General features: G+C 37.7%; 102 protein-coding genes and 1 riboswitch (1 of these 103 running past the window's edge). Of the genes, 87 read left to right on the forward strand and 15 right to left on the reverse strand.

Going from position 1 to position 115,343, the window contains the following annotated elements; genetic code table 11:
* The 14 genes from ACAN52_RS03545 to metA form a co-directional block, all read left to right on the forward strand.
* On the forward strand, window positions 1-1,177 hold the 3' portion of the coding sequence (locus ACAN52_RS03545) for a hypothetical protein (protein WP_378952322.1). 158 nt of this gene lie to the left of the window's left edge; 1,177 of the gene's 1,335 nt are visible here — the last part of the coding sequence; the start codon falls outside the window, past its left edge; it ends in the stop codon at window positions 1,175-1,177.
* A gap of 328 nt (window positions 1,178-1,505) precedes the next feature.
* Window positions 1,506-2,321 carry a DUF3100 domain-containing protein gene (locus ACAN52_RS03550; protein WP_378952325.1) on the forward strand — a complete coding sequence of 272 codons (816 nt, stop codon included), beginning with the start codon at window positions 1,506-1,508 and terminating at the stop codon, window positions 2,319-2,321.
* Window positions 2,308-2,760, forward strand: coding sequence for a hypothetical protein (locus ACAN52_RS03555; protein WP_378952328.1), 453 nt, complete (start codon window positions 2,308-2,310; stop codon window positions 2,758-2,760). The genes ACAN52_RS03550 and ACAN52_RS03555 overlap by 14 nt, the downstream gene beginning before the upstream one ends.
* 27 nt (window positions 2,761-2,787) lie before the next feature.
* A complete protein-coding gene (locus ACAN52_RS03560) occupies window positions 2,788-4,104 on the forward strand; it encodes an amidohydrolase (RefSeq protein WP_378953094.1) in 1,317 nt (438 codons plus the stop codon).
* A gap of 300 nt (window positions 4,105-4,404) precedes the next feature.
* Window positions 4,405-5,529, forward strand: a complete 1,125-nt coding sequence (locus ACAN52_RS03565) for a DUF362 domain-containing protein (RefSeq protein ID WP_378952331.1) — start codon at window positions 4,405-4,407, stop codon at window positions 5,527-5,529.
* Window positions 5,530-5,672: 143 nt separating this feature from the next.
* Entirely contained in the window at window positions 5,673-7,733 is a 2,061-nt protein-coding gene (locus tag ACAN52_RS03570) for a SpoIIE family protein phosphatase (protein ID WP_378952334.1), read from the forward strand.
* A gap of 58 nt (window positions 7,734-7,791) precedes the next feature.
* Window positions 7,792-9,129 carry a tetratricopeptide repeat protein gene (locus ACAN52_RS03575; RefSeq protein WP_378952337.1) on the forward strand — a complete coding sequence of 446 codons (1,338 nt, stop codon included), beginning with the start codon at window positions 7,792-7,794 and terminating at the stop codon, window positions 9,127-9,129.
* 40 nt (window positions 9,130-9,169) lie between these two features.
* Window positions 9,170-10,144: a Gfo/Idh/MocA family protein gene (locus ACAN52_RS03580; protein ID WP_378952340.1), complete on the forward strand. Its 975-nt coding sequence runs from the start codon at window positions 9,170-9,172 to the stop codon at window positions 10,142-10,144.
* Between the two features lie 154 nt (window positions 10,145-10,298).
* Window positions 10,299-10,814, forward strand: a complete 516-nt coding sequence (locus ACAN52_RS03585; RefSeq protein ID WP_378952343.1) for a hypothetical protein — start codon at window positions 10,299-10,301, stop codon at window positions 10,812-10,814.
* A gap of 68 nt (window positions 10,815-10,882) precedes the next feature.
* Window positions 10,883-11,296: a CBS domain-containing protein gene (locus ACAN52_RS03590; RefSeq protein WP_378952346.1), complete on the forward strand. Its 414-nt coding sequence runs from the start codon at window positions 10,883-10,885 to the stop codon at window positions 11,294-11,296.
* A gap of 185 nt (window positions 11,297-11,481) precedes the next feature.
* Complete coding sequence (locus ACAN52_RS03595; RefSeq protein ID WP_378952349.1) at window positions 11,482-12,414, forward strand: phosphate butyryltransferase; 933 nt, start codon at window positions 11,482-11,484, stop codon at window positions 12,412-12,414.
* Entirely contained in the window at window positions 12,398-13,474 is a 1,077-nt protein-coding gene (gene buk / locus ACAN52_RS03600; RefSeq protein ID WP_378952352.1) for a butyrate kinase, read from the forward strand. Before ACAN52_RS03595 ends, buk begins: the two co-directional genes overlap by 17 nt.
* A gap of 234 nt (window positions 13,475-13,708) precedes the next feature.
* A complete protein-coding gene (locus tag ACAN52_RS03605) occupies window positions 13,709-14,077 on the forward strand; it encodes a hypothetical protein (protein WP_378952355.1) in 369 nt (122 codons plus the stop codon).
* Window positions 14,078-14,319: 242 nt separating this feature from the next.
* A complete protein-coding gene (gene metA, locus ACAN52_RS03610; RefSeq protein ID WP_378952358.1) occupies window positions 14,320-15,276 on the forward strand; it encodes a homoserine O-succinyltransferase in 957 nt (318 codons plus the stop codon).
* 89 nt (window positions 15,277-15,365) lie between these two features.
* On the opposite strand, the gene ACAN52_RS03615 is transcribed toward metA, so the two are convergent.
* Both ACAN52_RS03615 and nspC read right to left on the reverse strand, forming a co-directional pair.
* Window positions 15,366-16,625 (reverse strand): saccharopine dehydrogenase family protein, encoded by a 1,260-nt coding sequence (locus ACAN52_RS03615; protein ID WP_378952361.1) that lies wholly within the window; start codon window positions 16,623-16,625, stop codon window positions 15,366-15,368.
* Window positions 16,626-16,715: 90 nt separating this feature from the next.
* Window positions 16,716-17,819 (reverse strand): carboxynorspermidine decarboxylase, encoded by a 1,104-nt coding sequence (gene nspC, locus ACAN52_RS03620; RefSeq protein WP_378952364.1) that lies wholly within the window; start codon window positions 17,817-17,819, stop codon window positions 16,716-16,718.
* A gap of 486 nt (window positions 17,820-18,305) precedes the next feature.
* Between nspC and ACAN52_RS03625 the strand changes: the two genes are divergently transcribed.
* From ACAN52_RS03625 to ACAN52_RS03915, 59 genes are all read left to right on the forward strand, one after another.
* Window positions 18,306-19,727, forward strand: a complete 1,422-nt coding sequence (locus tag ACAN52_RS03625) for an aldehyde dehydrogenase family protein (protein WP_378953096.1) — start codon at window positions 18,306-18,308, stop codon at window positions 19,725-19,727.
* Between the two features lie 36 nt (window positions 19,728-19,763).
* Window positions 19,764-21,002, forward strand: a complete 1,239-nt coding sequence (locus ACAN52_RS03630; RefSeq protein WP_378952367.1) for a PucR family transcriptional regulator — start codon at window positions 19,764-19,766, stop codon at window positions 21,000-21,002.
* Between the two features lie 190 nt (window positions 21,003-21,192).
* Window positions 21,193-22,515: a 4-aminobutyrate--2-oxoglutarate transaminase gene (gene gabT / locus ACAN52_RS03635; RefSeq protein ID WP_378952370.1), complete on the forward strand. Its 1,323-nt coding sequence runs from the start codon at window positions 21,193-21,195 to the stop codon at window positions 22,513-22,515.
* Window positions 22,516-22,605: 90 nt separating this feature from the next.
* Window positions 22,606-24,015 (forward strand): amino acid permease, encoded by a 1,410-nt coding sequence (locus ACAN52_RS03640; protein WP_378952374.1) that lies wholly within the window; start codon window positions 22,606-22,608, stop codon window positions 24,013-24,015.
* A gap of 382 nt (window positions 24,016-24,397) precedes the next feature.
* Entirely contained in the window at window positions 24,398-26,893 is a 2,496-nt protein-coding gene (locus ACAN52_RS03645; RefSeq protein ID WP_378952377.1) for a diguanylate cyclase domain-containing protein, read from the forward strand.
* A 264-nt stretch (window positions 26,894-27,157) separates the two neighbouring features.
* Window positions 27,158-28,576, forward strand: coding sequence for an aspartate ammonia-lyase (locus tag ACAN52_RS03650; RefSeq protein WP_378952380.1), 1,419 nt, complete (start codon window positions 27,158-27,160; stop codon window positions 28,574-28,576).
* Entirely contained in the window at window positions 28,569-29,807 is a 1,239-nt protein-coding gene (hydF, locus tag ACAN52_RS03655; protein WP_378952383.1) for a [FeFe] hydrogenase H-cluster maturation GTPase HydF, read from the forward strand. The genes ACAN52_RS03650 and hydF overlap by 8 nt, the downstream gene beginning before the upstream one ends.
* Before the next feature lie 101 nt (window positions 29,808-29,908).
* Window positions 29,909-31,063 (forward strand): metallophosphoesterase, encoded by a 1,155-nt coding sequence (locus ACAN52_RS03660; RefSeq protein WP_378952386.1) that lies wholly within the window; start codon window positions 29,909-29,911, stop codon window positions 31,061-31,063.
* A gap of 98 nt (window positions 31,064-31,161) precedes the next feature.
* Window positions 31,162-32,073 carry an arginase gene (gene rocF / locus ACAN52_RS03665; RefSeq protein ID WP_378952389.1) on the forward strand — a complete coding sequence of 304 codons (912 nt, stop codon included), beginning with the start codon at window positions 31,162-31,164 and terminating at the stop codon, window positions 32,071-32,073.
* Window positions 32,074-32,155: 82 nt separating this feature from the next.
* Complete coding sequence (locus ACAN52_RS03670) at window positions 32,156-35,827, forward strand: PolC-type DNA polymerase III (protein WP_378952392.1); 3,672 nt, start codon at window positions 32,156-32,158, stop codon at window positions 35,825-35,827.
* Between the two features lie 198 nt (window positions 35,828-36,025).
* Window positions 36,026-36,484 carry a ribosome maturation factor RimP gene (rimP, locus tag ACAN52_RS03675; RefSeq protein WP_378952395.1) on the forward strand — a complete coding sequence of 153 codons (459 nt, stop codon included), beginning with the start codon at window positions 36,026-36,028 and terminating at the stop codon, window positions 36,482-36,484.
* 28 nt (window positions 36,485-36,512) lie between these two features.
* Window positions 36,513-37,556 carry a transcription termination factor NusA gene (gene nusA, locus ACAN52_RS03680; RefSeq protein ID WP_378952398.1) on the forward strand — a complete coding sequence of 348 codons (1,044 nt, stop codon included), beginning with the start codon at window positions 36,513-36,515 and terminating at the stop codon, window positions 37,554-37,556.
* 9 nt (window positions 37,557-37,565) lie between these two features.
* Window positions 37,566-37,832, forward strand: coding sequence for an RNase P modulator RnpM (gene rnpM / locus ACAN52_RS03685; protein WP_378952401.1), 267 nt, complete (start codon window positions 37,566-37,568; stop codon window positions 37,830-37,832).
* Window positions 37,829-38,140, forward strand: a complete 312-nt coding sequence (locus tag ACAN52_RS03690) for a L7Ae/L30e/S12e/Gadd45 family ribosomal protein (RefSeq protein ID WP_378952404.1) — start codon at window positions 37,829-37,831, stop codon at window positions 38,138-38,140. Before rnpM ends, ACAN52_RS03690 begins: the two co-directional genes overlap by 4 nt.
* Before the next feature lie 76 nt (window positions 38,141-38,216).
* On the forward strand, window positions 38,217-40,922 hold the full coding sequence (infB, locus tag ACAN52_RS03695) for a translation initiation factor IF-2 (protein WP_378952407.1): 2,706 nt from the start codon (window positions 38,217-38,219) through the stop codon (window positions 40,920-40,922).
* 19 nt (window positions 40,923-40,941) lie between these two features.
* On the forward strand, window positions 40,942-41,298 hold the full coding sequence (gene rbfA / locus ACAN52_RS03700; protein ID WP_378952410.1) for a 30S ribosome-binding factor RbfA: 357 nt from the start codon (window positions 40,942-40,944) through the stop codon (window positions 41,296-41,298).
* A 3-nt stretch (window positions 41,299-41,301) separates the two neighbouring features.
* Window positions 41,302-42,255, forward strand: a complete 954-nt coding sequence (locus ACAN52_RS03705) for a bifunctional oligoribonuclease/PAP phosphatase NrnA (protein ID WP_378952413.1) — start codon at window positions 41,302-41,304, stop codon at window positions 42,253-42,255.
* Window positions 42,252-43,136, forward strand: a complete 885-nt coding sequence (gene truB / locus ACAN52_RS03710; protein WP_378952416.1) for a tRNA pseudouridine(55) synthase TruB — start codon at window positions 42,252-42,254, stop codon at window positions 43,134-43,136. The genes ACAN52_RS03705 and truB overlap by 4 nt, the downstream gene beginning before the upstream one ends.
* A gap of 43 nt (window positions 43,137-43,179) precedes the next feature.
* On the forward strand, window positions 43,180-44,115 hold the full coding sequence (locus tag ACAN52_RS03715) for a bifunctional riboflavin kinase/FAD synthetase (protein WP_378952419.1): 936 nt from the start codon (window positions 43,180-43,182) through the stop codon (window positions 44,113-44,115).
* 160 nt (window positions 44,116-44,275) lie between these two features.
* On the forward strand, window positions 44,276-44,542 hold the full coding sequence (gene rpsO / locus ACAN52_RS03720) for a 30S ribosomal protein S15 (protein ID WP_378952422.1): 267 nt from the start codon (window positions 44,276-44,278) through the stop codon (window positions 44,540-44,542).
* A 315-nt stretch (window positions 44,543-44,857) separates the two neighbouring features.
* On the forward strand, window positions 44,858-46,957 hold the full coding sequence (pnp, locus tag ACAN52_RS03725; protein ID WP_378952425.1) for a polyribonucleotide nucleotidyltransferase: 2,100 nt from the start codon (window positions 44,858-44,860) through the stop codon (window positions 46,955-46,957).
* A gap of 101 nt (window positions 46,958-47,058) precedes the next feature.
* Window positions 47,059-47,775: a polysaccharide deacetylase family protein gene (locus tag ACAN52_RS03730; RefSeq protein WP_378952428.1), complete on the forward strand. Its 717-nt coding sequence runs from the start codon at window positions 47,059-47,061 to the stop codon at window positions 47,773-47,775.
* Between the two features lie 93 nt (window positions 47,776-47,868).
* Window positions 47,869-48,744, forward strand: coding sequence for an N-acetylmuramoyl-L-alanine amidase (locus ACAN52_RS03735; RefSeq protein WP_378952431.1), 876 nt, complete (start codon window positions 47,869-47,871; stop codon window positions 48,742-48,744).
* 193 nt (window positions 48,745-48,937) lie between these two features.
* The gene (locus ACAN52_RS03740; protein WP_378952434.1) at window positions 48,938-50,191 is read left to right on the forward strand and encodes a M16 family metallopeptidase; all 1,254 of its coding nucleotides are present in this window, start codon (window positions 48,938-48,940) and stop codon (window positions 50,189-50,191) included.
* Window positions 50,172-50,624: a dUTP diphosphatase gene (gene dut / locus ACAN52_RS03745; protein WP_378952437.1), complete on the forward strand. Its 453-nt coding sequence runs from the start codon at window positions 50,172-50,174 to the stop codon at window positions 50,622-50,624. The genes ACAN52_RS03740 and dut overlap by 20 nt, the downstream gene beginning before the upstream one ends.
* A gap of 127 nt (window positions 50,625-50,751) precedes the next feature.
* On the forward strand, window positions 50,752-51,081 hold the full coding sequence (locus ACAN52_RS03750) for a hypothetical protein (protein WP_378952440.1): 330 nt from the start codon (window positions 50,752-50,754) through the stop codon (window positions 51,079-51,081).
* Window positions 51,082-51,102: 21 nt separating this feature from the next.
* Entirely contained in the window at window positions 51,103-51,381 is a 279-nt protein-coding gene (locus ACAN52_RS03755; protein WP_378952443.1) for a YlmC/YmxH family sporulation protein, read from the forward strand.
* Between the two features lie 78 nt (window positions 51,382-51,459).
* On the forward strand, window positions 51,460-52,104 hold the full coding sequence (locus ACAN52_RS03760) for a hypothetical protein (protein WP_378952446.1): 645 nt from the start codon (window positions 51,460-51,462) through the stop codon (window positions 52,102-52,104).
* A gap of 83 nt (window positions 52,105-52,187) precedes the next feature.
* Window positions 52,188-52,363: riboswitch (Lysine riboswitch) on the forward strand.
* Between the two features lie 162 nt (window positions 52,364-52,525).
* Window positions 52,526-53,320 carry a 4-hydroxy-tetrahydrodipicolinate reductase gene (gene dapB / locus ACAN52_RS03765; RefSeq protein WP_378952449.1) on the forward strand — a complete coding sequence of 265 codons (795 nt, stop codon included), beginning with the start codon at window positions 52,526-52,528 and terminating at the stop codon, window positions 53,318-53,320.
* 44 nt (window positions 53,321-53,364) lie between these two features.
* Window positions 53,365-54,396: an aspartate-semialdehyde dehydrogenase gene (locus ACAN52_RS03770; RefSeq protein WP_378952452.1), complete on the forward strand. Its 1,032-nt coding sequence runs from the start codon at window positions 53,365-53,367 to the stop codon at window positions 54,394-54,396.
* A gap of 10 nt (window positions 54,397-54,406) precedes the next feature.
* Entirely contained in the window at window positions 54,407-55,627 is a 1,221-nt protein-coding gene (gene dapG / locus ACAN52_RS03775) for an aspartate kinase (RefSeq protein WP_378952455.1), read from the forward strand.
* Window positions 55,628-55,644: 17 nt separating this feature from the next.
* Window positions 55,645-56,526 carry a 4-hydroxy-tetrahydrodipicolinate synthase gene (dapA, locus tag ACAN52_RS03780; protein ID WP_378952458.1) on the forward strand — a complete coding sequence of 294 codons (882 nt, stop codon included), beginning with the start codon at window positions 55,645-55,647 and terminating at the stop codon, window positions 56,524-56,526.
* A 231-nt stretch (window positions 56,527-56,757) separates the two neighbouring features.
* Window positions 56,758-58,422 (forward strand): ribonuclease J, encoded by a 1,665-nt coding sequence (locus tag ACAN52_RS03785; protein ID WP_378952461.1) that lies wholly within the window; start codon window positions 56,758-56,760, stop codon window positions 58,420-58,422.
* A gap of 142 nt (window positions 58,423-58,564) precedes the next feature.
* Entirely contained in the window at window positions 58,565-59,347 is a 783-nt protein-coding gene (locus ACAN52_RS03790) for a ClpP family protease (protein ID WP_378952464.1), read from the forward strand.
* The gene (locus ACAN52_RS03795; protein WP_378952467.1) at window positions 59,344-59,574 is read left to right on the forward strand and encodes a YlzJ-like family protein; all 231 of its coding nucleotides are present in this window, start codon (window positions 59,344-59,346) and stop codon (window positions 59,572-59,574) included. Before ACAN52_RS03790 ends, ACAN52_RS03795 begins: the two co-directional genes overlap by 4 nt.
* A 333-nt stretch (window positions 59,575-59,907) precedes the next feature.
* Complete coding sequence (gene mnmH, locus ACAN52_RS03800) at window positions 59,908-60,969, forward strand: tRNA 2-selenouridine(34) synthase MnmH (protein WP_378952470.1); 1,062 nt, start codon at window positions 59,908-59,910, stop codon at window positions 60,967-60,969.
* Window positions 60,957-61,682 (forward strand): helix-turn-helix domain-containing protein, encoded by a 726-nt coding sequence (locus ACAN52_RS03805; RefSeq protein ID WP_378952473.1) that lies wholly within the window; start codon window positions 60,957-60,959, stop codon window positions 61,680-61,682. Before mnmH ends, ACAN52_RS03805 begins: the two co-directional genes overlap by 13 nt.
* Before the next feature lie 78 nt (window positions 61,683-61,760).
* Complete coding sequence (locus ACAN52_RS03810) at window positions 61,761-63,653, forward strand: YgiQ family radical SAM protein (RefSeq protein ID WP_378953098.1); 1,893 nt, start codon at window positions 61,761-61,763, stop codon at window positions 63,651-63,653.
* A gap of 186 nt (window positions 63,654-63,839) precedes the next feature.
* On the forward strand, window positions 63,840-64,874 hold the full coding sequence (locus ACAN52_RS03815; protein WP_378952475.1) for an ABC transporter substrate-binding protein: 1,035 nt from the start codon (window positions 63,840-63,842) through the stop codon (window positions 64,872-64,874).
* Window positions 64,875-64,897: 23 nt separating this feature from the next.
* A complete protein-coding gene (rimO, locus tag ACAN52_RS03820; protein WP_378952478.1) occupies window positions 64,898-66,235 on the forward strand; it encodes a 30S ribosomal protein S12 methylthiotransferase RimO in 1,338 nt (445 codons plus the stop codon).
* A 166-nt stretch (window positions 66,236-66,401) separates the two neighbouring features.
* The gene (locus ACAN52_RS03825) at window positions 66,402-67,643 is read left to right on the forward strand and encodes a competence/damage-inducible protein A (RefSeq protein ID WP_378952481.1); all 1,242 of its coding nucleotides are present in this window, start codon (window positions 66,402-66,404) and stop codon (window positions 67,641-67,643) included.
* Window positions 67,644-67,679: 36 nt separating this feature from the next.
* Window positions 67,680-69,260, forward strand: coding sequence for a DEAD/DEAH box helicase (locus ACAN52_RS03830; RefSeq protein ID WP_378952484.1), 1,581 nt, complete (start codon window positions 67,680-67,682; stop codon window positions 69,258-69,260).
* 264 nt (window positions 69,261-69,524) lie between these two features.
* Entirely contained in the window at window positions 69,525-70,577 is a 1,053-nt protein-coding gene (gene recA, locus ACAN52_RS03835; protein WP_378952487.1) for a recombinase RecA, read from the forward strand.
* On the forward strand, window positions 70,564-71,025 hold the full coding sequence (locus ACAN52_RS03840) for a regulatory protein RecX (RefSeq protein WP_378952490.1): 462 nt from the start codon (window positions 70,564-70,566) through the stop codon (window positions 71,023-71,025). The genes recA and ACAN52_RS03840 overlap by 14 nt, the downstream gene beginning before the upstream one ends.
* Window positions 71,026-71,326: 301 nt before the next feature.
* Window positions 71,327-72,868, forward strand: coding sequence for a ribonuclease Y (gene rny / locus ACAN52_RS03845; RefSeq protein ID WP_378952493.1), 1,542 nt, complete (start codon window positions 71,327-71,329; stop codon window positions 72,866-72,868).
* A 149-nt stretch (window positions 72,869-73,017) separates the two neighbouring features.
* Entirely contained in the window at window positions 73,018-73,542 is a 525-nt protein-coding gene (locus ACAN52_RS03850) for a hypothetical protein (RefSeq protein WP_378952496.1), read from the forward strand.
* A gap of 44 nt (window positions 73,543-73,586) precedes the next feature.
* Entirely contained in the window at window positions 73,587-74,372 is a 786-nt protein-coding gene (locus ACAN52_RS03855; RefSeq protein WP_378952499.1) for a TIGR00282 family metallophosphoesterase, read from the forward strand.
* Window positions 74,373-74,496: 124 nt separating this feature from the next.
* Window positions 74,497-74,757, forward strand: coding sequence for a stage V sporulation protein S (locus ACAN52_RS03860; protein ID WP_007934279.1), 261 nt, complete (start codon window positions 74,497-74,499; stop codon window positions 74,755-74,757).
* Window positions 74,758-74,851: 94 nt separating this feature from the next.
* Entirely contained in the window at window positions 74,852-76,354 is a 1,503-nt protein-coding gene (locus ACAN52_RS03865; protein ID WP_378952504.1) for a leucyl aminopeptidase, read from the forward strand.
* Window positions 76,348-77,187, forward strand: coding sequence for a PHP domain-containing protein (locus ACAN52_RS03870; RefSeq protein ID WP_378952507.1), 840 nt, complete (start codon window positions 76,348-76,350; stop codon window positions 77,185-77,187). The genes ACAN52_RS03865 and ACAN52_RS03870 overlap by 7 nt, the downstream gene beginning before the upstream one ends.
* Window positions 77,188-77,291: 104 nt before the next feature.
* A complete protein-coding gene (locus ACAN52_RS03875) occupies window positions 77,292-77,561 on the forward strand; it encodes a translation initiation factor 2 (protein ID WP_378952510.1) in 270 nt (89 codons plus the stop codon).
* A gap of 73 nt (window positions 77,562-77,634) precedes the next feature.
* Window positions 77,635-78,459: an Asp23/Gls24 family envelope stress response protein gene (locus ACAN52_RS03880; protein ID WP_378952513.1), complete on the forward strand. Its 825-nt coding sequence runs from the start codon at window positions 77,635-77,637 to the stop codon at window positions 78,457-78,459.
* Window positions 78,460-78,655: 196 nt separating this feature from the next.
* Window positions 78,656-79,981 (forward strand): tRNA (N6-isopentenyl adenosine(37)-C2)-methylthiotransferase MiaB, encoded by a 1,326-nt coding sequence (gene miaB, locus ACAN52_RS03885; protein ID WP_378952516.1) that lies wholly within the window; start codon window positions 78,656-78,658, stop codon window positions 79,979-79,981.
* A 23-nt stretch (window positions 79,982-80,004) separates the two neighbouring features.
* Window positions 80,005-82,614 (forward strand): DNA mismatch repair protein MutS, encoded by a 2,610-nt coding sequence (mutS, locus tag ACAN52_RS03890; protein WP_378952519.1) that lies wholly within the window; start codon window positions 80,005-80,007, stop codon window positions 82,612-82,614.
* On the forward strand, window positions 82,611-84,437 hold the full coding sequence (gene mutL, locus ACAN52_RS03895) for a DNA mismatch repair endonuclease MutL (protein WP_378952522.1): 1,827 nt from the start codon (window positions 82,611-82,613) through the stop codon (window positions 84,435-84,437). Before mutS ends, mutL begins: the two co-directional genes overlap by 4 nt.
* 62 nt (window positions 84,438-84,499) lie before the next feature.
* Complete coding sequence (locus ACAN52_RS03900; protein WP_378952525.1) at window positions 84,500-85,285, forward strand: class I SAM-dependent methyltransferase; 786 nt, start codon at window positions 84,500-84,502, stop codon at window positions 85,283-85,285.
* Window positions 85,286-85,288: 3 nt separating this feature from the next.
* Complete coding sequence (gene miaA, locus ACAN52_RS03905) at window positions 85,289-86,272, forward strand: tRNA (adenosine(37)-N6)-dimethylallyltransferase MiaA (protein WP_378952528.1); 984 nt, start codon at window positions 85,289-85,291, stop codon at window positions 86,270-86,272.
* Window positions 86,269-86,517, forward strand: a complete 249-nt coding sequence (gene hfq / locus ACAN52_RS03910; RefSeq protein WP_378952531.1) for an RNA chaperone Hfq — start codon at window positions 86,269-86,271, stop codon at window positions 86,515-86,517. Before miaA ends, hfq begins: the two co-directional genes overlap by 4 nt.
* Window positions 86,518-86,669: 152 nt before the next feature.
* Window positions 86,670-87,299: an AAA family ATPase gene (locus ACAN52_RS03915; protein ID WP_378952534.1), complete on the forward strand. Its 630-nt coding sequence runs from the start codon at window positions 86,670-86,672 to the stop codon at window positions 87,297-87,299.
* A gap of 38 nt (window positions 87,300-87,337) precedes the next feature.
* On the opposite strand, the gene ACAN52_RS03920 is transcribed toward ACAN52_RS03915, so the two are convergent.
* Window positions 87,338-88,867, reverse strand: coding sequence for a recombinase family protein (locus ACAN52_RS03920; RefSeq protein WP_378952537.1), 1,530 nt, complete (start codon window positions 88,865-88,867; stop codon window positions 87,338-87,340).
* A 420-nt stretch (window positions 88,868-89,287) separates the two neighbouring features.
* Here ACAN52_RS03920 and ACAN52_RS03925 point away from each other — a divergent pair, with 420 nt between their 5' ends.
* Window positions 89,288-89,461 carry a hypothetical protein gene (locus tag ACAN52_RS03925; protein ID WP_378952540.1) on the forward strand — a complete coding sequence of 58 codons (174 nt, stop codon included), beginning with the start codon at window positions 89,288-89,290 and terminating at the stop codon, window positions 89,459-89,461.
* Between the two features lie 91 nt (window positions 89,462-89,552).
* Here the strand turns inward: ACAN52_RS03925 and ACAN52_RS03930 are convergent, their stop codons facing one another.
* From ACAN52_RS03930 to ACAN52_RS03955, 6 genes are all read right to left on the reverse strand, one after another.
* Window positions 89,553-89,723: a hypothetical protein gene (locus tag ACAN52_RS03930; protein ID WP_378952543.1), complete on the reverse strand. Its 171-nt coding sequence runs from the start codon at window positions 89,721-89,723 to the stop codon at window positions 89,553-89,555.
* Window positions 89,724-89,855: 132 nt separating this feature from the next.
* Window positions 89,856-91,151, reverse strand: coding sequence for a TolC family protein (locus ACAN52_RS03935; RefSeq protein ID WP_378952546.1), 1,296 nt, complete (start codon window positions 91,149-91,151; stop codon window positions 89,856-89,858).
* A gap of 251 nt (window positions 91,152-91,402) precedes the next feature.
* Window positions 91,403-94,522 carry an efflux RND transporter permease subunit gene (locus tag ACAN52_RS03940; protein ID WP_378952549.1) on the reverse strand — a complete coding sequence of 1,040 codons (3,120 nt, stop codon included), beginning with the start codon at window positions 94,520-94,522 and terminating at the stop codon, window positions 91,403-91,405.
* Window positions 94,519-95,637: an efflux RND transporter periplasmic adaptor subunit gene (locus tag ACAN52_RS03945; RefSeq protein WP_378952552.1), complete on the reverse strand. Its 1,119-nt coding sequence runs from the start codon at window positions 95,635-95,637 to the stop codon at window positions 94,519-94,521. Before ACAN52_RS03945 ends, ACAN52_RS03940 begins: the two co-directional genes overlap by 4 nt.
* A 45-nt stretch (window positions 95,638-95,682) precedes the next feature.
* The gene (locus ACAN52_RS03950; RefSeq protein ID WP_378952555.1) at window positions 95,683-96,126 is read right to left on the reverse strand and encodes a TetR/AcrR family transcriptional regulator; all 444 of its coding nucleotides are present in this window, start codon (window positions 96,124-96,126) and stop codon (window positions 95,683-95,685) included.
* Between the two features lie 654 nt (window positions 96,127-96,780).
* Window positions 96,781-97,239, reverse strand: coding sequence for a MarR family winged helix-turn-helix transcriptional regulator (locus ACAN52_RS03955; RefSeq protein WP_378952558.1), 459 nt, complete (start codon window positions 97,237-97,239; stop codon window positions 96,781-96,783).
* A gap of 380 nt (window positions 97,240-97,619) precedes the next feature.
* Between ACAN52_RS03955 and ACAN52_RS03960 the strand changes: the two genes are divergently transcribed.
* From ACAN52_RS03960 to ACAN52_RS04015, 12 genes are all read left to right on the forward strand, one after another.
* On the forward strand, window positions 97,620-98,009 hold the full coding sequence (locus ACAN52_RS03960) for a bacteriohemerythrin (RefSeq protein WP_378952561.1): 390 nt from the start codon (window positions 97,620-97,622) through the stop codon (window positions 98,007-98,009).
* A gap of 188 nt (window positions 98,010-98,197) precedes the next feature.
* The gene (locus ACAN52_RS03965; RefSeq protein WP_378952564.1) at window positions 98,198-98,653 is read left to right on the forward strand and encodes a hypothetical protein; all 456 of its coding nucleotides are present in this window, start codon (window positions 98,198-98,200) and stop codon (window positions 98,651-98,653) included.
* Window positions 98,654-98,896: 243 nt separating this feature from the next.
* Complete coding sequence (locus ACAN52_RS03970) at window positions 98,897-99,079, forward strand: hypothetical protein (protein WP_378952567.1); 183 nt, start codon at window positions 98,897-98,899, stop codon at window positions 99,077-99,079.
* 124 nt (window positions 99,080-99,203) lie between these two features.
* Entirely contained in the window at window positions 99,204-99,608 is a 405-nt protein-coding gene (locus ACAN52_RS03975) for an AAA family ATPase (protein ID WP_378952570.1), read from the forward strand.
* A complete protein-coding gene (locus ACAN52_RS03980; protein ID WP_378952573.1) occupies window positions 99,605-100,210 on the forward strand; it encodes a GTPase in 606 nt (201 codons plus the stop codon). Before ACAN52_RS03975 ends, ACAN52_RS03980 begins: the two co-directional genes overlap by 4 nt.
* Window positions 100,191-100,784, forward strand: coding sequence for a hypothetical protein (locus tag ACAN52_RS03985; protein WP_378952576.1), 594 nt, complete (start codon window positions 100,191-100,193; stop codon window positions 100,782-100,784). Before ACAN52_RS03980 ends, ACAN52_RS03985 begins: the two co-directional genes overlap by 20 nt.
* Complete coding sequence (locus ACAN52_RS03990) at window positions 100,778-101,056, forward strand: hypothetical protein (RefSeq protein WP_378952579.1); 279 nt, start codon at window positions 100,778-100,780, stop codon at window positions 101,054-101,056. The genes ACAN52_RS03985 and ACAN52_RS03990 overlap by 7 nt, the downstream gene beginning before the upstream one ends.
* A 225-nt stretch (window positions 101,057-101,281) precedes the next feature.
* Window positions 101,282-103,084, forward strand: a complete 1,803-nt coding sequence (gene hflX / locus ACAN52_RS03995; RefSeq protein WP_378952582.1) for a GTPase HflX — start codon at window positions 101,282-101,284, stop codon at window positions 103,082-103,084.
* Window positions 103,077-104,318, forward strand: a complete 1,242-nt coding sequence (locus ACAN52_RS04000; RefSeq protein ID WP_378952585.1) for an aminotransferase class I/II-fold pyridoxal phosphate-dependent enzyme — start codon at window positions 103,077-103,079, stop codon at window positions 104,316-104,318. The genes hflX and ACAN52_RS04000 overlap by 8 nt, the downstream gene beginning before the upstream one ends.
* A gap of 140 nt (window positions 104,319-104,458) precedes the next feature.
* Complete coding sequence (locus ACAN52_RS04005) at window positions 104,459-105,766, forward strand: tol-pal system YbgF family protein (protein WP_378952588.1); 1,308 nt, start codon at window positions 104,459-104,461, stop codon at window positions 105,764-105,766.
* A gap of 32 nt (window positions 105,767-105,798) precedes the next feature.
* The gene (locus ACAN52_RS04010; RefSeq protein WP_378952591.1) at window positions 105,799-106,554 is read left to right on the forward strand and encodes a PRC-barrel domain-containing protein; all 756 of its coding nucleotides are present in this window, start codon (window positions 105,799-105,801) and stop codon (window positions 106,552-106,554) included.
* 64 nt (window positions 106,555-106,618) lie between these two features.
* Window positions 106,619-107,992 (forward strand): VanW family protein, encoded by a 1,374-nt coding sequence (locus ACAN52_RS04015; protein WP_378952594.1) that lies wholly within the window; start codon window positions 106,619-106,621, stop codon window positions 107,990-107,992.
* A gap of 169 nt (window positions 107,993-108,161) precedes the next feature.
* Here the strand turns inward: ACAN52_RS04015 and lexA are convergent, their stop codons facing one another.
* The 3 genes from lexA to ACAN52_RS04030 form a co-directional block, all read right to left on the reverse strand.
* Window positions 108,162-108,782 (reverse strand): transcriptional repressor LexA, encoded by a 621-nt coding sequence (gene lexA, locus ACAN52_RS04020; RefSeq protein ID WP_378952597.1) that lies wholly within the window; start codon window positions 108,780-108,782, stop codon window positions 108,162-108,164.
* Window positions 108,783-109,041: 259 nt separating this feature from the next.
* A complete protein-coding gene (locus ACAN52_RS04025) occupies window positions 109,042-110,088 on the reverse strand; it encodes a GIY-YIG nuclease family protein (protein ID WP_378952600.1) in 1,047 nt (348 codons plus the stop codon).
* A 137-nt stretch (window positions 110,089-110,225) separates the two neighbouring features.
* The gene (locus tag ACAN52_RS04030; RefSeq protein WP_378952603.1) at window positions 110,226-111,179 is read right to left on the reverse strand and encodes a site-specific integrase; all 954 of its coding nucleotides are present in this window, start codon (window positions 111,177-111,179) and stop codon (window positions 110,226-110,228) included.
* 242 nt (window positions 111,180-111,421) lie between these two features.
* Between ACAN52_RS04030 and ACAN52_RS04035 the strand changes: the two genes are divergently transcribed.
* Complete coding sequence (locus ACAN52_RS04035; RefSeq protein WP_378952606.1) at window positions 111,422-112,297, forward strand: hypothetical protein; 876 nt, start codon at window positions 111,422-111,424, stop codon at window positions 112,295-112,297.
* 143 nt (window positions 112,298-112,440) lie between these two features.
* Here ACAN52_RS04035 and citF read toward each other — a convergent pair whose 3' ends face one another.
* The 3 genes from citF to citD are packed head-to-tail and all read right to left on the reverse strand — an operon-like array spanning window position 112,441 to window position 115,186.
* Window positions 112,441-113,988: a citrate lyase subunit alpha gene (gene citF / locus ACAN52_RS04040; protein WP_378952609.1), complete on the reverse strand. Its 1,548-nt coding sequence runs from the start codon at window positions 113,986-113,988 to the stop codon at window positions 112,441-112,443.
* Entirely contained in the window at window positions 113,988-114,899 is a 912-nt protein-coding gene (locus ACAN52_RS04045; RefSeq protein WP_378952612.1) for an HpcH/HpaI aldolase/citrate lyase family protein, read from the reverse strand. The genes citF and ACAN52_RS04045 overlap by 1 nt, the downstream gene beginning before the upstream one ends.
* Window positions 114,900-114,913: 14 nt before the next feature.
* Window positions 114,914-115,186 (reverse strand): citrate lyase acyl carrier protein, encoded by a 273-nt coding sequence (gene citD / locus ACAN52_RS04050; protein WP_378952615.1) that lies wholly within the window; start codon window positions 115,184-115,186, stop codon window positions 114,914-114,916.
* Between the last annotated feature and the right edge of the window lie 157 nt (window positions 115,187-115,343).

Below are 115,343 nucleotides of genomic sequence, written 5' to 3' on the forward strand. Positions count from 1 at the left end.
GGGATGGCTTTTTTCTGGACCGGTTACCTATGCTCTTGCCGAGAAATATCTTGAAGCACACGATACGGTAGCCTATGTGCAATCCATGGGCGTAGGGGTATATCTTTGCTGTTTAAAAATAGCGTATGAGCATAATATTATTATGAAGCGGATATCCATTGACTACGTTGAAAATAGTGTGGATGATTTGAATATTGAGCATTTGTTACAAGATGTTGGAATTCCTACCGAAGAGATGTTTGTTAAGCTGTATGACAGAAACTATATACCGGAAGATATCGTTCATTTTCATCTTGACTTATGGCAAGGAGGAAAAGTCGATGCCGTGATTACGGCATTGAGCAGTGTTTTGAATGCATTGCAAAAAAAAGGGGTTCCGGTATATCACTTTACCCTTGCGGAACAAGAAATTTTTCAAGCGTTACTAATCATAACAGAGAAGGTCAATTCTGCTTATTTCAAAAGCTCGCAGATGTGCACTATTATCATAAAAATCCATAATTATGAACAAATTGTCGACAAAATGAATTCTTCATACGATGTGAAACTGTTAGAATTAAAACTGAAAGAAGTACTTTTAGGGTTTTGTAAAGTTCTTGATGGATGTGTTATCGAAGAGGGGATGGGAGTATATAAAATCATTTCTTCCCGTGGCGTAGTACAAAAAGAAATTAATCGTTTGCGCGATACATTGGAAAATCTCGAAGTAAAATTACGTTTTGAAGAAGCAATTACTGCGGGGATCGGATTTGGAAATACCCTGCACATTGCCGAAGTGAATGCGTACCGGGCACTGAGAAACACAACAGAATCAAAAAGTTCCTCAATCATTATCGTCCGAGATGATGGTAAAATCATTGAAGATGCCGGTCAAGAAGACGAAACTACTTATTATTTTTCTTCTCACAATGTTGAATTGCTGGGACAACTTAAAAAAGCCAAGATCGGAATTAAAACCTATCTAAAGATTAAAAATGCCTTTCAGCGATTAGGAGGAGGGGCTTTATCAATCACCTTATTAGCGGCGCAACTGTCTGTTACGGAGCGTCATGTTAGTCGCATTATTAATGCCCTTGACTCGGTAGGATTGATCGAATATGTAGGTGAAGAAAATGTTGTTGGCAGAGGGCGACCAGGAAAATTGTATCGTTTAGTAATACAAAATAAAGATATATAATAAAAAAATAGTACTTAAAGAAAAGATGGCTTTAGTTTTCTAAAAAATTGGAAAAAATGTATGCATTTAGCTTGACTTTTTTTGAAGTACTATTTTAAAATTGAGCCTATAGGGGTTTCTTGACATTATTTTCAGACCACTTCTAAATATAGTCTGAAATATATTTTAACGTAAAAGCTCATTGTATTGAGAGAAATCTCAGAGCCTACAGTTGTCAAAATCACTATCGCGTAGAAGAGTAAAACAAATACTCCGTGAGAAGAGGTGTAAGTAATGCTTTATGAACAGACTTAATTACGTTGCATAATAGTAAGGACCAGAAGTAAATTTGTTAGGGAGTGATTCAATGAATATTATAAAAAATTGGAAACTACACATCTTAGCGCTCTTGGTTGTTGTTGTATCAGAAAAGATTGGAATGTTAAAGTTTGGTCTAATTATCCTATTGCCGTTGTTACATGCTATGATATTTGGCGGAGTCATCAGCTATCCTAAATTTAATATTTTATCAAAAAAACAAATGGAAGTAGCCTCAGCTATTTTGCCAATGTCGATGATGTTATTAATTGTTAAAATTTCACTGGATATTGGACCGAATATCGATATGTTATTTAATTCTAAAGGGGCATTGCTATTGCAAGAAGTAGGGCATTTCTTTGGAACCGTGCTACTGGGCTTACCAATTGCTGTACTATTAAATATGGGCCGAGAAGCTGTCGGTGCGTCTTATTCCATCGCTCGAGAACCTAATATCGCGATTATCGCAGAAAAGTATGGACTGGATTCGCCGGAGGGTCGTGGTGTAATGGCGGTATACATTTGTGGGACACTGTTTGGTGCGGTATGGATGGCTGTGCTAAGTAGTATCACAGCTAAACTGGACATTTTTCATCCGTTTGCATTAGCTATGGGATCCGGAGTAGGCAGTGGAAGTATGATGGCAGCTTCGGTTGGTTCAATCATTGCCTTTTACCCTGAACTAGAACAGCAAATCCGGGCCTATGCCGGAGCGGCTAACATAATGTCGACTCTACTAGGGATTTATGTCTGTTTATTTGTCTCGTTACCGCTAGCTAATAATTTCTATAAAATATTAACTAAGTTCCGCAGCAAAAAGGAGGACATTCATCATGAACAAGCTTAAGGATATGTTGATTATCTTAGCTCTTACTGGGGTGTTTGTAGTAATTGCTAATGTGATTGGCTATAAAGGTGATGTATATGATTCACTCATTGGTACTGTAATTATGATTGCCATTGCTCTTGTGGGAATGATGTTAAGTCAGTTTCCAGGATTAAATAAAATGCCGATGGTATTTTGGATCTCTGTTATTGGTGTGATTTGTTCACTGCCTGCTGTTCCTGGCAGCCAGTGGATTGTAGCTTCTACTAAGAAAGTGCAATTTCTTGCCATTACTACACCCATCTTGGCCTATGCAGGTTTATCTTTAGGTAAGGATATCGAGATGTTTAAAAAAATCTCATGGAGAGTCATTCCTGTAGCATTAGCAGTAATTACCGGTACTTTTATTTTTGCTAGTGCGATTGCACAAGTTGTTTTAAAAATGGAAGGCGTAATTTGATTTTATAATTAGGGTGGTGTGATAGTGATGAATAAAGAAGAATTAAAGAAAAAAGTCTGCCAGGTCATTGAGTCAAAACGAGAACGTATTATTGCAATCGGAGAGTCTATTTATCGTGAACCAGAGCTAGGGTTTAAGGAAACCAAGACTGCAGCGAAAGTAGAAAAATTATTCCGTGAAATGGATATTACTTATGATAAAGGATTGGCGATTACCGGTGTGAAAGGCCGAATTAAAGGAAAACAATCAAACCGTACTGTTGCTGTTTTAGGAGAACTTGATGCGGTAATCTGTGCGGCACATCAAGCGGCAGATCCTCTGACTGGGGCTGCGCATTGCTGTGGCCATAATGCGCAAATTGCAGTAGTTATGGCTGTCGGTATGGCACTGCTTGAGTCTGGTGCTATGGAGTTTCTTGCCGGTGATGTGGTATTGTTTGCTGTTCCAGCTGAAGAATATGTTGAAATTACCTATCGGAATAAATTACGTGAAGAGGGAAAAATCGAGTATTTGGGCGGGAAGCAAGAATTAATTCGTTTGGGCGCTTTTGATGATATCGATATGGCGCTACAAATTCATTTAACAACCAATCATACCGGTGCTAACGTTGTTCGTCTTGGTAGCACCAGCAATGGATTTATTGGAAAAATGGTTCACTATGAAGGAAAAGCTGCTCATGCTGCCATGGCACCTGCCGAAGGCGTTAATGCATTAAATGCAGCAATGCTCGGCATTATGGGCGTGCATGCCCAACGCGAAACATTCCGTGAAGAAGATTATGTACGTTTTCATCCGATTATCACCCAGGGTGGCGATTTAGTAAATGTAGTACCGGATGATGTGCGTATGGAAAGTTATGTACGCGCAGCCACTCTAAATGCTTTAAAAGAGAGCAATATAAAAATCGATCGTGCACTTCGAGCAGGAGCCGATGCCGTGGGTGCTAAAGTAGCTATTCAAAGTTTACCTGGCTATTTGCCAATGAATAATAATCAAAATATTAATCAAGTGTTTAAAAGTAATGCAGAAGTGTTGTATGGTAAAGAGCGGGTAATAAATGGAACTCATGAAGCAGGCAGCACTGATACAGGAGATCTCTCGCATATTATGCCGACCATTCATCCGTGGCTCGAGGCTGTTACAGGAGCACTGCATAGTAAAGAGTATTCGGTGGCCGATGTTGATTGTGCTTATATAAAACCCGCACAAACCCTTGCCATGACGATTATTGACCTCTTATACGGTGAGGGCGAAATCGCTGAAAATATTTTAAGTGAATATACACCCTTGTTAAGTAAAGAACAGTATATTGAGTTCTTGAACTCTTTTAAACAAAATAGTTAGCAAAAAGAACAGATAGCGTTTGCGATCTGTTCTTTTTTATGACGAACTATAAACTAATGAATACCTAAAGAAAAAACGGTTTCGTATAATAAAAACGTAACTTTTACTTGCGCTGGTATTAATTTGGCAGGAGTTTTATGTTTAAGTGAGAATTTCTACAAGAATATTCATCTCTTAACAAAATCGTAAAATTGGATGTGACTTTTGCAAATATACTTATAATAAGAGAGGAACGAATAGCAAACATGGTGTATTGTTGCTTTTTCAATATTATAATAAAATTATTGGAGTATTATCAAAATGGTTAAAGTTGTTGTTGTTAAAGCTGATAGTTATAATGAACAAGTCGTTTATCAAGCCATACAAGAATTGCTTGAGGAACTCGGTGGAATCAAGCAATTTATTAAGCCTGGAGATAAAGTATTGATCAAACCTAATATGCTCGAAGGACTACCTCCTCAAAAAGCTGTAACTACCCATCCAGAAGTCATTAGGGCTTTAATTCGGGAAGTAAAAAAAGTAGGAGCTATTCCTTTTGTGGGAGATTCCCCGGGTATTAGTAGCACTTTGAAAGCTGCTGAAAAATGCGGAATTTTAGTAATCTGCCAAGAAGAAGAGGTAGAACTCGTATCTTTTTCTGAAAAAATGGATGTCATTTTTCCAGAAGGAAGAACCGTGAAAAAATTTGCATTGGCTTCTATTTATGGACAAGTTGACAAGGTGATTTCTGTCGCAAAAATGAAAACTCATTCGTTTATGGGCATTACAGGTGGCATAAAAAATTTATTTGGTCTCATTGTAGGAAAAGATAAAGCCCAGTTTCATCTTCGTATGAAAAAACGCAGTCATTTTGCAGGTATGTTAGTCGATTTAGCTCAAGTGGTAAGCCCCGTTCTTTATATTATCGATGGCATTGTTGGTATGGAAGGCAATGGGCCTAGAAATGGCATTGTTAAACAAGCAGGTTTGCTACTTGGCGGTAGCAATGGCTTTGCCGTAGACTTAATTATGGCAGAAATAATGGGCTATAAGAGTGAGAGTATGCCCGTAGCATCTCGCGCCTTATCCTTGGGCTTATCACCGAAATTGCAAGATATTGAAGTGATCGGTAACGGTTGCAAGACCCGATTACAGTTTATCAGCCCTCGTAATTTGGAATCTTTAGATCAACGGTTACCCATGCCTGTAGTTGATTTCTTTCAAAATCAATTAACAGCTAAACCTATGATCACCAGAGAATGTATAGCCTGTGGACGTTGTGCTGCCCATTGCCCTCCCAAAGCCATTAAGATGAATGATGATAAGGCTGTGATTGATTATAAAAAATGTATTCGATGTTATTGCTGTCAAGAGCTTTGTCCAGCGAATGCCGTAGAATTGAAAAAGGGACTGTTATTAAGAATTTTTAGAAAAGGCAATCATTAAAAAGGATCTTTTTCCATAATAAATGTTTCTTTTCTGCTGGAATAATAGACAGGAATTTTGTATGTTAATAGCAAATAGTATTGAATCATATGAAGTTCTAGGGGTAATTTAAGATCATTATGATAAAGAAAGGAAATAAATAAATGAGTGATGAGATTGCTCGCAATTCCAATGAGAAAGATGCTGTAACTTCTAGATTGCCTTTAGCTATCAAGAGTATAGCCGAACGATTTTCATTACAATTAATCTTTTCTTTACCCTTTATGGTTCAATTTCTCATAGCGGTAAGCTTGATTGCCTTCGTGCTTTTTCGTGGGGGACAAGAGGCTGTCAATTCCGTATTGAAAGAAATGCGTCAAGAAGTGTTAGAACGTGTACATGAACAATTAAGTCGGCATATGAAGGAACCCTCCCGTCTCAATCGACTGAATGCAGATGCATGGGAAGCTGGATTATTAAATTTATCCGAACCAATCGTACGTGAACGATATTTTGTAAATCATATTGAAGCTTTCCCAGATGTGGCGATGACATTTGTAGGTCTGTCTGATGGGACATTTTATGGAGCTCGTCGTAAAATATCTGGTGAAATCCAGATTGTACGTAATAATAAAGAAACGGGTGGAGATTCTTGGTATTATTCGATTTCGGAACAAGGTGATGCGCAAGAACGACAAGAAGTATTTAAGCGCTTCGACCCACGTACTCGTCCTTGGTATCAAACGGCTCAACTTGTAAGGGAGCCGACTTTCAGTGGAGTGTATCGACATTTTGTCTTTCTTGAACCTACGATTACTGCTGCCCATCCTATTTTTGATGCCCAAGGAAAGATCATCGGTGTTTTTGGAGTCGATTACCTTTTATCCTGGTTGGGGGATATGCTTAGAGGTATACCCGTTGGTGCTTCGGGACAGGTCTTTGTCACTGATGCTGATGGGTTTATTGTTGCTACATCAGCTCTTAAAGATCCCTTTGAGGAGCGAAATGGTAAAATCGAAAGAATTCGTGCAACGGAATCGACTAATCCAATATTACAGATGGCAGCTCGTTCTCTATTCGTCGATGGGCAGAATATCTCACAAGAAGTTAGTTTAGATGGCCATTCTTATTTGATTGATACACGATTATTTCAAGAAAATGGTATAAATTGGAGAATATATGTAGTACTTGCCAGTGAAGATTTTTTAGGTAAAATGGAAGAAGCAGTGCATCGTACTGCAGTGATTGCAATACTCGCTGTTATTATTGCTTTTTTTGTGACGATTTTCATGTCTGGGTGGGTCACGCGCCCTATTCTCAGACTGAATGCAGCTGCTCGTGAGCTTGCAGAAGGGAGATTGCAGCTAGTATCAGATACAGAAAGAAAGGATGAGTTGGGACAATTAACTCGTTCTTTTAATAATATGGCTCGGCAATTGATGGATTTAGTTACAAACTTAGAATTTAAGGTTGCGGAACGTACTAAAGAATTGGCGGAAAAAACCGATGAAGCTGAAAACGTTCGTAAAATGCTCTATGCAGAATTAGAAAAGGCAGGATTAGAACAAAGAGCAATGTTGCCAATCGGTATCGATAATTCATCATTACGTTTAAAAATCCTTTATGAGCCATGTATGTTGGTCAGTGGCGATTTTTGTAGTTATCTTTGGATGAAGGAAGAAACTGTCCTTTTTGGGTATCTAATTGATGTTTCAGGTCACGGTGTTTCAACAGCACTGCAAACGGCAGCGATGAATGTTATGATTCAGGAAACGTTGCATTCTAATCTTTCTTTATCTGAACGGATGACAGAACTTAATCATAGGGTAGCCGGCTATTTTAGGGATGATTTATTGGTTGCTGCTTTATGTTTTGAGCTTGATTTAGATCAAGGTGAGCTTCGTTATGTAACGGCGGGAATTACAGAATTTTTTGCTGACTCAAAGACCGCAAAGGGACGAATTAAGACACCAGGATTATTTCTAGGTGTCACGGAAGAACTGGAATTTGAGGAATATTCCTTGCCTTTCGTGCAAGGAGATCATTTTTCTTTTTATAGCGACGGAATTGCAGATCGACTGAATGAAGGAAGTGAAATTCCCCTAGGTACTACATTTGAGGAGCTAGTAGAAGCTATGAATCACATTGGGGCAGAGGGCGTCCGCCACGATGATGTCACTGTTATTTGCATTGAAGTAGGGGTTGTCAAACCCACTGCTGTTTGAGGGTTGTGTAATTTTAAATTTATGAGATAATGAAATAGTAAAAAAAGGAGGGACTATTTTGGGTATTTTTTCATGGATGTTTTCAAAAAATACAGAAAGTAATTCGCACATTCGTAAATGGATAACAACAGAACTTGAGAAGGTAGACACTGGGAATACTGATCTCTATGCTTTATTTGTAAAACTTATACAATCCAGTGTCCAGTGGGGGAAACCTTCTAACATGGAACCAAATGACCAGTATGTACAAGTGTCAAAGCAGTATCTAGGAGATTCTACTATTTTTGAAATTACTTGTTATACTTATTATCAACTCGAAAAATGGCTTATTAAAAACTATCCAGAACTTAAATCTGAAATTACTCTGGCACTTAGTAAATGGACCATCGAAAAATTTTATACCACACTTTATGTAGATGAACAAAGAGTGAATCAATTGTTTAAAGAACAGTTGGATCGCTATAAAGGTATTGCAGGTACAGAGAAGGAAGTTGAAGAACTGCATCTTGAGGCGGAGCAACGGATCTTAATGACTAAAGGTGATAAATTTGATAAAAAAGATCCGGTGCAAGATCTTGAAAAGTTCACTCTTGATTCTCAGTATATTAAACAAAGTCTAGCCAGCTATGAAGAGTTACATTTATCAACATTCATAGCAAGTGTACAGGATTATTGTACTAAAAATGCTAAAATACAGTTGAGTCCAAAACAGAATCAGGAACTACAACAAGGGCAGCAAGATTATCTGTTTGGAATGGCTTTATTAGCGCAGAAAGATTGGGTTAGAGCATGTGCAGCTTTTACAAAGGTATTATCGGCTAATCCTAAACATTATGATGCTTTAGTGCAACGGGGCTTACTATACGTCGGTTTACATCAAACTGTCGATGCATTGCAAGATTTCACAATGGCAATTCAGATAAAACCTAATGAATCTGCTGCCTATCTTCAGCGCGCGAAATGTTATCATAGAAAGTTTCGACGAAGAGAGAAAGCATTGGCTGATTATTCAATGGCAATTCACTTAGCAGCCAATGATGCGAGTGGGTATTTTGGGCGTGGTGAATTGTATGATGAAATGGATTTGCAAAATGAAAAACAAATTCTTGAGGATCAAGAGCATAGTCATATCTCTGAAGAGTTTTGGGCTGCAATACATGATTATAGTCAAGCCATTGCCCTCAATTCTGAGCATGATACGGCTTATCTTAACAGAGCATTACTCTATGCACGGAAAGCTCGTATAAATTTGAATGTAGATTTTATTGTAAAAGCCATTGCTGATTTCGAACAAGCCATAAGCTTAAATTGGGAGAATGGTTATTTATATAAGCAAAAGGATGAAATGGAAGAATTATTAGAGCAGATAACTCAAACGGAGGAACAAACCGGCTAACATGTTTAGAACTGATGGAGTGTGGAAAAAGGATTGATAAATGATGAGTAAGTTAAAGTGGGCTATATTAGGACCAGGTAAGATTGCAGAAGACTTTGCGCAAGCTATTATCACAGTGAATGGTAGCGTTTATGCAGTAGGATCAAGAAACCTTGAAAAGTCAAAGGCGTTTGCAACTCGCTATCAGATTGAAAAATTTTATGGTAATTACGAAGAAATGTTAGAAGATCATGAAATTGATATTGTATATATCTCCACTCCTCATTGCAATCATTACGAATATATTATGAAAAGCCTTCACAATAATAAACATGTATTTTGCGAAAAAGCAATCACTATAAACAGTCATCAGCTAAAAGAAATTGCTCAGTTAGCAATACAGAAAAATTTAATCGTTGCAGAGGCAATGACAATTTATCATATGCCATTATATAAAAAAATACGTCAAATTATTAATTCGGGGCAAATTGGAAAGCTTAAAATGATTCAGGTATCTTTTGGCAGCTGTAAAGAATATGATGTGAACAATCGTTTTTTCAGCAAAGACTTAGCGGGCGGGGCTCTTCTTGATATTGGAACGTACGCCTTATCATTTACACGATATTTTCTTTCGGGCCCGCCAACTGAAATTTTAACGACTATGAAAAAATTTGAAACTGGTGTCGATGAGCAGTCGGCCATTATACTAAAAAATTCAATGGATGAAATTGCAGTGATTTCCCTAACCATGAGGGCGAAAATGCCAAAGAGAGGCGTTATTGCAGGGGAATTAGGTTTTATCACGATTGATAACTTTCCAAGAGCATCTCAAGCTACGATCAACTATTTAGATGGTAAAGTAGAGATGATAGACGCTGGTGAAACCTCACAAGCATTACAATATGAAATACAAGATATGACTGATTATATTTTAGAAAAAAATGCAATGAATACATTAGAGTTATCGATTGATGTCATGGATATCATGGATGAAGTGAGAAGGCAATGGGGAATAAAATATCCTTTTGAATCATAAGAGGGGCTCTTCCTTTGTAATTTTGTAAAGGAAGAGCCCTTCTTAATTCTTTCTTTTAGTCCATTTTATATAATTGCATATCATGAGCAAAGATAATATAATAATCGGTGGAAGGATTGGGAATCCTTTTAAACAGCAATCGGAGGAATTCTAAGTGGTAAATTTTGAAAATGAAAATATGAAACCCATTTCAAAGCAGACCCCAAAATATTCATTGACCTATGGTGACGAAAAGACCAGTCATTTAGGGCTAGACGATATCTATCTCGAAATTGAAGAGCGCATATTGGAAGCGATTAAAGTGGGTGAGCCATTTGTATTTGATGGATCAAATGAGCGAGGAAACCTTTACTACTCTATCGAACGCCGAGAAAATGATTATCTGCTGAGTGTAAAAGAAATTACAGAAGATACAGCAGAGTTAATTAAAAAGACCTTAAAAAGTGTTCAAAAATTGGGTAATGACAAGATGGAAGAAATCATGGAACTCATGATGTTCGAAGATATCGATATTGACATAAAAAAAACAATGACCCTACCTCTGGAATCAAGCTATGAAACTTTGCTAGCAGAGCTCCAAGAGCTTAGAGAAGAAGCCAATGAGGTGCTTGTCGAGAATTTAGTTCGCCTGCAAGAAATTGTGAGGGAATATGAAAGTGATTTTTATTGAGGCTTTCAAGGTTTCTACCTTAGAGGTCTTTTTTCTTGATAAATAGTATAAATAAAGGAGTAGTTTTCATGAATATTGCATTTTTTTTGGTTCCTAAAAATGAAGTTGTTTATTTACCTATGAATTCTACGATGCGTCAAGCTCTTGAAAAAATGGAACATCATCGTTATACGGCTGTTCCTCTTGTTGATGAACATGGTAAATACGTTGGGACAATTACTGAAGGAGATTTACTATGGAAAATGAAAAATACACCTGGTTTAACTTTTATTGATACTGCACGGGTTATGATCAAAGACATTCCTTTACGGATGAATAATACTCCAGTACGGGTTAATGCGGAAATGGAGGACTTACTTTCATTAGCGATTGTTCAAAATTTTGTCCCAGTGGTAGATGATGGAGAAATCTTTATCGGCATCATTCGTCGTAGCGAAATTATTGAGTATTATGCGACGCAATGTAATTACTTAAAAAAATAATTTTAAAATAGAAATTATCCTAGCAGCTCAGTCGGCTTAATAATCGGTTGAGCTGCTTTTTATATGTAAAATTCAGAAAAATGTTGACAACTATAATGGAATATTAATACACTTATAAAAGAATAAAATTTCGGAATTTATAAAATTACATTGGTGGATGCAAAAAAATAGAATGGGGTAATGTGATGATAAAAAAATTTGAAGATATCATAAAAGTTGCTCAGGTTAAAGGACCTAAAACCATTGCTGTTGCAGTCGCCCAAGATTTAGACGTTTTACTTGCGATAAAAAATGCTAAAGAGTTAGGGATCGCTGATGGGTTATTAATAGGAAATGAAAAAGAAATTAGGCAGATTGCACAAGATCATCATATCGATATTGATGCTTTTACCATCTATGGAGAAAATGATCATACAGAAGCTTGCCGATTAGCAGTACAACTTGTTTCAATCGGGGAGGCTCAGATTCTGATGAAAGGGATGGTTGATACAGCCCTTATTCTTAAAGCCGCACTTGAAGATGGAATTGGACTTCGAACCGACAAAGTATTGTCTCATGTTGCTGTAGCCGATATCGATGGGTATGATCGATTATTTTACATTACAGATGGTGCAATGAATATTGCACCTGATCTCAAGACTAAAAAACAAATTATTGAGAATGGAGTGCAGGTTGCCAATGCTCTTGGTAATCATAATCCTAAAGTAGCTTGCATTTGTGCAATCGAAAAAGAAAATTCTAAAATGCAGGCTACCTTTGATGCGGCAGAACTTGTGAAAATGAATGAAAGCGGTGAATTAAATGGCTGCATTGTAGCAGGTCCTCTTGCACTGGATAATGCTATATCTATTGAAGCTGCTAAACATAAAGGAATTAAGAGTTTAGTAGCTGGTTATGCTGAGATATTGGTTATGCCTTCGATTGAAGCAGGAAATGTCCTTTATAAATCTATCGTATTTTTTGCACAAAGTAAGATTGCAGGGATTATTGTGGGAGCTAAAGTACCGATTGTATTAACCTCGAGAGCTGATTCTGACAGTACAAAACTAAATTCAATCGCCATTGGTGTATTGATGGCAAGTATTGATGAGGAGGATTTCAATGAAAAAAAACTTTAGAATACTCGCCATTAATCCTGGGTCAACATCAACTAAAATTGCAGTTTATGATAATGAGGAGTTAATAACTGAACAAGTGGCCAGATACTCTAATGAAGAGTTATCATCTTTTAAAAGTGTGATCAAACAATTTGAATTTAGAAAAAGTGGAATTCTTCAAATGTTAAAAGAAAAAGGTATTGAGATTGATAGTTTAGATGCCATAGTCGGGCGTGGTGGATTATTAAAGCCGATTGAAGGTGGCACCTATGCAGTCAATCAGAGGATGATTGAAACTTTGCAACGTGCAGAAAGAGGGGAGCATGCATCAAATTTAGGTGGTGTGATTGCAAAGGAGATTGCTGATCAATTAAACATCCCTTCTTATATTGTCGATCCTGTTGTTGTCGATGAACTTGCTGATCTTGCACGCATTTCGGGTTTACCTGGATATGATCGATCGAGCATATTTCATGCTTTAAATCAAAAAGCTGTTGCACGAAAGGTTTCAAAAGAATTAGGAAAAACCTATGAAGAAGCCAATTTAATCATTGCCCATATGGGCGGCGGTATAACAGTTGGAGTTCATCAAGGTGGCAAAGTGATTGATGTCAATGATGGGCTTTATGGAGAAGGACCATTTTCACCAGAGAGGGCAGGCGGAATCGCCACTGGTCATATGATTGAACTTTGTTTCTCAGGAAAGTATACTCTTAGTGAAGCTAAGAAGATTATTGCAGGTAAGGGCGGATTGGTAGGATACTTAGGCACAAATGATGGCAGAGAAGTGGGAAGGATGATCCAAGCTGGCGATCAGAAAGCCAAATTAATCTATGAAGCAATGGCTTATCAAATTGCAAAAGAAATAGCAGGTGATGCTGCCGTATTATATGGTAAGGTAGATGCCATTATTTTAACAGGCGGACTTGCCTATGATCAAACGCTAATAAAACTCATTGCTGATCGGGTAAAATTTATTGCCGATGTTAAGATCATTCCAGGCGAACATGAAATGATGGCTCTTGCAGAAGGTGCATTACGAGTACTTAAAGGTGAAGAACAGGAGAAAGAGTACAAGTAATATCACTTCATTCTATGAACAATGATTAAATTTAATAAATTTATTAACTAGCTGGTGTAAACTCTTTTTATTAGAGTCTGCACCAGCTATTCATATACTACCTTAAAAATCTTTTCTTATGTATGAAAAACTAAATATAAACTAAATATAATAATGAGATAATAAAAAAATAACAAAAATGAGAGTTCACAACTTTAAAATAAGGATTGGTATGTTGCAAAAGGAGGCATTATTTTGGCTGCAAAAATTATTCCATTTCCCATACAAAATGAACAACCTTTAGAAGAAATAGATCGATATATCCGAGATTATTTAGCTGAAATAGAAGCTGATAGGGATTTTATCGATTATATTAGTAATCGCATGAATTATTTTATAAAAAATTATGCTAACCAATATTTTGAGCCTACATTTGATCTAGTAGTTCCACCTAATATGTCTCGTGAACAAGCTGATGCTCTTTTATTATCGATCGAGATGGGGGTTGAACATACTGCCAAACAAGTGCAAGATATGGTAGGGAAAATCATACTTGAGAGGCTTCAACTTGAAGTTGAATTATATGAGAAACAGAAAAATATGAAGGTGCCCTTTATTTATTGAACAATTTTTCTCAAGTAACTATGTTAAAGAGGTTTTATGATTAAGAAGTACTATTTGTTTTTATAAGCAAATAGTACTTTTTTACTATATTTGTTTTGAATATTCGTACTAAAAATTAATACTGTGCAGGAATATAAAAGAAAGTATTGAATAATAAGGATAAGTGTAACGTTAAACAGTTTATGAAAGGGAACGATGTTGAATTGCTACACAAGATACACCAATGCAAAGGAGTGTAAGCTATGCCTATAAAAATCCCGAATAAATTGCCTGCTGTTGATATACTTGAAAAAGAAAATATTTTTGCAATAGATGATGATCGCGCTTATTCTCAAGATATACGCCCTCTACGAATCTTATTGTTAAATTTAATGCCTACGAAAATTGTCACAGAGACTCAATTACTTCGTTTACTAGGAAATTCACCGCTACAAGTAGAATTTGATTTTATATATACTGCAACTTATGAACCTAAAAATACACCACAAGAACATTTAGTTAAATTTTACGAAACTTTTGCGGATGTGAAAAATCGAAAATATGACGGTATGATTATTACTGGAGCTCCAGTTGAACAAATTCCTTTTGAGGAAGTTGACTACTGGAAAGAGTTGTGTGAAATTATGGATTGGAGTAAAACCAATGTATATTCGACCCTTCATATTTGCTGGGGGGCTCAAGCCGCTTTATATCATCATTATGGCATTCCGAAATATGATTTGCCGAAAAAAATGTTTGGTGTATTTCCTCACACTGTCAATATTAAAGAGAAAATGTTATTTCGTGGCTTTGATGATGTATTTTATGTCCCGCATTCTCGCCATACAGAAGTCAAGGGAGAAGATATTTGTAAAATCCCTCAATTATGTATCCTTTCTCAATCAGAAGAAGCGGGTATCTATGCTGTGACCGATAAAAAATACCGTCGTTTATTTATCACTGGTCACTCCGAATATGATCCTCTGACTCTCAAAGCCGAGTATGATCGTGATGTTGCTCAAGGTTTGCCAATTAATATTCCAGCTAATTATTATCCAAATGATGATCCTAAGCAAACGCCAGTGGTACGCTGGAGAAGTGCGGCGAATTTGCTGTTTGCCAATTGGCTAAATTACTATGTCTATCAAGGAACACCTTTTGATCTTGAAAATTTAACAGGTTCAAGTGACTTAAGTGGACTTTGGGGAGATGGAATTTAAAAATCAATAGCAATAAAAAAACGCGACTCGTAGCGAGTCGCGTTTGATGTTAGTGCAATTAGAAAGATTATATTTCCTTTATATAAAAATCAAATAGATTCCAATGATTCAATGATTGGCGAAACAAAGGAGATAGGTTTTTCAACAACGACTGTAGGTAAACCCATGTTATCAAGTAAAGCAATAAATGGTTTAGGGTCTAATTCTTCCACATTCACCATGTGCTTCACATCCCAGTCGCCACGTGCGACCAAAATAGCTGCTGCTACTGGTGGAACCCCTGCAGTATAGCTGATAGCTTGGGATTCGACTTCTTGGTAACACTCAGCATGATCGCATGTATTATAAATGAAAATTTCTCGCTTCTCATTGTCTTTGGTACCACTGATATAATTACCGATGCAAGTTTTGCCAGTATAGTTAGGGGCTAGAGAAGAAGGATCTGGCAATAGAGCCTTTAACACCTGAAGTGGTGAAATTTCTACACCATCAGAAATTGTTAAAGGTACTTCTGAGGTAAGACCAATATTAGACAAAACAGAAAACACATTCAAATAATGATCGCCAAAACCCATCCAGAAGCGAATAGAATTTGCGTCAATATTCTTTGATAAGGAATGTAATTCATCGTGTCCTGTCAAGTATACTGGACAACTTCCTACCACAGGGAAATCATAGTCTACTTTTATAGAATGTACATCTTGTAACACCCATTTTCGATCAACCCAAGTCCATACTTTTTTAAATTCACGGAAGTTAATTTCAGGATCGAAGTTGGTTGCGAAATATTTACCATGACTACCAGCGTTAACATCTAGAATGTCAATGGTATCAATCGTATCAAAATACTCTTTTTGAGCCAAAGCACACCAAGCATTGACTACGCCAGGATCAAAACCAATTCCTAAAATAGCAGTAATTCCTTTTTCAGCGCAACGTTCTTTGCGTTTCCATTCGTAATTAGCATACCAAGGTGGGTTTTCACAAACCTTATCAGGCTCTTCGTGAATAGCGGTGTCCATATATACGGCACCAGCTTCGATACAAGCCTCGAGAACCGACATATTAATATAAGACTGCCCAACATTAATTACAATTTCAGATTGTGTATCCTTGATTAAGTCGACTAAGGACGGGACGTCCAAAGCATTCACTTGTCGTGAATAGATTTTTTTTGAAGAATCCTTCAAGTGATTTTTACGCATTACGCTTTCGATGATTTCATCGCATTTTTGCTGGGTACGGGACGCAATGCAAATATCACCCAAAACATCGTTATTCATAGCACATTTATGAGCAACAACATGGGCCACCCCGCCAGCACCGACAATTAAAACATTCTTTTTCATTTTATACCTCCCCAATTTTTTGCGGAATCAGAAAATAAAATAGATTCTTGATTCCAAGTAAGAATGACTTAGTTTTTTCTTGCAAATCTATTATGATAAACTGTTTAAAAAATCCGTATAACCGAATTCTCTTATGACCTCTACAGTATCATCCAATCTTCGTACGGCGATGGCCGGCATCTGCAGACCATTGAACCAATTTTTCTTGACCATTGTGTAACCAGCTGCATCCGCAAAGCGAACTTCACTGCCGATTTTTAGTTCATCTTTAAAATGGAAGGTTCCAAATACATCGCCCGCAAGACATGAACGTCCAGCTACCATGTATTGATGAGTATTTGAAGCTTCTTCTTCAACTTTCGCTGACAAGCGGTAAATCAATAAATCCAGCATATGACCTTCTACAGAGGCATCAACGATGGCAATATCCATTTCATTGTGTACGACATCAACAACCTTGGTTACTAGCTCAGCAGAGCCAGTAATGGCACTTTCGCCTGGTTCTAAATAGATTTGCACATCAAATTCTCTGGAAAAATCTGCTAATTTTTTGGCGAATTTTTCTACGGGATACCCTTCTTTCGTGAAGTATATACCTCCGCCAAGGCTGACCCATTGCAGCTTTTTGAGAATATCACCATAAGATTCACCAATCTGATCAAGTTGCGCAGCAAAAGCATCAAAATCATCATTTTCACAATTGTAATGAAACATGAGACCGCTAATGCGGGAAAGATGTTTTTCTAACCCAGCTTTATCGGCTACACCGAGTCGCGAATACTTGCGTGTTGGATCAGCTAAATCAAAGTGTGAATGACTGATACCTGGATTAACTCGCAAACCAATTTTTGCCGATTTTGCCTTGTCGTAATAGCGCTCTAATTGTGAAATTGAATTAAAGATAATTTTGTCGGCAAATTGAGTGACGGCCAGGATGTCTTCTTCGGAATAGCCTACACAATAGGCATGAGTTTCTTTGCCGAATTTTTCAAATCCTAGGCGTGCTTCAAAAAGGGAACTGGAAGTTGTACCATCCATATATTGCTGCATCAAGTCGAATACACACCAGGTGGAGAAACATTTAAGGGCTAGGACTGATTTTGCTCCAGAAAGTTGTTTGACCTGCTGAATTATCTGTAAGTTGCGCAGCAGTTTTTTTTCGTCAACGAGGTAATAAGGGGTCGTTATATTCATTTTATAAACTCCTACGATTTTTTACTGCATTTAATGATAACAAAAAAGATTCCATTTGTCGATAAAAGGTTGAAAATAAGCGTAATTTACCTCATTTTTATCTAAAAATCTTTTATAATGAAGAAAACAATTCTCTTTACTCAATAAAAAGTAATCATTCTTTACTGGAATTGTAAATTATATCCTAATGGTGATCAATTGAAATTGGTGATGATTTGATAGTAAAGGGCATTTTATAAAATGAAATTTTAAACTTTTGACTGTGATATTATCACAATTAAAAGTTATTTTTATGTGAACTATTCACAATGCATTTCCATTGACCGACCTTAAAAAGTCTGTTATTCTAGACAAAACACGAACAATTCCTGCAAACGATTGATAGTCAATGGAGACTGAAAAATCATGTGTATGTAATACATGATTTTTCAGTCTCTTTTTTATATAAGCAGGAAGTGTAAATTTATCGAATGGGAGGATCTTATGATGAAAGAATATGGCTTATTTATTGAAGGTAAATGGATTGTAACTGATGAAAAAATTGGTGTGCTAAATAAAGGAACGGGTAATGAGTGTGCTCTCATTTCTGTGGCTGGTGAAATAGAGGTCACAAAAGCCGTTGATGCTGCCGAAAGAGCTTTTAAGACGATAAAGATAGAGCCCTATCGACGTTATGAAATATTAATGAAGGTTAGTGAGCTTCTTATGAATAATCAAGAAAAAATGGCAGGTTTTCTGTCTGAAGAGGTAGGGAAACCCATTAAGGAAGCCATGTCAGAAGTCGTGCGAGCAAAGCAAACACTCATCCTTTCTGCTGAAGAAGCAAAACGGATGACTGGTGAGATGGTTCCTCTTTCAGGCGCGCCAGGATGCGGTGAGCGATTAGCTTTTACCATGCGGATGCCTGTGGGCGTTGTTTGCGCCATTACTCCTTTTAATTTCCCGCTGAATCTGGCTTGTCATAAAATTGGTCCTGCACTTGCTGCAGGAAACTCTGTAGTTTATAAACCAGCAACGGTGACTCCTTTATCTGCCGTATTATTGTGTGAACTTTTTGCAGAGGCAGGACTGCCTGATGGTTATTTGAATTTGTTGACAGGCTCTGGGGCAAAGTTAGGAAAACTGTTGACAGATGAACAACGAATTAATTTTTACAGTTTTACTGGTAGCCCAGCTGTAGGTAAAAGTTTGATGAAAAGTGCAGGTTTCCGTCGTGTAGCTCTCGAACTGGGATCAAATTCAGCAAATATCGTACATAATGATGCCGATATTAGGGCGACAGCAGAACTTTGCGTGAAGTATGCTTTTGCAAATGCTGGACAAGTTTGTATTTCTTGTCAACGGGTTTATGTTCACCGCAGTGTTTATCTTGCTTTTTGTGAACAAGCAGTAGCTTATACAGAAAAATTAGTTATGGGCAATCCTCTTGATCCTGCCACTGATATTGGACCGATGATTAGTGAGCAAGAGGCCATGCGAGCTGAACAATGGATCAATGAAGCCGTAGAGCGAGGAGGGAAGATTTTGGTCGGTGGAAAACGTCGCGGTGCTTGGGTTGAGCCTACGATTGTAACTGATGTACAACCTGATATGAAGATTGTATGTATGGAAGCATTTGCACCTATTTTTTCCATTATACCTTATGATACAATTGAAGAAGCCATCGAGATGGTTAACGATTCTGTTTATGGTTTGCAAGCTGGTGTATTTACCAATTCTATTGAAATTGCCCGCCTATGTGCCATAAAAATCGAAACTGGCGGCGTGATCATCAATGATGGTGCGACATTTAGGACCGATAATATGCCTTATGGTGGTATTAAAGAAAGTGGAATTGGCAGAGAAGGTCCCCAGTATACAGTCAAAGAAATGACGGAAGAGAAATTAATTGTTTTTAATTTCAAATAGGCGATAATAATTCAAACCGTGAGGAGAGTGCCAGTTATGATCAGTTGCCATGAAATTATCAATTTACCTTCCCTTCGTAAACTAACTATTGTGGCAGGAAGATCTGGTTTGGATCGATTGGTGCGTTGGGTACATTTTCTAGATTTGCCTGATGTTATCCCATGGGTGCAAGGTGGCGAACTTCTGATCATTACTGGTATCGGTTTGAATGGTGATATAAGTAAGCTTAACGATATTGTGCGAGGAATTATAAAGAAAAAGTTAGCTGGGCTGATTGTGAATATCGGTCCTTATATTAAGGAAGTCCCTCAGGAAGTGATTGCTCTAGCAGATCAAGCTGATTTCCCCATTTTTGAATTACCTTGGGAGGTAAAAATCATCGAAGTCACGAGGGAATTGTGCAGTCATATTGTCATGAAACAAACAGAAGAGCGATCAGTGAAAGATTTTCTGGAACAACTGTTACTTTTTCCTTTAGCAGATCCTGAGATCTTAATTCAGCGTGCTGCCTACTATGATTATGATCTGACGAAACCTCATCAAGTTGCCATTGTAAGTCCGACCTGTTTAAGTGAATTTTTAAAAGCGAAAAAGATTAAGGATGAGAAATCCTTAGTATCCTTTAAAATGCGTTTTGAACAAGTTGTCCGCCAAGTATTAACCAGACGTGGTCAAAAAATCCTCCACATGTTATGGGGAGATGATGTTGTATTACTTATGCCTTATGAGAACGAGCAGGCAGGAGTAAATCCTAATATTATTATTTTAGAGGAAGTTTTAGAAAAATTTTTAATTGATATTCCTGATTTAGCTGTGACTGCTGGTTTGGGCGGTCGATTTGAAAGCTTGCAGTCTGCTAGAAAGAGTTATCTGCAGGCGATTAAAGTCTTACGTTTTGCTGAGTTAAAGACAGCTTCGAAATCCATATACGCCTATGAACAGCTAGGTATATATAAGCTGCTATTTGAAATTGAGCCTGAAAAACTGGCGATGTATTATCAGGAAGTCATTGAACCTCTCAATGTATATGATTGTAAACATCACATGGATATGGTTTCGAGTTTGTTTGTCTATTTTGAGGAAAATTGTAATGCAGCCAAAACTGCCAAACGTCTATTTGTTCACCGTAACACCCTTGATTATCGATTGAAGAAAATTGAGGAAATTACGGGTCGAAGTTTAGATGACCCTTATGATCGGCTCACATTACAACTCGGGGTTATTGTTGGAAAACAATTGACAAGTGAAACCGGTGCTCATGAGTTGCGGAGATGAAAATTAATATATCACAAAATCATGTAAGATATTCTGTAACACCTTCACATAGACGCAAGAATGTAGATCTGATACTATTTAACTATAGAAAAAATCACTGATGTATTTAGCAACGGCGCTGAATGTATATCCTTGGAGGATATCTTCAGCGTTTTTATTTTTAATCATAATTGTTAAGGAGGGGTTTAGAATGAGCCAAATTGCAACTAAGGCAGAAAAGTTAATTCAGCGTAAGAATAATGCGGTTGCTAGGGGGATTGCTAATTCCACAGGAGTGTTTGTAGAAAAGGCAAGTGGGGCTGTCATTACAGATGTAGATGGTAAGGAATATTTAGATTTTTACGCGGGTGTAGGAGTGTTAAATGTTGGGCATTGTCCAGAACCCGTTGTCAAAGCGATACAAAAACAAGCAGATAAATTACTTCATTCATTTTTTGCCATTGGTATGTATGAACCTTATGTAGAATTAGCAGAAAAAATGAATGTTTTGATGCCAGGTTCGTCACCAAAAAAAACCATGTTTGCCAACAGTGGTGCAGAAGCCGTAGAAAATGCGGTGAAAATTGCTCGTCATGCTACAAAAAGAACAGGGATTATCTCTTTTGAAGGTGCATTTCATGGTCGTACCTTTATGACCATGAGTCTAACAAGTAAAGTGAAACCTTACAAATATGGGTTTGGACCTTTTGCACCAGAAACATATAAAGTACCTTCTGCCTATTGCTATCGGTGCCATTATCGTTCTACCTATCCAGGCTGTGGTATGCATTGTCTCGAAAATTTTGAACGGTTTTTTACGGCGGAAATTGATGCCGAGCACATTGCCGCTATGATTATTGAGCCAGTGCAGGGTGAAGGTGGTTTTATTGTACCACCACCAGAATTTTTGCCAGGTCTCAAAGCAATTTGCGAAAGTAAGGGCATTTTATTCATTGCAGATGAAGTGCAAACTGGGTTTGGTCGCACAGGAAAAATGTTTGCAATTGAAAACTGGGGTGTAGAACCGGATATCATGACGACAGCCAAATCAATTGCCGCAGGTATGCCGCTCAGTGCTGTAACAGGCAAGGCTCAATATATGGATGCACCTGATGCTGGAAATATTGGCGGAACCTATGGTGGAAATCCATTAGCCTGTGTGGCAGGGGTGGAAACGATCAAGTTTATCGAAGAACAGAAACTTTGTGATCGAGCTGGAAAAATAGGTAATATCACGATGGCGAGATTAAAAACTCTGCAGGATCGATGCAGTATCATTGGTGATGTTAGAGGTGTCGGCTCAATGATTGGTATTGAACTCGTCAAAGATCGACAAACAAAAGAACCTGCAAAAGAATTAACGGGTAAAATTGTAAAATACTGTTTAGAGCAAGGAGTCATGTTAATTAGTGCTGGTATTTTCAGCAATGTCATTCGATTACTAATCCCGATGGTAGTTACGGACGAAGAATTAGATCGTGGGCTTACAGTATTAGAACAAAGTATTCTGCGAGCTGCTGCTGAAGAGATGTAAAACAAAATATTTGCAAGCAAAGACGCTTGTCAACGACGGATAATGTTGTTGATATGCGTCTTTTTTATATGAAAAAGGAGGAGAATGGCTATGAAAGAACAAACTTTACATCTGGAAAAAGAGAATTTGAAAAAGGACCTTAAAGACAGGCATATTCAACTTATTGCAATTGGTGGTGTAATTGGTGTCGCTCTCTTTATGGGGTCTGCTCAGGCAAGTAAAATGGCAGGACCTGCTCTCACTTTAGCGTATGCTCTTGGTGGTATCGTGATGTATTTTGTGTTACGTGCCCTAGGAGAAGTTGCTGTTGAACATCCTGTTTCCTCATCCTTTGCTGGTTATGCGCGCGTTTTTTGTGGACCGTTAGTATCTTTTTTTACAGGGTGGACTTATTGGTATCAATGGGTTGTATTAGGCATGGCTGAAATTTCTGCCGTAGGTCTTTATATGAGATATTGGTCTCCTGATATTGAGCAATGGATTCCAGCATTGATTTGTTTGGCTTTAATTATTGCAATCAACCTAGTTGCTGTAAAATATTATGGTGAATTTGAATTCTGGTTTGCCTTGATTAAAGTAGTGACCATTATAGCCATGTTATTTGTTGGTTTTGCCATGATACTCTTTGGATTTGGTAATGATGGTGTGGCAATTGGTTTTTCTAACTTATGGATTCATGGTGGATTCATGCCTTTTGGCTGGACGGGTGTCTCGATGGCTCTAGTCATGGTTGTCTTTGCTTATTCAGGAGTTGAATTGATTGGGATTACGGCTGGTGAAGCTGCTGATCCTGAACGTTCGCTAAAATCAGCCATTGATAAAGTATTTTGGCGAGTGCTTGTGTTTTATGTCGGCTCAATGGTAGCGATACTCTCTATATTTCCTTATGAAACATTACCCAAAGGTGTCAGTCCTTTCGTTATGATTTTTGAAAAAGCAGGTATTCCTTATGCTGCTTCGATTATCAATTTTGTCATTTTATCTTCAGCAGCTTCTTGTCTCAACAGTTGCATGTATGTATGTGGACGTATGCTCTATGGTCTCGCTTTAAGAAATGAAGCGCCGGCTTTCTTAGGTAAGCTGTCTGCTAATCAAGTTCCTGCCAATGGTGTTCTATTTTCTGGTGCGGTTTGTCTAGTCGGTGTTTATTTCAACTACGTAGCTCCTGACAGTGTGTTTTACTACATGTCAGCCATTACGACGACAGGTTGTATGTGGACTTGGTCTCTTATCATGTATATTCAGTACAAATGGCGGAAAAGTTTGAGCAGTGAGCAAATTGCCAAACTCAAATATCCAATGCCTTTCTATCCATATGCCAATTATATTGTCGGAGCATTTATGCTTGCTGTAACATTAGGCATGGGATATGATCATGATAATTTAGTGGGTCTATATGTTGCTCCTGTTTGGTATGCTGGTCTTTACATTGCATATAAATTCTTTAAAGTTGGCAAATCACAAGAAAAAGCCGATTTAACGATTCAAACAGAATGGTAATTTATTGCTGGTAATCATATAAAACTAAATGATGAATAATCAAAAAAGTAGGTATCCTTCTTCAAAATAGGAAGGTCCTACTTTTTTGTATTTTTAGGTAATCAGAAAGCATAACACTTTCTAGGGTTCCAAGTAAGAAGGACTAAGACTTCTGGCTGCGTCTGAGGACTTGGCACAAGACAAGTCTTTTTTTATAAAATGGATAAGTTTCGGAGATAAAGAGTATTTTTTTGTCTATAATGGAAGGTATTTCTTTATTAAATGTTTAATACTTAATTAAGTAGTTTAAAGTTCTATTATATGTTGAAAGTTCAATTTTGAAATCAATTTCCATTAATTCTTGATAGTTTGAAAATAAGATACATTGCAGGAGGATTCTTTTATGATTCATACTAATCATGCCTATTTACCTTCTAATGCTATTTTCGAAAAAAACATCTATCGTTCTGTAATGGAACAAGCACGAGATATTATCCTGCTCATGAGTAGTGAAGGAGAAATTTTGTACGGCAATCAGGCTGCTCTTGACGCATATCAATATTCTCATGAAGAATTAAAAAGCATGTGCATTACTGACCTTCGTTTACCTGAAACAGCAGTTAATGTCCATTCTCAGATGAAAATTGCTCAAAAACGCGGACTTCTCTTTCGTACCGTCCACGTTCGTAAAAATAAAACGACCTTTTCTGTCGAGGTCAGTTCGAGAAAATGCCAATTTGGCGAAAAAGAGTTGATTATTAGTATTATTCGTGATATTTCACAAATGTCACACATCGAAGAAATGCTAAAAAAAAGTGAACATCAATATCATTCAACAAATGAAGAATTGAGCGCAGCCTATGAAGAGTTATTAGCTTCAGAAGAAGAACTTAGACAGCAATTTGATGAACTATTAACTCGGGATCAAGAACTCCAACGCAAAAATTTCTTGTTATATTCCTTACATGAAAGCGTGCTTCATCTCATGAACCATACCAACTCTGAAGATATTTTACAAGAAATTTTAGGGTCTGCTACAACACTCGCCCAAACATCTCATGGATTTATTTATCGTTTTGATGAAGAAAAAAATCAATTTTATCAAAGTCATGGTCTTGGCACCCATGCCTGCTGCATTGGATTATCATTTCCTTTTGATCAAGGAATTGCTGGTAAAGTTTATCAAACCAAGGGAACGGTTGTTGCCAATCACTATTCTGCATATAAAGTCACAACTCCACCACCTTTTTCCATTGATTTTTCTTTTAAAGAACATGGTTTTTCATTTGACTCAGTATCAGCCTTATTACTAGTACCTCTTAAATCTGGCCAGGAAGTGATTGGTATAATTGGTCTTGCCCACTATGAAATACAACGTAATTTTACCAAAGAAGAAATAGAGGCTCTTGGACAATTTGCCAATATGGCTTCTCTTACTATTGCGAATACTTCATTATTACGATCCTATCAAGATGAAATTACTGAACGCCAGACTACTGAGAGAGAGTTACGTAAGCTACAGTCAGCGAATCAAGCTCTATTGAATTCCATACCAGATCCTCTTTTTATCCTCAATCATGAAGGTGAATTTGTAGACTATAAAGCTCATCAAGAGAATCTCTTTATAGAGCCTGATCAGTTTTTGGGAAAAAGTATATTTGATGTTTTTCCAGCAGATATTGCAGAGCTAACAATGGAGTCTATTCATCATGCGCTTGTGAATAAGACGTTGCAAACGTTTGAATATCAACTTCCTTTGGATGGTAAAATACATTATTACGAAGTTAGATTAGTTCCAAATGGTTCAAAGGAAGTTTTGGCCATGATTCGTGATATTACGGATCGGTATCACATAGAGGAACAACTTAGATATAACGGTATGCATGATAGTCTGACTGATGTATATAATCGCACATACTTTGAAGAGCATATGAAACGTTCAGCTAAGAAATATCATCGATCGACGGGATTGATGATTTGTGATGTGGATGGATTAAAATTGATTAACGATACGACAGGGCATGCAGCTGGTGATGTTGTATTAAAGCATGTTGCGATGATATTAAAAGGTTCATTTGGTCCAAAAGATGTAGTAGCAAGAATCGGCGGTGATGAATTCGCTATACTCCTTTATGATCAGACTGAGAAAGATTTTGAGACTACGTGTTGCCATATTCGTGACCAATTACAAATTTATAACCAGGAAAATATTATGTTTCCCATTAGTGTCTCGATTGGTTATGCAATCAGTAAAGAGAATCCACCCGACATGGAATCCTTATTTCAAGAGGCCGATACCAATATGTATCGTGAGAAACTGCATCAAAAACAAAGTGCTAAAAGTGCAATTGTACAAGCCTTGGTTAAAGCATTAGAAGCCCGAGACTATTTGACAGAAGGACACGGTGATCGGTTGCAGGATTTAGTCGAAGACTTTAGTAAAAGTATCGGTTTACCAGAAAGGCAGATTGCGGATCTTCGCCTATTGGCACATTTTCATGATATTGGAAAAGTTGGAATCCCTGATAACATTCTCTTCAAACCAGGTCGATTATCCGAAGATGAATGGGTCATCATGCGTCAACATACAGAGATTGGTTATCGCATTGCCAGCTCTGTATCGGATTTATCTCCGATTGCCGATTGGATTTTAAGTCACCATGAACATTGGAATGGTGGAGGATATCCTCAGGGGATCTCTGGAGAAAACATTCCTCTTGCTTGTCGAATATTAGCATTGGCTGATACCTATGATGCCATGACCAATGATCGTCCATATCGGAAAGCGGTAGCACCTGAGGAGGCCTTTATCGAATTGAGGAAATTTGCAGGAATTCAATTTGACCCTGTTCTTACAACGCAATTTATTAATTTATTATCTTCAAACCCCATGAAGTGAAGACAGATTGACATAGCTAGAGAACATGAGAAAAATAAGGATGAGGTAAAAAATATAATTTTATAAAACTCCTGCAAGAATTATAATCATAATTCTTGCAGGAGTTTTGTATTTTTATAGTAAATATAAATAGATAGAATCTATTAAAGAAATGGCATCTATCTTGTCCTATTGATAGTGTTTAACTCAAACTATAGAATATAAATCATGAGTATAGACCTTCGCGGTATTAAGTCAGTCCATGAGAGAGGAGAAAATAAAACCATGTATCGTACGGAAACGGACTTTTTAGGAGAAAAATTGATTCCTCGCGGGGCCTATTATGGCATTCACACTCTACGTGCCGCCCAAAACTTTGATGTCTCCAGACAAAAAGTCCATCCTGAACTCATTAAATCGTTGGCAATCGTTAAGCAAGCTGCTGCCGAAAGCAATATGACTATGGGCTTATTAGATAACAATATTGGCAGTGCTATCTTCCAAGCGGCGGGAGACATTGCTGATGGAAAATTTGCTGATGCTTTTATTGTGGATGCTTTTCAGGGCGGGGCAGGAACTTCGACGAATATGAATATGAATGAAGTCATTGCTAATCGGGCCATTGAACTACTAGGAGGAGAAAAAGGGCATTATGATCTTGTCCATCCTCTTGATCATGTCAATATGTCTCAATCGACTAATGATGTTTATCCTACAGCACTCAGGATCGCGGCGATTCGTTTGCTCTTACCACTTTCGGAAGCTTGCGCTACTTTGCAGGGTGCTTTGCAGCGTAAGGAGGAAGAATTTAGTGGCGTGCTAAAATTGGGACGAACGGAAATGCAAGATGCCGTGCCAGTGACTTTAGGTCAAGAATTTTCTGCATGGGCGGAAGCTATCAGTCGTGATCGTTGGCGTTTATATAAAGTCGAGGAACGTCTGCGTAAGGTTAATTTAGGAGGAACGGCAGTTGGTACAGGGATTAATGCACCACGGAAATATAGTTATATTGCCATTGAAAGGCTGAGAAGTTTAAGCGGACTCGGACTAGCGCGGGATGAAAATAGTATTGATGGTACGCAAAATGCAGATGTCTTCGTAGAGGTCTCGGGTATGTTAAAGGCTTGTGCTGCTACTATGATTAAAATGAGTAGTGATTTACGATTATTATCATCGAGTCCTTTTGGTGAAATTAAATTACCAAAACTCCAGGCCGGTTCTTCGATTATGCCTGGCAAAGTTAACCCTGTAATGCCTGAAATGGTAAGCCAAGTTGCCTATCAAGTCATTGCTAATGATCTAGCTATTACCTTAGCCGTGCAAAGTGGGCAACTAGAACTAAATGCTTTTTATCCATTGATCGCAGTTAATTTATTATCATCCCTTGAGTCAATGGCGAAAGCCTTGCGCTTATTCTCAGAAAAATGTATTGTCAATATAGAGGCTATGCCAGAAGTATGTTTGAAACATGTAAAAAACAGCACAGCTCTTGCTACAGTCCTTGCTCCTGTGATTGGTTATGAGAAGGCTGCCCGATTAGCTAAAAAAGCTCTTGATAGCGGTCGGCAGGTCATTGATCTATTAATAGAAGAAAATGTCTTTACCCAGGAAGAAATCTCTGAATTATTACAAGCTCAACAACTTACTCGTGCCGGAGTGATTGGGCAAGATATAAAATGGCAAAGGAGAGATGGTCATGAATAGTACACCAAGAGGTAATCGCTTACATATTGCCTTATTTGGTCGGCGAAATGCTGGAAAATCAAGCTTAATCAATGCCTTAACCAATCAACACGTGGCCATTGTTTCAGATATTGCAGGGACAACCACAGATCCCGTATATAAATCAATGGAGATTCTGCCCTTAGGACCCGTGGTCATGATTGATACGGCCGGTCTTGATGATGATGGTGAGCTTGGACAAATGCGTATTCAAAAGTCTTTAGAAGTATTGTCCAAGACTGATTTAGCCCTCTTAGTCATGGAACCTGAAATCGGTGGGGGAGAATTAGAAGAAAAAATTGTGAACTTATGTCGCGAAAAAAACATTCCGTTAATCGGAATTGTAAATAAAATCGACAGACAGAACATGGATTTATCTCTTCAGGAAAGAATAAAACAACAACTTGGAATAGAAAATTTGGTGATGGTCAGTGCTCTTCATAAAATAGGGATCAGTGATTTGAAAATTGCTTTAGTAAAAACTGCACCAGCTCATTTTGATAACCAGACCATTGTTGGTGATTTATTGAATCCAGGTGATACGGCCGTGTTAGTCACTCCCATTGATTTAGCAGCGCCTAAAGGACGACTCATTTTGCCGCAAGTACAAGTCATTCGAGATGTTTTGGATTGTGATGCCATGGCGTATGTGGTAAAAGAACGAGAATTAAAAGAGTGCATTGCCAATATGAAGAAAAAGCCTCGGATTGTGATTACAGATTCTCAAGCTTTTCTTAAGGCGGATGCCGATACACCGTCCGATGTTTTACTAACATCATTTTCTATTTTATTTGCACGTTATAAGGGGAATTTAGAAGTACTCGTTGAAGGTGCCAAAGCGCTCTTAGCCCTACAGCCTGGTGATAAAGTCCTAATGAGTGAAGGGTGTACCCATCATCGAGTGGAAGATGATATTGGCACTGTCAAACTGCCACGTTGGATTCGCCAGTTTGTAGGAGGAGAAATACAATTTGACTGGGCGAGCGGCATGACGTTCCCTGACAATGTATCACAATATAAACTTGTCGTACATTGTGGTGCTTGTATGCTCAATCGACGAGAAATGTTAGGACGTATTGTCGAAGCGCAGCAGCAAGGAGTGCCGATTGTCAATTATGGAGTAGCGATTGCTGCTCTGCAGGGAATTTTGCCAAGAGCCTTATCACCCTTTCCTTTATTGGCAGAAGGATTAGTGAAAAATGGAGAGTGGTAAAATAAAGACTCTAGAGTATTAAAATTTCTTTATTGGGGTATCTTACTTGTTAGATGCATAGATGTTGATTCAATATTTATTCTATGGACAAGGAGTGGGAAATGCGAACAAAATTTATATTGATTACGGCACTATTATTCCTTGTTCATAGTATCAGTACCTATTATATTGGTTTACGAATTTGGCAATCTATCGGGGTGGCAGTAGCATCTGAACTGGAGAGCTACTACTGGGTTATATTCATATTTTTGTCTGGAACTTATTTTCTAGGCCGAATTGGTGCCATCTACTTTCCCAGTAATTTTAGCGATAAGATGATCTGGAGCGGATGTTATTGGTTAGGATTATCTTTTTACTTATGTTTACTCTGGTTAGGCTATGACCTAGTGCGACTCAGTAATCGATTATTTGCTTATTTACCCGAGATGTTCAATCAGTACCCATTAGAAATTGGCCTATCCATTGTAACCGTTTCCATTGTCCTTGTTATTTATGGTGCTTGGAATGCTTCCAGGCCAATTCTTCGTCATTACGATATCACAATTAATAAAAAAGTAGACGACTATACTCAATTGCACATTGTTGTGATTTCCGATCTGCATTTAGGACTTTTAGTTGGTAAGAAAAAATTAGCAAAAGCGATTGAGATCATTAATCGCTTGAAGCCGGATTTAGTTTTGATGCCAGGGGATATTCTTGACGAAAATATCGGAGCCTTTGTAGAAAATGAAATGCCTGACATGCTGCGAGGCATTCGATCACGTTTGGGCGTTTTTGGAATACTGGGTAGTCATGAGTATATTTATGGTCATTCCGATAAAGCAATTCGTTATTTAGAACAAGCTGGTATTACACTCCTGAGAGATCGTTACATTAGGATTGGAAATCATATTCAGTTAGTTGGTCGTGATGATTTACTAAAAAAAGATTTGGTTGGCACGCCACGCTCTCGTCTTTCAACTATTTTGCAAGGATGTAATCGCAAAGATCCAATCATTTTGATGGATCATCAGCCCGTTGATTTGGAAGAAGCTGAATTACAGGGCGTTGACCTGCAATTATCTGGTCATACACATCATGGACAACTCTTTCCTATTAACTTAGTGACGCAAAAACTTTTTACAATTGATTGGGGATATTTAAGAAAAAAACAGTATCAGATCATCGTATCTTCAGGTTATGGTACTTGGGGACCTCCTATTCGGTTGGGAACTGTTTCTGAAATCGTGGATATTAGGATTAAATTTGCTCCTTAACCCACCACGCCTCTTTACAATGCGTACTAAGGTGGGTCGTTTTATGATGTAAGATAATTTTTTAAAATAAATTATTGTGTGATGAAAGGAGGTATAAAATGAATCCGATTATGAATAATCACATTTCAATTATTGGCGTTCCTTTGGATTTAGGTGCAGACCGCAGAGGGGTGGATATGGGACCTAGCGCCATACGCTATGCAGGGGTGAGGCAGCGACTTGAGACAATCGGTTATATCATTGATGATAAGGAAGATATTCTAGTTCATCGCCCAACTCATTGCCAGTTCGATGAAGATAAATTAAAATATCTAGCTGAAATTGAAAGGGTTAATATTGAACTTCACAAAAAGGTTAGTGAAGAAATCAGCAAAAGATCTTTTCCTTTAGTACTTGGAGGCGATCATAGTATTGCCATTGGAACCATAGCTGGTGTATTGCAACACCAAAAGAACTTAGGTGTTATTTGGTTTGATGCCCATGGCGATATCAATACGCCAGAAACCTCACCTTCAGGTAATATCCATGGTATGCCAGTCGCAGTATCTTTTGGCAATGGTCATGATCGATTGACAGGGATTGGTGGTCATGAAGCCAAATTAGACCCTAAGAAATTTGTCATGATTGGAATTCGAGATTTAGATCCTGGAGAAAAAAAATTGCTTAAAACATTAGGTGTTGCAGTGTATACTATGCATGAAATCGATACACTAGGAATGGCAAAAGTGATGGAAGAAGCTATTAAGATTGTATCTGAAGGCACTGATGGTGTACATGTAAGCTTTGATATGGATGTTATGGACCCATTACATGCGCCAGGTGTGGGAACGCCTGTTGTTGGTGGACTTACCTATCGTGAGAGTCATTTAGCAATGGAAATCATATCTGCAGCGAATATTGTCACGAGCGCCGAATTCGTAGAAGTAAATACAGTGCTTGATCATAAGAATCAAACGGCTAAAGTTGCTGTAGCTCTCATAGGATCACTATTGGGAGAGAGGCTCAAATGATACTTCCCTTCCAAACCAACCTTTGTTATAATAAAGACCAACAAAATAGACTTGCGCATTGATCACGAAAGAGGGTACGCCAATGTATAGCTACTGTATTATACCTGACAATCCACAAAACTTTTTGACTTTTATTACACACCTGCCCATTAAGGAAGAAGATAAGGAACTATTAAGGTGTGCTAAAGTGACGAAAGTTGAAGTTGATACCAATATAAATACTTGGAATATCTTCATGAATGTACCTGGAAAGGTTTCAGAAAAAACATTATTATTCGCTGCACAAAAACTTTGTACTGATTGCGGCTTGAATAAAGTTAATTTCGTGCAAGTTGTTAAAGTATTGGAAGAATATCTATCCAAAGAATGGATAAATTTTATTACAGAAATGTCTAAAGGTGTGTATTCGATTAAACATTTGCTCACCAATGCTCAATGGAAGTTTGATGGTCAGACCTTAACGATTGAAATTGTTGGTGACTTATCAGCAGAAATTTTAGCGACACACAACATTAGGCATACCATGCAAGACTTTTTTTTACAGGAATTTAATCGCAATTGTGAAGTGGAATGTATAACCACCGCTCCTGAAGAACAAGTAATTTGTGCAGATGATTTATTAACACCTGAATATCTGGAAGCTTTAACGGACTACAAGACTCCAAGTGAAACAAAAAGTGATAATCCAGTGATCTTTGGTAGAAATATTAGTAAGGCCGAGGCTTTACCTATGCTTTCTATTCAAGAAGAAGCTCGGAATGTTGTCGTTGAAGGACAACTTATTAATTTTGAGTTACGAGAATTACGTTCGGGACGACAGTTGCTAACTTTTGATGTGAGTGATATGACGGATGGTATTAGTGGTAAAGTATTCTTTGAAGATAAAGACAAAGAACAAATTGCTAAAGTATCAACGGCTTTGAGTAAAGGGATGACCATTAAAGCTAAAGGTACGGTGCAGTTTGATAAATACAGTAATGAATTAGTCTTATATGCGGATAGTATGTGTCGTGTAAACAAAATCTGCCGTATGGATAATGCGCCAACGACAAGAATTGAACTCCATGCTCATACACGAATGAGCAATATGGATGCAATGGTATCAGCAAAAGATCTTGTCAAAACAGCTGCTCAGTGGGGGCATCCAGCAGTTGCCATTACGGACCATGGTGTTGTTCAGGCTTTTCCAGAAGCTCATGATGCTGCCGTTAAAGCTGGTATTAAAGTTATCTATGGTATGGAAGGTTATTTAATTGAAGATGATGTTAAAAAAGCTCGTCATATTATTATCTTGGCACAAAATAGTATTGGACTTCGCAATTTATATCGCTTAGTATCTTTATCTCACTTAAAGTATTTATATAGAACTCCACGCGTTCCCCGTAAGATTTTAAAGGAATATCGGGAAGGGTTATTACTAGGATCAGCCTGTGAAGCCGGCGAGTTGATTCAGGCCATATTGGGCGGGGCTGGTGACGAAGAATTAAAAGAAATTGCTAATTTTTATGATTATTTAGAGATTCAGCCCATTGCCAATAACTCTTTTTTAATTCGTGAAGGAATTGTAGCCAATGAAGAAGGGTTACGAAAAATTAATAAAAAAGTATGTGAAATTGGGTCAGAACTTAATAAAATGGTTGTGGCAACTTGTGATGTGCATTTTTTAAATCCTGAAGATGAAGTGTATCGTCGGATTATGATGGCAGGTAAAGGCTTTAGTGATGCCGATCAGCAGCCGCCTTTATACCTTCGTACAACAGAAGAAATGCTCAATGAATTTGCTTATCTGGGCAAAGATAAATCTTATGAAGTTGTAGTAGAAAATCCAAGACGGATTAACGAATTAATTGATGTCATAAAACCGATTCCTGATGAACTTTATTCACCACAGATTCCTGGTGCAGAAGAGGAAATCCGTTCCATGTCATATAATAAGGCTGAACATTTATATGGAACTCCATTGCCAGATGTTGTTGCGGAACGTTTAAAATATGAATTAGATGGGATTATTAATAATGGCTTTGCTGTTTTGTATCTCATTGCCCATAAGTTAGTAAAAAAATCCCTAGATGATGGTTATCTCGTTGGCTCGCGAGGATCTGTTGGTTCATCTTTTGTGGCGACGATGACGGATATAACAGAGGTAAACCCTTTGCCTCCTCATTGGCGGTGCCCTAACTGTAAACATAGTATCTTTGTTACTGATGGCAGCTATGGAGGTGGTTTTGATTTACCTGATAAAAACTGTCCAGAATGCGGTGCAGAGACTTTAAAAGATGGTCATGATATTCCATTTGCAGTGTTCATGGGTTTCCACGGTGACAAAGTGCCAGATATTGATCTGAATTTCTCGGGGCATTATCAACCTACTGCCCATAAATATACAGAAGAATTATTTGGTAAGGATAATGTATTTCGAGCAGGAACGATTGCGACCGTCGCTGACAAAACAGCCTATGGTTATGTTAAAAATTATTTTAGTGATAAAGGCGTTACCCCAAGGAATGCTTATATTAATGCGTTGATTTCTGGCTGCACAGGAGTAAAACGTACGACAGGACAGCATCCTGGTGGTATCATGGTTGTGCCGCGGGATATGGATGTGCATCACTTTACACCCATCCAACATCCTGCTGATGATAAAACCTCTGGTACAATTACTACTCATTTTGATTATCATTCGATTAGTAGCCGTTTAGTTAAGCTTGATATTCTCGGTCATGACGATCCGACAGTCATTCGAATGTTAGAAGATTTGACTGATATTGATGCAAAAGTCATCTCTCTTGATGATGCAGAGACCATGAGTTTGTTTTCATCCACGTCAGCGTTAGGTTTGACACCTAAGGAACTTGGCAGTACAGTCGCAACTTTTGGTATTCCGGAATTCGGCACAAAATTTGTAAGGCAAATGCTGGAAGATACAACACCGAAAACTTTTAGTGAATTGGTGCGTATTAGCGGTTTTTCTCACGGGACGGACGTTTGGCTTAATAATGCTCAAGATCTGATTAAAGAAGGTACTGCCAAATTATCAGAAGCTATTTCGGCTCGTGATGACATTATGATGTATTTAATCCACAAAGGTGTGGCGCCGCAGCTTTCCTTTAAAGTCATGGAAAGTGTACGTAAAGGTAAAGGCATCAATCCTGATGATGTGGCAAAATTGCGGGAAAAAGATGTGCCTGAATGGTATATTGGCTCTTGTCAAAAAATTAAGTATATGTTTCCTAAGGCTCATGCTGTAGCCTATGTAATGATGGCCTTTCGTATTGCCTATTGCAAAGTACATCATCCTTTAGCGTTTTATGCCTCTTATTTTAGCGTGCGAGGCACTGACTTCGATGCCGATCTTGTACTGCAAGGTCAAACTGCTTTGCGTAATCGACTGGCTGAATACGAAGCAAAAGGTAATACCATTAGTGCAAAAGAAAAAAGCTTGCTAGCAGTCATTGAAGTCGCTTTAGAAATGTATTTGCGTGGTTATACTTTTGAAAGAGTTGATTTATACAAATCAGATGCAACTAATTTTTTAATTGTTGACAATGGATTATTGCCTCCTTTGTCATCGTTGCAAGGTCTGGGTGTAAATGCCGCTCATAACATTGCTTTATGCCGGCAAGGAAATCCCTTCTCTTCCCTTGAGGATTTAAAAGGCAGAGGACGTGTCTCTAAAACCGTCATTGACATATTAAAGAACCATGGCTGTATTGATGATTTACCTGAGTCTGATCAAATGATGTTATTTGGGTAATAAATTTATATTGTAAAAGAAAATGGGTAGTGCTATAATTAACGGTAGTATAATTGTTTTTTTAGCACGGCGAGAGTGGGTATAATACCCACTCTTTCATCTTAGTGGCTATTTTATCCTGCCAAATATAGGGTATAAGCATACATATGATTAGGTAACACTAAGATAGAGAACCATACTTAGGTAGGAGGTATTTTTGTGTCAAAAGAACACATTGAAAATTTAGTAGAAAAGCTTGTTCAAGATATTGTTACTGGTAGCGCAATTGAGCTAGTCGACGTAGAATATGTTAAGGAACGTGAATGGTATTTACGCGTCTTTTTGGACAAAGAAGGCGGTATTGAAATAGAAGACTGCCATTGGGTGAGTGAACAGGTTGAAGCCAAATTGGAAGAAATTGACCCTATTAAAGACAGTTACTATCTAGAAGTTTCTTCGCCAGGACTTGACCGGGCATTACGGAAAGATCGTGATTTTGTTCGTCATGTCGGTGATAAAATCGAAATCAGTACTTTTAAACCGATTAATGGCGAAAAGAAGTTTGTTGGAGTCTTAAAGTGTCTAAATGACGGTAATATAAGTATTGATATTGATGGCACTGAAGTGAATATTCCACGTGATAAAACTTCACAAGTTAGACTATATCTTGACTTTTAATTATGAAAATTGAATAGGAGGAATTTAGGTGAACGCAGAATTTATGCAAGCTTTTGAACAATTAGGCAAGGAAAAGGGGATTGCCCCTGAAGTCTTGTTTGATGCAATAGAGGCAGCGCTTATCTCGGCTTATAAACGAAATTTTAGTTCAGCACAAAATGTGCGAGTATCACTTGATCGTACCACAGGGGTCATTCATGTATATGCAAGAAAGAATGTGGTGGAAGTTACTAAAGATCCACGTTTAGAACTTGATTTAAATGAAGCTCGATTACTTGATGTACGTTATGAGTTAGATGATATTGTTGAAATAGAAGTAACACCGAAAAATTTTGGAAGAATTGCAGCTCAAACTGCTAAACAGGTTGTTGTACAGCGTATTCGTGAAGCGGAACGTGGTATTATTTTTGATGAGTTTTCTAACCGGGAAAGCGATATTTTAACAGGTATCGTACAACGGATTGAACAAAAAAATGTATATATTGATCTTGGAAAAGCAGAAGCAATTTTAGCACCATCAGAACAAATTGCTGGTGAAACCTATAAACATAATGATCGATTAAAAACGTATGTAATTGAAGTTAAAAAAACAACTAAGGGACCACAAATATTAGTATCACGTACGCACCCAGGACTCTTAAAACGCTTATTTGAATTAGAAGTTCCAGAAATTCATGATGGAATTGTTGAAATCAAATCAGTGGCTAGGGAACCAGGTCTACGTTCAAAATTTGCAGTCCATTCTCGTGACGAAAACGTTGATCCTGTAGGTGCTTGTGTAGGTCACAAAGGTATGCGAGTACAAACAATTGTGAATGAGCTCCGCGGTGAAAAAATTGATATTGTAAAATGGAATACAGATCCAGCAAAATATATTGCTAATGCACTCAGTCCTGCAAAGGTTGTTAGTGTCGAAATTAATGAAGTTGAAAAAATTTCTAGAGTTGTTGTGCCTGATTATCAATTGTCGTTAGCCATTGGTAAAGAAGGTCAAAATGCTCGTCTTGCTGCGAAATTAACAGGTTGGAAAATTGATATTAAGAGTGAATCACAAGTTCAGAGTAATGAATAGGAGGTTTGTATGGTAATACAAAAAAAAACTCCTCAACGTTTATGTGTTGGTTGCCAAGAACTAAAAAATAAAAAAGAGTTATTACGAGTCGTGCGTACACCCAATGATGAAATTGTATTAGATGTTACGGGCAAAAAATCAGGGCGTGGAGCATATGTATGTTCTAATGAGCACTGTTTAGCGAAAGCCTTTAAAGAGAAAAGGTTGGAACGGGCATTAAAACGAGTGATTGATACACAAGTATATGAGCAGTTAAGTTCGGAGCTGGGCAAATGATCAATCAGCAAAAAATTACTTCACTACTTGGTTTAGCACAAAAAGCTGGCAAAATAGCCTCCGGAGAATTGGCTGTTGAAAAAGCAATAAAATCAGGTCAGGCTAAACTAGTCATCATTGCCACAGATTGTTCGGCGGCCACTAAGAAAAATTATCGCGATATGGCTACATATTATCATGTAGAACTTTATGAGGAATTTTCAAAAGAAGAATTAGGTGCCTGTATTGGTAAAGTGTACCGTGCAGCCTTAGCAGTTATTGATGCAGGCTTTAGTACAGCACTCAAAAAATTGCTCAACAATGAATGATGGAGAAAACCTTAGTCGCACTGACTTGGAAATAGAAAAATAATTTCTGTTTCTGTAAAAAAATGGAGGTAGATGAATGTCCAAATATAGAATATATGAATTAGCCAAAGAATTTAACACTGAAAGTAAAGTGATTATTGATATTTTAAATCGCAATAATATGGAAGCAAAAAATCATATGAGTAGTGTAGGTGATGATGCGAAAACCCTTATTACTAGAACTTTTGCTCATAAAATGAATCCAGTAGTACCAGGGGCTCAAAATACTGTAGCACCAACACCCCAAGCTCCTCAAGGACAACAACCAGTTCAACCAGCGCGTCCTATGGCGAATAACACTCATGGGCAACGTCCTTTCAATAATGGACAGCAAAACCCTGGACAAAATCAGCAACGTCCTTTCAACAATGGACAGCAAAACCCAGGACAAAATCAGCAACGTCCTTTCAATAATGGACAGCAAAATCCAGGACAAAATCAGCAACGTCCTTTCAATAATGGACAGCAAAATCCAGGACAAAATCAGCAACGTCCTTTCAACAATGGACAGCAAAACCCAGGACAAAATCAGCAACGTCCTTTCAACAATGGACAGCAAAATCCAGGACAAAATCAGCAACGTCCTTTCAATAATGGACAGCAAAACCCTGGACAAAATCAGCAACGTCCTTTCAATAATGGACAGCAAAACCCTGGACAAAATCAGCAACGTCCTTTCAATAATGGACAGCAAAATCCAGGACAAAATCAGCAACGTCCTTTCAATAATGGACCACAAAACCCTGGACAAAGTCAGCAACGTCCTTTCAATAATAATAATCAACAAGCACGAACAAATGCAAGTCCGCAAACATCTTCTCAAGGTAGACCCCCAGCGGCTAATAAATTTGCACAAAATACAAATCGCCCACCTGCCAATAATAGTGGTTTTAGAAATCAAGGGGCAGGTAATTTTAATAAAAAACCTCAACAAAATCGTGGTGGGCATCAACCACGTGGACCATTGGCACCTAAAGTAGAACCGCCAAAACCTAAGAATATTAAACTTGGCGAATCAATCGCTGTTAACGAACTTGCTAGTAAACTTGGTATGCAAATCGGTGAAGTGATCAAAAAGCTAATGATGCTTGGCATTATGGCTACCATCAACCAAGACCTTGACTTTGATACTGCATCTTTAGTAGCAAGCGAATTTGGTGTTGAAGTACTTGAACTTCCACCTGAAGAAGATCCTACTGAAATTGCTGAAGTGGAAGATGATGCTGCTACTCTTGTGTTAAGACCACCAGTTGTTACGGTAATGGGTCATGTCGATCATGGTAAGACCTCATTATTGGATTCCATCCGTCAAACTCATGTAACATCACAAGAAGCTGGCGGGATAACCCAGCATATTGGTGCATATAAGGTTACTTGCCAAGGAAAACCCATTGTATTTCTTGATACACCTGGTCATGAAGCATTTACTGCAATGCGTGCCCGTGGTGCTCAGGTAACAGATATTGCTATTTTGGTTGTCGCTGCTGATGATGGTGTTATGCCTCAAACCATTGAAGCAATCAACCATGCTAAATCCGCTAATGTACCAATCATTGTAGCTATTAACAAAATTGACCGTCCAGGTGCTAATCTTGATCGTATAAAACAACAATTATCTGACCATGGTCTTGTTTCAGAAGATTGGGGTGGGGAAGCCATTATGGTTCCAGTTTCCGCCAAAATGAAAACAGGAATTAATGAATTGTTGGAAATGATTCTCTTAGTTGCTGAAATGCAAGAAATTAAAGCTAATCCTAATCGTCAGGCGCTTGGCACGATTATTGAAGCCAAATTAGATAAAGGTCGTGGCCCAGTGGCTACCGTGTTAGTACAAAAAGGTACACTCCACATTGGTGATACGATTATTGCAGGTACTGCTTATGGTAAAGTTCGGGCAATGGTTAATGATCGCGGTGAAAAAGTGAAGAAAGCCGGTCCATCTACTCCTGTAGAAGTGCTTGGTCTAGCTGATGTACCGCAAGCTGGCGATGTACTTGTTGCTGTTGATGAAAAAATTGCACGGGCTGTTGCGGAAAAACGGATTGCTAAAAAACGTACGGATGAATTAATGCAGTCACAAAAAGTTTCATTAGATGATTTGTTTAAACAAATTCAAGATGGTAATATTAAAGATCTTAACATTGTTATTAAGGGCGATGTACAAGGTTCCGTTGAAGCATTGCGCCAGTCGTTAATTGGTTTGAATACAGATAATGACGAAGTACGGGTTAACATTGTGCATGCTGGTGTTGGTACGATTAATGAATCAGATGTTATGCTTGCTTCTGCAGCCAATGCATTAATCATCGGTTTTAATGTTCGTCCTGATGCCAATTCACGTAAAGCTGCTGTTGCAGAAAAAGTAGATATTCGAATGTATCGGATCATTTATGAAGCCTTAAATGATGTTAAAGCTGCTATGACAGGAATGCTCGCACCGACCTATAAAGAAGTCATTCAAGGGCGCGTAGAAATACGTCAAATCTTTACCATTTCTAAAGTTATTATTGCTGGAGCCTATGTATTAGAAGGTAAAGTGTTCAATTCTTCTCAAGTTCGTGTGATACGTGATGGTATTGTTCTTCATGAAGGTCCGCTTGAATCCTTAAGACGTTTTAAAGATGACGTTAAAGAAGTGGCTGCCGGATATGAATGTGGTGTTACTGTTGATAATTTCCGCGATCTTAAAGAAGGCGATATTCTTGAAGCGTTTACGATGGAAGAAATAAAACCTAAGGGTTAAAAAAGAAGGTCAGATAGATATGGGACAACTCCGAGTTGAAAAAGTTCAAGAACTTATCAAACAAGAAATTAGTAAAATTGTTTTAACTGAAATCAAAGATCCACGAGTTGGCTTTGTTACCATTACGCAAGTTGAAGTAACGGGTGACTTACTCAGTGCAAAAATTTATGTTAGCTTAATGGGCAGTGATGAACAGAAAGCTAATACCTGGAAAGGATTACAAAGCTCTTTGGGGTATATGCGTTCGGAGATCGGTAAACGCATTCGCATGCGATTAACACCCACGTTGTCATTGCATCTTGATGAATCCTTAAATTATAGTGCTCATATCCAAGAATTGTTACTTAAAATCAAAGAGGAAGAGAGTAAACAGTAAACAATGGATTTTTCACTTAAACAAACCTCTACGCTTTTGCAAGATAGCAATACAATCGTTCTCACTGCCCATGTTCAGCCTGATGGCGATTGCTTGGGATCTATGTTGGCACTGAATCAGTATCTTGTATCCCAAGGGAAAAACGTTAAGATGATACTTGATGATGATATACCTGTCCTCTACAAGTTTCTTCCAGGTTATCAAGCCATTCAGAAACCAACTTCAAGAGTCATCAGTGCTGACTTACTTATCGTACTTGATGCCAGTGATATTGAGCGTATTGGTAAAGTAAAAGAGCATGTTGAAGCACCAATCTTAAATATTGATCATCATGTATCAAATACTAAGTTTGCTGATTATTGGTATATTGATCAACGATCGGCAGCTACTGGAGAAATTATTTTCCAATTACTTACCTTGTTGAATGCGACGATTACTCCTGATATAGCAACTTGCTTGTATACTGCCATTGCGACGGACTGTGGATTTTTTCGTTATGCTAATACTACAGTCCAGACCATGCGGTATGCTGCAGATTTAATGGGGTATGGTGCTAAGCCTAACCTCATTTCTGAATCTATGGAGTCAAAACCTCTTGAAAGTATTCTCACATTAGCTAAAGTACTAGAAACATTAGAACTTCATCATCATGGTAAAATTGCCACAATAAAAGTATTGCCAGATACATTAAGTACTCTTGATAGCACGGAAGGTTTCATTAATTATCCTCGCGTGATTGAAGGTGTAGAAATTGCTATGATGTTTAAAGTAATGAGTGATAATACCGTTCGGATTAGTTTTCGTTCAAAAACAGTGGATGTCAGTCAGCTTGCATTGACTTTTGGCGGTGGCGGTCATGCGCGTGCTGCTGGATGCGCGGTCACGGGCAGAATTGATGATGTCATGAAAGAAGTTCTTCATGTTGCCGTAGAGCATTTGACAGAGGTGGCATTATGACTGGCGGTTTGATTAATATTTTGAAACCGCCAGGTATGACTTCTCACGACGTGGTGTCTTTTGTACGTAGAACTTATCATCTTAAACGCGTCGGTCATGCAGGTACATTAGATCCAGCTGCTGCAGGAGTGTTGCCAGTTGCATTAGGGCCGGCAACACGGATGCTTGAATATATGACGGATTGTGATAAAAGTTATCGGGTTGAATTAACGATTGGTTATGAAACTGACACTGGTGACGATACGGGCACAATTACTCATTCGATTGATTGTATTATGCCTGCTCAATCTCAGATTGAAGAAGTATTATCATCATTTCTTGGCACAATTGAACAAGTTCCTCCGATGTATTCCGCCATTAAAATACAAGGGAAAAAATTATATGAATTAGCAAGAGCTGGCATTACTGTCGAACGTCAAGCTCGAAAAATTACAATCCATGAAATTAATTTGTTAAAAGTGAACGAGAAAAGTATCCTTTTTGATGTGACTTGCTCAAAAGGCACATATATTCGTTCCTTATGTACAGATATTGGTGCTAAAATTAATTGTCCTGTTGTGATGTCTTTTCTGGTGCGGACACGTGTAGGTTCTTTTGAAATTGGTCAAGCTGTTACACTGGAAGAAATCAGCACTAACTCTGAAAGTGCTATTTTGCCAGTAGACCATGCCCTTGAGTATATGCCAAAAATAATCTTATCTCAAGAAGTTGCAAAGGCATTTAAACATGGGCAAACGATTCCAACGACGATGAGTGACGAAGGTGGTCAAAATTTACTAAGAATTTATGATCATGAAGATGTTTTGATTGGTATTGGACAGAAAAAAGAAAAAGCAGCAGTCATTATTCCTATAAAAGTACTCATGTCAGGACAACCTTGATGTAAAAGGTTCTTCTATTTATTGATATTTGTGTGGTGTATATATGGAAATAATAAAAGAAATTACTAATCTAACTGAAAAATTTCCTAGAATGACAATTGCGTTGGGGACTTTTGATGGAATACATCTTGGTCATCAAAAAATCATTTCTCGCGCTGTAGAGCTAGCTAAAGAAATCAATGGTACAAGTGTGGTTTTTACGTTTAGCACTCATCCTTTGGCTGTAGTTGCCCCCAAACGTTGTCCACTACAACTTGTAACCCAAGATGATAAAGCTGAATTAATCGAAAAATTGGGTGTGGATGTTTTGTTAACCATTCCTTTTACACCTGAGTTCCTAAAATATTCAGCTGAGCAGTTTATTGATTTAGCATTAAAAAATTTAGATCCGAAACATATTGTTATTGGACCAAATTATTTTTTTGGCTATAAACGAAGTGGTACACCAGAGTTGTTACAGCAGGCGGGAATACAGCATGGATTTAAGGTGGAAATTCATCCGATTGTCTATGTAGATGATGTGATTGTCAGCAGCACTTTAATCAGGAAACTGATCGGCAATGGTCATGTTGATCAAGCAGCCCATCTTCTTGGCAGACCTGTAAAAGTGAATGGTATCGTCATTCATGGGGCCAAACGTGGTCGCAAAATGGGATATCCAACTGTAAATCTTGAAATTCCTAATCATTTGATTTTACCAGCTGATGGAGTATATGCAGTTTCTCTCACCATTAAAAATATTCAGTATAATGGGATTGCTAACATCGGTAATAACCCGACTTTTCAAGGTACTGACCGTCGTCTCGAAGTTCATATTTTGAATTTCTCTGGTGATTTATATGGACAATCTATTACAGTATGTTTTTTAAAACATATTCGTGGTCAAGTTACTTTTGCCGATGCTGAAGGACTTAAATCACAAATTTATCATGACATAAAAGCGGCTGAAGTCTATTATGCAGCTGCGAGCTTAAAATAAAGAGTAAACACTGTTTACAAGAAGTGCTCTTTATGATAAAATGTATTTTGTTGGTGAACGCCATTTTGACGTTTAATCATAGATAACCATAGCGAGGATGCTCGATTCTCCAACGATTATCTTGGCTAATGGGGATATGTATAAAAGGGAGGGTATTATTATGTTAACAGCAGAACTAAAACAGTCTTTAATTGAGCAGTATCGTTTACATGAAGCTGATACTGGATCACCAGAGGTACAAATTGCTATTTTAACTGAACGCATCAACTATTTGACAGGTCATTTAAAAATGCACAAAAAAGATCATCATTCAAGACGTGGTCTTTTGAAAATGGTTGGTCAACGTAGAAACTTATTGAACTATTTACGTGATAATGATATAGAACGTTATCGTTCTATTCTTGAGAAACTTAACTTGAGAAAGTAAGAGATTTTCTCAATTATCTAAGAAGGGGACTAAGGCTTTTGCCTGCGTCAAGGACTTGGCACAAGCCAAGTCCTTTCTTATTATAAGAGAAAGAAGACTTGATTTAGTTGAAGTTCTCACTCCAACTAAATAGTAATCGTTCTTAGATCCCATTTTAAAAGGGTATAAATCTTAGAGCGACTTAGTCAATCGATAAAGTACATATAATTTAGTAATTTTATAGATTAGTTTATAATAATAAAGGAAATACTAAAAAAAATGTCGAAGTTTTAATCTTGACAATAGGTAGGGATACATTTAGGAGGAAAAATAAATATGCAGACATTTCAAATGGAATTAGGCAATAGAACACTCATTATAGAAACTGGTAAAATGGCTAAACAAGCTGGAGGATCCGTATTGGTTCGATATGGTGATACTGCAGTTCTTGTTACTGCTACGGCTTCAGCTGAGCCAAGAGATGGAATGGACTTTTTCCCATTAACTGTTGATTATGAGGAAAAACTCTATTCCGTGGGTAAAATTCCTGGTGGTTTTATCAAACGCGAAGGGCGTCCTAGCGAATCTTCCATTCTTGCAAGTCGCTTAATTGATCGACCAATTCGTCCATTATTTGCAAGTGGTTTTCGTAATGATGTGCAGGTCGTTGCTACCGTATTATCAGTAGATCAAGATAATCCTCCAGAAATTCCAGCGATGATTGGTGCGTCATGTGCACTGTCGATTTCAGATATTCCTTTTAATGGACCAATTGGCGGCGTACGCGTTGGTATGATTAATGGTCAATTTATGATCAATCCAACTGTAGCTGAGCAAAACCTAAGTGAACTTAATTTGGTTGTTGCTGGTACAAATGATGCTGTATTGATGGTGGAAGCAGCTGCTAATGAGTTATCAGAAGATACGATTTTACAAGCGATTCTCTTTGGTCATGATGAAATTCGTAAGGTAATTGCCTTGCAAGAAACAATGGTTGCAGAAATTGGTAAGCCTAAACGTGACATTAAATTATATGAAATACCTGCAGATATTAATGAAGCGGTGCGTAGCTATGCGACTGCAGATTTGACAACAGCGGTGACAAATCCTGATAAATTAGCACGAGAAGGCAATATTAAACAAGTGAAAAAACAAGTTGCAGAATATTTTGCTGATATCTATCCTAATAATGGTAAAGATGTACAAAATATGATGCAAAAAGTAATCAAAGAAATCGTTCGTAAAATGATCACAGTTGACAAAATACGTCCAGATGGTCGTGGTTTAGAAGAAGTGCGACCAATTAATTGTGAAATTGGTTTATTAGCCCGTACACATGGTTCTGCACTATTTACCCGTGGACAAACCCAAGCATTAACAATCACGACTCTTGGCGCTATGGGTGATGAGCAAATACTTGATGGTCTAGGGGTTGAAGAATCAAAACGTTATATGCATCATTATAATTTCCCATCCTTTAGTGTGGGTGAAACTAGACCGTCCCGTGGTCCAGGACGTAGAGAAATTGGTCATGGTGCTTTGGCTGAACGTGCGCTGGTACCAGTGATTCCAACTGAAGTAGAGTTTCCTTATACCATTCGTTTAGTATCTGAAATTCTAGAATCAAATGGATCGAGTTCAATGGCTAGTGTATGTGGTAGTACATTGTCATTGCTAGATGCTGGCGTGCCAATTAAGCGTCCAGTATCAGGTGTAGCGATGGGTCTTGTTAAAGATGGAGATTATTACTCTATACTGACTGATATCCAGGGGATGGAAGATGCTTTAGGCGATATGGACTTTAAAGTAGCTGGTACAAGTAATGGTATTACAGCGATCCAAATGGATATTAAAATTGCTGGTATCACGAAAGAAATTTTAACAGATGCTCTGGCTCAAGCTAATCGTGGTCGGATGCATATCATGGGTAAAATCATTGAAGTCATTAGTACACCAAGATCTGAATTATCGGCATTTGCTCCTCGTATTATTACAATGGTCATTCATCCAGATAAAATTCGCGATGTCATTGGACCTGGTGGCAAAATGATTAAAAAAATCATTGAGGAAACAGGCGTTAAAATCGATATCGAAGATGATGGCAAGGTATTTATTGCTGCTGTTGATATGGAAGCTGGTCAAAAAGCAGTCAAAATTATTGAAAGCTTGGTTCGTGATGTAGAGCTCGGCACTACGTATACAGGTAAAGTAACCCGTTTAATGAACTTTGGTGCTTTTGTTGAAATTTTACCTGGCAAAGAAGGTCTTGTTCATATTTCTCAGTTAGCTCTTGAACGTGTAGAGAAAGTAGAAGATGTAGTAAAAGTTGGTGATGAAATCTTGGTTAAAGTCACTGAGATTGATCGTCAAGGCCGAGTGAATCTTTCTCGTAAAGAATTATTGGCTGCTGAGGCTGCAAAAAAAGAACAAAATTAGTATATTAATTAAAACATAAACCGTTTGGTTTATGTTTTTTTCATAAATGCCACCCCTAAGTCATACACTAATTAAAAGTGCATGACTTAGAGGTGAAGATTTTGAAAAAAATATTTGTTACCAGAATCCGACAATGGTATATTTTTTTTACAGCGGGAATCTTTTTAATTGTTGCTATGTTATCAGGAGTATTGCAACCTATTTTTAGTAATACTCAGCTAACTGATAAACCACAACCCATTTTTCACGGTAATTTAGCAGCGCCTAAAATCGCTTTTGCTTGTAATGTCTTTTGGGGTGAAGAATTTTTGCCCAAGATGTTAACCACTTTAGATGAGAACAACACCAAGATCACTTTTTTTATTGGTGGTAGTTGGGCTAAGCGTTTTCCTGATTTAGTTGTTGAATTAGGTAATCGTGGCCATGAATTAGGTAATCATACGTATAGTCATCCCCATCCTAATACCTTAAGTAAAGATAAAAATAAAGAACAAATACTTCGCGCGGAACAATTAGTCACAGAACTCACTCAGTTTAAAACTACTCTATATGCACCGCCTTATGGTGAATATAACGATATTGTTTTAGCTGCTGCAACAGAACTTGGATATAAGACTATTATGTGGACAATTGATACGATTGATTGGCAACGTCCTCCAAGTGATATTATTATTGATCGAGTAATGAAAAAAATAAATAATGGTGCAATCATTCTGATACACCCGACAGAATCAACTGCGAAGGCACTTCCAGAGTTAATTAAGCAATTAAAAAGTAAAGGATATACGATAACGACAGTATCTGATATACTTTTATAAAAAAACAGGCATACAAATGCCTGTTTTTTTGTTGAAAAAATATAGTATTTATGCTATCATGTTTACATAACTAAAACTTTACGGAGGTATGACGTGTATAAACATAAATTATTATCTTATATTATGCTATTTTTAATTACATTTAGCATAATCATTCCAGTTTCAACGACTCAAGCTGCACCACTTGATAACGTATTAACAACATTAGGGGCATCAACACTCTCTGATCAAAGTACTGCAGCGAAAAGTTCTGGTCCATTAGAGAAATTATTTAGTTTCGTATTTGATAAACTATTGGGTCCTATCTTAAATGTCTTTAATGGAAAGTCAACAACTAATCCGACCACAACTCAACCAGTTGTAACAAAGCCATCGCCGACACCAACTGCACCTTCGACTACCAATGGTACTTTAAAAGGAAAAGTAATCGTAGTTGATCCAGGACATGGAGGCAGTAATCCTGGGGCAGTTGCTAATAACACAAGAGAGTCTGATAACAATTTAGCCGTTGGCTTAAAATTAAGGGATAAATTAGTACAAGCAGGGGCTAAAGTCATCATGACTCGTGAGACTGATCGCACTGTTGCAGCTGAGGGAAGTTCTTTAGGTGAAGAACTGGCTGCGAGAGTCAACTTAGCTGAAAATAATCATGCTGATTTATTTATCAGTGTTCATACGAATGAAAATCCTGACACGAGTATTATCGGAGGAATGACTTTCTATCCAAGTGGAAAATCATCAGATCTGGCTTTGGCAGTACAAAATCAATTGATTAATGAAACTGGCGCAGTCGATAAGGGAACTTCAGCTGCGACTTTTTATGTATTACGTAATGCTGCTATGCCGAGCATTTTAGTTGAGATGGGCTTTATTTCTAATGCAGCTGAAGCAGCTCTACTCAATCAAGATTCATATCGCAATAAAATTGCACAGGGAATTATGAATGGGATCGTAAAATATTTTAACTAAATAAGGTTTGAATAATAACCTGCTTGTCTTATTATAGGGAATATAATAAGACAAGCAGGGATTTTTGTTATATCAACAGAACGTATCTATATAAGTTGGATGAAAGAATTTAATAGCTAGATTGTTAATCTGCCAAAGATGAGAATATAGGTTATGTCATTCATTTAAAATGTTTAATTAAAAGGAGTTTTATATGTATCGTAAATCGACATTGGCAAACGGGGTTAGAGTGGTTTCTGAAGTTATCCCTTATGTAAAATCAGTAACCCTTGGAATTTGGGTGGGAACTGGTTCACGGTCTGAAGGGCAACATAATCATGGTATTTCTCATTTTATTGAACATATGGTCTTTAAAGGAACGATGAATCGTTCGGCAAAAGATATTGCTGAAACAGTTGATGAAGTCGGTGGACAACTAAATGCCTTCACTGGTAAAGAATATACTTGTTATTATATTAAAGTTCTCGATACTCATCTAGAACTTGCTCTTGATGTACTGAGTGATATGTTACTCTCTTCAAAATTTGATGCTGAGGATATTCAGCGAGAACGGGAAGTTGTTCTAGAAGAAGTTCACATGTATGAAGATACACCCGATGAGTTAGTCCATGATATCCATCTGAATAAAATATGGGCAGATCATGATCTCGGGCGCAATATTTTAGGCACTTTATCTTCCATTGAAAATTTTGACCAGAAGTTAATACAGGAATATTATCAAGACTTTTATACTCCGGATAATATTGTAATTGCAGCTGCTGGTAATTTAACTCATGAAAGGCTTGAAGATTTATCAGAACGTTATTTTGGGAAAATGACAGGTCATAAAAAGCAAGAAATACTTATTGCACCTACATTAATACCAGCTTATACAATTCAAACAAAAGCCATTGAACAAGTGCATCTTTGCTTTAGCACACAAAGTGTATCTCGATCATCACCTGATATTTACACTCTTCATATTTTAAATAATATTCTAGGTGGCGGCATTAGTTCTCGATTATTCCAATCCATTCGTGAAGAAAAAGGATTGGCTTATTCAATCTATTCTTATCAAAGTAATTATAGTGATGGTGGGTTATTTACTATTTATGCTGGAACAAGGCCAAGTAATACTGTGGAGGTTACTGAACTGATTTGGCAAAACATTGAAGATTTAAAAACCAATGGAATTACAGCTAAGGAACTTCTAAAAACTAAGGAGCAATTAAAAGGTAGTTTATTATTAGGACTTGAAAGTTCGAGTAGTCGTATGTCCAGAATTGGAAAAATGGAAACTACAATTGGCAACTATATAACCCTTGATGAAGTCGTTAGGAAAATTGATAAAGTTTCATTAGAAGATTTGCAGAAAATAACTCAGCAATTATTTAATCCAGCAACAACGTGCTTTACTGCATTAGGACCTGTCACTGAGGAGGTAACAAATGAGCTTAAGAGGTTTTGAACGCATTTCCAAGTATAAAAATTCAGATTTTCCACTGCCAGTACGAAAGACAAAATATAGTGCAGGCTACGATATGGCTGCGATTGAGGATGTGACTTTATTACCAGGCACTACCACATTAATTTCAACGGGCATAAAAGCATATATGTTAGATAATGAATATTTAGGGATACATATTCGTTCAGGATTATCAATCAAAAATAACCTTAGCTTGATTAATGGGCAAGGAATTATTGATGCAGATTACTATAATAATAGTGATAATGAAGGACATATTATGATTGCTATTTATAATCATAATCCACATAATATTGTTATTACCAAAGGTACGCGGATTGCACAAGGGATTTTTTACCAATATTTAGTGGATGAAACGGATAAAGAACACTTATTTGCAACACGAACAGGTGGATTTGGAAGTACTGGTGAGTAAAAATTAGCATATTTCACTCTGAGTATCATATGAATAAAGAAGACTTAATTTAGGTGGAGTTTTAACTCCACCTAAATCTTAGTCCCTCAGTTTCGATGAAACAGATAGAGAAATGTGGAGGGATATTATGTTTGCCTGGTTAGTGCTTTTGTTGGTGATTCTAGTTTTGGCATTATCTGTTTGGCAACGCATAAGATACTTCCGCAAGACGATTGATGAGAATAATTTAAAAGCTTCGCCATTATCCTTGGCTATTCAAGAATTAATATCTATATCGGGTGGGATTTATTTATCCTTACTTATGCTAGTTTCTTTTCTAAAATTAAATGTTCCTGAAACGATTATTCTTTTTGAGTTCTCCATTGATCCATTGGCTTTTTCAGCAATTGGTCTCGCGATAATCCAACCTGTTTTTCTAACCCTTTATCATGGAATCAAAAAAAATTTTCCCATATAAAAAGATGATGAGGTGATAAAAATGCGGTTAAGTCGTTTATCTGGAAAAGAGGTTATCAATTTAAGTGATGGATCTCGCTTAGGAACGATTGATGAATGTGAACTTACTTTTGATCATGTATCAGGACGTATACACTCTATCTTATTACCTAATCAAAATAGTTTAATGAATTTTTTTGGTGAAAATCGATCAATGACCATTCCATGGCAAGGGATAAAACGAATTGGTGATGAAATCATTATTGTGGATTTGAATAATGATTATGAAGGTTATACTAAATTACATCGTATGAAACAATAAAATACATATTCCCAATGATTATGGATAACCTAACATTAAATTGCATGATATGCATTTTAATGTTAGGGAGGTTTAAATATGAATAATCAAGAGTCAAAACAAAGTAGCACAAACTCATTAGTGAACAGTTATACTGCAGCAAGTTCCAATACTACTCAAGCATCAGCAACGCAGATGAATACAGTGAATACAACTAGTGCAAATAATGTAGTTAATACAACTAATACAACTAATACACAAAAATCTAACCAAACTATTATTGGGGTATTTGGTTCCCGCTCTAACGCTGAAAATGCTGTAAACGCCTTGCGTCAACAAGGTTTTACCACTGAAGAAATTAATATTATTTCTAAAAAACAAGAGAATGATGATGATTCTGGTAATGATTCCGATGATGATATTTTTGATGGAACATTAACAGGGAGTACACTTGGTGGAATTGGCGGGTTGCTTTTAGGTGCAGGAGCTTTGGCTATTCCTGGTATCGGTCCTATTATAGCTGCTGGCCCTATCGCAGGAGCAATCAGCGGAGCCATTGCAGGTGGTATAACTGGCGGACTCATTGATTGGGGTATTCCTGCCGATGAAAGTCATCACTATGAGCAAGAAGTTGTTCAGGGGAGTATCCTTGCGATTATTCGCACTGATGTAGCAAAAGTCAATTCAGTAGCACAAATATTAAGGCAAAACGGTGCCAAAGAAGTTAAAAGTCATAGTAAGTAAATTTAAAATTTCATTAAAAGTGTTGACACTTCTTTAACCACTATTATACAATGTATGTAATTTAATAGTCTTCATCCTGCGCAGGATGAAATAGAGGTGCAGGCAACAAGAGTACTTTCAGGGAGAATGGTATCAATGATCTGAAAGAAAAGGGTTGACTGCCGAAACATAATCGATACCAAATCCCTTATGTTGGTCTTTCATCAAACAGGTGCAAGACTGTCACTAAAAATATTTTTAGTGGAGTGCTATCTCATCTAAGACATGGTGAAATAATTTTATGTTATTTTATCATTTCCTTAGATCTGTCTAACTAGTCGTAGACAGCCGATGAGATTTATGCTCATCGGCTATTATTTTTGCCCAATGAGTGACATTCGCCACTTACATTGAATAGATTATTAATATTAGGGGGTGTACAATGATTAGAGTAATCGTGTGTGGAGCTTATGGAAAGATGGGAAGAGAAGTACTCAAAGCCATACATAATGATGCACAATTAAGTATTGTCGGAGCTGTTGATGTTAAATCAGATTTTGTTGATATTGGTGATTTAATCGGCGCAGGAAAGACTGGAATCATTGTCGGTGATGATTTACAAACAGTGATTAATGAGACAAAACCACAAGTTATGGTTGATTTTACACGACCAGAAGTTGTCATGAGTAATCTTCGTATTGCACTCAAAAATGGTGTTTGTCCTGTTGTTGGTACTACAGGTTTATCTGAAGCCGACCTCACAGAAATCCGTGAGTCCTGTTTAAAAACTAAAGTCAATGCTCTTATTGCGCCAAACTTTTCAATTGGTGCTATTCTAATGATGAAATTATCACAAGATGCAGCTAAATTCTTTCCTCATGTTGAGATTATTGAATTGCATCATGATCAAAAACTTGATGCTCCATCTGGTACAGCATTATATACGGCTGAGCTTATTACTAAAAGTCGTGGTGTTATGAAACAAGGTCATCCTGATGAAGTAGAAAAAATTGCTGGTGCACGAGGGGGAGATTTTTCTGGGATTCGGATGCATAGTGTTCGTTTACCAGGTTATGTCGCTCATCAAGAAGTCATCTTCGGTGGACTAGGCCAAACATTAACAATTCGCCATGATTCTATATCTCGAGAATCTTTTATGCCAGGTGTTGTACTTGCATGCAAACATGTATTGACAGCAAATGGATTAGTATATGGGCTTGAAGAAATTTTGAAATAAGTTTAATTTTACACTAAAAAATAGTATCAAGGAGAGGAATTAATATGAAAAAATATAATGTAGCAATACTTGGAGCTACTGGTGCTGTTGGGCAAGAATTTTTAAATTTAATTGAAGAACGTAATTTCCCTTTTGATAATCTAAAATTACTTGCATCAAGTCGTTCTGCGGGTAAAATTATTACGTTTATGGGGAAAGACTATACAGTAGAAGAAGCTACAGATGATTCTTTTAAGGATATTGATATTGCTCTATTTGCAGGTGGATCTGCCAGTACAAAATTTGCGTCAGCTGCCGTAAAGCATGGAGCCGTCGTTATTGATAATTCCAGTGCCTTTAGAATGGATCCTGAAGTACCTCTAATTGTCCCAGAGGTAAATCCAGAAGATATCCAAAAACATAAAGGAATTATTGCAAATCCAAATTGTTCCACAATTATTATGGCAATGGCTCTTAAACCATTATATAATCAAGCAAAAATTAAACGAATTGTCGTTTCAACATATCAAGCCGTATCAGGCGCAGGTAAAGAAGCGATTGATGAACTTGACAATCAAGTCGCAGCTATTGTAGAGAATAAACCAGTTGAAGCAACGATTTTACCAAGTGCTGGTTTGCCGAAACATTATCAAATTGCTTTTAATGTAATTCCTCAAATTGATGCATTTTTAGAAGATGGTTACACTAAAGAAGAAATGAAAATGGTTCATGAGACACATAAAATATTTAATGATTATAATATGGGTATTACAGCAACAACGATCAGAATACCTGTATATCGTAGTCACTCAGAATCCATTAATATTGAATTTGATGAAGAAGTTTCCGTTGAAGAGGCGAAAAAACTCTTGGCTGCTTTCCCAGGAGTCATTGTACAGGATAATCCACAAGAACAAATCTACCCAATGCCACTCTTTACTTCGAATCAAAATGAAGTCTTTGTCGGTCGCATTCGCAAAGATGAAACAGTAGCACATGGTTTAAATTTATGGGTTGTTGGAGATCAAATTCGTAAAGGCGCGGCTTTAAATGCTTTGCAAATTGCGGAGTATATGATTGAACATAACGTACTTTGAGGTGTGAATAATGGGGATAATTGTACAGAAATTTGGTGGTACCTCAGTTGCAACCCCTGAAGCTCGTGAATTGGTTGTACAAAAAATACAAATTGCATGTGACAATGGTTTGAGTCCTGTTGTTGTGGTCTCAGCGATGGGGCGCCGAGGTGAATGTTACGCTACAGATACTTTTATGGATCTGGCACGAGGAACTTATAAAGATATTAACAGTCGTGAACTTGATCAAATTTTGTATTGTGGGGAAATGATTTCTGCAGTCGTTATGACTGGCACACTGCAAGCTGCTGGACTTGATGCGATTATGCTCACCGGTGGGCAGGCTGGTATTATAACTGATAATAATTTTAATAATGCACGCATTTTAAAAGTTGATCCGACTCGAATACTTAGTTTGCAAAAATCAGGTAAAATTCCTGTAGTTTGCGGCTTTCAAGGTATTAGCGTTGATCATGAATTTACTACATTAGGACGTGGTGGTAGTGATACTACGGCAGCAGCACTAGGAGCAGCTCTTAATGCTGATATCGTTGAAATATATACAGATGTAGATGGCATTATGACGGCTGACCCACGCATGGTCACAAATGCGAAAATTTTAGATTGTATTAGTTATGGCGAAGTTTGTCAACTGGCTCATCAAGGTGCAAAAGTCATTCATCCGCGAGCCGTTGAAATTGCTATGCAGAAAAATATTCCATTGGTTGTAAAATCAACATTTTCAAATGCACCGGGGACATTAATAACGAATATAACCCCTGAAACAAGTGAAGAAACAGCCGTAAATGATCGCATTGCCACGGGGGTTACTTCGATCAATAATATTGCACAAATCAAAATTACATTACACGATTCAAGTAATAATGCTGCTAGTTTTAATATTTTCAAATCAATGTCTGATAATGGGATTAGTGTAGATTTAATTAACGTCCATCCTGGTCAAATCATGTTTACTGTCGCAGAAGAATTTGCTGAAAAAGCAACAATGAAACTTCATGAATTTGGTTGTGATGTACAAACAACTCTTGGCTGTGCCAAAGTTTCTGTCGTAGGTGGAGGAATTAATGGTGTACCTGGTGTAATGGCGAATTTCATAGAAGCCTTAGCAATTAACAATATTCCAATACTGCAGACGGTCGATTCACATACATCAATTTCAGTTTTAATTGAGAAATCTTTTGTACAATCAGCTGTTACAGCATTACATGAAAAGTTTAATTTATCTTGTTAAGTAAGGAGAGAAATGGCATGAAGAATTTTGGACGGATTCTAACAGCTATGGTAACCCCCTTTCATGATGACCTGAGTGTTAATTATAAAGCGGCAGCAAATCTGGCTAAATATTTAGTAGCGAATGGTTCAAATGGATTAGTGGTGACTGGTAGTACAGGTGAAGCAGCGACACTAACTAATGAAGAAAAGCTCAATTTATATTCTACAGTACTTGATGCTGTAGGGGATGAAGCTATTGTTATCGCTGGAACTGGTTCTAATGATACGCGTGTTTCAATTGAAATGACACAAGCAGCAGAGAAATTGGGTGTACATGGTGCCATGCTCGTCGGTCCCTATTATAATAAACCACCACAAGAAGGGTTTTATCAACACTTTAAAGCCATTGCAGAAAAAACAGATTTACCTTTAATTCTGTATAATGTACCTGGACGTACCGCTTCTAATATCCTACCTGTAACTGTTGCACGTTTAGCAGAAATTAAAAATATTGTTGCGATTAAAGAAGCGAGTGGAAATCTTGAACAGGTATCTGAAATTATTCGTAGCACACCTAAGGATTTTTTAGTATACAGTGGTGATGATAGTCTTACGTTGCCGACCTTAGCTGTTGGTGGAGTTGGTGTAATTAGCGTAGCGGCCCATATTGTTGGTAGTCGTATGCAAGAAATGATTGCAGCTTTTAACAATAATGAGATTGCCAAAGCACAAGCCATACAAGCAGAACTCATACCTTTCTTTAAAACCATGTTTATCACAACAAACCCTATACCTGTGAAAACAGCTGTTAATCTTCTCGGTCTGAGCGCTGGTCCCTTTAGATTACCATTAATACCACCTACTGAAGGTGAATTAGAACAAGTGAAAAATATGATGCATAAAATGAATATCATTTAATCTTTAAAACCCCATCTTATTAATATAAGATGGGGTTTTATATTGAATGATGGAATTTACATATAATATCAACAAATACACCTTCATCTGTTGCAAATTGACTTTAATATAAGTTATAATTAGAACAAGTAAATGAACGGCCGGTTTTTAGCTCATTTTCTAACGAACGGCACTAACAATGATAGTTTATTTTTCTTATTTTAGTAAAAAAATATGGAGGTGTAATTTTTTTTGGCAAAAATGCAACAAAAAATTCAAATTATCCCCTTAGGCGGAATGGGGGAGATTGGTAAAAATATGACCGTCATTCGTTTTGGTGACGATATTATTGTTATTGATTGTGGTCTTATGTTTCCGGAAGACGATATGCTCGGCATTGATTTAGTCATTCCAGACATATCGTATTTAATTGAAAATAGGGATTTTGTAAGAGCGATTGTGCTGACACATGGTCATGAAGATCATATTGGTGCATTACCTTATGTATTAAAACAACTAAATGTACCCGTCTATGGTACACGATTGACACTTGGTATTCTAGAAGGAAAACTAAAAGAAAATAATGTACCAGCAACCAATTTAATACCTGTACAAGCTGGTGATGAAGTTCAAATCGGTATTTTTTCTGTAGGATTTATTAATGTTAGTCACAGTATTGCTGATTCAGTGGCCATCTCTGTTAAAACACCAATTGGCACTATTGTACATACTGGTGACTTTAAATTTGATCAAACTCCTGTCGATGGTAAAGTGACAGATTTCCATAAGTTTGCTGAACTAGGTGATCAGGGTGTGCTTGTCATGTTGGCTGATAGTACAAATGCTGAGCATGTTGGTTATACAATGAGTGAAAAATCCGTTGGTGTCACATTTGATGAAACCTTTAGTACAGCTACTGGCCGGATTATTATTGCAAGTTTTTCTTCAAATATACATCGTGTACAGCAGGCAATTGATACTGCCTACAAATATAAACGTAAAGTCGCATTTTTGGGTCGCAGTATGATTAATGTGGTGAATATTGCATCGGAACTTGGTTATCTGATGATACCTGAAGGTGTATTAATTGATATTGATGAAATCAAAAATTATCCGTCGTCAGGTATTGTTATTGTAACCACTGGTAGCCAAGGTGAGCCTATGTCTGCGCTGACTCGAATGGCTATGTCCGATCATCGCAAAGTTGACATTATTCCAAGTGATACCATTATTATTTCGGCTACACCAATCCCAGGAAATGAAAAATTAGTATCACGGACGATTGATTATTTACTTCGTCAAGGTGCAGAAGTCATTTATGAAAAAGCATCTGGTGTTCATGTATCAGGGCATGCGAGTCAAGAAGAATTGAAACTGATGCATAATTTAATTCGCCCTAAATTTTTTATTCCTGTACATGGTGAATTCCGCCATTTGGTAAAACATTCAAAACTTGCTCAAGGATTAGGAATGCCTAAAGAAAATATTTTTATTGCTGAAAATGGACATATGTTGGAATTTACTCCAGAGAAAGGTGCTATTTCTGGAAAAGTAACAGCAGGTATTGTACTGGTGGATGGTTTAGGTGTTGGCGATGTTGGTAATATTGTTTTGCGCGATCGTCGACAACTGTCACAAGAGGGTATATTAATCGTTGTCATGACGATGGATAAGCAGCATGGTTGCGTATTAGCTGGTCCAGATATTGTGTCTCGAGGTTTTGTCTATGTTCGTGAATCTGAACAATTAATGGACGAAGCTAAAATTAAAGTCAGACAAACTTTAGAAAAATGTGAAGTAAACAATATTACTGAGTGGGCCACTATAAAGTCTAGTGTACGTGATACGTTAGGTAAATATTTATATGAGAAGACACGTCGTCGCCCTATGATTTTACCAATTATCATGGAAGTATAAATTTGCGAATAGATTCTGCAAAACTTGGTTTCTGTTTTAGTCTATAGACTAAGCATAAATCAAGTTTTCTTTATTAATACGGTATGAAATTTTATACATGGTTAATACTATAATGAGAGATTAATGTACTGGAGGTAATATTATGCTATTTAATACGAATCCTGTTGTTGAACCACCTGGAACAAATCCTGAAAATCCTAAAATACCACCAAGTGAAACAGATCATTCTAAAAAAATAGTAACGGCTAAAAAGGTTGATGCTTTAGATACGATTCAAGAATTGGGTAGTACTGAAGTAGCTACAGCTAAAAGTAATATTCATGTGATGACAATTATTGGGCAAGTCGAAGGGCACATGGTATTACCACCTCAAAATAAGACAACTAAATATGAACATATCATGCCTCAATTAGTAGCAATCGAGCAAAATCCTGATATTGAAGGCTTATTATTACTTTTGAATACTGTTGGTGGTGATGTAGAAGCGGGCCTTGCTATTGCCGAAATGATTGCTAGTATGTCAAAACCATCTGTTTCAATCGTACTTGGTGGGGGACATAGTATTGGAGTACCGATTGCTGTATCTGCTACGTATTCCTTTATTGTTGAAAGTGCGACCATGACCATTCATCCGATCAGACTGACAGGACTTGTGATTGGTGCTCAAAGTTCCTTTGATTATTTAGAAAAGATGCAAGATCGAGTTAATAAATTTGTTGCTGATCATTCTACTATTTCTGAAGAAAAATGGAAAGAATTATTATTTAAAATGGGTGAGCTCTCTCGTGATATTGGTACATCCGTTGTAGGTAGAGATGCTGTACAGTATGGATTAATTAATGAAATAGGAGGTTTATCCCAAGCACAAAATAAATTAAATGAATTGATTAAAGCGAATAAAGAAAGTAAGGGGTTGAGACAATGATTCTATGGAGTATTGTCGACCCAGACCTCGTCTTATCTGATTTGACTGTTCAACCTGTTTATGAAGAGGCTGAATACAATGGTATGAAGTGTGTCGTTGAGAAGGTAGGCTCTGCCCAATGTCGGATTATTAAACTCTTGACGACGGATCCTAGTGATTATTTACGGAGTGAGTTGCAACCAGGTACCATGCTAGCCTATGAACCTATACTGAAGAAGTTATCGTAAGCTATTTTTAGTATTTCTTATCTCTAAAAAAGATGAGTACAGGATATTGTGGTATTTAGCTGTTTTTAGAGATAAGAAATTACCGATTCGACTCTATATTTAAAATTGATATTATTTTTACATTTTAATTACAGGATTTTATAATCCTATCTCGAATAAAGTTTCAAAGTGTCAAAATATAAATTTATCGATTATATTATCAATTTTTTGTAAAAAAAATTAAAATACTATGGTATATTTTGCTAGTAAATGATAAGCTTATAGAGGTACCATAATATGATACATTTGAAGGAATATTAGTAGGAGAAAATAGCTACTATTGGTGAATAAAAATTGCATAAAACGATTATGATTGAAGAAACTTTAAATTTACCCCAGACACTTTATATTGATGTGCGCTCACCAGCAGAATTTTCCATTGGACATATACCAAGTGCAATCAATATTCCGATATTTTCTAATGAAGAAAGAAGTGAGATCGGTACTCTATACAAACAAGTGAGTATAGAAAAAGCTAAAGAATTGGGATTAGCCGTTGCTTCTCGTAAGTTGCCTGATATTGTTAATCAAGTCAACATTCTTTATAAAACAGGTCGTCCTATTGTTGTTTATTGTTGGCGTGGTGGTATGCGTTCTAAAGCAATCGTCACGATCCTTACTCTGATGGGTATACAAGTTTTCCAACTTTCTGATGGATATAAAGCATATCGACGTTATGTTTTGGATCGTTTGCTTAATTTTAGGGTTATCCCTAAAATTATTGTTTTGTGTGGCTCGACTGGTGTGGGAAAAACTGCTTTGCTACAATTATTGACCGCAAAAGATATACCAGTTATTGACTTAGAGAAGTTAGCAAATCATCGTGGTTCAGTCTTTGGAAAAATTGGTCTGGGGCAAGCTGCAACAGCCCAAATTTTTGATGCAACGATATTAGCAGCCTTAGATCGTTTTGCGGCATCTCCATATATCGTTGTTGAATGTGAAAGTAAACGAATAGGTAATGTATATTTGCCTGACTGTTTACATCAGGCAATGGAAGCAGGTATAAAAATTTTAGTCAATGCTGACGTTGAAATAAGAATTTCACGTTTGATTGATGAATATATGAATTTAAATGAAAAAAATTCCGATGAAATCATGCAGAGTATAAAAGCTTTAAGAAAAAAATTGGGTGCGAAAAAAACGGATCGTTTATTATCTGACTTTGCTAAAGGGGAATTCCGCAATGTAGTGCGTAGCTTACTTGTAGATTATTATGATCCACTATACGGATATGATAAATTAGATGAAAATAAATATAGTTTAACTGTAAACTGTAATGACGTAAAGGAAACTTCATTACAAATCATTACTTATTTAGAACAACTAAAGGAGGAAACTTCATGCAAACTGTAGGTGAATTGTTGCGTAGTGAACGGGAGAAAAAGGGGATATCAGTCAAGGAAATCGAGGCTGCGATTAGTATAAGAGCATTATATATAAGTGCAATTGAAGAAGATAATTATACTGTAATACCAGGTGAAGTCTACTTAAAAGGTTTTATTCGTAATTATGCTAACTATCTAGGCCTTGATGGTCAAGAAGTGGTCAATTTTTATCGCCAATCTCAACTTCCTCCTTCTGTAATTGATGAAAAAATTGTTCCAGAGAGGGTTGATACACCAGTCGAACAACCACAAAAAGATAATAATAACTCCTCTGCCAAATGGATCATGATGAGTGTAGTGGTTGTATGTTTAGTTGGGTCGGCATGGTGGTTATTTGGTAACTCAAAATCAGCAAAAGAACCTCAAGCGAGTCCCCAAGTACAGCAGTCTGTAGTCGTCCCTAATGAAACTCAGCCAATACAAGCAACCCCTGTCCAAACAAAGCCAGTTGTTCTCATTGTAAAATATACAGAGCAATGTTGGACTTCTGTTACTGCTGATGGTAAAACTATTTATGAAGGTATTCCCAAGAGCAATGATACTATGACTTGGGAAGCTCAAAAAAATATTATCATTACAGTTGGTAATGCAGGCGGAGTTGAGGTTGTTGCTAATGGACAATCCATTGGAAAATTGGGGGGAAAAGGTGAAGTTGTCAACAAAACATTTTTGCCGAAATAGAATAAATTGCATGCAATTTATAAATAGAAACAACGAGAGCTTGGCATAAGCCAAGTTTTTTTTAGGAGAAATAAAATGATGAAGAATGATTTTTTACCAATGTGTAAAGAAGATATGGTTAAGCGTGGTTGGGATCGATTAGATTTTTTATTTATAAGCGGTGATGCCTACGTTGATCATCCAAGTTTTGGCCCTGCTATTATTGGACGTTTACTTGAAAAATATGGATACCGAGTCGGGATTATTGCCCAACCAGATTGGCGTTCAACTCTTGATTTTAAAAAAATGGGTAAACCTCGTTTAGGTGTATTCGTGTCAGCTGGTAATCTTGATTCTATGTTAAATAAATTTACGGCTGCCAAAAAATATCGTAGCAGTGATAATTATTCACCTGGTGGCAAAGCTGGCTGTCGGCCTGATCGAGCCACGATTGTCTACTGTAATCGAATTCGTGAAGTCTGGAAAAACATACCTCTCATTATTGGTGGTATTGAAGCCAGTCTTCGACGTTTTGCTCATTATGATTATTGGTCAAACTCTGTGCGTCGTTCAATCTTGATTGATAGTAGAGCGGATTTACTTATATATGGTATGGGTGAAAAACAAGTTAAGGAAATCGCTGAGCAACTCAATCAAGGAATCAATATTGCTGATATTCGCAATGTACACGGATCTTGTTATAAAACTGAATCACTTGAGCATCTTTGGGATTATATTGAAACACCTAGTTATGATGCGGTTGCTGCAAATAAAAAAGATTTTACAAATGCTTTTAAAATTCAGTATCAAGAGCAAGATGCCATTCGTGGTAAAATACTCGTACAGAATCATGGTGAATTTTCCGTCGTGCAAAATCCACCCGCAATGCCACTGACGACTGCTGAGATGGATGAAGTGTATAGTCTTCCATATCAACGTACGTATCACCCTGACTATGAAGCAGCTGGTGGAGTCCCTGCAATTCAAGAAGTTAAATTTAGTTTAGTCAGCCATCGTGGTTGTTTTGGTGGTTGCTCATTTTGTGCTATTGTTTCTCACCAAGGACGTATTATTCAAAGTCGTAGCCAAGAATCAATTATTGATGAAGCAAAAAAAATTATTAGTATGCCTGATTTTAAAGGTTATATCCATGATGTTGGTGGTCCGACGGCTAACTTTCGCATACAATCATGTGAACATCAATCTGACCGTGGAACTTGTAAAGGACGCCAGTGTCTAGGATCAAATCCATGTAAGGAATTAAATGCCAATCATCAGGAGTATTTGACTCTATTGCGAAAATTACGTTCCTTGCCTGGTGTCAAAAAAGTCTTTATCCGCTCAGGACTACGTTACGATTACTTGATTGCTGACAAAAGTAGCGAAGAATTCTTACGTGAATTATGTGAACATCATATTAGTGGACAGCTTAAAGTTGCACCAGAACATATTTCCTCTCAAGTTACAAATTTAATGGGAAAATCAGGTAAAAATGTCTATTTGAAATTTAGTAAAGCGTATAACCGTATTAACCAATCTTTAGGCAAAGAACAATATTTAGTCCCGTATTTCATGTCGAGTCACCCTGGTGCTGGATTGAAAGAGGCAATCGAACTCGCTGAATTTATTCGAGATTTAAATTATCGTCCCGAGCAAGTACAGGATTTTATTCCAACTCCTGGTAGTTTATCAACTTGCATGTACTATACTGAAATGAACCCTTTAACTGGTGAAAAAGTCTATGTTGCTAAAGACATTCATGAGAAAAAAATGCAACGAGCATTAATGCAATATAGGGATCCTAAAAACTATACTCTGGTTTATGAAGCTCTTACGAAAGCAAAACGTCAAGATCTGATTGGGCATGGACCGAAATGTCTCATTCGTCCTCCTCAAAGGCAGACGAATAAACCGACGACTTTAACAAGCAAGTCGACTAAATCAACGTATCGTAAAAAAGATCATTTACCAACGAAAAAAGTTAGAAAGTAGACGTTATGAAATTCAGTTTGCTTTTTGGCAGTGGTATATAAAGCAGTGGTATATAAATATGTTAATAATGGGTATAATATTTGAGAGGTTGGTTTGAACTTTTTTATTATTTATTGAAAAAAAACTTGCATAGTTTGCAAATAAGTTATATAGTATTGTTGGTCTAATTGATAATGGAGGTAGAGTATGCGTCGCTATCAACCACTTTTATTAATAGCATTTTTCTTTTTAGTGACAATTATTACTGGTATTACTTATTTATCGGGCTATGCTGGTAAAACAAATCCAGATAATGTAAAACATATTAATGTTTATACGACATTACCAATAGAACAAATCTCTTTATTAGCACAAGAATATGAAAAGAAACAAAGTGTACGCATAAATCTTGTACCTTTATCGGAACAAGATTTACTGGCACGTGTTAAAGTGAGAACGGCTGAATCTTATGCTGATGTTATTATTGCGAATCAAACGGTCTTGGAGCAAGCTAAAAAAAATAAGGTATTATTATCCTATACTTCTGAGCAGACTGATATTATACCTGAACGTTTTAAAGATGAAGAAAATTCTTGGACAGGTCTTTGGTATGATCCGATTGTTTTTGCTGTGAATCAAGATTTTATTGGGAATATACCTAAAGTACCTACTACGTGGAATGATCTTGTGCAAGATAATAAATTTCGTATATGTTTGACAGATTTCTTGGCAGCAGAAGCCTCTGCTAATTTGTTCTATACTTTAATCGCTATAAATGGAGAAACGCAAACCTTTACCTATTTAAAGAAAATCCATCCACAAATTATACAATATGCTAAATTTCTAGCAACCCCTGTGCGTATGGTTGGAATGGGTGAAGCTGATATTGCCATTGCTACACAAAGTGAAACTTTGCGTTATATTAATAATAAATTTCCTATTAAGTTGATTTATCCTGAAGATGGGACTGCTTTCATACTCACTGGAGTAGGACTGGTTTCAGGTACACAACATGAAAGCGATGCTAAACAATTTATTGATTGGTTACTGCAAGATACGGCTCAAAATGCATTAGCAACCAATAATTTTTATCTGGTGCCTACGAATCCTGAAACGCTTATTTATAAACAATATAGTACAAAAAAAATTAAACTGTTAGAAGATAAAGAGAATTTTACAACTGAACAGAAGAGTCAGTTGCTTGATAAATGGGTAAAAACAGTAAGATTCGCTTCTAAATAAAACAGATTCTAGGGGGAACGTTCATGTTAAAAGCCGGGTTTATAAGCCTGGGATGTGCTAAAAACCTTGTTGACACTGAAGTCATGTTAGGTCTATTGGCCGCCAATCATATTACCATTACTGAAAATCCAGAGGAAGCCGATATTTTAATTATTAATACATGTAGTTTTATAGAGTCAGCAAAAGAAGAGTCCATTTCAACGATTCTTCAAATGGCTGAGTATAAAAAACAAGGTAAATGTCGGTGTTTAATTGTCGCTGGCTGCCTTGGTCAACGTTATCAACAGGATTTACTAGATGAATTGCCTGAAGTTGATGCAATTGTTGGCACTGGAGCATGGCATCGTATTATTGAAGCAATTAATACGACCATCATTGATAAAAATCGTGCATTGTTGATTGACGAAACAAATACTCTTTATAATGAAAATATGCCACGTATTAATACAACACCTTTTTATAGTGCTTATGTTAAAATTGCAGAAGGCTGTAGTAATTGTTGTTCCTATTGTGTCATTCCAAAAGTTCGTGGGAAATTTCGCAGTCGTACGACTGAATCAATTGTTGCTGAAGTTAAAAATCTCGTTGCAAGTGGTGTAAAAGAGATTAATTTAATTGCTCAAGATACTACAAGCTATGGTCGTGATTTGTATGGTAAACCTCAATTAATTGAGCTTTTAAAAGAACTCGTTAAAATTGATGATCTTATGTGGGTGCGATTACTTTATTGCTATCCTAAATATTTCTCTAATGAACTGATTGAGTTGATTGCTACTGAGCCTAAAATTTGCAAATACATTGATTTACCTTTGCAACATGCTCATGATGATATTTTAAAGGCTATGCTTCGTCAAGATGGTCGCAGTGATATTGAAAAATTATTAGCGCGATTACGTTCTAATATTCCTGGCATAACGATTCGTACGTCTTTTATTGTTGGTTTTCCAGGAGAAACGGACGAACATTTTGAGAATTTACGACAATTTGTAATGGATCAGCGTTTTGAGAGAGTTGGGGTATTTACTTATTCTCAAGAAGAGGATACAATAGCAAATAATCTTCCTAATCAAATTTCTGAAGAAGTGAAACAAGAACGTTATCATAATCTAATGTCTTTGCAGTGCCAAATATCTGAGGAACTGAATCAAGAGTTAGAAGGGACAGTACTTGATATCTTAATTGAGCAAGGAAGTACGGAAGAAGATAATATTGTATCAGGTCGTTCATATCGAGAGGCACCTGATGTAGATGGACATATTTTTGTTGAAAATGCTATTGACTGTAAACCTGGAGATGTGGTGAAAGCAAAGATCGTTCAAGGGTTTACGTATGATGTTGTAGCTGTTAAATTAGCCGATTAATTTTATCCGACATAATGAGTATGGTTTTCTATAAGCCTTCTGAAAACATCGGATTGCCATTATGAGGTGATTGCTTTAGAAGTTTCAATTGCTTCTATTATATTGCTTTACTCATAATGGCATATAATATCTGTTTTCGGTGCATCTTTTTTGGGAGTGATTTTCAATGATAGTAGAAATAGTGACCACTGGTACTGAATTACTTTTAGGTCAAATCATAGATACTAATACACCTTTTTTATCACAACGATTAAATGAATTAGGTTTTGATGTTTTATATCACTCGACTGTAGGTGATAATAAGGTACGCATGACAGAAGTATTGACTCATGCATTGCATCGATCTGACCTCATCATAACATCAGGTGGATTAGGACCAACCCAAGGAGATATTACGAAAGAAGTAACAGCGACCCTTTTAAACCGCCCCTTACTATTAGATGATGATAGTGTAGAAAACATTAAAATGTTTTTTGCCAATCGACAGATACCTATGCCAGATAGTAATTTACGTCAAGGAATGATACCCGAAGGTGCTATCGTTATTAAAAATGAGCGCGGCACTGCTCCAGGAGTCATCATTGAGCATGATAGTAAAACAATCATTCATTTACCTGGTCCACCACATGAACTAGAATGGATGTTTGAACATGCCATAATTCCTTATCTGAAGCAACGATTTCCAATACAAGGAATCATTGTTTCAAAAATACTACATACATATGGTATTGGCGAATCAGCTCTCGAGGAAAAAATTAAAGATTTTATTATCTCCCAATCCAATCCGACAATTGCCTTGCTTGCAAAGCAAGGAGAGGTTATCATTCGCCTTACGGCAAAAAGTAATACAGTCATTGAAGCTGAGCAGTTAATTGCTAAGCTTGAGGAACAACTTCGGCAACGTATTGCCGACTACATTTGGGGTTTGGATAATGATACTATCGAAGCAAATATTGGCAAAATTTTAGCTGAAAAACAGTTAACTATTGCATTAGCCGAATCATGCACAGGTGGGCTGATTACCAGTCGCATTACGGATATCTCTGGTAGTTCTAATTACCTTATGGGCTCTATAGTTTGTTACACCAATGAAATTAAAAGCAATTTTGTTGATGTACCGCCACAAATTATTACTGACTATGGGGCTGTAAGCCATCAAACAGCATCACTTCTGGCTACTGGTATTCGCCAGAAATTTACTGCTACTCTTGGAATGGGAATTACCGGCATAGCTGGTCCAACTGGCGCTACTCCAACCAAAACTGTTGGAACGGTATATATTGCAATTGATGGCCCGAATGGTATACAGTGTAAAAAATACACATTTAATGGTCAACGCATTGACATTAAATATCGTATATCGCAAGCCGCTTTACATATGCTACGACAGTATACATTATCGTTATAATATAATAACTTAATAAAATTTAGGAGGCTATACACATTGAGTGAAACGAATTTATTTGGTACTATTCAATTAAGCAAAAAACTAATAACAGCTATTACGGAAATGGGTTTTGAGGAACCATCACCGATTCAAAGTCAGACAATTCCATTGGTACTTGAAGGACATGATGTAATTGGTCAAGCACAAACAGGGACAGGTAAAACAGCAGCTTTTGGTATACCGGCTATTGAGCGTATTACAGAAGGTCGCCAAATACAAGTTTTAGTTCTGACTCCTACCCGTGAACTTGCAATCCAAGTCGCTGAAGAATTAGCTAAAATCGGTAAATTTAAGCGCATTAAAACATTATCAATCTATGGTGGTCAACCAATTGATCGACAAATTAAAGCATTACACATGGGTGTACAAGTTGTTATCGGGACACCAGGTCGTCTACTCGACCATATTCGCCGCAGAACAATCAAACTTGATAGCGTTAAAATGCTGATTCTTGATGAAGCTGATGAAATGCTTGATATGGGCTTTGTTGATGATATTGAAACGATCATTCAACAAATTCCTGTGGAAGGAAGACAAACTTTATTATTTTCAGCGACTATGCCAGGTCCAATTGCTAACTTAGCTAAAAAATATATGAATAACCCTAAAATAATTGCAGTCAGCAGAGAACAACTTACTGTTCCTCTTATTGATCAATGTTATTATGAAACTCGGGAAAAATTAGAAGCATTATGCCGCGTACTTGATGTAGAAACAACGGGTAAAATTATCATCTTCTGTCGCACTAAACGGGGTGTAGATGATCTTGTAGCCTCACTACAAGCACGAGGTTATATGGCGGATGGTCTCCATGGCGACTTAAGTCAAGCGCAACGTGATCGCGTTATGAAAAAATTCCGTGATGGTAAGCTTGAAATACTAGTAGCGACTGATGTTGCTGCTCGTGGTCTTGATATTGATGACATTACCCATGTTATTAACTATGATATTCCTCAAGACAATGAGTCTTATGTTCACCGTATTGGCCGTACAGGACGTGCTGGTAGATCTGGTGTTGCTATTACCTTTATTAATCCACGGGAATATAGACAACTTAAGCTCATTGAAAAATTAACTCGTTCACGTATTGTACGTAAGCAATTACCATCAGCGGCTGATATCTTAGATCGTCAACGTGAAATGATTAAAAATCGTTTGTTACAAACTATTGAACAGGGCAATTTTAATGTCTACCAAGATATTATTGTAGACTTGGCAGCTGATTATGATCCAGTAGAAATTGCAGCAGCAGCTTTAAAACTTGCTCAAGAAGGTTTTAAAGAAAAATGTGTTGTCGAAGAAGAAAAACCTAACTTTGGTAATACTGGCGCGGCACCAGGTATGGTTCGTTTGTTTATTAATATTGGTAGAGCGCAAAAAATACGCCCTGAAGATATTTTGCGTACAATTGCTGAATCTGCTGATATTCCTGGCAACACTGTTGGGGTAATTAATATTTATGAAAAATTCACGTTTGTTGAAATCCCTGAAGATGTTGCGGAACGTGTTGTAGCAGCAATGCACAAAAATTCTATTAAAGGCTTTAAAATCAATGTTGAGCCTGCAAAAAGCAGATAATCTGCAAAATAAATAGTTAAGAAAAGACTTGGCTCAGCTAAGTCATCAGACGCAGGCAAAAGCCTTAGTCATTCTTGCTTGTAATAAGGAAAGTGATTTTCTTTCTTTATTCTGTATACAAAAAGAGGGCAGCATTGCCCTCTTTTTGTAATTAATCTTATAATCTTGTATAATTTGAAGAAATTTCCTAATAATGTAAGCAGAGCTATTGACATTACGAACAAATGTTTGTAAAATGAGATATATAAGGGAGATGATTAATCAGTGGAAAAATCACAAAAATCGGATAAAATGCAAGCACTGGATAGTGCCCTGCGCAAAATTGAAAAAGATTTCGGTAAAGGTTCAATTATGAAATTAGGCGAAGTGGCTGCTCGGATGAATGTAGAAATCATTCCAACAGGTGCATTACCCCTTGATATTGCTCTTGGTATTGGAGGTCTACCTCGGGGGAGAATCATCGAAGTCTATGGTCCTGAATCATCTGGTAAAACCACCGTATCTCTTCATATGATTGCTGAAGCTCAAAAAGCTGGTGGTCTTGCCGCTTTTATTGATGCTGAACATGCATTAGATCCTGTATATGCTAAGAACCTTGGTGTTGATATTGATAATTTACTGATTTCTCAACCTGATAATGGAGAACAAGCGTTAGAAATTGCTGAAGCCTTAGTACGGAGTAATGCAATTGATGTTATTGTTGTTGACTCAGTTGCAGCTTTAGTGCCCAAAGCTGAAATAGATGGTGAAATGGGTGATTCCCATGTTGGTTTGCATGCTAGATTGATGTCACAAGCGATGCGTAAATTAACCGGTATTATTAGCAAATCCCGAACAATTGTTGTTTTTATTAATCAAATCCGTGAAAAAGTAGGGGTTATGTTTGGTAATCCAGAAACAACAACTGGTGGACGAGCTTTAAAATTCTATGCATCAGTCAGATTAGAAGTGCGCAGAGGTGAAAGCCTTAAACAAGGAAATGACATTGTTGGTAATCGCACTAAAGTAAAAGTTGTTAAAAATAAAGTGGCTCCACCTTTTAAACAAGCTGAATTTGATATTATGTATGGAGAAGGAATTTCACATGAAGGTTGTCTTGTAGATATTGGTACGCTATTTGAAGTCATCAATAAAAGTGGTGCTTGGTATTCCTATCAGGACATTCGTCTTGGACAAGGCCGGGAAAATGTTAAAGAATTCTTTAAACAAAATCCTGATGTTGCTAATGAGATTGACAAAAAAATTAGAGAATTATTAGTTGCGACAACAGCTCCAGTACCAACAATCGATGCGGCTGACGACTTTGCCATTGAATAATCAAAAAGATGCTTGGCAGGCAGCACTTTATATACTCGCTCGCCGTTCTCATAGTGAATATGAATTACGTCAAAAATTGTATCATAAAGACTATACAATTGATGAAGTTGACAAGGCTGTTTTTCGTTTATTAGAATATGGATATTTAAATGATGCTGATTTTGCTAATCAGTTATTTATGAAATATTCTAAGATGGGTAAATATAGCTTATATACTATTATTTCAAAACTAAAGCAACATGGTGTGCCAGATAGCATCATTCAAACTGTAAAAAATAGTCATGATTCGGAAGAAGAATGGCAAGCAGCTTTGAAACTTGTTAAAAAGCGTTTTAAATCATGGGATGAGACCAATAAAGAAAAAATCTATCGTTTTTTGGCAACGAGAGGTTTTTCAACAACTGTTATTCATAAAGTTGTTGAAAAGATGAATGACTTTGAAATCTAATAAACATAATTAAGACTTGGCTTTTGCCAAGTCTTAATTATGTTTATTGGGTAATATTAGAAAATATAAGGCTATCTATGTAAAAATTGGATTTTATTAGATGTTATAATGATAGACATAAAGTGATAACTTGACACTACTTTGAAAAACATTTACAATTGAATTAGCCAATTGTATAATTAATTAGTAAAACTTTCTAAGAAAATCAATTACTGTAGGGGGTAATTGCAAAAACCTTTTAGAAGCTGAGTCATAATACTGAGCTTTACCCTTAGCATTTAACTAATTTGAAGGAGGTGTAATGATTATATTTGAAATTATTGTAACCGCTATCACTGTCGCTATCGTGAGTTCTGGAGTAGGTTATTGGTTACGTAAAAAAACTGCTGAAGCACAAATAATCTCAGCGGAAGAAGCTGCGAAAAAAATAATAGTCGAAGCAGAACGTTCAAGTGAATCCAAGAAAAAAGAAGCACTCGTTGAGGCGAAAGAGGAGATTCACAAACTCAGAAGTGAATTAGAACGTGAAATTAAAGAACGTCGTTCTGAGCTCCAGCGTTTAGAACGTCGATTGATGCAAAAAGAAGAAAATCTTGACAGGAAAGTGGACTCCCTTGAAAAGAAAGAGGAGATTCTCAGTCGCAAAGAGACTGAAGTAGATAAAAGTCAAGAAAAAATCAATGATTTGTATGTCAAGCAACTTGCTGAGCTAGAAAGGTTATCCGGATTAACATCGGAAGAAGCTCGAAATTTATTACTTGATAATGCTCGTGAGGAAATTAAACATGAAACAGCAATCATGATTAAAGAACTTGAGCAACAAGCTAAAGAGGAAGCTGATAAAAAAGCGCGTAACATTATTTCTTTAGCCATTCAGCGTTGTGCTGCAGATCATGTTGCTGAAACGACTGTTTCAGTCGTAGCACTACCTAATGATGAAATGAAAGGTCGTATTATCGGACGCGAAGGACGTAATATTAGAACCTTGGAAACACTAACTGGTATTGATCTTATTATTGATGATACTCCTGAAGCTGTTATACTGTCTGGTTTTGACCCTGTTCGTCGAGAAGTCGCTAGAATAGCGTTAGAAAAACTCATTGCTGATGGTCGAATTCATCCGGCTCGTATTGAAGAAATGGTTGAAAAGGCCCAAAAAGAAGTCGAACAACGGATTAAAGAAGCTGGTGAACAAGCTACTTTTGAAACTGGAGTACATGGACTTCATCCTGAGATAATTAAACTTCTTGGTCGTCTAAAATATCGCACTAGCTATGGACAAAATGTTCTTAAGCATTCGATTGAAGTGTCACATTTGGCAGGTGTTATGGCCGCTGAACTTGGTGTTGATGTCATGCTTGCAAAACGAGCTGGTCTTTTGCATGACCTCGGTAAAGCCGTTAACCATGAAATGGAAGGCTCTCATGTTGAATTAGGCATGAGCTTAGCCAAAAAATATCGTGAATCACCTGAAGTCGTTAATGCGATTGGTGCTCATCATGGGGATGAAGAGCCAACAACAGTACAAGCAGTATTAGTTGCTGCTGCTGATGCCATCTCTGCAGCCCGCCCTGGTGCTCGTCGTGAAAGTCTTGAAAGCTATTTGAAACGCTTAACCCGACTAGAAGAAATAGCAGAGTCTTTTGAGGGTGTAGAGAAATCTTTTGCAATTCAAGCTGGGCGAGAAATTCGCATTATGGTCAAACCAGATAAAATAGATGACTTGCAATCTGTTCGTCTATCAAGGGACATTGTCAAGAAAATTGAAAGTGAACTTGAGTATCCAGGACAAATTAAAGTAACTGTTATTCGTGAAACACGTTCTGTGGATTATGCTAAATAAACAGTAAGATTAAAATGACCTTCTGAGGACTTGGCACATGCCAAGTCCTTTCTGATGGAATCAGAAGATATAAGGATTTTTGATTCCAAGTAAAGGTAAAATGGGGCTTGGCGTAAGCCAAGTTTTCTTTATATTATGAATGGATGGTGATGTTTTTGCCTAATCTTGAATTAAATAATGAACAAATTTCTGATGGTGTTAATTTACTAATATCCATTCTAGTGCGTTATCCTGAGATCGGTACGATTAAATTTGATCCACAAAAAAAATGTCTAAATTTTAAATTTATGTTGTCGACGATACCACCTGAATTTGAATTTTCTACAATTAAGAATTTGCTAACTAGTAGCATTAGTGCATATAATATGCTAGAGGGTTTTCCGCTGAAAATATCAGAGATACAATTAGATACATATTCTGAAGTTGCTATGTTAACCATTATTCGAGATGTGTATACTCTATCTAAAAGTGAACTTACTTTAATGATTACTTTATTGCGCGAAAACTTTAAAAAATATTTAATTATTGATGGTAGTGATTCTCCTTTCGAAGAAGATTTATTGATGCAAGAAGAAGTGATTGAAGATATGTTGGCAAATATAAAAGCACATCATCATTTGCATGCATTAATTGGTATTCGCGAAAATGGCCGAGTATTGGTATTTAATAAATAAAACTTGTATAAGTCAAGTCTTTATTATCGTGGAGGATGGATTAAATGAACATCATGATGATTGGTGATATTTGTGGTCGCCCTGGCCGGAATACAGCCGCCCATTATATTCCGATTCTAAAGCAGGAATATAATTTAGATTTAATTATTGCAAATGGTGAAAATTCAGCTGGTGGAGTCGGTATTACAGGAAAAGTATTGGAAGAATTGCTAACTATGGGGATTGATATTATTACAACAGGTAATCATGTCTGGGATAAGAAAGAAATCTTCAATTTTATTGATGAGGAGAATTCTTTAATTCGTCCTGCTAATTATCCACTGGATACACCAGGTAAGGGCTATTATATAAGGTCAATCAAAAATCGTAAGGTTGCTGTGATTAATCTTTTAGGGCGTGTCTTTATGCCACCCGTTGACTGTCCTTTTCGCGCTGTGAATCAAATTCTTACGGAGATTAAAGATTTATGTGAAATTATTATCATAGACTTTCATGCAGAAGCTACTTCTGAAAAAGCAGCTCTAGGATGGTATCTTGATGGAAAAGTGTCATGTGTGGCAGGTACCCATACCCATATTCAAACTGCAGATGAACGCATTTTACCACAAGGAACTGCCTATATTTCTGATCTTGGTATGGTTGGCCCTTATAATTCTATTTTGGGAGTGGATAGGGAACCTGTTATTCAAAAATTTTTAACAGGATTACCAACTAAATTTAATGTCTCAATGGATGATCATACTCTATTTTGTGGGATCGTTCTCCAAATTGATGATCATTCAAATAAAGTTTCTCAGATCATACGAATACAACGACAACTAAAAAATTGAATTTTTTAATAAATTGATTTTTTTCTCAACATAAAAAAAGGAATTTTTTGGGTGGATAACGAATACTGATATCATAAGGACTTTATTAGTTGCTTTTCTAAATTAAAGGAGGGTATTCGAAAAAATGGAAGTCTTAAAAGTATCAGCAAAATCCAATCCTAATTCTGTAGCAGGTGCTTTGGCTGGAGTGCTAAGAGAACGTGGCGGTGCTGAAATGCAAGCCATTGGGGCAGGGGCGCTCAACCAAGCAGTAAAAGCAGTAGCGATTGCAAGAGGATTTGTAGCACCACATGGTGTGGACCTTATTTGCATCCCTGCCTTTACAGATATTTTAATTGATGGTGAAGAACGGACAGCCATGAAATTGATCGTCCAGCCACGTTAAATAAATAAAACCTGTTCATCTTGAACAGGTTTTATTTATTTCATTTTATGATACACTAATATAAGAATAGAGTTATAAAATAAGGAGTTAAGTTATGAAAATAAAAGTACTGACTACCTCGATTACAGAAACCCCATGTGATATCTTACTGATTCATCTCTTAGAAGGCGCTATAACACTGAGTGAGGAGGCAACTGTTATTGATCAGGCCCTATCAGATCATCTTAGCACACTCATTTCACAGCAACCTCATTGCTCTAACTATGGTGAAGTGACGATCATTCATACATGGGGTGCTATTTCTGCAAAACGTGTCATGCTAATTGGTATGGGGAAAGAATCAGAGCTTACTCTTGATAAAATTCGGGCTTTATCAGGTAGTGCAATGCGCGCAGCACAGAAACTTCGTGCTAAATCTGTAGCGACGATGATGCCTGTTTTAGATGGTAAGCAATACGATGTACAAACAATTGCACAAGGGATGATAGAAGGTGCACTTTTAGGCACGTATCAATTTAACTATTATAAAACAACAGCACCAACTTCTGATGTAATTCAAGAATTATTCATTATCGAAAATAATATAGAAAAAGCCTCCATAATCAGCCAAAGTGTTGAAGAAGGAAAAATCATTGGCGAAAGTGTTAATGTAGCTCGTGATTTAGTCAATCACCCCTCAAAATATATGACACCCACTCAGCTTACCTTAGAGGCACAAAAAATTGCTAAGCAACATCATTTAGAAATTAATATTTTAGAAAAAGAAGATATGGAAAACGAACAAATGCATGCCCTGTTAGCCGTTGCCCAAGGGAGCGCGCAAGCGCCTAAAATGATTGTGCTCAAATATATTGGTGATAAAGATAATCATCAGATGACAGCATTTGTAGGTAAAGGCGTAACTTTTGATAGTGGTGGTATCTCTATTAAGCCAAGTTTAAACATGGGTGAGATGAAAGGTGATATGGCAGGTGGTGCTACAGTTCTTGGAACTATGCTTGCCATTGGGCAGTTAAAACCTAAAGTCAATATTCTCGCCATTATACCTTGTACAGAAAATATGCCTTCAGGTCATGCTTATAAACCAGGTGACGTCATTTCTTCTATGAATGGTAAAACAATTGAAATCATTACGACTGATGCCGAAGGGCGATTGATTCTTGCCGATGCAATAACCTATGCGCAAAAGCTAGGCGCTACTCAAATCGTTGATGTAGCAACTTTAACAGGTGCATGTGTGATCGCCTTAGGAAATGTAGCTTCGGGTTTAATCACAAATCATGCAGCTTTTTGTAAGGAAGTTTCACATGCTGCGAAGCAGACAGGGGAGAAAATGTGGGAATTGCCCAACTTTGATGAATACAAAGAGCAAATCAAGAGTGATATCGCGGATCTTAAAAATTCTGGTGGTCGCATGGCCGGAGCTATTACAGCAGGCTTATTTATTGAGGCATTTGTCAATGAGATCCCTTGGGTCCATATTGATATCGCAGGTACTTCTGATGGTGATAAGGAGAGCGGCTATATTGTCAAAGGTGGCACTGGAGTTGGTGTTCGTACATTGATACAATTAGCCCAAAATATGAGTGCATGTTAACAGCTGATCTACATATTCATACGACAGCCTCAGATGGACGACTTTCACCAACAGATATTGTGAAAGAAGCCATACGAGCAAAATTATCTTATATTGCAATTACAGATCATGATACCGTAGATGGTTTGCTGCAGCTTAACGAAATGACTCAATCAATACCTGATAGTCTAAAGATCATTCCCGGCATTGAATTAAGCACAGATTTACCCGAAAATGAGGTTCATATTCTTGGATACCATATTGACATCCATCATCCTGAACTGCGCAACCAATTAAATATTTTAATTAACCATCGACATGAACGGGCTAAACAAATGATTGATAAACTAAATCAATTAGGCTACTCGATTACATATGAGCGAGTCGTAGAACTTGCAGTCTATGCCACTGCAATCGGACGACCGCACGTTGCTAAAGCATTAGTAGAAAAGAAATTTTTTTCCACGATCTCAGATGTTTTTACAACACTTCTTAGTAAGGATGGCCCAGCCTATGTCCCCCACTATAAGCTAACACCAAAACAAGTCATTGATCTTATAAAAAAAGCTGGTGGTGTTCCTGTATTAGCCCACCCTGGCTTAGTTGGTAGTGATGATATTGTTTTAGATGTTATTCATTCAGGCATTTGTGGACTGGAAGTCTATCATCCCACTCATGATGAGAGGCAAATACAAAAATATCATGAAATGGCTAAGCAATATCATCTTAAAATAACAGGTGGATCAGACTTTCATGCGATCCCAGCTCGGTTTCCAAAGCAATTAGGTATTTTTACCGTTCCTGCTGACTTAGCTTGTGAATTACAAAAACCTTCAACACATGAATGTTCGTAAATCATCATATACTTTAAAGAAGACTTGATTCAAGTAGAATCATCATTTTACTTGAATCTAAGTCCTTATGACCCTATGAGTCAATGATTTCAGGAGGATGAGTAATGGATGAGAACATCAACCTGATTGAAGGGTTACGTGCACATATTAGAGAGTTAGAAGAAAAAATAGTCGCTCTTCGTATGAGCCGCCGTGTGTTAATGAATTTACTCGATTGTTTAGAAAATGAAATACACAAAGAATTACTCCAAGTCGAAAATCAGAATCGAAAATTACAAAAAAGCAATTGTCATTATGCGCGAACCATCAGGCAGCAAAATTCACTGATTGCCAAATTAGAAGAGAAAATTAGACTATTTTCCAATTTAACTTGACAACACCTGTAAAGGTGTTTATTTTTATTTATGAGCCCTTATTACAGTTAGATAGAAAGCGGGAGGTTAGCTAATGGATGTGATCGCATTAGTGGGGTCAAGCGGAACAGGAAAAAGTCATCGTGCACTCGTTGTGGCACATGAATATAATATTGATACAATTATAGATGATGGTCTACTCATAAAAAATAGTAAAATAATTGCTGGTCGTTCAGCTAAAAGTGAATCCAGTAAAATAATGGCTGTCAAAAGAGCTATCTTTATGGAAGAAACTCATGCGCAAGAAGTTAGGGAAACAATCGCTCGCGTACAACCAAATCGTATTTTAGTTTTGGGAACTTCAATTAATATGATTGAAAAAATTCTCCACGTATTAGGATTGCCTAAACAGAGCAAAGTGATTATGATTGAAGATATTGCGACTCCAGCCGAAATCGAAAAAGCTCGCGAGAGTCGGTTAAAAGAAGGTAAACATGTCATTCCGGTACCAACCATTGAATTAAAACCACACTTTTCTGGTTATCTAGTTGACCCACTCGAAATCTTTTTTAAGAAACCTAAATCTCGTCGACGTAAAATTGGCGAAAAATCCATTGTACGTCCAATTTTTAGTTATTATGGTAAATTACTGATTTCTGATGCTGCCATTGCCAAAATTGTTGATTATGTTGCGACTAGCGATCCTAAAATTCCTCGCGCTAATCAAATTAATGTGAAAAATTCATATGATGATGAAAAGGGAATCTCCATTCAGTTAGACATTACGGCTAAATATGGAACACCTTTATGGGATATTGCATATGAGGCGCAAGGACGTATTAAAAGCATGGTGGAACATATGACAGGTTTGATGGTCAAAGAGGTCAACATCACTGTTAAACGACTTAGTATGGAGTAAACCATTTATATTTCTTCTGAATGTAGCGATGAATCCTATCATTAAGAGCGTTACTATCTAGAGCAGAGTGTGATTAAAGGTTCTTATTTGATAAACATACTCATTTAGGCTATAATACTTAGGATATAAGGTATCTTTAAATTATTTTCTTTCAGATACCGAATAAAGAAATTTTGCAGGAGTTGAATATATATCTATGTTAGATTCAAAATATTTTACCATTGTTACCTACGGTTGCCAAATGAATCAACACGATTCGGAACGACTTGCTGGCCAGCTTAAAAGTATTGGCTATGAATATACAGAGTCATTAAGTGAAGCTAATTTTGTGTTAGTCAATACTTGTTGTGTACGTGAAAGTGCTGAAAAGAAGATCTATGGGAAAATTGGAGAATTAAAAACACTCAAAGCCAGTAATCCAAATTTGATTATTGGTATTACGGGTTGTATGGCACAAAAAGATCGAGAAAAGCTATTTGTAAAAGCGCCTCATATCGACCTAGTACTAGGTACCCATAATGTACATCAATTAGTAGAGCTAGTAAAAGAATTCGAACAAACGAAAAACCATGTATTAGCCGTATGGGACCAAGCCGAGCGCTTAGCTCCTGATGTGCCAACTATTCGGAAAGGAAATATCTCAGCTTGGGTACCGATCATGTATGGTTGTAACAATTTTTGTACCTACTGCATCGTTCCTTATGTACGGGGCAGAGAACGCAGCCGCCCCATTGAAGATATCGTGAAAGAAGTTCATCAATTAGGTCTTGAAGGTTTTAAAGAAATTACCCTCCTTGGGCAAAACGTTAATTCCTATGGCAAAGATACGGATGAATATGGTGACTTCGCTGATCTTCTCCAAGCGGTAGACCAAGTAGAGACCATTGAACGCATCCGTTACATGACCTCACACCCTCGTGATATGAATGAAAAAGCCATTGAGGTCATTGCCAATAGTAAAAAAATCTGTGAATGTTTCCATTTACCTGTTCAATCAGGTAGTGATACCATCCTAAAAGCAATGAATAGGGGGTATACTACGGACTATTACCGTGAACTCGTGGCAAAAATTCGTAAGGTTATGCCTCATGCTAGCCTTACCACAGATATTATTGTCGGTTTCCCTGGGGAAACTGATGAGTTATTCAAAGAAACACTAGAGTTTATGAAAGAAATTAAATTTGACTCGGCATATACCTTCTTATATTCCAAACGTTCAGGAACGCCGGCAGCTACTATGGCTGATCAAGTCCCGCCCCAAGTGAAACAAGAACGATTACAGCAATTAATGGATGCACAAAATGAAATTAGTTTAGCCATTAATAAAACCCTCACAGGAGAAACGGTAACGGTGATGGTAGAAGGGCCTAGCAAAAACGACGAAAATCGTCTCATGGGTCGTACAGGGGCCAATAAAATTATTTTATGGGATAAACAAGGCACTGAAAAAATCGGTGAACTTGCGAAAGTAAAAATTACGACTGCACAAACCTGGATATTAAAAGGTCAGCTTACAACTTGATTGTAGACAAGGAGAATGGAGTTATGACAGTACGCTATACTCCCATGATGGAACAATATCTTGACATTAAAAGTAAACATACTAATGAAATTTTGTTTTTCCGTATGGGTGATTTTTATGAAATGTTTTTTACCGATGCAGAACTTGCATCTCGAGAACTAGAAATTACTCTTACGGCTCGTGATGGCGGTCAAAGTAAAAAAGTACCTATGTGTGGTATTCCTTACCATTCAGCGGAAAATTATATTGCCCGCTTGATTAATAAAGGCTACAAAGTGGCTATCTGCGAACAAGTGGAAGATCCTAAACAAGCGAAAGGGCTTGTACGCCGGGAAGTTGTTAAAATCATTACCCCGGGCACGATTATCTCAGAGAATTTATTACCAGGAAATAACAATAATTTTCTCGTAGCTCTCTATGAAGAAGATGAAGAACTCATTCTCGCTGCGACTGATATTTCAACAGGGGAATGTCTCTGGGCACTTTTTTCTGGTGCCCAGCGCTTAACGGCACTTTATGATCAACTCTTTCGCCTCATGCCCACAGAATTAGTTTTTTCAAGTCCGATTAGTAATATGGATAAACTGAATGCCTTTATCAGCAATCGTATTCCTCATTGTACTCATACTACTTTAACAATTGATGACTTAAAATATGCTAATGAGTTACCAAGTCAACATTTTAGTCGTGAAGAGTTACCAGAACATGACGTAGCCTTAACAGGAATTAGTTATCTACTCTATTATCTTCACCAAACTGTTAAAACCGATTTATCTCATATTAACCGTCTCATCAAATACAATTCCTCCGAATACCTGGTTGTTGACTCCACAACCATGCGTAATTTAGAAGTGACACGTAATGTGCGAGATGGTGGAAAAAAAGATACCTTGCTATCCGTTCTTGATTATACCAAAACCGCCATGGGGGCACGTTTGCTTAAAAAATGGCTAGAATATCCTTTGCTCAGTACAAATACGATTGTGCAGCGTCAAGATGCCATTGCAGAGCTGTTAGAAAAGCCTGCATTACGGCAAAATATTCACGATACTCTTGGAAGTGTTTATGATCTTGAACGTATTTTGACTCGTATTGAAGTTGCGACAGCCAATGCGCGAGATTTAGTTGCATTAAAATCATCTCTCACCGTACTGCCTGTCATCAAAACATCCCTACAAAATGCAACAACTAAATTTTTAAGTGATATTGATAAGAACCTACAGACGCATACTGATATGGTCGGTTTGATTGATGCTGCCATTATTGATAACCCTCCTTTTTCAGTTCGCGAAGGGGGATTGATCAAACCTGGTTATAATTTAGAACTTGATGAGCTACATGCTCTATCAAGAGATAGTAAACAATTTGTACAAGATATTGAAACGAGAGAACGAGAAGCGACTGGCATCAAATCTCTTAAAGTAGGCTATAATCGAGTCTTTGGTTATTATATTGAGATCACTCATTCTCATACCTCTTCCGCGCCACCTACCTATATTCGTAAACAAACTCTCAGTAATGCAGAACGGTATATAACCCCTGAATTAAAAGATTTTGAAAGTAAAATTTTAGGCGCACAAGAAAAAATTGTGATCATTGAATATCATATCTTTTCGTCGATTCGCGATCACATTAAAACCCATATGAAAGAAATCCAACAAACAGCAAGGCAACTGGCTCAGCTTGATGCCTTGATTAGTTTAAGTGAAGTGGCTTTTCGTCATAACTATACACGGCCTCAAATCACTCAAACCCAGGAGATCACCATTAAAGATGGGCGACATCCTATTGTAGAAAGACTTCTTCATCAACAGCTATTTGTGCCAAATGATACTGAACTCAATCATCACAGTAATGAAATTATTGTCATTACTGGTCCTAATATGGCAGGTAAATCAACGTATATGCGCCAAGTGGCTCTCTTAGTCCTCATGGCCCAAATCGGCAGTTTTATTCCTGCTCGCTCAGCGATCATCAGTCCTGTGGACCGGATTTTTACAAGAGTCGGTGCGAGTGATGACTTATCCACAGGGCAAAGTACCTTTATGGTGGAAATGAATGAAGTCGCACAGATTTTAAAACATGCTACTAAAAATAGCCTGATTATTTTAGATGAGATAGGGCGGGGTACGAGTACTTTTGATGGTATGAGTATTGCCAGGGCTGTCATTGAGTATATTAAAGAACGAATTAAGGCTAAAACACTTCTTGCTACTCATTATCATGAACTCACTGAACTGGCTGATCATAGTAAAACAATTAAAAACTATTCTGTGGCTGTCAAAGAGCGAGGAAATGATGTGGTATTTCTTCGGCGCATTATTCCAGGCGGTGCTGATAAAAGCTATGGTATCCATGTAGCTCAGTTAGCTGGTTTGCCGAAAAAAGCAATTGAACGAGCCCAAGAACTCTTATTAGAACTTGAACAAAAGCATCCCCAACCTCAATCTGTTGTAGATAAAGTTACGGAGGTAGTGGTTGAAGCTGCGCCAGAACCTATGTCCTCTTTATTTACTTCCTCTCTTGCTGATGAAGTATTAGCACTTGATATTATGACAATTACTCCCTTAGAAGCCCTGAATATTTTATATAATCTGCAAAAACAGGCAAAACAGGAGTCTGGTCAATTATGAATATCATCCATGTATTAGATGAAAATACAGCCAATAAAATTGCTGCTGGTGAGGTGGTCGAGCGCCCCTCATCCATTGTAAAAGAATTAGTTGAGAATTCCATTGATGCCCAAAGCCAACATATTGAAATTGAAATTTCTGATGGTGGCATTAGTTTTATTCGCATCACAGATGACGGAAGCGGTATGAGTCCTGCAGATGCCCAGCTGTCCATTCTGCGCCATGCGACAAGTAAAATTCGCTTAGCTGAAGATCTATCGACCATTCATTCCCTAGGTTTTCGCGGGGAAGCATTGCCCAGCATTGCCGCTGTATCCAAATTTTCCTTAACGACACGTCGGCATGACAATGAATCACTTGCTACCTATGTGGAAGTTGCTGGGGGAATCACGGCAGATATTCGGGAAGCCGGGGGGAATGTAGGAACAACAATTGTTGTAAAAGATCTCTTTTTTAATACCCCCGCCCGGAAAAAATTCTTGAAAACAGCTGCGACTGAAGCATCTCATATTCATGATATTATTATTAAATTAGCCTTATCTTATCCAAATATTGCATTTAAACTCATCAATAATAATCGTTTAGTGTTATCTACACCTGGAAATAATGAATTGCAAGATACTTTGACAAGTCTTTATGGACAGAAAATTGCACCTGACATTTTGCCCATCTATTTTGAAAATACGGCAGACTGCATTCAGATTTCTGGATACTTAGGTAAGCCGACACTTCTAAAAAGTAATCGGCAATGGCAGACCTTTATCGTAAATTCAAGGGTTATTAATAGTCGTTCTATTGCCAAGGCCTTAGATAATGCTTATCACTCTTTATTGCCCAAAAGTGGCTATCCCTTAGCCGTTTTGAATATTACGGTTAGTACCGATACGATTGATGTAAATGTTCATCCGCAAAAAAGTGAGATCAAATTTAGTGAAGAACAGAAAATTTTTAGAGCCGTCTACAAAGCTGTGACCGATGTGTTATCGGCAGCTCATACTCCGACCCAACTGGCTGCAACGGCTCAGCTTAAAACTTTTAATACGTATCACTATACTCCTGATGTACCAAGCTATCATTCAAGCCCTAAACGGCAAGAAATTCAATATCCTACCACTCCTATGCCTACGACAATTGCATGGCAAGAAGACCCATTACCGCTCACTACAGCTCGGATTACTATGGAACATGACTCTATGATGTTTCAAAATCCGTCACCTGTCGTTGAGATGCTGCCTAATCAGCAGACTGAAGAACAATTTACTCTACAGCCTTTAGGACAAGTTGATGACTGCTATATTATCAGTAGAGGTCATGATGGGTTATATATTATTGACCAACATGCCGCTCATGAACGCATTCTCTATGATAAAATGAGCCAGCATGCCGATCGAATTCCATCCCAGCAGTTATTAGTTCCTTTATTTATGGACTGTGATGCAACAGAAATCACGATTATCGTTGATTATCAAGAAACTTTTTATAAATTGGGTTTTAGTTTAGATTTGGTTGGACCGAGTACGATGCGCATTTCAGAATTGCCGAGTGATATCCCCTTATCGGAAGCGGAAAACTCTATACGACAAATATTAGAATTTATTCAAAACATGCATAATCCTACAGCACAAGAACTTCGTCATAATTGTCTGCAAATAGCCTCTTGCCGCGCTGCAATTAAAGCTGGTGAGGTACTCAATATGAGACAAATGCAAGCTCTTATCAGTGAATTATGTAATACGAAACTACCTTATACTTGCCCTCATGGACGACCAGCGATGATACGTTTTAGTCCTCATGATCTCGATAAAATGTTTAAACGTACATGATGGTAACTATCATGTACGTTTAAACTACCGTAAAGAATATATTTTAGGCAATAGGTGATACTATGGACTTAGTTGTAACAACTGTGCAGCATCCTTCTAATGATATAAATACTCTCGCTCATGAGATCGCAACAACACTCAATATACCTTTTGTTCCTCGCGCTAAACATTCTCTCATGGCCATAAAAATTCACTATCAAGTTGATAATGTGATCGTTGTGGCGCAAAAAGGGCCACTTGTAAATACGCCAGGTGGGGAATATTTTTTTCACCTTAATATGGCAGAATTACGCATAAAAAATCTATTAAATGGTCAACATGACCATATGGTATCTGCCATGGCATTAACAAAAGGGATGTCAGTCCTTGATTGTACCCTTGGGCTTGCTACTGATGCTATTGTTGCAAGTTATATAATAGGGGATACAGGAAAAATCCTCGGTTTGGAGACATCGCCTATTGTTGCTTTTATTGCCAGTTATGGTCTGCAGCATTTTAAAACCGATGAGCAATATCTGATCGATGCTTTTCGTCGTATTGAGGTTAAACATAGCCACTCTTATAAATACTTAACAACGCTCTCTGATAAAAGCTACGATATCGTCTATTTTGATCCCATGTTTCGCCATCCTATCCATAGCAGTTCCAATGTGAAACCGCTGCGTTATTTAGCTGATAATAGCCCACTTACTAAAAATACTTTAAAAGAAGCCTGTCGCGTAGCAAAGAAACGAGTTGTTGTGAAAGAGTCAAATAAAAGTAACGAATTCACACGCTTAGGAATTACGAATATTTACGGTGGGAAATATAGTAGTATTCACTATGGCGTAATTGAAATAGGAGACTAATAGATGGAACGTATGATTGCTGTTATAGGACCAACGGCTGTCGGCAAAACAAAAGTCAGTATTGATTTGGCAAAAATGCTAGGCACTGAAATTATTTCTGGCGACTCAATGCTCGTTTATAAAGATATGAATATTGGTACTGCTAAGCCAAGCATGGATGAACGCTCTAATATTCATCATCATTTGATCGATATTCTTGAACCTAATGAAGATTTTAGCGTTGTAGAGTTTAAAGAACGTGCGAGTCAGCATATCACTCAGATTAATCAGCAGGGTCATATTCCTGTTTTGGCAGGGGGTACTGGCTTATATGTAAAGGCTTTGTTAGAAGGGTATCAATTTAATCCCACTCCTAGTGATGAAGAATTGCGTAATAAACTTGATCTTTTGGCAAAAGAGCATGGTAATCAGTATCTTCATGATCAACTAGCTAAGGTTGTTCCAAGTGCAGCAGAGCGTCTTCATCCTAATGATCTGCGTCGCGTGATACGAGCTTTAGAAGTTTATTACTTAAGCGGCGATACGATTTCACAGAATAAACTCGTAGAAGAACAGGAACTTCTCTATGATGCCGTTGTGATCGGTCTGACAATGGATCGGAAACTTTTATATAGTCGCATTAATCAACGGGTTGATCTGATGATGGAGCAAGGATTAGTAGATGAAGTAACTCGTTTACTCGCAAAAGGGGTGCCGATTAACTGTCAAGGGATGCAAGGCATTGGTTATAAGGAAATTGTGAGATACTTGCAAGGTGAAATGGATTTGTTGACTGCAACAGACAATATTAAGCAAGCCACACGAAATTTCGCAAAACGTCAATTGACTTGGTATCGTAAGATGCCATACATTACATGGTTTGATGTGAATGATTTTTCTGATTATAATCAAATGATGGAAAGTTTTTACAAGGTTATTGCAGGAAAATTTAATCTTGAAGTAGAATGTAAACCAGTAAACATAAGAAACGGAGGGATTAATCGATGACAACAAAAATTATTAATTTACAAGATAGTTTCTTAAATCAAATACGTAAAGAAAATAATCTACCTGTAATAATCTATCTTATAAATGGTTTTCAACTTCGTGGTGTTGTGAAGGGGTTTGATAATTTTACTGTAATTATAGAAAATGACGGAAAACAACAATTGGTCTATAAACATGCGATTTCAACCATTACACCTCTTAGGCCATTAACTGCTGGTTTTCAGGAAAAGAAAGACGATAAGTAAATAAATAAGCCCTAATAATAAAAAATCTCTTGGTTAGAAGCTAAGAGATTTTTTGTTATTAGGAATCAGAACATAGAATGTTTTATGCTCACCATTTTTCTTTTGACTGCATATAATGGTATCACTTATAGTCATGTAATGAGGTGGTAATCATGACATATATTTGGCCCCATGATGTTTTTCTAGCGATTGAAAAAGGAGAAATATCAGCGATTCAAGCGCTGCAAACATTACAAGAAATTGATAATGTAGCTGGATCAAGCGTTAAAGCCAATCATGGTAAAAAGCCAATTGATGAAATTTTTCATGAACTAGATAATTTGATTGGACTTTCAGAAGTGAAAAAAATTGTTCGAGAACTTTATGCTTTTATTGAAATACAACGGCGCAGAAAGCAAGAACAGTTACATACAGAACCCTTAGTTTTACATATGATTTTTAAAGGCAATCCAGGAACCGGAAAAACAACAGCGGCTCGGCTTATGAGTCAATTTTTCTGCGAAATTGGTATATTGACTCGCGGGCATCTGATTGAAGTAGAGCGAGCTGATTTAGTTGGAGAATACATTGGTCATACGGCGCAAAAAACTCGTGAGCAATTAAAAAAAGCTTATGGTGGTATTTTATTTATTGATGAGGCATATTCTCTAGCGCGAGGTGGGGAAAAAGATTTTGGTAAAGAGTCAATCGATGTACTGGTAAGCGCGAGGGTACAAAAACCTAAAGCCATGAAACCATATAAAATATGGTTTCATGGCTTTTTACGTAATCAGAAAGTATAACATATTCTTGATTAAAAGTAAGGGCAACTAAGACTTCTTTATAAAAATTTTAAATCAATCGTAAGTTCAGGTCTACTGTTCCTTCCATAGGTCCTATCAACGCGTTCGACAACTACTTTTTCAAGTACAGCGCGAACAGCAGCTTTTCGCTCATCCTCCTCATAATATTGAGTATCTTTAAAATGTTTTTTTATATTTTTGGCAATATCTTCAGGACTCGCCCGCGGCACAAAAAAATTCAATTCAATTTTTAAGGTTTTTTTAGTGATCTCAATGTCAATGAGCTGCTTGTTAATCTCATCTAACTGTTTTTCTGCATCGTTACTATCAATGACTTGTTGGCGAAACCAACGCAGGATCGTTTCTTTTTGTGTTGATATTTTTTTTTCAGTCTCTGTTAGTTTTAGTAAGGTATTTTTAATCTTTGTAGTTACAATTGGATTACCAATATCTTGTGCGTATTGAGCAATTATTTCAGGAGTTTCTGCGAGCTCGCATAATTTATTCCATACTAACTCATCCACTATGACAGTAGGGACACGTCTAACTGTGCATTTTTCATTTTCTAAGTACATATATGAAGTGCTAACTTGGGTTAAACAAACATAATAACTGACTGGATGATCAATATTACCAGAATGCTTAATGCTCATTTTTCTGCCGCAGTTTGCACAATAGATGAGACCATTTAAAAGATGATCATATTTTAAATTTCTTTTTGCAAAATCTTTATTTGCTTGCAGTTGTTTTTGGGCAGAGTGCCAGGTGACTTCATCGACAATCGCTGGTACCTGGATCGGTATCCATTCAGATTCTGGTCTTGTTTCAATTGTACGCGTATTAAAACCTGTCTTGGTAGATTTGTGTTTCATGCTATGAACAATACCTTTATAGGCTGTATTGGTGAGTATGCGATGTATACTCGATACAATCCAACGATCACCACGGGGGGCGGGTATACATTCATTATTAAGTTTCTTACTAATAAGAGCGGTACCCAGTTGATCTTTTATACAAAGATCAAATATTTGACGTACAATAGCAGCTTGCTCTTCATTAATCATATACATGCTGTCAGCTTTACTATAATCATATCCAAAACAGTGGCCGTTATTTACAAGTTTACCTTGGCGAGCTTTCCCTTTTTTACCACGGTTTGTTCGTTCTTTAATCTTCTCTTTTTCATATGCTGATATGGCACCGCGCATGGAGTAGAATAACTTTCCTTCAGGGGATTCTTCAAAAGTCACTGAAACAAAGAGCAGTTTGGCTCCTGACTTTTCTATTTCTTCTGTAATAATGAGTTGGTGGGCTAAGTTTCTAGCTAAACGATCAGGATCGTAGATCACAACTATATCAAACTCTTTTCTTTCCAATCCGTCACGCAGTTGGGTGAGAGCCGGACGATCAATATATTCGCCACTATAACCATCATCAATAAACTCTATGAACGTTACTGCTCCAAATTCAATTGCTTTTTGACGAATTTCTGCCAGTTGAGTTTCTAGAGAATATCCCTTTTCTGCTTGGTCGGCCGTAGAAACGCGGATATAAAGCGCTGCAATCATATAAGCCTCCTTTAGGAAACAAAAAGCTGATTGCATAACACAATCAGCTTGGGTATAATAGCGTTTGGGAGAGTTGAGACCTCTCCTAAACTGAATACAGGAGGTGAGTGTAATGCACTTGAAAACGAAATGGTTCCAGTTCTCCATTTCAAGTGTTGCCTTATGGGTGATTTATAAAATCATCCAAGAAGTAGCTAGATAGCCTCCAGTATTCTGATAACCGTTTCTGTTGGTAGCAGAGACGGTTATCTATTTATATGCCCATTATACTGATATTTATACTAGTTGTAAATGAATTTTATGCATTATACTGGTGTGAAGTGATGCACTTATTATAAAGAAATACTTGTAAAGCGGACAATCACATTCAGCATACACTGTACTAGTATAGATCGTTTATTAACTGGGAGGCGAATTTTTTTGGAAAATACCAAAAGAATTAACAGATCTAATATATCGCCAGAAAAACTAAAAGAAGTAAAAGTCCGTTGGGGCATCTTAAATAAACCAACTCAAAATGCACTTGAAAAATTTAATCGAATATTAGCAAAAGCTCAACTAAGGGTTTATCGTGAAATTGAGGAAAATAAATAGCCGGATTTCCGGCTTGGATAAAAATGGACAGGTAGCAGGATTAACTATGGAGTGATTACGAAGGTCAGTCAGTTGACTGACCTTCGTAAAATTACTTTACAGAATTATGTTCTATGACGTAGGATTCTGAAATGCTACGTTTGTCATGATTAATATGATGGACTTCTTTTTTGACAGTACCGTTGGCTAAGTCTTTTGCTAGGCCTCTTTCGCTAGGCATTCTATAACGAGTATATGATCCGTCTATTACATTTTTATCCATAAATTCACCTCCTAATAGTAGTTTAACCATAAATTAATGATTAATGTTGAGGCATGAATGAACCCGTTATCTATATTTAACTGTAAAAATAGGAGCACTTTGCATAAAAATGGCAAAGTACTCCTAAGTGATTTATTCCTTGCCTATCGCCTTGTCGAGCCGAGCTTTGCTGATGTTATAGTCAAATAATGAGTTAGTATAGTTGGTTTTTGCCTGGTTTAGTGCCAGCTCGGCATCCATAACATCTAAATTGGTACCGACACCGGCACTATAAGCTTTTTGCGCAATATCAAAATTTACACTGGCTTCTTCAACAGCTACTTTGTTGGTGATTATTCGTTTTTCTGCTTCTTTCATACTCAAATAAGCATCGCTGATTTCTAAGGAAATATTATCCTGTGTTTGTTGCGCTTGTTTCCGTGCGGCTAACTCGCTTGATTGTGCCTGCCTGATTTTGGCTTTGGTATTGCCGGAGTCAAAGAGGTTAAATTGGGTTACCAACATAGCGGTCCAATCTCTGTTCGCCGTGCCTGCAAAGTCGTCATTATCCCAGGCCATAGTCCCGGTCAGCATAACTTTGGGATGTTGTCCGCTTTGGGCAATTTTGATTTGTGCTTCTTCTATTTTAATATTTGCCTGCTGTTGAGCCATTTCCGGACGATTCGCCAATCCATAGGAGGTAACGTCGTCAAGAGCCAAAGCATATTCTTGATAGATTAGCGGTTCTGTCAAGGTAATTTCGCTGCGCAAGGGTAAGCCCATGGTTTTATTTAAGTTGTAGACGGCTAAATCATAATCGCTTTGCGCTTTTACTAAATCATTTTCCCCATTCGCCAGCCGGACCTTGGTTTGCAGTACGTCATGCCAGGGTGCCACGCCGGTATCGTACATTTGCCGGACACGAGTAAGATGAGCGCTAAAATCATTCACCGTTTGTTTGGCAATTTCTAATAGGGTCTGGTTTTGCAGCATATTATAATAACCTGTACTGGCCTCTAACTTGAGATGCTGTTTGGTGGCTGTGATTTCAAGCTGAGATACCTTGTGACTGAGTTTTGCTTGTTCAATTGCGTTTTCCGCTTTGCCGCCAGTGTAGAGCGGGAGGCTGGCGATGATCTGGTTGCTGAAATAGTTATAGGGGGAGACGGCTGCCGAAGAGGGTGACCAGGTGGGTGGAGAATTTGAACGCATATCCGTATGAGTATAATCAATGGATACAGCTTTATTGGTCTGAGCTTCTCTCAGCGCCCAGGCGGTCTGGTCTGTGCGCGCTTCTACAATCTGCAATGCCGGATTATTCTTATAAGTCAGAGAAATACTGCCATCAAGCGAGAGTTCTAACGGCGTTGCCAGGGCAGTTTGGCAAAATAGAGTGGACGCAAGAATTGGTGCGAAGAGAGTTTTTATATAAAAATAAGATGATTTCATAGTTGTCTCCTTTCGATTGGATTATTTTAAGTTTATGTTGCTATGCCAAAGATTTTTTATGCAAAGCAGCAGAGTGACAGGGGAATGCAGTAAGCTAAGAAAATGTCTGTCATTACGTGCATTCGCCGCTGTCAGCTGATCATGAATATATAGGGAAAAGACTGCCAGAAGGCGCGGTTCGCAAATGTATTGGTGACCTAACAAACTAAAGGAATTCGCTGGCTTCCAGCAATTGCGCAATTTGCTTCATGCTACTGAGATATTGACTTTCCGGCATCGTTTAAAGAATTGTTTTTTGTACCGTCATCTGGTTGTGCCTTATACCAGGTAGCATACATAACCGGCAGCACCAGCAAAGTCAGGATAGTTGCTCCCAGTAAACCGCCAGCGATGGCAATCGCCATGGAGCCCCACAAAGTACTGGGTACCAGCGGAATCATGCCTAGGATAGCGGCTGCGGCTGTTAGCATAATAGGGCGGAAGCGGCTGATCGTCGCTGCCACAATAGCGTCCCATAGCGAGTCGCCGACCACCAGATGTTGTTCAATCTGGTCCATCAATATAACGGTATTGCGCATAATAATACCGAACAAGGCCAGAATTCCCAATTGGACCACAAATCCCATAGGACTTCCGGTGAGGAGGAGACTGATGGATACACCGATAATACCAAGAGGCGCAGTTAAGAGGGTTAACAGCATTTTCGGTATACTTTGCAGTTGCGTCATGAGCAGAATCATAATGATAATCATCATGGCTGGGATGGGTTCCGCCAGGAACTTGCTGCTTTTAATACTGCGTTCCGTTGCACCGTCAAATTCAATGAAATAGCCGGCTGGTAGACTGCTTCTGAGTTCCTGGAGGTTGCCGTAAACTTGCTTGGTCACGCCCGAGCCGGTAAGTTTAGACGTGGGATTCAGTTCCGCCTGTACCATAATCATGGGTAGCAGATCGCGCCGGTAAATTAAGCCTTCTTCGGCGTCATAACGGATGGTGGCGATTTGGTCAAGCGGGACATATTTGCCGTTGCCGATATGGATGTTGAGGTCTTTTATTCGTTCCGGGTTATTACGGTCCGCTTCCGCAAACCGGAGAACCATGCTGACGGTTTTATCCTGCTCACGAAATTCGGTAATAGGTGCTCCAGACAACTGGGTTTGGAGGGATGCGGCCAATTCATGGGAACTGAGTCCGAGGGCTTTTGCTTTTGCCTGGTCAATCTCCAAGTGCATCACTTTGCTTTTCTCATTCCAGTTGAGGTTTACGTTTTGTGTAGCCGGATGGGCGGCCATGGCGGCGCGGACTTGTTCAGCGATTTCACGAACTTTTCCATGGTCAGGGCCTTTTACCCGCAGCATCACCGGATAATCGGGTCCCGTTCCTGTGAATAATAACTTTATATGCCCCCGAACACCTGTAAATTCAGTGTTTAATAATTGCTCGGCTTTTTGGGCCAGCGTATTACGGGCTTGAACATCTTTGGTTACTACAATGAATTCAGCGAAATTCGATTTATTGAAGGTTGGTTCAAAACTGAGCACAAAGCGAGGAGCTCCTTCACCTACATGATAGGTGTAATAGGAAATATTCGGGTCGCCGTCCAATTCTTTAGCAAACTGGCGGGCCACTTCCTCGGTGTTGGTTAGGGAAGCTCCTTCCTGTAATTTGAGCTGGATGACGAGCTCCGGACGGTTGGAAGCAGGAAAGAATTCCTGTTTGACCAATCCCAAGAGAAAGATAGAGCCGATAAATACGGCGGCAGTAGCTGTTAGTACGGTTTTACGGTAACGCATGCACCAAAGTAACAAGCGTTTAAATCGCCGATAAAACGCGGTATCATAAAGGTCATGGTGCGCATTGCTTTCATCGGCTGTTTGCTGGGCCGGTTTTATTTTAATAAACTGATAACCGAGCAAAGGCGTAACTGCTCCGGCAATCAGCCAGGAAGCAATGAGAGCGAAGAATATAACCCAAAAGAGATCGACGCAAAATTCGGCGGCAAGTCCTTTGGAGAAACCGATGGGAATAAAGCCCGCGCAGGTTATTAACGCCCCGGTCAAACGCGGATAGGCGGTAGAGGTATAGGAAAAACAAGCAGCGTCAAAGCGGCTCCAGCCTTGCTCCAGCTTGACGATCATCATTTCAGTGGCGATGATGGCATCATCGACCAACAAGCCTAGCGCAATGATGAGAGCCCCTAGCGATATGCTCTGCAAAGCGATGCCTGTCAGGTACATTAAGGTAAAGGTAATGGCAATGACCAAAGGAATGGTTAGGGCTACGACCACGCCGGACCGCATACCCAGACTGGCAAAGCTTACGATTAAGACGATGACGATCGCTTCGACTAGGGATTCAACAAATTCGTCTATGGAGGATTTCACAACTTTCGGCTGATTGACAGTTTGATTGATTTCCAGCCCGACTGGCAGTTCTTGTTTTATTTGGGAGAGAGTACTATCAAGATTTTTACCCAGTGTCAGAATGTTACCACCGGTTTCCATCGCCAGCGCAATGCCGACGGCCGGCTGACCGTTATAGAACATTTTCGGGTTGGATGGTTCGGCATAGGCGCGAGTCACCTTGGCTATGTCTCCCAGACGGAAGGTGCGGCCACCAGCCTGAATGGGCGTAGTGCGAATGTCTTCCAGATTTTCAAAGATCCCGGTAATTCGTACGTAAGCATTGTCCGATACCGTTTCCAGCATGCCGGCGGCGGCCATGGCATTTTGCTCCTTTAAGGCGGCTGTAATTACGGACGGATCAAGACCTAAACGGGCCAGTTTGCTATTTTCGATTTCAATGTAGATTTTTTCGGTTTGCACCCCCAAGAGCTGGACTTTGCTCACGCTGGGAACGTTTAAGAGAATACGGCGGATTTTTTCGGCTCTTTCCCGCATTTCCTCGTAGGTAAACCCATCACCGGTCAGCGTATAGACCACGCCATATACTTCATCGAACCGATCATTGAAGCTGGGTTGTGAAACGCCTTCCGGGAAGGTTCCTTTGATATCATTCACCATATTGCGGGCTTCCACCCATCTGGCCCGAAGCTCCTTGGCGGGCACCTGATCTTTGAGATTGACGTAAATCACCGTATGTCCCGGTGTAGAGTAACTTTTCAGATAGTCAAGCCCAGGCAGGTCCTGCAGTTTCTTTTCAATTTTATCCGTAACCTGCTCTTCCATCTGGCTGGCGGTGGCTCCTGACCAGGAAACGCTGACAATCATTTGTTTAATGGCGAAATCCGGGTCTTCCATGCGTCCCACATTCTTATAGGAGAAAAGGCCGGCAACAAAGAAGAGGAAGACAAAGAAATAAATGAATTGTTTGTGGTTTAATGACCAGGCGGTAAGGTTAAAATGGTTCATAGGGCATCACCGGTTGTTTTTACCCTCTGTCCTTCTTTCAATTTATGAACGCCGGCGCTGACAATCAGATCGCCTGGCTGCAGTCCAGCTAGCACCTGGATAGTGCCATTGCCGAAGGGCCCGGTTTGGATGGGGCGCAGTGTCAGAATATTGTCGTTCACAACCCAGACGGCGGGCGTATCGCCAGTCTGATAGAGTGCAGACAGTGGAATGGAAAATGCAGTATGGGCAACGCCACCGGCTAAGGAAACGGTGGCCGTCATACCCAGCTTGACAGATGGCGACGGATTGAGCAGGCTGACGCGCACTTTGAAGGTGCGAGTCGCCGGATCTGCCATAGGAGCGATTTCCCGTACGGAGCCATTCAGTGTCAAGTTAGGTAAGGCCCAGAAAGTAACGTCGAGATGTCCGGCGTTTTTTAGTTCTTCCAGCCGATTTTCAGGAACATTGATTTCGATTTCCTGCTCTCTGTCTTGGACAACGGTGACAACCGTCTGGCCGGCGCTGACAACCTGGCCAGCCTCGGCGGTGATTGCGGAGACAACCCCTGTCTGATCAGCTTTCAATAAGGTGTAATCTAGCTGATTAGCGCCTTGAGTATACTGGGCCCCCGCCTGCTGCACCGCAGCAGCAGCTACATCATAGGCATTAACATACTGGTCATACTGAGCACGACTGACCGCGCCGCTGTCCAGTAATTGCCGGTAACGGCTCAAATTGCTTTCTGCCAGCCTAAGTTGCGATTGGGCGGAATATACCTGAGCAGAATTACTGCTTACCGTCTGTTGAATGTCTTTAGCATCAATTTGCATCAGCACATCGCCGGCATTGACTACGCTGCCTAGCTGAACATTGCGTTTGATGATCTTACCGGTGACTTGGAAGGCCAGCTGGCTTTCCAAGCGTCCGCGTACTTCACCGGCGTAGCTATAACCTTGCCCTGCAGTTACTGCCTGGACGACCTGGGTACGGACCACTGGAAGGTTTTCTGGTTTACTGGTTGTTTTTGCAAAATGTGTTTTTTCCATGACTCCGGCCAGTAGGCATCCTACCACTAAGGTGGCCAGGGCATAGTAATGTTTTTTTTGGCTGAGATTCAGTCGCATGTTGAACATAGAAACACTCCTTATCGTATATAATCTGTTTTTCCGGAAGAGAATTTACGGTGCGCGCCGGGCGATGCCAAACAGCAGAATGTCCAATAACTCAGCTAGAGAGGGGGGAGCCTGACGAAAGGGGCCGAGAAGCATTTCGTCAGTCATTATTTGCACTAGCTTGGTATCGACGTAATGCCGTTTTAAATCAGACAGAGCGTTCTGGCTGAAAGCGGTGAATAATTCACGGTATGTAGCGAGTAAATCCTGGAGTTCGTCGGTAAGTGAACGATGAGAGAATGGGAGAGGTGGTTGCCTGATTCTTGTCAGTATGAAACTGACAAGCTGTCGGATTAATTCTGGTTTGCTGTTGAAATAGGGATGCAGGCTACTGGGAGAGAAAGATAGGCGAACTGTCAACTGATCTATCGTCAGGGCATTTCCATACTGATTAAATGTAGTCAGGGCTATCGTTAAGATTTGCTGACGCATGGGTGCATGCTGTGACACAGGAAGCTTCCTCCTTTAGTAAAGTAAATAGAATAAGAGTAATATGCAAGCCCCAAATAGCAAAAAGCTACTAAACCTCTTCAATTGTTCTGCAACAAAATAAAAGATAAATTATTAGCAGAGAAGTCTGGGGGAAGTGCCAGACATTTATAGAAAGGTTAACTAGGTGAACGATGGTTTAAAAAGATAAGGATGTCTTTCGCATACTTTCGCAAAGGATATCCTTGTTGCTGAAGTATCACATTTTCAGCTGCAACCAGATAAACTTGATTATAGGGTAATTACCTAGATAGATTGTTTGTTGCCAGAATGCACACCAGGGAACGATTGATTTTACTACAGTCAATGAAAAAAATGAACGGGCAAAGAGCCAATCAGACAACATTGTTGGGTGATGGCGTATTCTGATTAGGGCAAGTGGGAAGACCTGCGTGGTTTCGTTTGACAATCCTTAAAGTATCCATGTATATACAGCCGATAATCCAGAACTGAAAAATCCGTCATAGCAGTCATATTTCTAAAAAAGGTTAACTAGGTGAACGATAAGACGGAATAACAAGAATGCCGGCGGAGAAGGCTTATTTCGCCGGCATTTGTTGCTAAAACATCTTGTTATTTTTATATGGTTAACAGGGCAACTATAAAGCAAATTTTTTATTCCTGCTGCTTCATGTGGTCAATATATTGCTCCAGCTCTTGCAGGATATCGTTGAGAAACAAATATTCTTCCGGTGCTAATGAGTTGATTTTTTTCATAATGCCGCTGTCAAAGGTCTCGTGAAATTCGAAGTGATGTTGAACCGCAATCCGGCCTTTGTCCGTCAATTCCAAAAGAATATTTTTTTTATTGCCGGTTTCTTGATAACGGTAGATCAGATTTTTTTGGATAAGTTTATGGACGATCTTTGGCAGGGCGCTTTTGGAAATGCCCTGTCGGTCTGCCAGTTCGGTCACGGTTATGCCTGGATATTTACCGATCATTTCGAGGGTATGAATTTCTGATGAGTATAAGAGGCTGTCTGTGCCAAATTTATTTGGCTGTTTCATAGTCTCAAAAAAATTCTTTGACAATCTAAAAATAGATCCCAGCATTTCTTTTCTTTGTTCTGTCATTGTTTTAACCTCATGTCGTTGTTAAAATATCAAGTTTGATGTTCTATAGTTATATTGTATACTAGGTTAACAATTTGTCAAGCAATACTTCTACAAAGAATGTAAAAGACCAATAAGAAAATGGAGGGGCAAATGACTGTTTCTGAAAAGTAACGAAGGATTAGATAAATCATGGAAATCGCTTCTATTGAGGATGACCGGCACATAGTGTTTACAGATGGTGATTGAGATATGCGATTGATGGAGAGAGATGTTATGAGTAATTTTATTTATGTCTATTTACAAATTGATTTCAATTAATTAATATATATACATGCTATTGCATATAAAGTAATAGAAAAAAACATAATTGTGTAATAACAATAGAAAGGAGGAGTAAAATGGTAGTATGGAAAGATGAGTTTAGTATTGGCGTAGATCTCATTGATGAAGAGCATAAACACTTATTTGTCATTGCTAATGAAATTTATGACTTATTAAATAATGATTTAATTATTGATAAATATGACCAAATCTTATATATTATCAATAACTTAAAAGATTATACAATAAAGCATTTTGCAGATGAAGAAGCGTATATGCTAAATTGTGGTTATCGTAAATTTTTATCTCATAAAGCCTTACATATTGATTTTATTGAAAAAATTAATGCTGTTGATTTAGAAAAAATTGATAATGGTCAAAATCAATACCTTGTAGAAATTATGAATTTCGTTTGTAATTGGTTGATTGAGCATATTTTAACTGAGGATAAGATGATTACTGCTTAAAACTTATTGAGTATATTAGGTTATACTTATAGTACATATGATTTAATGAATGCTGCCTTGCTCTTATCAGTGGGGCAGCATTTCTATTAATTGGATTGACAACATATTTTTGTCATTCTTTTGCCACATTTTTGTCACATCTTAATGTTATAATGAATTCATATACAGATAAGGAGGTTGTTTGATAATTGAAAAATATAGCTAAAAAAATTATTGTATACTCAATGGTCGGCATGATGCAGGTTGGTTTCGGTACATCCATATTAGAGGCTTCACCATGGCAAAATCAATCAGAGCGTGGGCTTCAGCAATATGACCGAGATGATCGAGATGACCATGACAGAGATCATGATCGAGGCCATGATCAAGACCGATATGAGCACGAACGGCATGAAAGAGAACGACAAGAACGAGAAAGACAAAGAGAGCATGAACGTCATGAGCGAGAACGAGAACGAGAACGAGAACATCAACGTCATGAACGTGAACGGATTGAAAACGAAAGACATGAACGTGAGATGGAACGGCATCGATTTGAAAGTGAACGAGCGTGGCATGAACGCCAACGCAGAGAAAATGAACGTCATGAAGAAAATTTGAGAAGAATTGCTCATGATATTTTAGATTTGATTCTCGATAAATAATAACTATGAAGATTAGGATCAAAAAAGAAACCTGCCTTTATTAGTGGGATGCCTTGTACTGGATAGTTGAGAAAAATTCCAATACAAGGCATTTAGTTTATTTGTGAAATAATTCGAGCAATAGTTAATATTTATAATTCACACAATTGTATCTTTTAACGGAATAAACTTATTAATTTACAATTGTTGTCAATTGATATATATTTACCTTAATGATAATACTTTGATTTGAAAGGAATGATTATGATGGCGAATATATATTGTCATGATGGACGTTGTGAATCTACGCATGAAGAAGCTCCTAATATGGAGATTAGTGATCGAACTATAATTGGTGTTTATCTTTTAATGATGATCGTTTTTACAGCTATAGTGTGGTATGAAGTTTCTATAGGAATTTATATCGATCCTACATCTCTGACCTGATTTACAACCCTCGCGATTTCTAACAGGAAATGTGGGGGATGTTTTCTATAAAATAGTAAGCACCTGCTAAATTAACATCAATTTAGCAGGTGCTTACTATTTTATAGGTTTTTAAATTTATGTTATGGTTAAAGCTATGGAAGATCATAAAAATGATCTCATTTTAATTTTAGCTGGTTATCGAAAAGAAATGGACTTTTTTCTGGAAACAAATCCTGGTCTTCGTTCACGATTTCCCATACAGATTGATTTTCCAGATTATAGTCAAAAAGAATTACTGCATATAGCCGAACAAATGTTTGCGAAACGCCAATATAGCTTCTCAGCCGATGCTCAATCGGCACTATTGAACTTATTATTGTCTCATCAAAGTCGCAGTCGTGACAATTTTGGTAATGCCCGTACAGTGCGTAATATCATCGAAAGATCCATTAGACGGCAAGCAGTGCGATTAATTTCTCAATCAAGCACGACGAAACAAGAGTTGATGTTAATCGAACCTGAGGATTTATGGGAGGTGAAGGAATGAGGGAATTCATTATTGTTGGTCGCCCTAATTCAGGTAAGACTATGTTTATTCTCAACTTCGCCGCATATATTGGTAGTAAGAGTGTCGATGTAACCTTTCGCAGCTATGATGGATTAGTAACATGCCGCCATTTTTCTATTGAAGAAGCAAAACAGCAATTATGTGGTATGGCACTGCATAAAACAAGATCTTTACAATCTTTGATTCTTAAGATTGCTCTTGGTAAAACCGTAATCAATCTAAAAATAACAGATACTTGTGGTATTGCTGAAAAAATTCATCATGATGAGAGTATCCGTCGTGGCATGGCTCAAACTTTGAGTTTACTTCGTTGTGCGGATTATATTTTTCATATTGTTGATGTTTCTTGTATCTCAGAAGAATATTTAAAGGATTCAAGTACGATCGATCATGAAATTTATAACTATGGTGTAATTCGTAATTCCTATACTTTGTTAGCAAATAAAATTGATTTACCTTCCGCGGAAAATAATATTACTAAATTAGCCTATTTATTTCCTAAAGCTAATGCTATCCCTGTATCTGCATTAAGAGGCCAAGGATTTAAAGAGGTGAAAAAATGTGTGGTTCACAATATCTGAGATGGTAGGTATTGTATGTGCCGTAATCTTATGTTCAATTTCTGTTAAACTTGTTGATGATTTTTTAGATTATGATCTTGATAGTTGTACTGGTTGCTATAATTTTACAACGATATTAGGCAAAGGTACTCTTGTTTATGGAATGCTAGCATTGGCTTTATCAGCAAGTATAAATGCCTCTGTGAGTATGCCCTTATTTCTTTCCAGTTATATTGTTGGTATGTTTAAAGATGAAGAACAAGTGTTCCCTAGTCGTTTCAGCGGCTTACAAGAATCTCTATTTGTTTTTATACTTGGCATCCTAGTATGGGATTGGAAAAGCATGCTATTTTCTCTCTTTTTTGTTGTATCTATACAATTATTTGATGATTATATAGATATACATACGGATCAACTTGCTGGTTATCGTAATTTAGCCTACCGTTTAGGTAAAATTGAATGTTTACTGTTATCCATATTGACCATTCTTTTATCCTGGTGGATTGAAGAACATATGTTCCCTGTTGTATTTTTGGGCACTGCAATCTTTTATAGTACTCTACTATATTATCAAAGGAGGTCCTTATCTTGTTGATTGCAATCATGATCGTAAGTACATTGTTATTCGGTTATCGTTGGGGCAAACGTGATGGATGGGTAGAGGGGTATGAGCAGGGTAAAGTCGATCTTCCTTTATTATTAAGAGAGCAATCATTAAAACAGGGTTATTGCTCATTGTGTAATAGCCCTCCATATGACCCTCCATCAGAAAGCAGGAAATTCCATGAATTGTCAGTGACGAATAAAGTCTATGATGAAAAGCTCTCATCAACAGTTCAAACCGTTGATGAGAGCTTTTATGGCTAATTCATTTGTATTGAGGAAAAACTATGCCCAAGATATATTGACATGGGAAATAACGTTCTTTTTGAAAATTACTTTTTCTATCTGGAGCAATATGTAGTATAATAATAAGGTTATTCTGACTTATAAAATGAGGTGTTATTTTTGTTGTAACTCAAATTTCCTTCATAAGCAGGATTTTAGATAGGTTGTTATTACAAGGATAATAGCATAAAGGAGTGTGAGATTATGTCGATGATACATGGAGAATTAAATGGTATACGTAAAAGCTTTCTGACTCGAATAGAACAACTTTATGAATTTTCAGTGCCTTTTGGACAGGTGATAACCTTTGAACTGGCACAAAAGATGATTGAAATTACAGCAGATCTTAATCGTGAACTTGCTGTATATATAAATAGGCGGGGACAGATTACATCAGTTGCAGTAGGTGATCTTACCACTGTCGTTTTACCTGAAATTGATGGTCGTCGCTCAAGCAACCGTTTGAGTGGTATACGTTGTATTCATACTCACCCAAGCGGTGATACTGAATTGAGTGGTGTCGATGTGGCCTCTCTTAAGCAAGTTCGTTTTGATTTAATGGCTGCCCTTGGACAAAAAGACGGTGTGAATCAAGTCAGTTTTGGTATTATTACAGATATTAAAAATGATCTTTTTAATACAGAAACCATTGGGCCTTTATCGTTAGAAGATTTTATTGAACTGGATATTACGTATTTAACAGCACAAATTGAACGTCAACTAGAACTTAATACGAAAACCAGTGCGATTGCCGAAACGGAACGGGCTCTCCTTGTCGGTCTGGAACGACAAGGAAAATGGGCGATTGTTGACTCTCTCAAAGAACTGGCTCAACTCGCTGAAACAGCAGGGGCTGAAGTACTAGGTATGACTTGGCAAAAACGTGAACGTCCAGATTCTGCTTTGTTTATCGGGCGGGGCAAGGTACAAGAACTCAGCTTATTGCGACAAGAAAAAAATGCAAATCTTATTATTTTTGATGATGAATTGTCACCAGCGCAGCAACGAAATCTTGAAAAATTACTGGGCGTCAAAGTTCTTGACCGTGCGGCTCTTATTTTGGATATTTTTGCTCAACGGGCGCGTTCTCATGAGGGGAAACTACAAGTTGAACTTGCTCAATTGCGTTATACCTTGCCAAGACTTGGGGGACAAGGTTTAGTCCTGTCAAGACTAGGTGGTGGAATTGGTACAAGAGGACCTGGCGAAAGCAAACTAGAAGTCGATCGACGACGCATACGCGATCGCATTAATGATATTGCGCAACAAATTGAAAATATTAAAAAACAGCGGAATTTACATCGTAAACGGCGCGAAACAACACGTATCCCAACCATTTCCCTTGTCGGCTATACCAATGCAGGAAAATCAACGTTGCTCAATACTCTCACAGCGTCCGATGTGCTGGCAGAAGACAAATTATTCGCGACTCTTGACCCAACGACGAGACATATTTCTTTGCCAGATGGACGAGAAGCCCTTCTTACAGATACAGTTGGATTTATTCAAAAACTTCCTCATCATTTAATTGCAGCTTTCCGTGCGACTCTTGAAGAAGTTATACAGGCAGATGTTCTCTTACATGTGATTGATGTAAGCCATCCTCAATATAAGGAACAAAGTCAAGCTGTATTTCAAGTACTGCGTGAACTCAATGCGGATACTAAACAATTAATTACAGTGTTTAATAAAACTGATAAAATAGAAGATCAAGAATTTCTCAATGAGTTATTACAACAAGAGAATAGTATTGCTATATCAGCTTTATCAGGAGCAGGTACAGACAAACTATTTAACCTTGTTGAAAATTTTCTTAAACAACAAACTATTGAAATTCGTTTATTGATTCCATATAGCGATAGTCATATCATTGCTAAATTATATGATGTATCCACAGTGCATTCTACTGATTATCAAGAAGATGGTATTTACACTGTCATATCATTGCCACCAGATCAAATCAATCGTTTTAGTACATACGTAATAGGAGCTGAACATAATGAATAGTTTTCCGCCAGAAATTCTGGAAATACGCAAAAAAGCCTTAGAACAAGTTCAACCTTTTTTGACCGTTGTTGATGAAATCGCTGAAAAAAATACAGTTAAGGTGCTAAATACTTTTCGCAAACATAAAGTCTCTGATTATCATTTTCGCACGACCTCTGGTTATGCCTACAATGATGCGGGCCGAGAAAAGATAGAAGCTGTTTGGGCTGATCTGTGCGGGGCAGAAAAAGCATTGCTTCGTACCCAATTTGTCTCAGGCACTCATGCCTTAGCTACTGTTTTATTTGGTATTTTACGGCCAGGTGATGAACTTTTATCTCTAACAGGAGCGCCTTATGATACCATGCAAACAGTCATTGGTCATACTTGTACATCACCTGGTTCTTTAAAAGAATTTGGCATCCATTATTCAGAATTACCGATGATTGATAGTGGGGTTGATATAGAAAAAATTGCTGCTTGTATGAAACCAAACACTAAGATGGTATTAATCCAACGGTCGCGTGGTTATAGTATGCGTGCTCCTTTAACGATTGAAGAAATTAAAGAGTTATGCGCCCATGTTAAGCAAATTAATCCTCATTGTATCTGTTTTGTTGATAATTGCTATGGAGAATTTGTTGATACTCAAGAACCAACAGCTGTTGGTGCCGATATTATGGCTGGGTCACTCATTAAAAATCCAGGGGGAGGTCTTGCTCCTACGGGCGGGTATATTGTTGGCAAGAAAGAACTTGTTGAACAAGCGGCCTATCGGATGACTGCACCAGGAATTGGTGATGAATTAGGTGCCTCTCTTGTTGATAATCGGTTGTTATTTCAAGGTTTATTTATGGCATCTCATACAACGGCGCAAGCTGTAAAAGGTGCAATCTTTGCCTCTGTATTCTTTTCTTTATTAGGGTATAAGACATTGCCACAGCCTTCTGCCAAACGTAGTGATATTATTCAAGCCATTGAACTGGGATCACCAGAAAAATTGGTTGCTTTTTGCCAGGGCTTGCAGAAATATTCACCAGTGGATGCTCATGTACGGCCGGAACCAAGTGCAATTCCTGGATACCAAGATACAGTCATTATGGCTGCAGGAACCTTTATTCAAGGGGCGTCAATTGAGCTTAGTGCAGATGGACCTTTGCGTGCACCGTATACAGTTTATTTACAAGGCGGACTAACTTTTGAACATGCAATCATTGGTAGCATGGGAGCTGCCACAGAAATATTAAATATGTAATAAATTTCATATTTAGCAGGTAAAAGTAAATACATGTCGAATCAGTTGATTAATAAGTTGTAATTTATTACTTTATGTGTCTTACAGCAGGAAATTCTATAAAAATGTCGAATTAAATAATAATATCGTGGTGGGATTCTATGGAATATATAATGATAAGTATGTTGACAATCTCTATTTTCACATATATTGTCTATATGCTAGCTAATAAAATATTAGCTGTCCAGATGCATATAAAATTTCTTGTTTTATGCGCATTTTGTGCTTTTTCAATCAGTTTAATTTTACCAAGATTGTTTGTTGGTTTTGCTGGTCTAACTGGTACTTTGTGTATAGTTCTTCTATTTGGACTGATTTCTTCCTATTTTATTGCACGTTATTATGATGCTGAATTGCGAAAAGCTCCATTAAAAAGCCCTTTAGCTACAAATTCAGTTGCAAATTCTATGGAAATTTCAGAGATGATAGAATCAATTTACCAAGAACCTCTTCAACCCTCGCCACCAGCAGCACTCAGCTTAGAAAATGTATTGAAAAATACACAAGAACCAACAGAAAATCTTAAAAGTATTACTGAATCGATGATTAAAGAGTATTTTTATCCAGTACAATATCAAGATGAAGGTTGGAAGCTAATTAAAGTTGAGACGATTGTGCAATTACCAACTTTAGAAACGATCCCTGCGCCGACTGAAGTTAGCGTTAAGGAATATTTCTATCCGATAACATATAAAGAAGGAGTTATTACTTCTTTTTTAAAGGAACTTGCCAATACGAATCACGAAAAGAAAGAATATTCTTATCCCGTAAAATATGACGAGGGAATTATTGTTTCTTTTTTAGAAAAGCTTGCTAATGCGGAACAACAAGAAAGAGTAGAAGAAATAGAAGAAGTCCCAGTGGAAAAGAATGAAGAAGTAGAGGTTGTTAATGACCTTATGGATGTAAGAAAAGAAGAAAATGAAATGGAATACGAAGAAGAAATAGCCCTTCAAGAGGAGAATGTAACAACTGCATTGTCTGATTTGACAACAACGACTGAAGAGTTAGATCTTTCTTCAGTAGATTTAGACACTTTAATGGATGTTGCTTTTTCACATAAAGAACAACGGAATTTTCTTCAAGCTCTTACAACTTTCCGTCAGGCATTGTTTTTATATCCTGATAGCGAAGCTGCTCCGTTCTTAGTTGTTGAAATAGGAACTATTTTAAAGAATCTTGGTTCCTATAACGAAGCGATTCAAGTTTTTACTGAAGGACGATTGCTTCCTGGAGTTATTCATAACACGAGCCTTGATCAGGAATTTATTAGCAATATTGCTTATTTGCGTGTTGTGAAAAATGTTTTAATTAAAAATTCTTTAGAATTTACGCCATTGAATCAAATTCCTTCAAGTGCATTCAAAGAAATCAATGATGAATTTTCTGAATGGCGTAGTCAATCTTAATATTTAACATGATGTAGGAGGCTTATTATTTAATGAAAAAAAGTTTGGATATTCTTGGATTGCCAGTGATTGATATTAGTGAAGGTGATGAGATTGGTACAATCACAAAAATTGTTATTGATCCAGCAGAAGGTTCAGTAGCAGCTTTAGTTATTGATGATGGAAAATGGTATCGTGGTGCGAAACTGCTTCCTTTTTCTGCAATTGCCGGTTTGGGCGAGTCTGCACTTACAATTATTAGCAGCAGTGCTATCTTATCAATTGAAAATTCTCCTGCGCTTGAACAATTATTGTGTAATGATGTTACGATCATTGGTACAAAGGTATTAACTAAAACTGGTCGCATTCAAGGTATTGTAAAAGAAATTATTGTTGATATGACAGGCAGAATTACAGTTTGCGAAATTGAAGAACCTAATGGTGAAGTAAGTACTATTGATGCAGACCGCATTCTTACTTTCGGTAAAAAAGTTCTCGTTATCGCTGATGAGAATGAAATAGTGAATACTCCTGTTTCTACTCCGGCTCCTGAAGTCGTAGCGGCACCAGAAGTGAAAATAGAAGCTCCTGCAAAAGAGACTCCTGTAAAAGAAAACGCCAGCGATGATTCCGCAAGAAAATTCGATGAAAAACAGCGTAAATATTTACTTGGTAAGCAAGCAAGTCGCCGAATTGAAACAGACAATGGCGTGGTGATTGTTGAGCAAGGTGGAGAAATTAATGAAGAAGTTTTACAAAAAGCTAAGCTAGCTGGCAAGTTTGTTGAACTGTCTATGAATATTCAATAAATAAATCCCCGCTACGGCGGGGATTTATTATCACGTAATGAAATAACCGAAAGGGTGCACCATTTTGCAAATTGCACTAGCGAAACCTAAAATTAAGCTAATTTTCTTTTTTTCTATGATTGTAATTTTTAGTTCAGTCAGCTTAATGGCTACAAATGCTGCTTTTTTATTTACAGATACGATCTATAATGGAGTCAATATTGGTAATGTTCCAGTAGGTGGTTTATCCGTTGATGAGGCAAAAGATGCACTTCGGATCGCTTTTGAAGAGAAAAAAAATCAATCAATGATTACTATTGAATATGAAAAAAATACTTGGTCTATTATGCCGCAAGATATTGAACTGTCCATTGATATTGATGAGCTTGCTATACAAGCTCATAATGTTGGTCGTGGCGGAAATATCATTAAAATCTTACAAGAACGTTACATAACTGCCAATGGGGGATATACTCTTCCTTTTACCTATTCATACAATCATGATAAATTGTATAACGTGATCGCTGCAATTGCTCAATCTGTTGATAAAGATCCTCAAAATGCTCTATTACTATATCAAAATAAAATCATTGAAATTAAACCTGAGGTTTTGGGACAAAAAGTTGATATACCTTTAACCTTAGATGGAATTACTAATGAATTAGCGACTAAAATGCAATTTACTAGTAAATTAATTGTTAATCAACAATATCCAACGATTACATCACGCGATTTTGCTGATATTGACTCTTTACTTGCTGTCTATACAACGGAATTTGATCCAAATAAAAAAAGTCGCTATCAGAATGTTGCAATCGCCTCAGAACACATTGATAATCGTCTTGTTCATTCTGGTGAAGTATTTTCTTTTAATCAGGATGTTGGTTTGCGGCTTCCGGAGTATGGATATAAAGAAGCGCCAGTATTTGTTGATGGTAAGTTGACCTTGGATTGGGGTGGAGGCGTCTGTCAAGTCAGTACAACTTTATACAATGCAGTTCTATTGGCTGATATGGACATTGAAGAACGGGCATCACATTTTGAGCCTCCTGGGTATGTGCCAATGGGTCAAGATGCTACGGTTGCTGATAATCTCATTGACTTTAAATTTAAAAATGTCTCGTCTCATAGTATTTATATTAAAAGTGAAATTTCTAATAATCAAATTACTATTTCTATTTTTGGAAAAAATGTTTTAAATCCTCCCGAGATTCGTATTGAAAGCGATTCAAAGACTTTAGAATACAATACAATTATTAAACAAGATAGTTCTTTACCAGTTGGTAAAGAGATTGTCGAATCGGTAGGACAAAAAGGTTTTGCAGTAACAACATACCGAATAAAATTGGTAAACGGGAAAGAAATTAGTCGGGAAAGACTATCTTCGGATGAATTTAAACCTGAGGATCGCATTATACGCGTCGGGACAAAAGCGCAACCTCAAAAAATCACCAAGTAAAAAGAAACGACAGCACAAAGCAGTGCTGTCGTTTCTTTTTACTTGCAATCCCCAAACATATTATAGTCTTGCGAATGTAAGAATAAGAAAAAACTCGGCTTATACCTGACCCAAAGGGTAGAATAAATCGAGTTTTTTCTTTATCTTTAACAGAGCTTATCATAACGACCTATATCATGCGAAATACACCAATGACTTTGCCTAGAATTGATACATTGCGGGAATAAATAGGTAACATGCCATCATTTTCGGGTTGCAAACGAATGCGATCCTTTTCTTTAAAGAAACGTTTTACAGTTGCTTCCTCTTTATCGATGAGTGCAACTACGATATCACTATTATTGGCCATAGCTTGTTTGCGTACCAATACATAATCTCCATCTAAGATACCGGCATTGATCATACTATCGCCTTGTACTGTTAGCATAAATACATCTTCACCATTTCCGATCAGAGATGTAGGCAGAGGATAGGTTTCTTCAATATTTTCAATTGCTAAAATAGGTTGACCAGCAGTGACGCGACCTACCAATGGAATGGGTGCAAAATGCTCTTGCCGCCACAATGATTCATCCAATACTTCGATGGCTCTGGGTTTGGTAGGATCGCGACGCAGAAGTCCTATTTCTTCAAGTTTGATTAAATGGCTATGCACAGTTGAACTCGAACGTAAACCGACTGCTGTACCGATTTCCCGTACAGAGGGTGGATAACCTTTAGCACGCAACATATCCTTAATATAGGTTAAAATTTGCTTTTGCCTAGTCGTCAATAAAGCCTCTTTATTCACAATGTCATCTCCTAAGTAATTTATATATATTCGTACAATGATATCAATATTATTATACCAACTATTAGGAAAAATAGCAAACGCTCGTTCGTCCATGTTTGCAACTTTTAAGAATCAGTGCACATATGTAAAAAAAGCTTCAGTCAATTCATTTTTTATTATACTATTTGCCCTGTAAGGCAATATTTTTACACCCTGCATAGTAAACCATCCACAACTTAATTTAAATGGCGTATAGGCTCAATATGGATGTCGTTTTTTACAAACCGACATTTAGACCTCTATTGGCAGCCGTTGTTATTAAGCCTGATCGCAAACTATCACCAGAATATTTTTTTTCATCTAAACCCGCAGCTTTTGCTAATTTTTTTACAATTAAAGCAACGGATTGATCTCCTAGTACTCTTTCGCCAACTTGTCCATGTCTATTTATACGTCGAAAGAGGGGACCTGATTCAATTTTTGCTGCTTTTAGCCATTCTTGTAGCGAACGTACAGGACAAGTTTCCAGATGACTGCCATAGTAAATGCTTTTTTTATTCCCTTGACCGTTCTGGTCAGTTTTGCTATTCTGCATCGTAATGGTCAGGCCATCACAATTAAATTCAATGTCATCCATCATGATAGCCACCAACTCAGAACGACGAACACCTGCCGCAAAACCAATTAATATCAAAGCGCGATCTCTAATATCAATTAAACTATCTCCTAAGGTATTAACCATAGCTCGGATATCTTCAACCACTGCTGCCGTTTTTTTATTAGGTGTAGTATTTTTTTCGTGTAAGCTTAAGCTTTCATTATGGTATTTTTTCCAAACTAATTCTGGTAAAACAATACTCGAAATTTCTTCTTGTTCATAAAGCGATTTTATATTATATTGCGGCCGAAATTTATCTATTAAATAAATTTCATATATATCCATCTCTACTTTTGTTTTAAGAGAAGAATAAAAAATATATTTAACATTATCATAACACTCATCTGTTAAATGACTGTCTGCTTTAAAGTGCTGCACCATTCTAGCTGGCAACCGTATAGTTTTACCTACATATATTATTTGATTATTATCGTCAATAAACTTATAAACAACATAATCATTAGCATTAGATTTTTGCTTATATTTTTCCGCACGTTTTTCTTTAGCAAGTGCATAGTAATTCCTATCCATATCCTTGGAAGAGCATTCAAGACAGAAACTTCCTCTAAAATTTTTTTCATATTTAGCAGTTCCACAGTTAGAGCAATGCATTAATCCTTGATTCTTTAAATCCTCACAAAATTCTTTACTAGATATCGTATGCATAAGAAAGAAGTCATCCTTTAACAATTTATTTTAACCGTAATTATTTAAAGTTGAGGAAAAAGAGCTAAGTGATCAAAATATCGGCTGACTACCCCTGAAGAAGAAAATACAAATAGAAAAACGGATATTCTTCATCTTTACAAACCTACATTTGTTGCTGCATTATTCTTAAATAAGGTCGCATCTTGAATATAAGAACGCATAACCGTTAAGCTTTTATGTCCTGATTGTTTCATTATACTTCTTTCATCGACCCCTCGATTCGCAGCTGTAGTAATTAAGCCCGAACGCAGACTGTGCCCAGAATATTTTCGCTCATCTAAACCTGCTGCTTTTACGAGTTTTTTTACAATTACAGCAACCGTATTATCGCACAATCCCTTCTTACCAACTCTCCCAGATTTATTTACACTTCGAAATATCGCCCCTTCGCTAATTTTCGATTGATTTAGCCAATCTTGCAACGAACGCACGGGGCAGGTTTCTGGATTGCTGCCATAAGGGATACCTTTTTTATACCCTTGTCCCTCTTGATCCGTTTTACTATGTTTTAACATTATAGTAAGGCCATCTCGAGTGAATTCAAGATCATTTATAGTAATAGCTACTAGTTCCGAACGACGGAATGCTCCTGCAAAACCAATCAAAATCAACGCTCGATCTCTAATGTCGGTTAAGCTACCACCCAAAGTATCGACCATCATTCTAATATCTTCAATGACGGCAGCCTTTTTTTTATTAGGAAGCGTGCCTTTTGTTTTTTTAATACCCTTGATTACAGCCTTTACACCAAAGGAAAAGGTAGGACTTCCGCAATCAGCTGCTTGGTGAGCCTGGCTAATGGAACTCAAACGCCTAACAATGGTTGATACTTTCTTAGTGTCTGCCATCTCAGCTACGTAATTAATTACGGTGTTTACATCTGCCGCCAAATAAGCTACATCGCGCTCACGGCAATATGATACAAAATCTTTCCAATCCGCCTTATAAGATTTGATCGTATTATCAGCTTTCGCATGTAATATATACTTTTTTGCTTTTTCAGTAGAAAAATCTACCTCACACTCTTTTTTAACTATAATATCACTCACAATTCTACTCTACCCCTCTCTCAACATTACCTTCGATAACTTTCTATTATCGAAGGTAATGTTTTTTTATATATTATAACGTTTTTTTCTATTTTTATCAATATTTTCTCAAATAAATATATAATTTGCTTATTTTCTTTCTTTGAAGTATACTATAAGTATTCTTGTATACTAAAGATTACTTATAAAAATAATTATTTAAAGTATTCTAAAAGTCGTACTTTTGTAGAGGTGTTGGTAAAATGAGCGAAATCGTTAATTATTCGGTAAAAATTGATAGTGAACAACGAGATTTATTGCAAAAAAAGATTGCAGAGAGTGAAATGACGGCTGGGAATTTTCTTGCGGCAATGTTGACGAATTATGAAGCAACGCGAAGTCGGGAGTCCTTAAGCGATATCAGGGAACTCAATCAACTCAAAAACCATTTAGCACGAATCGAAGAAATTTACATAGGTCTAGCGAAGAGCCGGAAGGATGTAGAAGAAGATCACACTCATGATATGGCGGCTGTACAAGAGGAATTAGTAGCTGTAAAAGCTAAATTGGTCGATATACAAACGGCAGCCAAAAAAGAAGTTGAAGAGATTACTAATCAAATGAAAGAAATTTCAGATAAATCAGTGCAAGATAATCAGAAAAATGCCTTAGAACTTGCGGATTTAAAAGAACAAAAAGAAATGGCTGAAGAAAGCCAACGACAAGCTGTGAAGATTGCTAGTTTAACAGAACAGACCCTCAAGCAAACACAAGAGCGAATGACTGAACTAGAAGCAAATGCCACTTTAAATAGGAAAAAAGCTGAACAAGCCATTATGGAGCTGGATCAAAAAAACATGGAATTAACTAATGCAATACAAGAAATTATCTCTTTGAAAAACCAATTAGAAAAAGAACGAGAAAATACTAAACGTTCCCTCGAAGATCAACAACGTCACAGCGAGTTAGATAAACAAAATGCCATTTTATTAGCACAACAGGAATCTTTAGTTAAACGAGAGAATCTACAAGATGAAATCGTAAGGCTGAGAGATCAACTCGCCACAGAACGAGAGCGCATTGCTCAAATTATACTAGCGAGTAACCCTATACCCGATCAAAAAAAAGGTGAACAATAATTTTTTGCCCAATTAAATAAACAAAATAAATAAACAAAAACAGGTAGAAAATGAAAATTTCTCTACCTGTTTTTGTTCAAATTTCAAATGAGTTCTTTAAAAGGGACTCTCTAAAATTAAAACTGTGATTTGAGATTAAAGTTTTACACTAAAGGTCGTCTAATGACGTCCAATACTGTGCCGTCACGATATTCTACAACGGCTACCACTTCATCACTGACTTTGAGTGGTGCTGGTTTTCCGCCAAGGTCATAGGCCATGTCGCGAAGTGCTTCAATCGTCATTAACGGCAAACCTGAACCCTTCAGATTTTCAATCAAATCTTGGCGTTTAGGATTGACAGCGACGCCACGGTCGGTAACGATTACATCTACCGTTTCACCTGGGGTAGAAATGGTTTGCACAGCATCCGTGACCATCGGCAAACGTCCGCGTAGAAGTGGCGCTACGATAATGGTACATTTAGCTCCAGCCGATGCATCTGGGTGACCGCCAAGAGCTCCCATCATAATACCATTAGAATCCGTAATGACATTGACATTGAAATTAACATCTACCTCCGTAGCTCCTAGAACTACATAATCAAGTTTATTTACCATTGGTCCTTTATTCCAAGGATTCGCATAAAAAGTGCAATCATACTCTTGATGCCTAGGGTTGTTTCGTATGGACTCAATAGCCCGAGCATCAAAAGTCTGAACATCAAAAATTGTCTTGATAAGACCTTCATCTAATAAATCACAAAATGAACCAGGTATCCCACCGATTGCAAAATTAGCCGTAATTTTATCCCTCAGCATAACATCTCTTAGGTATTTACCAGTAGCCACCGAAGCTGCACCTGCCCCAAGTTGCATGCCAAATCCATCTTTAAAAAATCCCCCATACTCCATGACGCGAGCTGCCATTTTGGCAATGATAAGATCACGTGGATTGTTGGTAAGGCGTAATGCACCAGAGGAAATACCTGCTGGATTGCCGATGCAGTCTACTTTTACAATATAATCTACTTGGTATTGGGGAATGCTTACGGGGCAAATGGGATGGTCTACAAGATGGTCAGTAATCGCTACCACGGTATCCGCCATACGAGCATCTACCATAGCATAGCCCATGGAACCACAAGCGGTTGGTCCTTGAACACCATTAATATTGCCATAAGTATCGCAAGTTGGTGCAGCGATAAAGGCAACATCAATTTTAAATTCTCCACTTTCCAGTGCGCGCACACGCCCGCCATGAGTACGGATAATCGTCGGCTTTTCCATTTTATTAGTAGTCAAAAAATGTCCTAATTTATTTCGCAAACCGCTGGTCTGAGCCGCTACAATAACCCCTTCTTTAAATAAAGGGATTAACTCATCATTGGCATCTAAAAAAGAACTAGGAGCTAAGGTTAAGCCTTTAATGCCTCTCCCGGCAATCGCCTTCATCACCATATTCATCACATAGTCACCATTACGTAAACCATGATGGAAGGATATGGTCATACCATCTTTCAAACCAGAGGCATCAATTGCTTCCTCAATGGATTGTAATAATTTATTCGTACCTGGATATACGGCTTTTAGTAGCGATCCTGCTTTGCGAATACCGGCTGGTGGCTGGGTAGCAAATGCTCCAGCATAAGGTATTATTTCTTTATAGCCTTTCAGACTGGCTGGAATTTCTCGGATTGCTGCATTTATCATTAGATCCCCTCCTCCTTTTGGTAGATACCGGTTGCTGTCGCAAGGTCTAAAACGCGTTGCGCTCTAATTACCATAGGCATATCAATCATTTTTCCATCTAAAGCGATAACCCCTGTATTCTTTTCTAAGGCCTCTTGGAAAACAGCAAATACTCTCTGGGCGTAATCAATTTCTTTCATCGAAGGAGTAAAGATACTATGGATAATATCAATTTGGCGAGGATTTACACAAGATTTACCATCAAAGCCTAGTTCCTTAACCATAGCAACTTCATTAAGTAAGGTCTCTTCATCGCGTAAATCAGAAAATACAGAATCAATGGCTTGAATACCAGCTTCTCTAGCAGCAAGTACAATCATACTTCTCGCCACAAAGAGTTCTCTGCCGCCAGTGATAATATTTCCTCTGGTTTTTTCCGTCTTCAGTGATGCGGCAAAATCCTCACCACCAATGGCAATGGCGATCATTCTAGGACTGGCCGAGGCAATTTCATAGGCGTTGCGCAAGCCTTTAGGACTTTCGATAGAAACCATAATCTTAATTGATCCCGGTTCAAAACCATACTCTTTTTCTGCTTTAGTGATGATTCTGTCAATATCTTTTATCTCATCTCCGTTTTCCCCTTTTGGCAGGCGAATGTAATCTGGTTTGGCAGGTAAAAGGTATTCTAAGTCTTGATATCCCCAAGGAGTACTGATATGATTGATGCGCACCCCTATTTCACATGAAAACTTAAGTTTTTTTAGAGCATGATAAACAAGCTGTCTAGCACTATCTTTTTCCATAACGGATACAGAATCCTCAACATCAAAGATAACGCTATCCGCTCCATATATCCCTGCATTTTGCAATAGCCCAGGATTATTACCGGCTGCATACATGACCGTCCGACGAAGTTTATCCTTTTTCATATTGTCTCCTCCTTTTATACAATAGCTCGTGCAATCGCGGTTTTTACTCGGGCCTCAATCGTATAGTCCATAGCTCCTTTTTCGTTGGCATGAACTACTGCATCAAAAATATCTTGTTCCGTAAGAATCTTCGTAATCAGATTTATAATGTGTTCTCCATACTGCTGCATCGTAGGACTAACTAATTCAATTTTTACTCCCGTCCCTGGATCGGCTGGAGATATGGCAACAAAAATATCTGTCGATTCTACGGTTCCAGCTTGTCCTGTTTTCAGTAGCTTAGTCATCAATAATTCCCTCCCATTGCTGTAGAACTACACACTATATCAGATTCAATCTAGCTATTTTTGCAAAAAAAATCATCGATCTTAGCGTGTTTCTACTAATGATTAGAGTATAGTAGAATATAGAGAATCTTTAAAATATATCTTATCTATGTTCAGC

Origin of the sequence: Pelosinus sp. sgz500959 (assembly GCF_042610375.1) — a bacterium.
Classification (GTDB): Bacteria; Bacillota; Negativicutes; order DSM-13327; family DSM-13327; genus CTSoil-075.

Excerpts from the sequence above, each read along its gene's own strand:
- ACAN52_RS03740 (WP_378952434.1), top strand. The coding sequence starts at position 48,938 with ATGTATCGTAAATCGACATTGGCAAACGGGGTTAGAGTGGTTTCTGAA.
- ACAN52_RS03860 (WP_007934279.1), top strand. The coding sequence starts at position 74,497 with ATGGAAGTCTTAAAAGTATCAGCAAAATCCAATCCTAATTCTGTAGCA.
- ACAN52_RS03750 (WP_378952440.1), top strand. The coding sequence starts at position 50,752 with ATGTTTGCCTGGTTAGTGCTTTTGTTGGTGATTCTAGTTTTGGCATTA.
- ACAN52_RS03940 (WP_378952549.1), bottom strand. The coding sequence starts at position 94,522 with ATGAACCATTTTAACCTTACCGCCTGGTCATTAAACCACAAACAATTC.
- ACAN52_RS03875 (WP_378952510.1), top strand. The coding sequence starts at position 77,292 with ATGGATGAGAACATCAACCTGATTGAAGGGTTACGTGCACATATTAGA.
- rpsO (WP_378952422.1), top strand. The coding sequence starts at position 44,276 with ATGTTAACAGCAGAACTAAAACAGTCTTTAATTGAGCAGTATCGTTTA.
- buk (WP_378952352.1), top strand. The coding sequence starts at position 12,398 with ATGAAAAAAAACTTTAGAATACTCGCCATTAATCCTGGGTCAACATCA.
- dapG (WP_378952455.1), top strand. The coding sequence starts at position 54,407 with ATGGGGATAATTGTACAGAAATTTGGTGGTACCTCAGTTGCAACCCCT.
- ACAN52_RS03975 (WP_378952570.1), top strand. The coding sequence starts at position 99,204 with ATGGTTAAAGCTATGGAAGATCATAAAAATGATCTCATTTTAATTTTA.
- truB (WP_378952416.1), top strand. The coding sequence starts at position 42,252 with ATGACTGGCGGTTTGATTAATATTTTGAAACCGCCAGGTATGACTTCT.
- hydF (WP_378952383.1), top strand. The coding sequence starts at position 28,569 with ATGAATAGTACACCAAGAGGTAATCGCTTACATATTGCCTTATTTGGT.
- ACAN52_RS03850 (WP_378952496.1), top strand. The coding sequence starts at position 73,018 with ATGTTTTTGCCTAATCTTGAATTAAATAATGAACAAATTTCTGATGGT.
- ACAN52_RS03815 (WP_378952475.1), top strand. The coding sequence starts at position 63,840 with ATGCGTCGCTATCAACCACTTTTATTAATAGCATTTTTCTTTTTAGTG.
- ACAN52_RS03645 (WP_378952377.1), top strand. The coding sequence starts at position 24,398 with ATGATTCATACTAATCATGCCTATTTACCTTCTAATGCTATTTTCGAA.
- rocF (WP_378952389.1), top strand. The coding sequence starts at position 31,162 with ATGAATCCGATTATGAATAATCACATTTCAATTATTGGCGTTCCTTTG.
- ACAN52_RS03625 (WP_378953096.1), top strand. The coding sequence starts at position 18,306 with ATGAAAGAATATGGCTTATTTATTGAAGGTAAATGGATTGTAACTGAT.
- ACAN52_RS03960 (WP_378952561.1), top strand. The coding sequence starts at position 97,620 with ATGGTAGTATGGAAAGATGAGTTTAGTATTGGCGTAGATCTCATTGAT.
- ACAN52_RS03880 (WP_378952513.1), top strand. The coding sequence starts at position 77,635 with ATGGATGTGATCGCATTAGTGGGGTCAAGCGGAACAGGAAAAAGTCAT.
- rimO (WP_378952478.1), top strand. The coding sequence starts at position 64,898 with ATGTTAAAAGCCGGGTTTATAAGCCTGGGATGTGCTAAAAACCTTGTT.
- ACAN52_RS04000 (WP_378952585.1), top strand. The coding sequence starts at position 103,077 with ATGAATAGTTTTCCGCCAGAAATTCTGGAAATACGCAAAAAAGCCTTA.
- hflX (WP_378952582.1), top strand. The coding sequence starts at position 101,282 with ATGTCGATGATACATGGAGAATTAAATGGTATACGTAAAAGCTTTCTG.
- ACAN52_RS03770 (WP_378952452.1), top strand. The coding sequence starts at position 53,365 with ATGAAAAAATATAATGTAGCAATACTTGGAGCTACTGGTGCTGTTGGG.
- ACAN52_RS03590 (WP_378952346.1), top strand. The coding sequence starts at position 10,883 with ATGAATATTGCATTTTTTTTGGTTCCTAAAAATGAAGTTGTTTATTTA.
- ACAN52_RS03580 (WP_378952340.1), top strand. The coding sequence starts at position 9,170 with ATGATGAGTAAGTTAAAGTGGGCTATATTAGGACCAGGTAAGATTGCA.
- ACAN52_RS03715 (WP_378952419.1), top strand. The coding sequence starts at position 43,180 with ATGGAAATAATAAAAGAAATTACTAATCTAACTGAAAAATTTCCTAGA.
- pnp (WP_378952425.1), top strand. The coding sequence starts at position 44,858 with ATGCAGACATTTCAAATGGAATTAGGCAATAGAACACTCATTATAGAA.
- ACAN52_RS03930 (WP_378952543.1), bottom strand. The coding sequence starts at position 89,723 with ATGGATAAAAATGTAATAGACGGATCATATACTCGTTATAGAATGCCT.
- ACAN52_RS03660 (WP_378952386.1), top strand. The coding sequence starts at position 29,909 with ATGCGAACAAAATTTATATTGATTACGGCACTATTATTCCTTGTTCAT.
- ACAN52_RS03980 (WP_378952573.1), top strand. The coding sequence starts at position 99,605 with ATGAGGGAATTCATTATTGTTGGTCGCCCTAATTCAGGTAAGACTATG.
- ACAN52_RS03565 (WP_378952331.1), top strand. The coding sequence starts at position 4,405 with ATGGTTAAAGTTGTTGTTGTTAAAGCTGATAGTTATAATGAACAAGTC.
- miaB (WP_378952516.1), top strand. The coding sequence starts at position 78,656 with ATGTTAGATTCAAAATATTTTACCATTGTTACCTACGGTTGCCAAATG.
- ACAN52_RS03805 (WP_378952473.1), top strand. The coding sequence starts at position 60,957 with ATGCAAACTGTAGGTGAATTGTTGCGTAGTGAACGGGAGAAAAAGGGG.
- ACAN52_RS03640 (WP_378952374.1), top strand. The coding sequence starts at position 22,606 with ATGAAAGAACAAACTTTACATCTGGAAAAAGAGAATTTGAAAAAGGAC.
- ACAN52_RS03935 (WP_378952546.1), bottom strand. The coding sequence starts at position 91,151 with ATGAAATCATCTTATTTTTATATAAAAACTCTCTTCGCACCAATTCTT.
- mutL (WP_378952522.1), top strand. The coding sequence starts at position 82,611 with ATGAATATCATCCATGTATTAGATGAAAATACAGCCAATAAAATTGCT.
- rnpM (WP_378952401.1), top strand. The coding sequence starts at position 37,566 with ATGGTAATACAAAAAAAAACTCCTCAACGTTTATGTGTTGGTTGCCAA.
- ACAN52_RS03870 (WP_378952507.1), top strand. The coding sequence starts at position 76,348 with ATGTTAACAGCTGATCTACATATTCATACGACAGCCTCAGATGGACGA.
- ACAN52_RS04035 (WP_378952606.1), top strand. The coding sequence starts at position 111,422 with ATGAGCGAAATCGTTAATTATTCGGTAAAAATTGATAGTGAACAACGA.
- ACAN52_RS04010 (WP_378952591.1), top strand. The coding sequence starts at position 105,799 with ATGAAAAAAAGTTTGGATATTCTTGGATTGCCAGTGATTGATATTAGT.
- ACAN52_RS03790 (WP_378952464.1), top strand. The coding sequence starts at position 58,565 with ATGCTATTTAATACGAATCCTGTTGTTGAACCACCTGGAACAAATCCT.
- ACAN52_RS03690 (WP_378952404.1), top strand. The coding sequence starts at position 37,829 with ATGATCAATCAGCAAAAAATTACTTCACTACTTGGTTTAGCACAAAAA.
- gabT (WP_378952370.1), top strand. The coding sequence starts at position 21,193 with ATGAGCCAAATTGCAACTAAGGCAGAAAAGTTAATTCAGCGTAAGAAT.
- ACAN52_RS03970 (WP_378952567.1), top strand. The coding sequence starts at position 98,897 with ATGATGGCGAATATATATTGTCATGATGGACGTTGTGAATCTACGCAT.
- ACAN52_RS03855 (WP_378952499.1), top strand. The coding sequence starts at position 73,587 with ATGAACATCATGATGATTGGTGATATTTGTGGTCGCCCTGGCCGGAAT.
- ACAN52_RS03615 (WP_378952361.1), bottom strand. The coding sequence starts at position 16,625 with ATGAAAAAGAATGTTTTAATTGTCGGTGCTGGCGGGGTGGCCCATGTT.
- dut (WP_378952437.1), top strand. The coding sequence starts at position 50,172 with ATGAGCTTAAGAGGTTTTGAACGCATTTCCAAGTATAAAAATTCAGAT.
- ACAN52_RS03825 (WP_378952481.1), top strand. The coding sequence starts at position 66,402 with ATGATAGTAGAAATAGTGACCACTGGTACTGAATTACTTTTAGGTCAA.
- ACAN52_RS03795 (WP_378952467.1), top strand. The coding sequence starts at position 59,344 with ATGATTCTATGGAGTATTGTCGACCCAGACCTCGTCTTATCTGATTTG.
- ACAN52_RS03945 (WP_378952552.1), bottom strand. The coding sequence starts at position 95,637 with ATGTTCAACATGCGACTGAATCTCAGCCAAAAAAAACATTACTATGCC.
- ACAN52_RS03755 (WP_378952443.1), top strand. The coding sequence starts at position 51,103 with ATGCGGTTAAGTCGTTTATCTGGAAAAGAGGTTATCAATTTAAGTGAT.
- dapB (WP_378952449.1), top strand. The coding sequence starts at position 52,526 with ATGATTAGAGTAATCGTGTGTGGAGCTTATGGAAAGATGGGAAGAGAA.
- ACAN52_RS03560 (WP_378953094.1), top strand. The coding sequence starts at position 2,788 with ATGAATAAAGAAGAATTAAAGAAAAAAGTCTGCCAGGTCATTGAGTCA.
- ACAN52_RS03915 (WP_378952534.1), top strand. The coding sequence starts at position 86,670 with ATGACATATATTTGGCCCCATGATGTTTTTCTAGCGATTGAAAAAGGA.
- mutS (WP_378952519.1), top strand. The coding sequence starts at position 80,005 with ATGACAGTACGCTATACTCCCATGATGGAACAATATCTTGACATTAAA.
- infB (WP_378952407.1), top strand. The coding sequence starts at position 38,217 with ATGTCCAAATATAGAATATATGAATTAGCCAAAGAATTTAACACTGAA.
- ACAN52_RS03650 (WP_378952380.1), top strand. The coding sequence starts at position 27,158 with ATGTATCGTACGGAAACGGACTTTTTAGGAGAAAAATTGATTCCTCGC.
- ACAN52_RS03570 (WP_378952334.1), top strand. The coding sequence starts at position 5,673 with ATGAGTGATGAGATTGCTCGCAATTCCAATGAGAAAGATGCTGTAACT.
- ACAN52_RS03705 (WP_378952413.1), top strand. The coding sequence starts at position 41,302 with ATGGATTTTTCACTTAAACAAACCTCTACGCTTTTGCAAGATAGCAAT.
- hfq (WP_378952531.1), top strand. The coding sequence starts at position 86,269 with ATGACAACAAAAATTATTAATTTACAAGATAGTTTCTTAAATCAAATA.
- metA (WP_378952358.1), top strand. The coding sequence starts at position 14,320 with ATGCCTATAAAAATCCCGAATAAATTGCCTGCTGTTGATATACTTGAA.
- ACAN52_RS04025 (WP_378952600.1), bottom strand. The coding sequence starts at position 110,088 with ATGCATACGATATCTAGTAAAGAATTTTGTGAGGATTTAAAGAATCAA.
- ACAN52_RS03760 (WP_378952446.1), top strand. The coding sequence starts at position 51,460 with ATGAATAATCAAGAGTCAAAACAAAGTAGCACAAACTCATTAGTGAAC.
- ACAN52_RS03630 (WP_378952367.1), top strand. The coding sequence starts at position 19,764 with ATGATCAGTTGCCATGAAATTATCAATTTACCTTCCCTTCGTAAACTA.
- ACAN52_RS03595 (WP_378952349.1), top strand. The coding sequence starts at position 11,482 with ATGATAAAAAAATTTGAAGATATCATAAAAGTTGCTCAGGTTAAAGGA.
- dapA (WP_378952458.1), top strand. The coding sequence starts at position 55,645 with ATGAAGAATTTTGGACGGATTCTAACAGCTATGGTAACCCCCTTTCAT.
- ACAN52_RS03810 (WP_378953098.1), top strand. The coding sequence starts at position 61,761 with ATGAAGAATGATTTTTTACCAATGTGTAAAGAAGATATGGTTAAGCGT.
- ACAN52_RS03955 (WP_378952558.1), bottom strand. The coding sequence starts at position 97,239 with ATGACAGAACAAAGAAAAGAAATGCTGGGATCTATTTTTAGATTGTCA.
- citD (WP_378952615.1), bottom strand. The coding sequence starts at position 115,186 with ATGACTAAGCTACTGAAAACAGGACAAGCTGGAACCGTAGAATCGACA.
- ACAN52_RS03865 (WP_378952504.1), top strand. The coding sequence starts at position 74,852 with ATGAAAATAAAAGTACTGACTACCTCGATTACAGAAACCCCATGTGAT.
- ACAN52_RS04005 (WP_378952588.1), top strand. The coding sequence starts at position 104,459 with ATGGAATATATAATGATAAGTATGTTGACAATCTCTATTTTCACATAT.
- rny (WP_378952493.1), top strand. The coding sequence starts at position 71,327 with ATGATTATATTTGAAATTATTGTAACCGCTATCACTGTCGCTATCGTG.
- ACAN52_RS03920 (WP_378952537.1), bottom strand. The coding sequence starts at position 88,867 with ATGATTGCAGCGCTTTATATCCGCGTTTCTACGGCCGACCAAGCAGAA.
- nspC (WP_378952364.1), bottom strand. The coding sequence starts at position 17,819 with ATGAATATAACGACCCCTTATTACCTCGTTGACGAAAAAAAACTGCTG.
- ACAN52_RS03555 (WP_378952328.1), top strand. The coding sequence starts at position 2,308 with ATGAACAAGCTTAAGGATATGTTGATTATCTTAGCTCTTACTGGGGTG.
- miaA (WP_378952528.1), top strand. The coding sequence starts at position 85,289 with ATGGAACGTATGATTGCTGTTATAGGACCAACGGCTGTCGGCAAAACA.
- rbfA (WP_378952410.1), top strand. The coding sequence starts at position 40,942 with ATGGGACAACTCCGAGTTGAAAAAGTTCAAGAACTTATCAAACAAGAA.
- citF (WP_378952609.1), bottom strand. The coding sequence starts at position 113,988 with ATGATAAATGCAGCAATCCGAGAAATTCCAGCCAGTCTGAAAGGCTAT.
- ACAN52_RS04045 (WP_378952612.1), bottom strand. The coding sequence starts at position 114,899 with ATGAAAAAGGATAAACTTCGTCGGACGGTCATGTATGCAGCCGGTAAT.
- ACAN52_RS03670 (WP_378952392.1), top strand. The coding sequence starts at position 32,156 with ATGTATAGCTACTGTATTATACCTGACAATCCACAAAACTTTTTGACT.
- ACAN52_RS03900 (WP_378952525.1), top strand. The coding sequence starts at position 84,500 with ATGGACTTAGTTGTAACAACTGTGCAGCATCCTTCTAATGATATAAAT.